The sequence below is a fragment of the Sphingomonas sp. TF3 genome (assembly GCF_003985085.1).
Taxonomy (GTDB): Bacteria; Pseudomonadota; Alphaproteobacteria; order Sphingomonadales; family Sphingomonadaceae; genus Sphingomonas.
Genome location: NZ_RWKS01000001.1, coordinates 229400 through 344742 on the forward strand (window position 1 = coordinate 229400; position 115343 = coordinate 344742).

96 protein-coding genes (2 of these 96 running past the window's edge) are annotated in these 115343 nt (G+C 64.7%); 52 read left to right on the forward strand and 44 right to left on the reverse strand.

Annotation, left to right across the window (positions count from 1 at the left end):
* A protein-coding gene (locus EJC47_RS01005; protein WP_126845124.1) for an MFS transporter crosses the window boundary here: on the reverse strand, positions 1-23 show its start. Its footprint begins 1495 nt before the window's first position; 23 of the gene's 1518 nt are visible here — the first part of the coding sequence; it begins with the start codon at positions 21-23; the stop codon falls past the left edge of the window.
* Between the two features lie 151 nt (positions 24-174).
* Here EJC47_RS01005 and EJC47_RS01010 point away from each other — a divergent pair, with 151 nt between their 5' ends.
* A complete protein-coding gene (locus tag EJC47_RS01010; RefSeq protein ID WP_260591426.1) occupies positions 175-843 on the forward strand; it encodes a DUF6445 family protein in 669 nt (222 codons plus the stop codon).
* 3 nt (positions 844-846) lie between these two features.
* Here EJC47_RS01010 and EJC47_RS01015 read toward each other — a convergent pair whose 3' ends face one another.
* Positions 847-1869 carry a LacI family DNA-binding transcriptional regulator gene (locus EJC47_RS01015; protein ID WP_185867522.1) on the reverse strand — a complete coding sequence of 341 codons (1023 nt, stop codon included), beginning with the start codon at positions 1867-1869 and terminating at the stop codon, positions 847-849.
* A gap of 199 nt (positions 1870-2068) precedes the next feature.
* Here EJC47_RS01015 and EJC47_RS01020 point away from each other — a divergent pair, with 199 nt between their 5' ends.
* The 6 genes from EJC47_RS01020 (at position 2069) to EJC47_RS01045 (ending at position 14061) form a co-directional block, all read left to right on the forward strand.
* Complete coding sequence (locus EJC47_RS01020; RefSeq protein ID WP_185867517.1) at positions 2069-5005, forward strand: TonB-dependent receptor; 2937 nt, start codon at positions 2069-2071, stop codon at positions 5003-5005.
* Positions 5006-5089: 84 nt separating this feature from the next.
* The gene (locus EJC47_RS01025; protein ID WP_126845127.1) at positions 5090-6619 is read left to right on the forward strand and encodes a tryptophan halogenase family protein; all 1530 of its coding nucleotides are present in this window, start codon (positions 5090-5092) and stop codon (positions 6617-6619) included.
* On the forward strand, positions 6616-8415 hold the full coding sequence (locus tag EJC47_RS01030) for an alpha-amylase family glycosyl hydrolase (protein WP_126845128.1): 1800 nt from the start codon (positions 6616-6618) through the stop codon (positions 8413-8415). Before EJC47_RS01025 ends, EJC47_RS01030 begins: the two co-directional genes overlap by 4 nt.
* Before the next feature lie 5 nt (positions 8416-8420).
* Entirely contained in the window at positions 8421-10046 is a 1626-nt protein-coding gene (locus EJC47_RS01035; RefSeq protein WP_126845129.1) for an alpha-glucosidase family protein, read from the forward strand.
* A complete protein-coding gene (locus tag EJC47_RS01040; protein ID WP_126845130.1) occupies positions 10043-11578 on the forward strand; it encodes a tryptophan halogenase family protein in 1536 nt (511 codons plus the stop codon). Before EJC47_RS01035 ends, EJC47_RS01040 begins: the two co-directional genes overlap by 4 nt.
* Entirely contained in the window at positions 11575-14061 is a 2487-nt protein-coding gene (locus EJC47_RS01045; RefSeq protein WP_126845131.1) for a glycoside hydrolase family 31 protein, read from the forward strand. The genes EJC47_RS01040 and EJC47_RS01045 overlap by 4 nt, the downstream gene beginning before the upstream one ends.
* A 16-nt stretch (positions 14062-14077) precedes the next feature.
* Here the strand turns inward: EJC47_RS01045 and EJC47_RS01050 are convergent, their stop codons facing one another.
* Positions 14078-16516 carry a glycoside hydrolase family 95 protein gene (locus tag EJC47_RS01050; RefSeq protein ID WP_260591427.1) on the reverse strand — a complete coding sequence of 813 codons (2439 nt, stop codon included), beginning with the start codon at positions 16514-16516 and terminating at the stop codon, positions 14078-14080.
* A 299-nt stretch (positions 16517-16815) separates the two neighbouring features.
* On the opposite strand from EJC47_RS01050, the gene EJC47_RS01055 reads away from it, so the two are divergent.
* The 4 genes from EJC47_RS01055 to EJC47_RS01070 all read left to right on the forward strand — a co-directional run bounded on the left by EJC47_RS01055 (position 16816) and on the right by EJC47_RS01070 (position 20776).
* Entirely contained in the window at positions 16816-17751 is a 936-nt protein-coding gene (locus tag EJC47_RS01055; RefSeq protein WP_260591428.1) for an alpha/beta hydrolase, read from the forward strand.
* Positions 17748-18437, forward strand: a complete 690-nt coding sequence (locus EJC47_RS01060; RefSeq protein ID WP_126845133.1) for an acetylxylan esterase — start codon at positions 17748-17750, stop codon at positions 18435-18437. Before EJC47_RS01055 ends, EJC47_RS01060 begins: the two co-directional genes overlap by 4 nt.
* Positions 18438-18479: 42 nt before the next feature.
* Positions 18480-19916, forward strand: a complete 1437-nt coding sequence (locus EJC47_RS01065; protein ID WP_126845134.1) for a family 43 glycosylhydrolase — start codon at positions 18480-18482, stop codon at positions 19914-19916.
* Positions 19917-20059: 143 nt separating this feature from the next.
* Positions 20060-20776 carry a FadR/GntR family transcriptional regulator gene (locus EJC47_RS01070; RefSeq protein ID WP_052192290.1) on the forward strand — a complete coding sequence of 239 codons (717 nt, stop codon included), beginning with the start codon at positions 20060-20062 and terminating at the stop codon, positions 20774-20776.
* 11 nt (positions 20777-20787) lie between these two features.
* On the opposite strand, the gene EJC47_RS01075 is transcribed toward EJC47_RS01070, so the two are convergent.
* The 4 genes from EJC47_RS01075 to EJC47_RS01090 form a co-directional block, all read right to left on the reverse strand.
* Positions 20788-22704 carry an NPCBM/NEW2 domain-containing protein gene (locus EJC47_RS01075; RefSeq protein ID WP_126845135.1) on the reverse strand — a complete coding sequence of 639 codons (1917 nt, stop codon included), beginning with the start codon at positions 22702-22704 and terminating at the stop codon, positions 20788-20790.
* Entirely contained in the window at positions 22704-23804 is a 1101-nt protein-coding gene (locus tag EJC47_RS01080; protein ID WP_126845136.1) for an alpha/beta hydrolase, read from the reverse strand. The genes EJC47_RS01075 and EJC47_RS01080 overlap by 1 nt, the downstream gene beginning before the upstream one ends.
* Positions 23805-23916: 112 nt before the next feature.
* Positions 23917-24942, reverse strand: a complete 1026-nt coding sequence (locus EJC47_RS01085; protein ID WP_126845137.1) for a cupin-like domain-containing protein — start codon at positions 24940-24942, stop codon at positions 23917-23919.
* Positions 24939-25622, reverse strand: a complete 684-nt coding sequence (locus EJC47_RS01090; RefSeq protein ID WP_126845138.1) for a SapC family protein — start codon at positions 25620-25622, stop codon at positions 24939-24941. Before EJC47_RS01090 ends, EJC47_RS01085 begins: the two co-directional genes overlap by 4 nt.
* A gap of 259 nt (positions 25623-25881) precedes the next feature.
* On the opposite strand from EJC47_RS01090, the gene EJC47_RS01095 reads away from it, so the two are divergent.
* Genes EJC47_RS01095 through EJC47_RS01105 form a run of 3 tightly spaced genes read left to right on the forward strand, consistent with a single transcriptional unit; the run spans position 25882 to position 33226 of the window.
* Positions 25882-28878: a TonB-dependent receptor gene (locus tag EJC47_RS01095; protein ID WP_409574462.1), complete on the forward strand. Its 2997-nt coding sequence runs from the start codon at positions 25882-25884 to the stop codon at positions 28876-28878.
* A gap of 58 nt (positions 28879-28936) precedes the next feature.
* Positions 28937-30478 carry a tryptophan halogenase family protein gene (locus EJC47_RS01100; protein ID WP_033964506.1) on the forward strand — a complete coding sequence of 514 codons (1542 nt, stop codon included), beginning with the start codon at positions 28937-28939 and terminating at the stop codon, positions 30476-30478.
* Between the two features lie 42 nt (positions 30479-30520).
* Positions 30521-33226 (forward strand): glycoside hydrolase family 3 C-terminal domain-containing protein, encoded by a 2706-nt coding sequence (locus tag EJC47_RS01105; RefSeq protein WP_033964507.1) that lies wholly within the window; start codon positions 30521-30523, stop codon positions 33224-33226.
* 115 nt (positions 33227-33341) lie between these two features.
* Here the strand turns inward: EJC47_RS01105 and EJC47_RS01110 are convergent, their stop codons facing one another.
* Positions 33342-34913 (reverse strand): alpha-N-arabinofuranosidase, encoded by a 1572-nt coding sequence (locus tag EJC47_RS01110; protein ID WP_126845139.1) that lies wholly within the window; start codon positions 34911-34913, stop codon positions 33342-33344.
* Between the two features lie 255 nt (positions 34914-35168).
* Here EJC47_RS01110 and EJC47_RS01115 point away from each other — a divergent pair, with 255 nt between their 5' ends.
* A complete protein-coding gene (locus EJC47_RS01115; RefSeq protein ID WP_126845140.1) occupies positions 35169-37115 on the forward strand; it encodes a sialate O-acetylesterase in 1947 nt (648 codons plus the stop codon).
* 138 nt (positions 37116-37253) lie between these two features.
* Here EJC47_RS01115 and EJC47_RS01120 read toward each other — a convergent pair whose 3' ends face one another.
* The 6 genes from EJC47_RS01120 to EJC47_RS01140 all read right to left on the reverse strand — a co-directional run bounded on the left by EJC47_RS01120 (position 37254) and on the right by EJC47_RS01140 (position 47967).
* The gene (locus EJC47_RS01120; RefSeq protein WP_441004741.1) at positions 37254-39512 is read right to left on the reverse strand and encodes a heavy metal translocating P-type ATPase; all 2259 of its coding nucleotides are present in this window, start codon (positions 39510-39512) and stop codon (positions 37254-37256) included.
* 293 nt (positions 39513-39805) lie between these two features.
* The gene (locus tag EJC47_RS01125) at positions 39806-40879 is read right to left on the reverse strand and encodes a hypothetical protein (RefSeq protein WP_126845141.1); all 1074 of its coding nucleotides are present in this window, start codon (positions 40877-40879) and stop codon (positions 39806-39808) included.
* Between the two features lie 102 nt (positions 40880-40981).
* Positions 40982-41119, reverse strand: a complete 138-nt coding sequence (locus EJC47_RS20930; RefSeq protein WP_156142989.1) for a hypothetical protein — start codon at positions 41117-41119, stop codon at positions 40982-40984.
* Positions 41120-41412: 293 nt separating this feature from the next.
* Positions 41413-43863 carry a TonB-dependent receptor gene (locus EJC47_RS01130; protein ID WP_126845142.1) on the reverse strand — a complete coding sequence of 817 codons (2451 nt, stop codon included), beginning with the start codon at positions 43861-43863 and terminating at the stop codon, positions 41413-41415.
* Between the two features lie 345 nt (positions 43864-44208).
* Complete coding sequence (locus EJC47_RS01135; protein ID WP_126845143.1) at positions 44209-44670, reverse strand: hypothetical protein; 462 nt, start codon at positions 44668-44670, stop codon at positions 44209-44211.
* 213 nt (positions 44671-44883) lie between these two features.
* Positions 44884-47967 carry a TonB-dependent receptor domain-containing protein gene (locus EJC47_RS01140; protein WP_260591430.1) on the reverse strand — a complete coding sequence of 1028 codons (3084 nt, stop codon included), beginning with the start codon at positions 47965-47967 and terminating at the stop codon, positions 44884-44886.
* A 387-nt stretch (positions 47968-48354) separates the two neighbouring features.
* Here EJC47_RS01140 and EJC47_RS01145 point away from each other — a divergent pair, with 387 nt between their 5' ends.
* The 3 genes from EJC47_RS01145 (at position 48355) to EJC47_RS01155 (ending at position 50168) form a co-directional block, all read left to right on the forward strand.
* Positions 48355-48879: an RNA polymerase sigma factor gene (locus EJC47_RS01145; RefSeq protein ID WP_033964073.1), complete on the forward strand. Its 525-nt coding sequence runs from the start codon at positions 48355-48357 to the stop codon at positions 48877-48879.
* Entirely contained in the window at positions 48876-49904 is a 1029-nt protein-coding gene (locus tag EJC47_RS01150) for a FecR family protein (protein WP_126845144.1), read from the forward strand. The genes EJC47_RS01145 and EJC47_RS01150 overlap by 4 nt, the downstream gene beginning before the upstream one ends.
* A 66-nt stretch (positions 49905-49970) precedes the next feature.
* Entirely contained in the window at positions 49971-50168 is a 198-nt protein-coding gene (locus EJC47_RS01155; RefSeq protein WP_221885153.1) for a hypothetical protein, read from the forward strand.
* Between the two features lie 31 nt (positions 50169-50199).
* Here EJC47_RS01155 and EJC47_RS01160 read toward each other — a convergent pair whose 3' ends face one another.
* From EJC47_RS01160 to EJC47_RS01175, 4 genes are all read right to left on the reverse strand, one after another.
* On the reverse strand, positions 50200-51342 hold the full coding sequence (locus EJC47_RS01160; RefSeq protein ID WP_126845145.1) for a serine hydrolase domain-containing protein: 1143 nt from the start codon (positions 51340-51342) through the stop codon (positions 50200-50202).
* A 235-nt stretch (positions 51343-51577) separates the two neighbouring features.
* Positions 51578-53986: an ABC transporter permease gene (locus tag EJC47_RS01165; protein ID WP_126845146.1), complete on the reverse strand. Its 2409-nt coding sequence runs from the start codon at positions 53984-53986 to the stop codon at positions 51578-51580.
* A 1-nt stretch (position 53987) separates the two neighbouring features.
* Positions 53988-54668 (reverse strand): ABC transporter ATP-binding protein, encoded by a 681-nt coding sequence (locus EJC47_RS01170; RefSeq protein ID WP_126845147.1) that lies wholly within the window; start codon positions 54666-54668, stop codon positions 53988-53990.
* Positions 54669-54677: 9 nt separating this feature from the next.
* On the reverse strand, positions 54678-55955 hold the full coding sequence (locus EJC47_RS01175) for an efflux RND transporter periplasmic adaptor subunit (RefSeq protein WP_231564953.1): 1278 nt from the start codon (positions 55953-55955) through the stop codon (positions 54678-54680).
* Between the two features lie 126 nt (positions 55956-56081).
* Here EJC47_RS01175 and EJC47_RS01180 point away from each other — a divergent pair, with 126 nt between their 5' ends.
* Together EJC47_RS01180 and EJC47_RS01185 are read left to right on the forward strand one after the other, a co-directional pair.
* Complete coding sequence (locus EJC47_RS01180; RefSeq protein WP_033964061.1) at positions 56082-57317, forward strand: sigma-54-dependent transcriptional regulator; 1236 nt, start codon at positions 56082-56084, stop codon at positions 57315-57317.
* On the forward strand, positions 57307-58494 hold the full coding sequence (locus EJC47_RS01185) for a sensor histidine kinase (RefSeq protein WP_033964059.1): 1188 nt from the start codon (positions 57307-57309) through the stop codon (positions 58492-58494). The genes EJC47_RS01180 and EJC47_RS01185 overlap by 11 nt, the downstream gene beginning before the upstream one ends.
* A 230-nt stretch (positions 58495-58724) precedes the next feature.
* Here EJC47_RS01185 and EJC47_RS01190 read toward each other — a convergent pair whose 3' ends face one another.
* Positions 58725-59309, reverse strand: coding sequence for an FMN-dependent NADH-azoreductase (locus EJC47_RS01190; RefSeq protein ID WP_126845148.1), 585 nt, complete (start codon positions 59307-59309; stop codon positions 58725-58727).
* Positions 59310-59443: 134 nt separating this feature from the next.
* On the opposite strand from EJC47_RS01190, the gene EJC47_RS01195 reads away from it, so the two are divergent.
* The gene (locus tag EJC47_RS01195) at positions 59444-59806 is read left to right on the forward strand and encodes a winged helix-turn-helix transcriptional regulator (RefSeq protein WP_249340843.1); all 363 of its coding nucleotides are present in this window, start codon (positions 59444-59446) and stop codon (positions 59804-59806) included.
* A 77-nt stretch (positions 59807-59883) separates the two neighbouring features.
* On the opposite strand, the gene EJC47_RS01200 is transcribed toward EJC47_RS01195, so the two are convergent.
* On the reverse strand, positions 59884-60591 hold the full coding sequence (locus EJC47_RS01200; protein ID WP_033964056.1) for an SDR family oxidoreductase: 708 nt from the start codon (positions 60589-60591) through the stop codon (positions 59884-59886).
* Between the two features lie 131 nt (positions 60592-60722).
* Here EJC47_RS01200 and EJC47_RS01205 point away from each other — a divergent pair, with 131 nt between their 5' ends.
* Positions 60723-61655: a LysR family transcriptional regulator gene (locus EJC47_RS01205; RefSeq protein ID WP_126845149.1), complete on the forward strand. Its 933-nt coding sequence runs from the start codon at positions 60723-60725 to the stop codon at positions 61653-61655.
* On the opposite strand, the gene EJC47_RS01210 is transcribed toward EJC47_RS01205, so the two are convergent.
* Positions 61625-62536: a LysR family transcriptional regulator gene (locus EJC47_RS01210; protein WP_033964054.1), complete on the reverse strand. Its 912-nt coding sequence runs from the start codon at positions 62534-62536 to the stop codon at positions 61625-61627. The two genes, EJC47_RS01205 and EJC47_RS01210, sit on opposite strands and share 31 nt — an antisense overlap.
* An 89-nt stretch (positions 62537-62625) precedes the next feature.
* Between EJC47_RS01210 and EJC47_RS01215 the strand changes: the two genes are divergently transcribed.
* Positions 62626-63498, forward strand: coding sequence for an aldo/keto reductase family oxidoreductase (locus EJC47_RS01215; protein ID WP_126845150.1), 873 nt, complete (start codon positions 62626-62628; stop codon positions 63496-63498).
* A gap of 6 nt (positions 63499-63504) precedes the next feature.
* On the opposite strand, the gene EJC47_RS01220 is transcribed toward EJC47_RS01215, so the two are convergent.
* The gene (locus EJC47_RS01220) at positions 63505-64764 is read right to left on the reverse strand and encodes an MFS transporter (RefSeq protein WP_033964051.1); all 1260 of its coding nucleotides are present in this window, start codon (positions 64762-64764) and stop codon (positions 63505-63507) included.
* Between the two features lie 149 nt (positions 64765-64913).
* On the opposite strand from EJC47_RS01220, the gene EJC47_RS01225 reads away from it, so the two are divergent.
* Both EJC47_RS01225 and pgmB read left to right on the forward strand, forming a co-directional pair.
* On the forward strand, positions 64914-67079 hold the full coding sequence (locus EJC47_RS01225; protein ID WP_126845151.1) for a glycoside hydrolase family 65 protein: 2166 nt from the start codon (positions 64914-64916) through the stop codon (positions 67077-67079).
* Complete coding sequence (pgmB, locus tag EJC47_RS01230) at positions 67076-67744, forward strand: beta-phosphoglucomutase (protein ID WP_126845152.1); 669 nt, start codon at positions 67076-67078, stop codon at positions 67742-67744. The genes EJC47_RS01225 and pgmB overlap by 4 nt, the downstream gene beginning before the upstream one ends.
* Here pgmB and EJC47_RS01235 read toward each other — a convergent pair.
* The gene (locus tag EJC47_RS01235) at positions 67735-68715 is read right to left on the reverse strand and encodes a LacI family DNA-binding transcriptional regulator (protein ID WP_260591431.1); all 981 of its coding nucleotides are present in this window, start codon (positions 68713-68715) and stop codon (positions 67735-67737) included. The genes pgmB and EJC47_RS01235 overlap by 10 nt on opposite strands.
* A 371-nt stretch (positions 68716-69086) precedes the next feature.
* Here EJC47_RS01235 and EJC47_RS01240 point away from each other — a divergent pair, with 371 nt between their 5' ends.
* Positions 69087-71399 (forward strand): TonB-dependent receptor, encoded by a 2313-nt coding sequence (locus EJC47_RS01240; protein ID WP_126845153.1) that lies wholly within the window; start codon positions 69087-69089, stop codon positions 71397-71399.
* A 66-nt stretch (positions 71400-71465) separates the two neighbouring features.
* On the opposite strand, the gene nikR is transcribed toward EJC47_RS01240, so the two are convergent.
* On the reverse strand, positions 71466-71939 hold the full coding sequence (gene nikR / locus EJC47_RS01245) for a nickel-responsive transcriptional regulator NikR (protein WP_010406720.1): 474 nt from the start codon (positions 71937-71939) through the stop codon (positions 71466-71468).
* Between the two features lie 174 nt (positions 71940-72113).
* Here nikR and EJC47_RS01250 point away from each other — a divergent pair, with 174 nt between their 5' ends.
* Positions 72114-74252 carry a TonB-dependent receptor gene (locus EJC47_RS01250; protein ID WP_126845154.1) on the forward strand — a complete coding sequence of 713 codons (2139 nt, stop codon included), beginning with the start codon at positions 72114-72116 and terminating at the stop codon, positions 74250-74252.
* Between the two features lie 178 nt (positions 74253-74430).
* Here the strand turns inward: EJC47_RS01250 and EJC47_RS01255 are convergent, their stop codons facing one another.
* The 3 genes from EJC47_RS01255 to EJC47_RS01265 all read right to left on the reverse strand — a co-directional run bounded on the left by EJC47_RS01255 (position 74431) and on the right by EJC47_RS01265 (position 77126).
* On the reverse strand, positions 74431-74679 hold the full coding sequence (locus tag EJC47_RS01255) for a hypothetical protein (RefSeq protein ID WP_126845155.1): 249 nt from the start codon (positions 74677-74679) through the stop codon (positions 74431-74433).
* A 26-nt stretch (positions 74680-74705) separates the two neighbouring features.
* A complete protein-coding gene (locus EJC47_RS01260) occupies positions 74706-76316 on the reverse strand; it encodes a DUF4331 domain-containing protein (protein ID WP_260591432.1) in 1611 nt (536 codons plus the stop codon).
* A gap of 102 nt (positions 76317-76418) precedes the next feature.
* Positions 76419-77126 (reverse strand): hypothetical protein, encoded by a 708-nt coding sequence (locus tag EJC47_RS01265; RefSeq protein ID WP_126845156.1) that lies wholly within the window; start codon positions 77124-77126, stop codon positions 76419-76421.
* Between the two features lie 234 nt (positions 77127-77360).
* Here EJC47_RS01265 and EJC47_RS01270 point away from each other — a divergent pair, with 234 nt between their 5' ends.
* Positions 77361-77834 (forward strand): cupin domain-containing protein, encoded by a 474-nt coding sequence (locus tag EJC47_RS01270; protein WP_126845157.1) that lies wholly within the window; start codon positions 77361-77363, stop codon positions 77832-77834.
* Positions 77835-77953: 119 nt separating this feature from the next.
* A complete protein-coding gene (locus EJC47_RS01275; protein WP_185867518.1) occupies positions 77954-78538 on the forward strand; it encodes an RNA polymerase sigma factor in 585 nt (194 codons plus the stop codon).
* A gap of 13 nt (positions 78539-78551) precedes the next feature.
* Here EJC47_RS01275 and EJC47_RS01280 read toward each other — a convergent pair whose 3' ends face one another.
* Together EJC47_RS01280 and EJC47_RS01285 are read right to left on the reverse strand one after the other, a co-directional pair.
* Positions 78552-79034, reverse strand: coding sequence for a hypothetical protein (locus tag EJC47_RS01280; protein WP_126845159.1), 483 nt, complete (start codon positions 79032-79034; stop codon positions 78552-78554).
* The gene (locus EJC47_RS01285) at positions 79034-79666 is read right to left on the reverse strand and encodes a HupE/UreJ family protein (protein WP_260591433.1); all 633 of its coding nucleotides are present in this window, start codon (positions 79664-79666) and stop codon (positions 79034-79036) included. The genes EJC47_RS01280 and EJC47_RS01285 overlap by 1 nt, the downstream gene beginning before the upstream one ends.
* Positions 79667-79836: 170 nt before the next feature.
* On the opposite strand from EJC47_RS01285, the gene EJC47_RS01290 reads away from it, so the two are divergent.
* The 10 genes from EJC47_RS01290 to virB11 all read left to right on the forward strand — a co-directional run bounded on the left by EJC47_RS01290 (position 79837) and on the right by virB11 (position 89214).
* Positions 79837-80646: a DUF4198 domain-containing protein gene (locus EJC47_RS01290; RefSeq protein ID WP_260591434.1), complete on the forward strand. Its 810-nt coding sequence runs from the start codon at positions 79837-79839 to the stop codon at positions 80644-80646.
* 76 nt (positions 80647-80722) lie between these two features.
* Positions 80723-81337, forward strand: a complete 615-nt coding sequence (locus tag EJC47_RS01295) for a lytic transglycosylase domain-containing protein (protein WP_126845161.1) — start codon at positions 80723-80725, stop codon at positions 81335-81337.
* The gene (locus tag EJC47_RS01300) at positions 81334-81669 is read left to right on the forward strand and encodes a TrbC/VirB2 family protein (protein WP_033964034.1); all 336 of its coding nucleotides are present in this window, start codon (positions 81334-81336) and stop codon (positions 81667-81669) included. Before EJC47_RS01295 ends, EJC47_RS01300 begins: the two co-directional genes overlap by 4 nt.
* Positions 81666-81953: a type IV secretion system protein VirB3 gene (locus EJC47_RS01305; RefSeq protein ID WP_033964033.1), complete on the forward strand. Its 288-nt coding sequence runs from the start codon at positions 81666-81668 to the stop codon at positions 81951-81953. The genes EJC47_RS01300 and EJC47_RS01305 overlap by 4 nt, the downstream gene beginning before the upstream one ends.
* Positions 81954-81956: 3 nt before the next feature.
* Positions 81957-84329: a VirB4 family type IV secretion/conjugal transfer ATPase gene (locus tag EJC47_RS01310; RefSeq protein ID WP_126845162.1), complete on the forward strand. Its 2373-nt coding sequence runs from the start codon at positions 81957-81959 to the stop codon at positions 84327-84329.
* A gap of 5 nt (positions 84330-84334) precedes the next feature.
* Positions 84335-85558, forward strand: a complete 1224-nt coding sequence (locus EJC47_RS01315; protein ID WP_126845163.1) for a type IV secretion system protein — start codon at positions 84335-84337, stop codon at positions 85556-85558.
* Between the two features lie 2 nt (positions 85559-85560).
* Positions 85561-86295, forward strand: coding sequence for a virB8 family protein (locus tag EJC47_RS01320; RefSeq protein WP_260591438.1), 735 nt, complete (start codon positions 85561-85563; stop codon positions 86293-86295).
* Positions 86292-87098 carry a TrbG/VirB9 family P-type conjugative transfer protein gene (locus tag EJC47_RS01325; RefSeq protein ID WP_126845165.1) on the forward strand — a complete coding sequence of 269 codons (807 nt, stop codon included), beginning with the start codon at positions 86292-86294 and terminating at the stop codon, positions 87096-87098. Before EJC47_RS01320 ends, EJC47_RS01325 begins: the two co-directional genes overlap by 4 nt.
* The gene (locus tag EJC47_RS01330) at positions 87095-88228 is read left to right on the forward strand and encodes a TrbI/VirB10 family protein (protein ID WP_126845166.1); all 1134 of its coding nucleotides are present in this window, start codon (positions 87095-87097) and stop codon (positions 88226-88228) included. The genes EJC47_RS01325 and EJC47_RS01330 overlap by 4 nt, the downstream gene beginning before the upstream one ends.
* Positions 88225-89214 (forward strand): P-type DNA transfer ATPase VirB11, encoded by a 990-nt coding sequence (virB11, locus tag EJC47_RS01335; protein WP_126845167.1) that lies wholly within the window; start codon positions 88225-88227, stop codon positions 89212-89214. Before EJC47_RS01330 ends, virB11 begins: the two co-directional genes overlap by 4 nt.
* Positions 89215-89253: 39 nt before the next feature.
* On the opposite strand, the gene EJC47_RS01340 is transcribed toward virB11, so the two are convergent.
* The 3 genes from EJC47_RS01340 to EJC47_RS01350 all read right to left on the reverse strand — a co-directional run bounded on the left by EJC47_RS01340 (position 89254) and on the right by EJC47_RS01350 (position 91462).
* A complete protein-coding gene (locus EJC47_RS01340) occupies positions 89254-90579 on the reverse strand; it encodes a hemolysin family protein (protein ID WP_126845168.1) in 1326 nt (441 codons plus the stop codon).
* 88 nt (positions 90580-90667) lie between these two features.
* On the reverse strand, positions 90668-91117 hold the full coding sequence (locus EJC47_RS01345) for a nucleoside deaminase (RefSeq protein ID WP_260591439.1): 450 nt from the start codon (positions 91115-91117) through the stop codon (positions 90668-90670).
* A gap of 57 nt (positions 91118-91174) precedes the next feature.
* A complete protein-coding gene (locus EJC47_RS01350; protein WP_010406664.1) occupies positions 91175-91462 on the reverse strand; it encodes a hypothetical protein in 288 nt (95 codons plus the stop codon).
* Positions 91463-91638: 176 nt separating this feature from the next.
* Between EJC47_RS01350 and rpmB the strand changes: the two genes are divergently transcribed.
* On the forward strand, positions 91639-91941 hold the full coding sequence (gene rpmB, locus EJC47_RS01355; protein WP_010406662.1) for a 50S ribosomal protein L28: 303 nt from the start codon (positions 91639-91641) through the stop codon (positions 91939-91941).
* 8 nt (positions 91942-91949) lie between these two features.
* Here the strand turns inward: rpmB and EJC47_RS01360 are convergent, their stop codons facing one another.
* On the reverse strand, positions 91950-92945 hold the full coding sequence (locus EJC47_RS01360; RefSeq protein ID WP_126845169.1) for an esterase-like activity of phytase family protein: 996 nt from the start codon (positions 92943-92945) through the stop codon (positions 91950-91952).
* 150 nt (positions 92946-93095) lie between these two features.
* On the opposite strand from EJC47_RS01360, the gene EJC47_RS01365 reads away from it, so the two are divergent.
* Positions 93096-93500: a glycine zipper 2TM domain-containing protein gene (locus EJC47_RS01365; RefSeq protein ID WP_033966514.1), complete on the forward strand. Its 405-nt coding sequence runs from the start codon at positions 93096-93098 to the stop codon at positions 93498-93500.
* A gap of 107 nt (positions 93501-93607) precedes the next feature.
* On the opposite strand, the gene phbB is transcribed toward EJC47_RS01365, so the two are convergent.
* Genes phbB through EJC47_RS01385 form a run of 4 tightly spaced genes read right to left on the reverse strand, consistent with a single transcriptional unit; the run spans position 93608 to position 99367 of the window.
* On the reverse strand, positions 93608-94330 hold the full coding sequence (phbB, locus tag EJC47_RS01370) for an acetoacetyl-CoA reductase (RefSeq protein WP_126845170.1): 723 nt from the start codon (positions 94328-94330) through the stop codon (positions 93608-93610).
* Positions 94331-94366: 36 nt separating this feature from the next.
* Positions 94367-95380, reverse strand: coding sequence for a ferrochelatase (gene hemH, locus EJC47_RS01375; RefSeq protein WP_126845171.1), 1014 nt, complete (start codon positions 95378-95380; stop codon positions 94367-94369).
* Complete coding sequence (locus EJC47_RS01380; RefSeq protein WP_126845172.1) at positions 95380-97617, reverse strand: xanthine dehydrogenase family protein molybdopterin-binding subunit; 2238 nt, start codon at positions 97615-97617, stop codon at positions 95380-95382. Before EJC47_RS01380 ends, hemH begins: the two co-directional genes overlap by 1 nt.
* A 46-nt stretch (positions 97618-97663) precedes the next feature.
* Entirely contained in the window at positions 97664-99367 is a 1704-nt protein-coding gene (locus EJC47_RS01385; RefSeq protein WP_185867519.1) for a class I adenylate-forming enzyme family protein, read from the reverse strand.
* Positions 99368-99432: 65 nt separating this feature from the next.
* Between EJC47_RS01385 and lgt the strand changes: the two genes are divergently transcribed.
* The 4 genes from lgt to pgeF are packed head-to-tail and all read left to right on the forward strand — an operon-like array spanning position 99433 to position 102768.
* Positions 99433-100344: a prolipoprotein diacylglyceryl transferase gene (gene lgt, locus EJC47_RS01390; RefSeq protein WP_126845173.1), complete on the forward strand. Its 912-nt coding sequence runs from the start codon at positions 99433-99435 to the stop codon at positions 100342-100344.
* Positions 100345-100385: 41 nt separating this feature from the next.
* Positions 100386-101495 (forward strand): class I SAM-dependent methyltransferase, encoded by a 1110-nt coding sequence (locus EJC47_RS01400; protein WP_409574461.1) that lies wholly within the window; start codon positions 100386-100388, stop codon positions 101493-101495.
* Positions 101492-102001: a GNAT family N-acetyltransferase gene (locus tag EJC47_RS01405; protein WP_126845175.1), complete on the forward strand. Its 510-nt coding sequence runs from the start codon at positions 101492-101494 to the stop codon at positions 101999-102001. The genes EJC47_RS01400 and EJC47_RS01405 overlap by 4 nt, the downstream gene beginning before the upstream one ends.
* Positions 102002-102036: 35 nt before the next feature.
* Positions 102037-102768, forward strand: a complete 732-nt coding sequence (pgeF, locus tag EJC47_RS01410; RefSeq protein WP_126845229.1) for a peptidoglycan editing factor PgeF — start codon at positions 102037-102039, stop codon at positions 102766-102768.
* A 30-nt stretch (positions 102769-102798) separates the two neighbouring features.
* Here pgeF and EJC47_RS01415 read toward each other — a convergent pair whose 3' ends face one another.
* A complete protein-coding gene (locus tag EJC47_RS01415) occupies positions 102799-103179 on the reverse strand; it encodes a VOC family protein (RefSeq protein WP_126845176.1) in 381 nt (126 codons plus the stop codon).
* Positions 103180-103274: 95 nt separating this feature from the next.
* On the opposite strand from EJC47_RS01415, the gene EJC47_RS01420 reads away from it, so the two are divergent.
* On the forward strand, positions 103275-104612 hold the full coding sequence (locus tag EJC47_RS01420; protein WP_033965314.1) for a cystathionine gamma-synthase family protein: 1338 nt from the start codon (positions 103275-103277) through the stop codon (positions 104610-104612).
* Positions 104613-104655: 43 nt separating this feature from the next.
* Here EJC47_RS01420 and EJC47_RS01425 read toward each other — a convergent pair whose 3' ends face one another.
* Positions 104656-105042 (reverse strand): winged helix-turn-helix transcriptional regulator, encoded by a 387-nt coding sequence (locus EJC47_RS01425; protein WP_126845177.1) that lies wholly within the window; start codon positions 105040-105042, stop codon positions 104656-104658.
* Positions 105043-105128: 86 nt separating this feature from the next.
* Here EJC47_RS01425 and EJC47_RS01430 point away from each other — a divergent pair, with 86 nt between their 5' ends.
* The 3 genes from EJC47_RS01430 (at position 105129) to EJC47_RS01440 (ending at position 107576) form a co-directional block, all read left to right on the forward strand.
* Positions 105129-105983 (forward strand): NmrA family NAD(P)-binding protein, encoded by an 855-nt coding sequence (locus tag EJC47_RS01430; protein ID WP_126845178.1) that lies wholly within the window; start codon positions 105129-105131, stop codon positions 105981-105983.
* A 64-nt stretch (positions 105984-106047) separates the two neighbouring features.
* On the forward strand, positions 106048-107061 hold the full coding sequence (locus EJC47_RS01435) for an adenosine deaminase (RefSeq protein WP_126845230.1): 1014 nt from the start codon (positions 106048-106050) through the stop codon (positions 107059-107061).
* Entirely contained in the window at positions 107058-107576 is a 519-nt protein-coding gene (locus tag EJC47_RS01440) for a phosphoribosyltransferase (protein ID WP_126845179.1), read from the forward strand. Before EJC47_RS01435 ends, EJC47_RS01440 begins: the two co-directional genes overlap by 4 nt.
* 116 nt (positions 107577-107692) lie before the next feature.
* Here EJC47_RS01440 and murA read toward each other — a convergent pair whose 3' ends face one another.
* The 4 genes from murA to EJC47_RS01460 form a co-directional block, all read right to left on the reverse strand.
* A complete protein-coding gene (murA, locus tag EJC47_RS01445) occupies positions 107693-108976 on the reverse strand; it encodes a UDP-N-acetylglucosamine 1-carboxyvinyltransferase (RefSeq protein WP_126845180.1) in 1284 nt (427 codons plus the stop codon).
* Between the two features lie 81 nt (positions 108977-109057).
* Positions 109058-109399: an ATP-dependent Clp protease adapter ClpS gene (clpS, locus tag EJC47_RS01450; RefSeq protein ID WP_029622891.1), complete on the reverse strand. Its 342-nt coding sequence runs from the start codon at positions 109397-109399 to the stop codon at positions 109058-109060.
* Positions 109400-109530: 131 nt separating this feature from the next.
* The gene (locus EJC47_RS01455; protein ID WP_126845181.1) at positions 109531-110367 is read right to left on the reverse strand and encodes a phasin family protein; all 837 of its coding nucleotides are present in this window, start codon (positions 110365-110367) and stop codon (positions 109531-109533) included.
* Positions 110368-110488: 121 nt separating this feature from the next.
* The gene (locus EJC47_RS01460; RefSeq protein ID WP_126845182.1) at positions 110489-112234 is read right to left on the reverse strand and encodes a PHA/PHB synthase family protein; all 1746 of its coding nucleotides are present in this window, start codon (positions 112232-112234) and stop codon (positions 110489-110491) included.
* Positions 112235-112405: 171 nt separating this feature from the next.
* Here EJC47_RS01460 and EJC47_RS01465 point away from each other — a divergent pair, with 171 nt between their 5' ends.
* The 3 genes from EJC47_RS01465 to EJC47_RS01475 are packed head-to-tail and all read left to right on the forward strand — an operon-like array spanning position 112406 to position 114828.
* The gene (locus tag EJC47_RS01465) at positions 112406-113614 is read left to right on the forward strand and encodes an LL-diaminopimelate aminotransferase (protein WP_033965302.1); all 1209 of its coding nucleotides are present in this window, start codon (positions 112406-112408) and stop codon (positions 113612-113614) included.
* Positions 113615-113626: 12 nt separating this feature from the next.
* On the forward strand, positions 113627-114400 hold the full coding sequence (locus EJC47_RS01470; RefSeq protein WP_033965300.1) for a sulfite exporter TauE/SafE family protein: 774 nt from the start codon (positions 113627-113629) through the stop codon (positions 114398-114400).
* Positions 114400-114828, forward strand: a complete 429-nt coding sequence (locus EJC47_RS01475) for an acyl-CoA thioesterase (protein ID WP_126845183.1) — start codon at positions 114400-114402, stop codon at positions 114826-114828. Before EJC47_RS01470 ends, EJC47_RS01475 begins: the two co-directional genes overlap by 1 nt.
* 7 nt (positions 114829-114835) lie before the next feature.
* Here the strand turns inward: EJC47_RS01475 and EJC47_RS01480 are convergent, their stop codons facing one another.
* A protein-coding gene (locus EJC47_RS01480) for a hypothetical protein (protein ID WP_126845184.1) crosses the window boundary here: on the reverse strand, positions 114836-115343 show its 3' portion. 230 nt of this gene lie beyond the right edge of the window; the window shows 508 of its 738 coding nt (coding positions 231-738); its start codon lies off the right edge, out of view — the gene reads right to left on this strand; it ends in the stop codon at positions 114836-114838.

The window sequence follows — 115343 nt, forward strand, 5'->3', positions numbered from 1 at the left end:
ACCGGTTTCTCGTTCAAGCCCACCTCCCCTGCCGCAGTTCCGGTCGACCGGCCGCAGTCTGTCCTCGACTGACTGCCGACAAGCACGGTAGCGCACAAGGGTGCATACGAATACGCAGGCCACCGTACCCCTTGCGACGAACGCCCCCGACCGGGCATGGCGATAGCGATGTCGATGACCGTGACTCTTCACCAGCAAGGCGATGAACAGCGGCCGCTGCTCGTCCTAGACTCGTTCTGGCACGATCCCGACGGGCTGCGCGAAGATGCGGCGGCGCTGCGGCTGACCCCGATCGGGCCGCATTATCCCGGTGTGCGTGCGCCCGTGCCGCCCCGGCTCGCCGAGGCGATGCGGGTGAAGGTGGCCCCACTGCTCGCCACGCATTTCGGGCTCGAGCGCGCACCGGCAGTGTCGGAGGCCTATTATTCACTCGTCACCACGCCGCCGGGCGCGCTGGCACCGATCCAGCGTTTGCCGCATTTCGACGGCGTCGAGCCGCGCCGGATCGCGCTGTTGCTGTTCCTGGGGCACACGGCGCAGGGCGGCACCGCCTTCTACCGTCAACGCGCGACCGGCTATGAAAGCGTCGACGCCGAACGGCTCGAACGCTACTCCGCCGAACTCGAGAGGGGCGTAAGAACGCACGGGCTGCCCGCGCCGTCCTATATCGCCGGGGACACGCCGCTGTTCGAGCAAATCGCGGTACAGCCGGGGGCGTTCAACCGCGCGCTCGTCTATGCGGGCAACACGCTGCATTGCGCGTGGCTGCCGCCGGAGGTGCCGCTCACCCCGGACCCGTTGGTCGGGCGGCTGACGCTCAACCTGTTCCTGTTCGACGATTGAGGCTCAGGCACCACTGCTGGCGCGCGCGATCAACCGGGTCGGAAGCGGCGGCGGTGTGAGCGCCGTACCGCGCAACTGGCCGAGCAAGGTGCTGACGAGCAACGCACCCGCCTGCCGTGTGTCCTGCGCCACCGTCGACAGCGGCGGCGTGGTCAGCGAGGCCGAGGGAATATCGTCGAACCCGACCACCGCGACATCGCCCGGGATGCTCCGTCCCTCCGCCGCCAGCGCCCGCATCGCGCCGATCGCGATGCTGTCGCTCGCCGCGAAAATTGCGTCATACACCGCACCGCGCGCCTTGAGCGTGGCAACCGCCTCGACACCAGCCTCCTCGCTGGTGATCGCATCGACGCGAAGTGCGGGATCGGCGACCAGCCCCGCTTGCGCCAGCGCGTCCCCATAGCCGCGGTGCCGCTCCTCAAGCTCGGGATAACGGCTGTCGGCCGAACCGAGGAACGCGATCCGCCGCCGCCCCTGCGCGATCAGATGCGCCGTCGCTTGCGCACCGCCCCCGCGATTGTCCGAACCGACGGTGATCCCTGCCGGGCCGGTGCCGACCGCGCCCCAGCGCACGACATGCGTGCCCTGTTCGGCCAGATGATCGAGCCGCGCCCGATACGCCTCGTAATCGCCATAGCCGAGCAGGATGATGCCGTCGGCCTTGTGGCTGTCCTGATAGTCGACATGCCAGTCGCCCGAAAGCTGTTGGAACGAGATCAGCAGGTCGTACCCCGCTCTGGCACTGGCCCGGGTGATCGATCCGAGCATCGACAGAAAGAATGGATTGATCGTCGCGTCCTCGTCCGCCGTCTCTTCGAAGAACAGCAACGCAAGCGTGTTCGACGCCTGGCTGCGCAGGCTCGATGCGTGTTTATCGACCGCATAATGCAAACTGTGGGCAATCGCTTCGATCCGCGCACGCGTCTGCGCGTTGACCGATTTCACTCCGCGCAACGCACGCGACACCGTCGGCTGCGAGACACCGGCAAGTTGTGCGATATCGAACGAAGTCGGCCGCTTGGCCATCCCAGTCATACCAGTGTATTGTTTAAATAATACAGCAGAACCCCCGACCCGCCTCCCCTGTGAATACGTATGCCCGCCACTTTTGCAATGACCCCGTCCGAAATATAGCCTGCTCCTAGCCAATCGACGCGGATGACGACGTCGAGGAAACTGAATTTCGTGAGGATGTGCGGGTTCGTCCCGCTTGAGGGGAAACCAAATGACCAAGTTCATGCCGGGCCGCGCCGATCGCGCGGTTGCGCCGACGCGCCACCTGTCCTTGTCCGCGCGGCTTGCGGAATGCGCCAGCACGACCGCGCTCGCCGCCGCATTGGTGATGCCGGGCGTCGCCTTCGCGCAGGCCACCACGCCCAACGCCAACCCGACCGCCAAGGCACAGGTCGAGGCGACCACCAGCCAGGCCGATCCGACGCCGCAACCCGCCGCCCCGGCGGTGCCTTCGCCTGCGGATGCCCCCGCTGCGGTCGATGACTCCATCGTCGTCACCGGCATCCGCGCCGGCCTTGAATCCTCGGCCAGGATCAAGCGCCAGTCGGTATTGATCGTCGACTCGGTCTCCGCCGAAGACGTCGGCAAGCTGCCCGACGTGTCGATCGCGGACTCGCTCGCACGCTTGCCCGGCGTGACCGCGCAGCGGCTTGAAGGCCGCGACCAGCGCCTGTCGATCCGCGGCCTCGGCCCCGATTTCTCGACCACGCTGCTCAACGGCCGCGAACAGGTTACCGTCGGCGACAATCGCGGCGTGGAATATGACCAGTATCCGTCGGAATTCTTCAAGACCGTCAACGTCTACAAATCCGCCGACGCCTCGCTCGTCGCCGCCGGCATTTCGGGCACGGTCGACCTGCGCATGCTGCGCCCGCTCGATCAGGGCAAGCGCGTCATTGCGGTCAGCGCGCGCGGGGAAATGAACGGGATCAACAAGCTCAACCCCGATGGCACGCGCTACGGCTATCGCGCCTCGGCGACCTATGTCGACAAATTCGCCAACGACACGCTTGGCATCGCGCTGGGTGCCTCCGCCACGCTGACCCCGTCGCAGGACGAGCGCTACAACGCCTGGGGCTATGCCGGCAGCGGCACGGCGGCCAGCCCGTTCGTGCTCGGCGGTGCCAAGCCCTATGTCCAGTCGAACGAGCTCAAGCGCTATGGCGGCGTGGCGACGATCGAATGGCGGCCATCGAACGTGTTCCATTCGACCTTTGACGCGCTCTATTCGCATTTCGAGGAAACGCAGCATCTGCGCGGCATCGAATTCCCGCTCGGCTTTTCCAGCCCCACGCAAAGCGGCGTGACGGTGAACGATGGTTTCGCAACCAGCACGACCTTCTCGGGCGTGCATGCGATCCAACGCAACGACTATAACCAGCGCAAGGCGGAGAATTTCTCGTTCGGCTGGAACAACGACCTGAAGCTGACCGAGAAGATCCACCTCAATGTCGACGCGAGCTGGAGCCATGCCACGCGTACCGACTTCCTGCTCGAGACCTATACCGGCGTCGGCTATGGCGGCACTGGCCCCAACGACACCGTCAAGGTGACGCAGCAGGCGAACGGCATCTACAAGATCGTGCCGACGCTCGATTATACCGACACCAGCGTGTTCAAGCTGACCGATCCGCAAGGCTGGGGCTATAACGGCACGCAGGCCGTGGTGCAGTCCGGCTTCCTCAACCGCCCAAGCTTCAAGGACGACCTGAAGTCGCTGCGCGCCAGCCTGAATGGCGAGTTCGACAACAGCATCGTCAAAAGCTGGGAGGCCGGTGCCAATTACAGCCGCCGCGAGAAAACCAGCGCCTACCAGTCCTACTTCCTCTGCCCCAAGGGCGCGGGCACGAATTGCACCGTGGCCAGCGGCACGCCGACCTCGGCCCCGATTCCGAGCCAGGCGATCCTCGGCAAGATCCCGCTCGACTATCTCGGTGTGCCGGCGGTGCTCGCCCTCGATCCACTGTATCTCTACAATAACAGCTTCAACACCTTCTACGACAACCGACCGTCGTCGCTGGTGCGCGACAATGTCGTCACCGAAAACGTCTATACCGGCTATGCCAAGATCACCATCGACGGCGACGTGGGGGGCAAGGCGCTCAAGGGCTCGATCGGAACGCAAGTCGTGCATAGCGAGCAGCGCTCCGACGGCCAGATCGCCAGTGTCGTCAACGGCGTGGTGACGATCGCCCCGGCCTCGCAGAAGGTGAGCTACACCAACGTGCTGCCCTCGGCGACGATGGCGGTGGAGCTGATCCCGCTTGGGTACGTCAAGCTTGGTGCATCGCAGACGATGGTGCGCCCGCGCCTCGATCAGGAGCGCGTCACGCAGGATGTCGCCATCAACGTCGCCAACATCCAGACCAACAATACCAATGCCGGGCTCAATCCGGTGTTCACCTCGTCCGGCGGCAACGTCGCGCTGAAGCCCTATCAGTCGACCAATATCGACGTGTCGCTGGAAAAATATTTCCACGGCGGCGGCTATGTCGCGCTGTCGGGCTATTTCAAGCATCTCACCGACTTCGTCGATCCCAACAACAGCTATGCCTATGACTTCTCATCGCTGCTCGGCGCGTTGACCCCGGCCCAGCAAGCGATCGTCACCGCCAACAAGCTGACCATCGGCAATGTCAGCGCCCCCGCCAACACCGGGCGTGGCACGGTGCTGGGGCTGGAGGCGACGGTGTCGGTGCCGTTCAAGTCGCTGACCAAGGTGCTTGATGGTTTCGGGGTGTTTGTCTCGGGCAATTACACCGAATCCGAGATCAAGTTCGCGAGCAACCCGACCCAGCCGATTACGTTGCCCGGCCTGTCCAAATGGACCGGCAGCGGCACCGTCTATTACGAGAAGAACGGCTTCCAGGCGCGCGTGAACTATCGCTACCGCTCGTCTTTCCTGGCCGAAGTGGCCGGCCTTTCGGCCAACCCGACCTATCGCACCGCGCGATCGGAAGGCATCCTCGACGCGCAGATCGGTTATGAATTCCAGGAGGGCTTCCTCAAGGGCTTCGCGATCCTCGCCCAGGCGAAGAACCTCACCGACCGGCCGTTCGTGACCTATCAGAATGACGACCCGCGCCAGGTGATCGATTACCAGCGCTACGGACGGGACTATTATCTGGGCGTCACGTACAAGTTCTGAACGACGATGCCATCGGCGAGCGGTGGGGGCTCCTCACCGCTCGCCCTTCCGGTACCTGAAATTGAGTAAGCGGGGACGCGGACCATGGCCAATCCTGCGGAGCCGAATGGCTCCAGACCGATCCGGATCGTCATTGCCGGCGGCGGCACCGCCGGTTGGATGACGGCGGCCACGTTCGCGCGCTTTCTGGAGGTCGGCTTCGAAATCGACCTGATCGAATCCGAGGAGATCGGCACGGTCGGCGTGGGCGAGGCGACGATCCCGCAAATCCGCTTGTTCAACGACGCGCTCGGGCTGGACGAGGACGCGTTTCTGCGCGCGACACAGGGGACGTACAAACTCGGCATCGAATTTGTCGATTGGGGTGCACCCGGCCAGCGCTACATGCACGCCTTTGGCGACATCGGCCGCGATGTCGGCCTGCTGCCGTTCCATCACTATTGGCTGCGCGCGCGAAAACTGGGGCTGGCGGGTGATCTCGCGGCCTATTCGCTGAACAACCAGGCGGCGCTGGCTGAGCGGATGCAGCGCGGTCCGGCGCGTACCGCGCGCGTGCTGCCGGACATGCCTTATGCCTTTCACTTCGACGCGGGTCTCTATGCGCGCCATTTGCGCCGCTACAGCGAGACGCGCGGCATCAACCGCATCGAGGGCAAGATCGTCCGCGTCACGCAGAATGATATAGGCGACGTGTCGGGGCTAGTGCTCGAAGACGGCAGCGTGGTCAGCGCGGACCTGTACATCGATTGCACCGGTTTCCGCGGCCTGCTGATCGAACAGACGCTCCACACCGGCTATGACGACTGGACGCACTGGCTTCCCGCCGACCGCGCGCTGGCGGTTCCGTCGGCGCGCAGTGCTGCCTTTACCCCCTATACCCGGTCGACCGCCAAAACGGCCGGCTGGCAGTGGCGGATTCCGCTGCAGCATCGCACCGGTAACGGCATCGTCTATGCCTCGGCGCATCTGAGCGACGACGAGGCGACCGCGACGCTGCTCGCGGGGCTCGACGGCGAGGCGCTCGCCGACCCGCGCCCGATCCAGTTCCGCACCGGCAAGCGCCGCAAATTGTGGAACCGCAATGTCGTCGCGATCGGCCTCGCAGGGGGCTTCCTCGAACCGCTCGAATCGACCAGCATCCATTTGATCCAGTCGGCGATCGCGCGACTGATGAAGCTCCTGCCCGGCCACACCATTGCCGAGGCCGACCGCGGCGAGTTCAATCGCCAGAGCGACTTTGAATATGAGCGCATTCGCGACTTCATCATCCTGCACTACGCCGCCAATGCGCGCAGCGAGCCGTTCTGGCGGATGTGCCGCGACATGGAGCTGCCCGAAACGTTGTCGGCCAAGATCGACCTGTGGCGCGGCAACGGCCATATCACGCGCGAGCATGAGGAACTGTTCACCGAGGTCGGCTGGTTTCAGGTGTTCGTCGGGCAGGGCGTAATACCAACGGGGCACCATCCACTCGCCGACGCGATCCCGGCGACCGACCTCGCCGAATTCATGGACACGATCGCCAAACTCAATGCCCGCGAGGTCGCCCAGATGCCGAGCCATGCCGATTTCATCGCGCGCCACTGCGCCGCGCCCCAGCCGGTAACGGCATGAGCATCGCCGCCGCGCTGCTGCTGGCGCTCACTGGCCCGGCGATTGTCCCGATCGAGCAGGTGCGCGCGCGTGCGGCCGAAGACGAAATCATCTATTTCGTGCTGCCCGATCGCTTCGACAATGCCGATCCGACCAACGACACAGGCGGGCTGACTGGCGACCGGCTGGCAACCGGCTATGATCCGACGGCCAAGGGCTTCTATCATGGCGGCGATCTGAAGGGGCTGACACGGCGGCTTGACTATATCCAGGCGCTTGGCGTTACCGCGATCTGGATCGGGCCGATCTTCAAAAACAAGCCGATCCAGGGCGCGGCGGGACAGGAGAGCGCGGGCTATCACGGCTATTGGATCACCGACTTCACCACGGTCGATCCGCATTTCGGCACCGATGCCGACTTTTCCGCGTTCGTTGATGCGGCGCATGCGCGCGGGATCAAGGTCTATATGGACATCATCGCCAACCACACAGCCGACGTGATCCAGTATCGCGAATGCATCGGCAAACCCTGCGCGTATCGCAGCACGGCCGATTACCCGTATCAACGGCGCGGCGGCGTAAGCGGCACGCCGATCAATCCTGGCTTTGCCGGCGATGCCGTGCAAACGCCCGAGAATTTCGCGCGGCTGACCGACCCGGCTTATGCCTATACGCCCTTCGTCCCCGTAGCGGAGAAGACCGTCAAAGTCCCGGCGTGGCTCAACGACCCGCGTTATTATCACAATCGCGGGGACTCGACCTTTGCGGGCGAATCCGCGCGCTATGGCGATTTCGCTGGGCTCGACGACCTGATGACCGAGGACCCACGTGTCGTCGCCGGATTCATCGCCATCTACGGAAGCTGGATCGATCGCTTCGGCATTGACGGCTTCCGTGTCGACACCGCACGGCACGTCAATCCCGAATTCTGGCAGGCGTTCGTCCCGGCAATGCAAACGCGCGCGGCGGCGCGCGGCATCCCCAACTTCCCGATCTTCGGCGAAGTCTATTCGGAGACCGTCGATCCCGGTTATACCGCACAATATACCCGTCGCGACGGCTTCCCCGAAATCCTCGATTTCTCGTTCCAGGCGGCGGCGCGCGCGATGCTGTCCGGCAAGGCCGGGACCGACCTCTTCGCCAAGCTGATCGACGGCGACGTCCTCTACGAAGGCGGCGACGCCACCGCGCAACGCTTGCCGACCTTCCTTGGCAATCACGACATGGGGCGGATCGGGCATATGCTCGATCTGGCGTGGCCCAATGCGACCGAGGCCGAGCGGCTGCAGCGCCTCACGCTCGCGCATGTCCTGCTGCTGTCGGCGCGCGGCGTGCCGACAATTTATTCGGGCGACGAACAAGGCTTCACCGGCCATGGCGGCGACCAGGACGCGCGCGAGGACCTGTTCGCCAGCCACGTCGCCAGTTACAACGACAACCGCCTGATCGGCACGGCGACGACCACCGCGACCGCGCATTTCGGCACCGAAAACCCGATTTTCCAGACGATCGCCAAGCTCGCCCAAATCCGCCGCGACCATGCCCAATTGCGCCACGGCCGCACCGTGGTGCGCGCGGCGTCGGACAAGCCCGGCCTGCTCGCCTTCACCCGCGGTGCCGATGACGGGCATGAAATCTTGGTCGCGCTCAACACCTCGAACCGGCCGGTCAGCGCCAATGTCGAAATCGGTGCGCGTTCGGCGGGCTTCACCACGCTCGCGGGCGCGTGTCCCGCACGCGCCGCCGCGCCCGGTAGTATCTCGATCACCCTGCCCCCGCTCGGCTATGCCATCTGCGCCGCCCTCCCCAGCGAATGAGCCTCATGACCCCATCGATCGCCCCGCCGAAACCCGATGCCGCGCCCACGACGCCCTGGTGGAAGGGGGCCGCGATCTATCAGATCTATCCGCGCAGCTTCGCCGATTCGAATGGCGACGGTATCGGCGATTTGAATGGCATCACCGCGCATCTCGACCATGTCGCGACGCTCGGCGTCGATGCGGTGTGGCTGTCGCCCTTCTTCACCTCGCCGATGAAGGATTTCGGCTATGACGTCGCCGATTACCGCGATGTCGACCCGATCTTCGGCACGCTGGCCGATTTCGATGCGCTGATCGCGCGCGCGCATGCGCTCGGGCTGCGCGTGATTATCGACCAAGTGTATTCGCACACCTCGAACGAGCATCCGTGGTTTCAGCAAAGCCGCGCGAGCCGATCGGGCGACAAGGCCGACTGGTATGTCTGGGCCGATGCCAAGCCCGACGGCAGCCCGCCATCCAACTGGCAATCGGTGTTCGGCGGCCCGGCCTGGACGTGGGACGCGCGCCGCCAGCAATATTACATGCACAATTTCCTGAAGGAGCAGCCACAGCTCAACGGGCACAATCCGGCGGTACAACAGGCATTGCTCGATACCGCGCGCTTCTGGCTCGATCGCGGTGTGGACGGCTTCCGGCTCGATGCGATCAATTTCGCGATGCACGATCCCGCGCTGACCGATAACCCGCCCGCCCCCGCGACCAACCGCGCACGCACGCGGCCGTTCGATTTCCAGCTCAAGCTGCACAATCAGGGCCATGCCGATATCCCGCCCTTCCTCGAGCGGATCCGCGCCTTGCTCGACGAATATGGCGCAGGGTTCACCGTCGCCGAGGTTGGCGGCGAGGACAGCGATCGCGAAATGAAGCTGTTCACCGCCGGCGGCACGCGGCTGGACAGCGCGTATGGCTTCGACTTCCTCTATGCCGAGCGTCTGACTCCAGATCTCGTCGCCGACGCTGTGGCACGCTGGCCCGATGCGCCGGGTATCGGCTGGCCGAGTTGGGCGTTCGAAAATCACGACGCCCCGCGCGCGCTTTCGCGCTGGACAACGCCCGCGCACGCGTCGGCCTTTGCGCGCATGAAGATGCTGCTGCTGGCGTGCCTGCGCGGCAACATCTTCCTGTATCAGGGCGAGGAATTGGGGCTGACGCAAGTCGACATTCCGTTCGATGCGCTGCTCGATCCCGAGGCGATCGCCAATTGGCCGATGACGCTGTCGCGCGATGGCGCGCGCACGCCGATGCCGTGGATCGGGACCGCGCCCGACCTCGGTTTCGGCAGCGAGACGCCGTGGCTCCCGTTCGGGGGCGACCATAACGCGCTCGCCGCCGACCGGCAGCGCGCCGATCCGGACTCGCTGCTGCACTGGACCCGGCGGGTGCTCGCGGTGCGCAACGCCCATCCCGCGCTGCGCCAGGGCGACATCCGCATCCTGCACAGCGACGATGCCGTCCTTGCCTTCGAACGCCGCGATGCGGGCGAACGGCTGCTGTGCGTGTTCAACCTCGGCGATGTAGCGCGCGGCTGGCCATCCGGCCTTTCCCCGATGGGTGCGGTGCTGCTCAGTGCGAACGACGCCAGCGCCACTGCGCTCCCGCCCTTTTCGGGGCTGGTGCTGCGACCGTGACGCAAGCGGCGGCAGGCAAGGCGATCGTCATCCTCGGCGGCGGCACCGCCGGATGGATGGCCGCCTGTCTGATCGCGCAGCGGTGGCCGCATGCGCAGGTGACGCTGGTCGAAAGCCCCGAGATCGGCATTGTCGGAGTCGGCGAAGGCTCGACCCCGCAATTGAAACACTTCTTCGACCGGCTTGGCATTGCCGAGGCCGAATGGATGCCGGCCTGCGACGCGACCTACAAGCTCGGCATCGGCTTTCACGGCTGGTCCGACCGGGCGGGTCATGGTGCCTATTTCCATCCCTTCCCGACCGCGCTCGACAGCCACACCGCACCGCATTTTTTCTACAATACGCGCGCGCGGCGCACCGGGCGCGATGTGGCGGCGCATCCTGATCGGTTCCTGCTGCCCGCCCGGCTGGCGGCGGCGGCTTGCGCGCCGCAGCCGGACGCGAATTTCCCGTTCGAGGTGAGCTACGGCTATCATTTCGATGCCCACAAGGTTGGCGCATTCCTCGGGCACCATGCGACGACCAAGCTGGGTGTGGTTCAGCTCCAGCGCACCATCGCCACTGCCGAGCGCGACGCAAGCGGCGATATCGCGGCGCTGCTGTGCGACGATGGCGAGCGCATCCCGGGCGACGTCTTCCTCGATGCCAGCGGCTTTCGCAGCATCCTGTTCGAAAAGACGCTCGGCGTGCCGTTTCAGTCCTTTGCCGATACCCTGTTCAACGATCGCGCGGTCGTCCTGCCCACGCCGCGCGACGAAGCGGCACCCTTGCCCAGTCAGACTCGCGCCACCGCGCTCACCGCCGGGTGGGTATGGGACATTCCGCTCACCACGCGCACCGGCAATGGCTATGTCTATTCCAGCTGCCATCTTTCGCCCGATCAGGCCGAGGCGGAATTGCGCGCGCATCTCGGGGTAGGCGACGTCGGCACCGCGCGGCATCTGACGATGCGCGTTGGCCGGGTCGCCAAAAGCTGGTCGCACAATGCACTGGCGATCGGCCTGGCGCAGGGCTTTATCGAGCCGCTTGAGGCAACGGCGCTGCACATCGTGATGGCGACGGTCGAGGCGTTTCTGGACGCCGTCGATGCAAACGGCTTCACCCCCGCCGCCAGCGGGCCGTTCAACGACGCGATCGCCGCGCGCTATGATGGCGTGCGCGATTACATCGTCGCGCATTACCGGCTCAACCAGCGCGGCACCGACCCGACCGGTTATTGGGCCGAGGCGCGCGCTCTGGCGCAACTGTCGGATCCGCTCAAAGCGCTGATGTCGGCATGGTTCACCGGGGCCGATATGGCCGCGCTGGTCGAACAAATGGGAATTGGCCGCTATTACAACGCGATCAGTTGGCATTGCCTGATGGCGGGCTATGGCACATTCCCTGACGAGCACCGCCTGGCGCCCGCCGGACCCGATATCGAACGGATCGACCTGCACAAGATCGACGACTTCCTCGATCGTTGTGCGCTGAACTTCCGCCCGCACCTGACCCACCTCCCCCGGCATTTGAAATCGAGAGACACGCGATGAAACACCTATGTCTTGCAGCCTTGCTGACCACCGCCGCGCTGCCGCTGGGCGCGACCGCCGCGCACGCCACTGCGCCAGCTGCGGCGCTGAGCGCCCAACGCGATGGCGTCGAGGTAACGGCAGGCGCGCTCAAGATGCGCCTGACAGCACTTGCCGACGGCCTGGTGCGTGTGCGTATCGCGCGCGACGGTGCGTATCCCGAAGACGCCAGTTGGGCGGTGCTGCCCGAGCAGCGCAAGGCGCGCGCCAAGGTGACGCCGACCGCGGACGGCTTCACCACCGCCAGCCTGCGCGTCCGCATCGGCGCGGGCGGCGCGATCACCTTCGAAACGCTCGACGGTAAGATCATCTCGGCCGATGCCGCGCCCGTCGCGATCGACGGCAAGAGCTTTACGCTGCGCAAAACCCTGCCGATCACCGAGCATTTCTATGGCCTTGGCGACAAGACCGGAGGGCTCGACCGGCGCGGCAAGGAATTTGTCGACTGGAACACCGACGCGTTCGGTTTCACCAGCGCCGACGATCCGATCTACAAATCGATTCCATTCTTCCTCTCGACCGGCGCGCCGGGCGGTAGCTACGGCATCTTGCTCGACAACACCTATCGCACCTGGTTCGATTTCGGCCACCGCGATGCCGATACGCTGACCTTTGGTGGCCCCGACGGGCCGATCGATTATTACTTCGTCGCCGGTCCCAGCCTCGCCGATGTCACGCGGCGCTATGCCGATCTTACCGGCCATGCCCCGCTCGCCCCGAAATGGGCGCTGGGCTATCAGCAGTCGCGCTACAGCTACATGTCCGCCGACGAGATCCGCGAAATCGCGCGCCACCTGCGCGCGGATCGCGTGCCGACCGACGTGATCTGGATGGACATCGATTATCAGGATCGCAACCGGCCCTTCACCACCAACCCGAAGACCTTCCCCGATCTGCCCAAGCTCGCCGCCGACATGAAGGCGCAGGGGATCAAGCTGGTCGCGATTACCGATCTGCATGTCGCCAAGGTCGATACCGGCTATGCGCCGTATACGAGCGGCAAACGCGGCGACGAATTCGTCAAAAACCCTGACGGAACCGATTATGTCGCGCCCGTGTGGCCCGGGGCATCGGTCTTCCCCGACTTTACGCAAGCAAAATCGCGCGCGTGGTGGGGCACCCTCTACAAGGGGTTCCTTGATGACGGCATCGCCGGTTTCTGGAACGACATGAACGAACCGGCGATCTTCAACACGCCCACCAAGACGATGCCGCTCGACACCGTCCACCGCATCGCCAGCGACGATTTCGCGCCCCGCACCGGCGACCACCGCGAGATCCACAACGTCTATGGCATGCAGAATACGCGCGCGACCTATGACGGACTGCTGAAGCTGCGCCCCGACGAGCGCCCCTTCGTGATGACGCGCGCCAGCTATGCCGGGGGGCAGCGCTATGCCGTCACCTGGACCGGCGATAACAGCGCGACCTGGGATCACCTCAAACTGTCGGTGCAACAGATCATCAACCTGGGGCTTTCGGGCTTTGCCTATAGCGCCGCCGACGTCAGCGGTTTTGCGGGCGGCCCCAGCCCCGATTTGCTGACGCGCTGGTTTGAGATCGGTGCCTTCACCCCGGTCTTCCGCGACCATAGCGCGACCGGCACGCCGCGTGTCGAGCCATGGGTCGATGGCCCCGATCACCTCGCGATCCGCCGCCGCTTCGTCGAGGAGCGCTATCGGCTGATGCCCTATTTCTATGCGCTGGCGGACCAGAATAGCCGCCTTGGCGACCCGATCATGCGCCCAGTCTTCTACGATTACCCCAGCGCCGCGAGCATGGGCTGCAACCAGTCCATGGCCTTCACGCTCGGCAAGGCGCTGCTGATCGCGCCGCCGCCCAGCCCGGAATCACCGCAGACCTACGATGTCTGCCTGCCCGCCGGGGGCTGGTACGATTATTGGACCGGCCTGCGTGCGGGAACGCCCGAAGCGGCCACCAGCGGTCCGATCCAGTCGGCAACCCAAGCCGTGCCGACCGAACACGCCAAAAGCGAGCGCGTGCTCGAGACGCCGCGGCTCGATCGCTTGCCGGTGTTCGTCCGCGCCGGGACGATCCTGCCGCGCCAGCCGCTGGTCCAGAGCACCGCGCAAACTCCGTCCGGGCCGCTGATGCTCGACATCTATCCCGGCGGCGACTGCAGCGGAACGCTGTACGAAGACGATGGCACCACGCTTGGCTATCAGCGCGGCGCGTTCTTCCGTCAGACCGTGCGCTGCGCCACCACTGCGACGGGCATCACCGTGACGTTCGACAGCAAAGAAGGATCGCTTGCGCCGTGGTGGAAGCAGATTGCGGTGACCGTCCACGGCTGGCAGGGGCCGGGCCGCGTGACGCAAAACGGAGCGTCGCTCAATGCGGAAAGCGACGTGTCGGCTCAGACGCTGCGCTTCACCATCCCGACGCCGGGCAAAGCGGCGCGAGTCACGATCGAGAAGAACTGAACGCAAAAGTCCCGGGCTAAGCCCAGTGCCGCATATAGCGGCCAGAGGCCGGGATCGTTACCGCAAAGCGCTCGGTGCCGAGCCGGATCTTCACCGTCGATCCGGCCGGTGCCGAAAGCGTCAGCGCTGTCGCACGGCCCTGCCGCCACGTCAGATCGACGCGGACCCCACCGCGTGCCCGGACACCCGCGATCGATCCGTCCGGCCATGCCGTTGGCAAAGCGGGCAGCAAATGCAGTTCCCCACCCCAAGACTGCACCAGCATTTCGAGAATACCGGCGGCCCCGCCGAAATTTCCGTCAATCTGAAAGGGCGGATGCGCGTCGAACATATTGGGATAGGTGCGCTGCGGGCCGAGCAATCCTTTCAGCACCGTGTAAGCGTGATCGCCCTCGCCCATGCGCGCCCACAGGCACATGCGCCATGCGGTTGCCCAGCCGGTCGATAAATCGCCGCGTTGGCGCAAGCTGACCTTGGCCGCCTCGATTAGCGCAGGCGTGTCGCGGACGTTGATCTGAGCGCTCGGGTACACCGCATAAAGGTGCGAAACATGCCGATGGTGTGGATCGGGGGCTTGCGCATCCCAATCCTCGAGCCATTCCTGAAGCTGCCCCGCCGCGCCGATCCGATCGGGCGCAATGCGCACACCGACCTGTTCGAGCATGGCGAGCCATTCGGTGTCCCGCCCCAGCATCCGGCCAGCGACCACCGTATTGGTGAACAGGTCGCGGACGATTTGCCGATCCATCGCCGGGCCGACGCACAGCGACGATCCGAACGGATGTTCGTTCTCGGGCGAAAGCGAGGGCGACGTCACCAGCCCGCGCCCCTTGGGATCCTCGATCAGCGTGTCGCCGAAGAAGTGCGCCGCTCCCTTAAGCAAGGGGTATAGCCGCGCCAACAGCGCCGGGTCGCGGGCAAAGTCCCAATGCGTGAACAGCGTGTTGCAGAGCCATGCGCCGCCACACGGCCACAGGCCCCATAACGGTCCATCGATCGGCGCGGTCGCGCGCCAGAGATCGGTATTGTGATGCGCGACCCAGCCCCGCGCGCCGTACATCGTCCGCGCGGTCCGCGCGCCGGTAACGGACAAATCCTCGACCATCCGCACCAGCGGCTCGACACAGAGGCCGAGCCCGCCTGGATCGGCCGCCCAGTAATTCATCTCGGTGTTGATGTTGATGGTGTATTTGCTGCCCCAGGGCGGGGTCGTCCCTTCATTCCAGATGCCCTGCAGCGTCGACGGCTGGCTGCCCGGTCGCGACGACGCGATGAGCAGATAGCGACCGTACTGCAGATAAAGCGCCGCCAGCGCCGGATCGACCCCGCTTGCGCCCGCCGCAATGCGTTCGTCGGTCGGCAACGCCGCCGCCGGGCTGGTGCCCAGATCGATCTTCACCCCGCCGAACAGCGCCGCGTGATCCGCCACATGCGACCGTCGCAACGCGTGATACGCCTTGTGTTCTACCGCCTGCCCGGCCGCACGCACCGCGCCAACGGGGTCGCCGCCCGTGTCATCATAACGGCGGTAGCTGGTCGCAGCGGCGATCAGCAAGGTCACGCTGCGCGCGCCGGACACGGTTATGCCGTTTTGGTTCGCAACAATGACGCCGTCCCCCACCGCCTGCACGCGCAGCGCGTAGCGCAACCCTGCAGGCACACCGAGGGCAGCTTCGTTCGATCCGGTCACCAGCAGGGCATGGGCACCATCGGCAGCGATCGTCACGTCCGGTCCGGGCCGGGCCGCATCCTCGCGCTGCAGCCACTCGGTCGGTCGCGTGGTTTGGGGCGTTGCACCCTCGGAGAATTGCGCGCGGGGGGTACTGATCGCACGCGGTGCACGATAGGCGAGATCGAAGTCGAGCGTTCCCGCCTCCGCTTCCAGCCGCATCACGATCACCTGATCGGGGGCCGATGCAAACAGCTCGCGCCGGTAACGGCCGTCCGAGGTCTCGAACTCGGTTGTGGCAATGCCCGATGCGAGATCGAGCTCGCGCCGATAGGCGGTCGGGACGTGCGCGGATGCGAAGGTCAGCAGCAGATCGCCGAGCGTGCCATACGGCATCTGGGCGGGCGGTTTGCCCATCATTTTTGCGGAAGCCAGGTCCGTCGCGTCCTTATAGCGTCCGGCGGCAAGCAGCGCCCGAACCTCGGGCAACGCGGCCAAGGCTTCGGGATTGTCCGGATCATAGGGCGCGCCCGCCCACAGCGTATCCTCATTGAGTTGAAGCCGCTCCTGCGCGACGCGGCCGAACACCATCGCGCCCAGCCGTCCGTTGCCGACCGGCAGCGCCTCAGTCCAGGCTCCGGCCGGCTGCCGATACCAAAGCCGCAGGTCGCCGCTCGAATCGCTCGCCTTCGCCGCCAGCAGCGTCGGCGCAGCCGCAATCGCAAGCCCCGCCGCCAGCGTCTCGCGTCGATTGACGGCTGCGAACGCATCGCTTGATGGCATCATCGCTCTCCCCATGCGGCTTCGTCCAAGCTCCAAAACCCTGTGCGGTGCGGATGCCCGCATTGGCAAGGCGCTCGTAAATTAGTTTGTCTGACTATTGACCGTCGAACAACCCTCCGTTTAGCAATGCCGCACGATCCGTAAGGCGCGCGCGCGCTGCACGATCGTCGAAAACAAGAAGCTCCGGCCAGCATAAGGCAGGGCGATCGGGAGAAGACCGGATGACCGGAGTGGGGCGATCCGTTGATCGACGTCGTGCCTGGTTCGCATCGCATGGCGCGGGGCGCGCCGCATTGTACGGAATGGCATTGCTGCTGGGCGCGCCCGCCATGGCACAGGACGCGCGGATGGTGCCGACTGTCGCCCCGGCCGAACCCACTGCAATCCGGCTCGATACCGGCGACGCCGCGGGCGTGACCGCACCGGAGTCGTGGTTCCGCCAATATGGCGTCGCGATGACGCGCAACGTCAGCACCGCGACGCTGACGCCGTTCCTCCCCGATCCTGCCAAGGCGACCGGCGCGGCGGTGATCGTGGCACCCGGCGGCGGCTTCCTGATGCTGTCGATGGAGAATGAGGGGTGGCGCGTCGCGCGCGCGCTCGCCGATCACGGGATCGCCGCGTTCGTGCTGAAATACCGCCTGAAGCCAACCCCCGCCGCCATGCCCGATTTCGAACAGGCGGTGGCGGCGATGTTCGCGGGTGCCGGACGTCCCACGTCGCGGCTGCGCCCCGAAGAGGCCGCCGCCGGGCTGGCCGAGCCGATCGCCGACGCGCGCGCCGCCTTCGCGCTGATCCGCGCGCACGCCCGCGAATGGCGGGTCGATCCCGCCCGCATCGGGATGATGGGCTTTTCGGCAGGAGCCATGACGACAATGGCCACCGCGCTCACCGCCCCCGAGCTGGACCCGGCGTTCCTCGCGCCGATCTACGGCTCGATGGAGGCGGTCCGCGTTCGCCCTGATGCGCCGCCGCTGTTCGCGGTGCTCGCCGCCGATGACCCGCTGTTCGCACGCAAAGGTCTGGGCCTGATCGATTCGTGGCAGCAGGCGGGACGGCCTGTCGAATTTCATTTGTATGGCCAGGGCGGCCACGGCTTCGGCCTTGGTAAAGCGAACACGACGAGCACCGAGTGGTTCGACGCCTTCGTCCGTTGGCTCGATATGAACGGCTTGCTGACACGCCAGCGGGACGGCGGCGCGGCAGGCGCAAGCGGCACGGGAGCGACAAAGCCATGAAACCGATCAAGATCGCAATCGTGCTGGCAGTGGGCGCTTTAGCGCCGCTGACCGCCGGTTTGGCGCAACAGGCACCCGCGCCTGCGCGCAGTTTCGAACCCTATTTTACCGCGCCGACAAACGCACCGCTGACCCCTGACGCCGACGGTTTCCTGCAACGCTGGCTGCTGTTGGAACCGATCGTCAAGCCAAACCGCAGCAACATCGGTTTCACGCAAAGCTATGTGCGCGCCGCGCTGACCGATTTTCCCGGTGGCACTGTTGCCGTGCCGCGCGATGGTGCGCTGATCAAGACGCCGGAGCCGCTGCGCTGGCACGCGCTCGATGCGCGGTTGTTCGACGTCAAGCTGTTCAATTTCGCGCAAAGCCTCGGCAAGCCGGTCTATGGTGTGATCTTCCATGCGGTCACCGTCGTCGACAGCCCGCGCGAAATGCACAATGTGCGCCTCGCCGTCGGCTCGAACGCAGCCTCAATGTGGTGGGTCAACGGCACCGAAGCCGTCGGCCTGTATGGCGACCGTCGCATGGTGATGGACGACGGCGTATCGCAACCGCTGACGCTGCACAAAGGGCGCAACATCGTCCGCGGCGCGGTCATCAACGGTCCGGGCCTCAGCGACTTTTGCGTCCGCTTTGTCGACGCCGAGGGGCGACCGGTCCGCGACCTCACGATCGACCTTAAATAGCTCCGTCCGGGCTTAAACCCGCGCGATCCCGTTGGAGATACCATGAAGTACGCTGCGATTGCCGTCCTGTCGGCCCTGCTCGCACTGCCGGGCACCGCCGCTGCCCAATTGGAGGGCGAGCCCTTTATCCATGATCCCTCGACGATCGCGCTGTCCGACGGGAAATATTATACGTTCGGCACAGGGCGCGGTGGCCTGGTGTCCGAAGACGGCTGGAGCTGGCATAGCGGTGGCGTTCGTCCCGGCGGCGGGGTCGCGCCCGACATCATCCACATCGGCGATCGCTACTATGTCGCCTATGCGGTCGGCGGCGGCGGCATGAACGGCGGCCATGCCAGCCAGGTCAAGGTGATGTGGACGCACTCGCTCGACCCCGGCTCGCCCGCTTTCGGATATCATGATGTCGGCGTCGTTGCCGAGAGCAACGGCGTCGAAGACGCCGATGCGATCGATCCCGCCTTCCTCCTCGCCGACGGGCGGCTGTGGCTGAGCTACGGCACCTATTTCGGCTATATCCGCATGGTCGAGCTCGATCCCACAACGGGTGCCCGGCGCGCAGGCAACCAACCGGTCGATATCGCGATCGACATGGAAGCCACCGCCCTGCTCTACCGCGATGGCTATTACTATCTGCTGGGAACGCACGGCACGTGCTGCGACGGGCCCAATTCTTCGTACAACATTCGCGTCGGGCGCTCGCGCTCGCCGACCGGCCCGTTCGTCGACCATATGGGCGTACCGCTGCTGAAAGGCGGTGGGAAACTGGTGGTCGCCGGGCGCGGGCGTCGCTACGGCCCCGGCCATTTCGGCCTGGTCGACCTTGGCGACGGACTCCAGAAGTTCTCGATGCACTATGAAGCCGATATGGATCGCAGCGGGCGTAGCGTGCTCGCGATCGAGCCCTTGTTGTGGAAGGATGGCTGGCCGGTCGGCGGCGAAAATCTTGCGGCCGGAACGTATGAGATCGAATCGCAGCGCAGCGGCGGCGCGCTGCAGCTTGCCGTTGACGACACCCGCATCGCGTTCGATGCGCGCCGCAGCTTCTTTGCTGCGCCGAATACGCCGGTCACCCCCATCGCGAACCAGACGCTTGGCGAAGATCAGGCGAACTGGCCAAGCGGTCCGATCAACGTCGACCTTGGCGATTATATGATCAGGCCGCACCAGCAATGGACAATCGCCCCAGTCGCCGGGGCAGGCGGCTATTTCGGTGCCCCGTATTACAGCATCCTCATCGCGGGTACCGGCCGCGCGCTGGCCGTGTCGGGCGAGACCGTCGCAACCGTGCCGACCTTTACCGGCGCACCCGAGCAATTGTGGCGGATCGACCAACTCACCGACGGCACCTACCGGATAACGCCGAAGGTGACGGGACAAGGCCCGTCGCGCGCGCTGGTTGCCGTGGGGGCCAGCACCCCCGCCCTTGCCCCGTTCGATCCCGCAAGCGCCGTCGGACGGTGGACCTTCAAGCGACCGTAGCGGAGACTCCCCATCTTCACGGAAGGACGTCCTACGATAGTCGCAGTTTCCGTCACGACCGGCTGCTGCTAGAGTTCGGCGCTGTGACGATCGAACATTCCCTCTCCCCGGCTGAAGATGCCGGAACCGCAACCGACAGCGAACTGCCAACGCGCTCTCCGCGCGGCAAAGGGCGGCGGCTGCGCGGGGCGATTGCCCACAAACTCGGCGTGGCCATCCTGTCTGGCAAATATGCCCCGGGCGAGACGCTTTCCAGCGAGACCGTCTTTGCCGAATCGCTCGACGTATCGCGCAGTGCTTATCGCGAAGGCATCCAGGCGCTGATTGCCAAGGGGCTGGTCGAAAGCCGACCAAAAGCGGGAACGCGCGTGCTCCCGCGCGATCGGTGGAATCTGCTCGACCCCGACGTGCTCGGCTGGGCCTTTGCCGGCGAGCCCGATCCGCAATTGGTGCGCAGCCTGTTCGAACTGCGCTTGATCATCGAACCTGCCGCCGCCGGGATGGCCGCGACCAAGCGCGACCGCAGCGAACTCAAACGCATGAAGGAGGCACTTGCCGCGATGCGGCGGCATTCGCTCGCGACCGATCTGGGCCGTGCGGCCGACCGGCAGTTTCACGATACGATCCTGCGCGCCACCCGCAACGATGCGTTGGTGGTGCTCAGCGCCTCGATCGGCGCAGCGGTCAGTTGGACAACGCAGTTCAAGCAACGCCTGCGCGCGCTGCCGCGCAACCCGATCCCCGATCACGTGCTCGTTTATGACGCGATTGCCGCCGCCGACCCCGACGCCGCCAGCGCGGCGATGCGGCGGCTGGTCGAACTCGCGCTGGAAGATACCCAAAGCGCGATGGCGAGCTGATCGCGCCGGAGTCAGCGCGTCAGCGCCGCCTCGGACCAGCTCACCGGATCGGGAAAGCGCAGCGGCGTCGCGGTGCGCGCAACGAGTTCGATCAGCGTGACGCCACGCACGTCGACCGACAGCGGCGCGACTGCGTCGCCGAAGCGCATCGGTGCCGACTGGCCGAGCAGCTTGCCGTCGCCATAGACCGCGAAGCGCACCGGCTGGCTGCGATCGCGCGCCGAATCGTCGACCCCGACCAACGCCGAGAAGCGGGCGAACCCCGAATTGCGCACTTCGATCCGCGAATTGGCAAGCACACCGATCCCGGTGGTGAAGCGACGCCCGGCCACCTGCAGCGTCTCGCCATAAGGCGTGCCGTCAGCCTGCGCGCCACCCCAGCCGCCATAACGCGGGTGGTCGCCGTCGCCCCGAGTCCCGCGCCACGGCAAGATGCCACGGTGGATCAGCGGCTCATGCTCGGGGACGACGACGCCATCGACCGCAGGATTCACCCGGCCCGGCTGCTCCGAGAGATAGAGACCGCCGGGCAATTGCCGCGTGCCGTGCGCAGTGAAGACAAGCGTCTGATGCGGCGCGAGCGCGAGCTTGGTCTCGCCGCGGAAGTGCGTCGTGCCGCCATCCCACAGATCGTCGAGCGTAACGTCGCCATCGGCGGTGAATTTGAGATGGTCGGCAGTCAGCACCGCTTGCGCTGGTGACGCGGTGCGGTTGAAGATCGCCACCGCTTTGTCGCCGCTCGCCAGCGTTTTGACGAGGATCTGCACATCGTCGGTATCGAACGCCAGCACCGCCTGGTTGCCGACGGGATCCTGGTCGAGCGCGATGATCCGCGAATTGCCCAGGATCGCCAGCATCGTCGGCGGTGCCTTGCGCAAGTCATAGCCGATGAACAGCGGCGCATTCACCATTGCCCAAAGTGTGAAATGCGTCCGCGCCTCGGCCGCATGCGCCGCATCGAAATCGCCGGTGCCGATGAACAGCATGTCGGGGTCGTTCCACGATCCCGGATGCGCATAGAGCGCGCGGCGCGACACGCTGTCGAAATTGTGCAGCATCCGCGACCAGCTTGGCGAAATGTCCTCGCTGGTCCGCGAGATGCTGCCGACATCCTTGCCCCAGGCGCGGACATCGGCCGAGCCCCACAGGCAGATCGAATAGAGGAAGTCGTTGTCGGGGTTATAGCGCTTTAGCGCGCGCCCGACCTCCTCATACAGCCCGCGCACCGCCGCAATGTCGCTGCGCCCGACCGATTCGACGTCGACCAGCGGCGCGAGCGCGCGATACTGGCCCGACTTCACGCGCGGATCGGTGGCGGGGAAAGCGCGGATGCCGCAGCCGTCGACCTTGATCAGGTCGAAGCCCCAGTCCTTGAAATAGAGCGCGATATCCTGGTCGACATGCCCGTACAGGGCGACCTCGCGCTCGGCGACGGTACCTTCGGGCATATTGGCCATGGTCGAGGTGAACGCCTGCCCGCAGGTATTGCGCCCGATGTCGGAATAAATGCCGGCCTTGAGCCCCATCGCATGGAGCCGGTCGGTAAAGGGCCGGAAGCTGGTGTCGCCGCCCGGCCCCGCCCCCTTGGCCGAGGGAAAGGTCGTGGTGCGGATGACCATCCGCCCGTCACTTTCCCGTCGCTTGAGCCACCAGCCGTCATCGACGTCGATATAGCGATAGCCCTTCGCCGCCAGCCCAGAATCGACGATGATCTGCGCCGAGGCGAGCACCTTCTCTTCGCTCACATCTTCGTAAAAGGCGTTCCAGCTGCTCCACCCCATTGGCGGCAATTGCCCCGCGCCCGCAGTATAAGCGCTCCACCGCCCGGCTGGGGCGAGATCGTCGGCCTGTGCCATCGCGGGCAAGCTGCAAGCCGTGGCCGCGAGCAGCGCCGCACAGACGCGCAATCGGCTGCGTCCGCCGCGCATCAGCGCGCCGCCTTGGTCACGAGGTTCTTGCCGAAGAAGGGCATCACATTTTCCTGAAAGCGCACCGCCACGTCGCTGACGTGCGTCCCGTGGTACAGTTCGAAGCTGTTGGCGATACCATAGCGGTCCAATGTCGCGTGAAGCTTGGCCGCGTCGTCCTTGAGGCCGTCCTGATCGCCGACATCGATCGCGATGGCGCGATACTGGCGCAAATTGCCGATATATTGGTCGACAAAGGCGAGCGGCGCGTTCGCCGCCCATTTTGCCAGCACCTCGGGCTGCACGACGCCGTTCTTGGTCGGCAAGTCGAGGTAAAAAGGCGGGTTCTGCGGATTGGGCGACCAGGCGGCGGCGGTCGCGAATTGCGCGCGCCCGAAGAAGGGCAGCGCGGTGGCTTCCTCGCGCGTATGGACCGCCTCCAGCGCGGCAGCGACCTTGGGGTCGATCTGGCCGGGATCGCGCGGCGACAGGCAGCACGGGCTCATCATATAGATCGCGCCGAACATGTCGGGATGCCGCATCCCGATCCGCGCGGTGCCGTAACCGCCCATCGAATGCCCGGCGAGCCCGCGGCTGCGCCGGTCGGCAATCGTGCGATAATGCGCGTCGACATAATGGATCAGATCGCGCGCGATGAAGGTCTCGAAATCACCGGTCGTGACCGAACTCGAATACATCGATCCGTTATGCAGCGTTTTCGAATCCGGCAGCACCACGATCATCTCGGGCACCCCCGTGGCGAACGCACCCTCGATCGTCTGCGGCACATGGATTTCATGCGTCCATTGCTCGGCACCGATCGAATAGCCGTGGAGCGCGTAGAGCACCGGGTAGCGCCGCTTCGGATTGGCAGCATAGCTTGGCGGCAGCATCACCAGCACGTCGCGGTCCGCCGAATCGCCCTCGAGATTGCCGACGATGGTGGGGGCATGGACCTTGATCCGCTCGATCGTCACGGCCGGAGCACCGGCAACCGGCGGCGGCACATGCGTTGGCACTTGCCCGATTGCCGGCATCGCGCCCATCAGCAAAGCGGCGGTTCCGATGCAGGCAACGCACGAGGCACGCCATGCCGCCCGCAGCCGATGACGATTGCGCATATCACTCTCCCAAGCACCCATTGGACCGGTATCGCGTCTTCGCGACGTGTCGTCTTGTCTGTCTAAAGCAGGCCTGCGTCAATTCCTTGCAGCGCCTCCTCTAGGCCGTGGCCTACCCGCCGCGAAGCAAGCGCATCACCAGCGCGCGGATCCGCCCATAATTGCCGCTGCGCAGTGGCCCCAGGATACCGTGCTGCGGTTCCGGCAGGTGCGCGAGCGGATGCCCATCGGGGCGAAAGACATAATGGTCAAAGAATGCCCGCCATGCCGCGCGCTCGGGTGCGGGGCGCTCGGCAATCGCGATCATCGCGAGCAACATCGCGGTGTGCGGCGCATCCGGACCGCTGGCAAAGCCATCCCACCAGTAATTCACCAACACGTTGAAAGGCGCGGTCGCTTCGACCGAATGCCACCACAGCTTGGGCAGATACAACGCATCGCCGGGTTCCAGATCGACGGGAATCGCCCGTCCCCGGGCGTTGGCGAACGCCGGGTAGCGTGCGTCTTCCGGCGGCGCACTGGCGGCCAGGCTGACCGGTTGCCCGGCCAGCGTGTGATCGATCGGCCCGACATACAGATCGGCAATCGCATCGGGCGGATAAAGCGTGAAACGCCGTCGCCCCGCCACGACACAGGCGAGGTTGTCGAACGTATCATAGTGGCAAGCGACCGACGACGCGGTCCCAAGCCAGATCCGCGGCCCGACGTCGGGCGACAGGATCGAGAGCGTATTTTCCGCAGAAAAGCCCGGAAGATAGTCATCTGTGGGCAGCGAACCGACATAGATTGACGGTTGCGAGGGAGACTGTGCTGCGTCCGCGATCCGCCCAAGCGCCTCACCGAACCGCACGCTTTCGCGCGAGAAGGTAAACCCGGCCAGTCCGTCGGCATAATCGTATCGTCCACCCGTTCCCGGATCGCCGACAAACATCTCCGCCGCCCGGTCGACCGCGAATCGTGCCAGATAGGCGACGAGCACCGCCTGCGATTGCGCTTGCGCGACATAAGCCGGCCACTGGCGACATACGCCGCGCAAGACGACCGGTTCGCACGGCTCGGCAATGTCGCGGAGGAACCGGTCGCGATCCAATGTCGTGCCGTCGACGGTTCGCAAGCAGGGCGAGTCGAGCGATGTCATCCGGCAACAAGACGATCGTTGCGCAGGTGGGCGAGGCGCGAAAGATGCTGCTGTGATCCAAGGACGCTTTGCGCGAGCGCCAGGTCGCCTTGCCGGAACAGTCCGATCACCGCAACGTCGTCGAGCTCGGCCAGGGCATCGCGACTGATCGTGTAGAGGCCTTCCAGCACGAGTCGTTCGCCATCGTCGAAGCTGAATGACAGGTCGATCGGCTCGACCAGTTTGAGCGCGAGCAGACGCTTGAGGAACTGCTCGGTCCGCGGCAACCCCGCGTGCAACTGACTCAAGGCGCTCTGGACACGCCGCAGCGCTGCGGCGGGCAGGCCCTCTTCTTCAAACACCCTTTGCCCACCCGTTCCCGCAAAGCGGGGGTGCGCCGGATCGATCGCGATATGATCGCCGGAGATATAGAAACCCTGCCGCACCAGATCGAGGAGCCCTTCGACCGCCGCGCCATCACCCGTTCCGGAAAAAATGTTTTCGCCCGGCTTCAGGCCCAGCAGTGCTCCGGCATAAAATGCCCCGGTTTCAGGATGTTTGGTAAAAAGGATCGGAAATCGGGCAGCGACCGACTCGAACTCTTCGACCACGATCTGCACGAAGTGCCGGTCGGCGGACAGCGGCGGACCAAGCCGCAGCGCCGCGTGATTATCGGTATTTAAGACCTCCAGCGTCGCCATCGGCGTCCTCTCCTAAGCTATCGCGCCGCTGCTCACGGTCGTCCTGCTGGCATAAGCGGCGCACCACGCTCCGGCCAAGAGCCTTGATCGTTTTTTCGCATTACACCGACAAATACCATTGCGCAGCGTCTCTGGTAGCGATAACAATGCTCCCAGCGCAATAGGTCGGACGATACCGACTGGGGCGCGAGAAGCTTGTCCCGGGGCCCACGGCCTGGGGCAGACGTCTGAATAATAATGATAGTTTAAGAGGGAGGGGATTGTGACGTACTTCACCGCACGCCGGAATAGCGCAGCATCGGGCTCACGCAGGCGCAAATTTATTCTGATTGGCGCTCCGAGCTTGCTCGCGCTTGCTTTGGCAGATCCGGCCGCCGCACAAACCAGCGACGCGCAGACTATCCATACCGCGCAGGCCGTAACGCCGCAGGATGGGGCTGCTACCGCCGACACCGGCAAACCTTCTACCCCCGACGACATCGGGCAGGACATCATCGTTACGGGTCTGCGCGGATCGCTCCAGCGCAACCTGGACATCAAGCGTTCGGCGACAGGCGTTGTCGACGCCATCTCGTCCGAAGACATCGGCAAATTTCCCGACTCGAACGTCGCAGCCTCGCTCCAGCGCTTGCCCGGCGTGTCGATCCAGCGCTCGGGTGCCCGCGGCGAAGCAACCGGCATCACGGTTCGCGGCTTTGGCGGCGACTTCAACACCACGCTGTATGACGGTCGCCGCATCTCGACCGCGACCGGTGGCCGCCAGATCGATTTCTCCACCGTCGGTTCCGATTTCATCGGCCGCCTGAGCGTCCTCAAGACGCCCGACGTGGCGCTGACCTCAAGCTCGATCGGCGCGACCGTCAATGTCGAATTCCCCAAGCCGTTCGATCATCCAGGCCTCCGCCTGGCGACCAGCATTGCAGGCTCGGTGCAGGATCGCTCGGGCAAGATCGTTCCGACCGGCGGCGTGCTGCTTAGCGACACCTTCGCCAATGGCACGCTCGGCGTGCTCGCCGACTTCATCTACACGCGCCGCGATACCAACACCAACCGCGTCGGCGTCAATGGCTGGGAGGGCGGCTATTACGCGCCGTGCCAGCTGAAGGGCACCACTGCGACCAGTTGCTCGCCAACCAGCGACTCCAAGAGCGCCGCCTATGCCGACGCACGCAACCGCCAGACGGTGGTCGGCTGGTTCCCCCAGCAATATGTTTACGAGCAGGATCGTACCAAGGACGAACGCTATGACGGGCGCATCGCGCTGCAATGGCATCCGTCGGACGATGTGATGGTCACGATCGACGACAATTTCTCGCGGCAGAAGGTCGTCACCGACATTTACGGTTTCGGCGTGTGGTTCAACCAGGGCGCGCTGCGCAACGTCGAGCTCGACAAGAACGGGCAGGCCATCAATTTCACGCAGACCGGCTCGCCGACCGACTTCACCTCGGCAATCAACACCGAAGTGCTGCAGACCAATGCGATCGGCGGCAACGTCAAATGGGACGCGAACGAGCACCTCACGCTCGAGGGCGATCTCAACTACGCGCAGAGCTGGCGTAATCCGGACGGCAATATCGGCAGCCAGAACGGCGATATCGGCTATGGCGGTGCGCTCGGCACGACGACCGGGCTGCAAATTCTCGGCAACAGCAGCAACGCCATTCCGGTGCTGACGGCTTTTGGGCCCAACGGCACCGCTGCGGATTTCGCCAATCCCGCGCTGATCGGTTCGCATGTCACCGTGAACCAAACCCAGCGCAACACCGATACCCTGAAGCAGGCGCGCTTTAATGCGACCTGGCATCAGGACAATCTGACCATCAAGGCTGGCGGACAGTATATCGAGGACCGCTTCCAGCTCAGCAACCAGAGCACCTTCACCAACAACTTCTGGCAGGCCTATGCCGGCTACGGCACGCCTTCCGCGCAGGGTGGTGGCATCGCGCCGCTGCCAAGCAGCCTGTATCAGGGCACGATCTCGACCAACAACTTCATCCCCGGCTTCAAGGGCTCGTTGCCGCCGTCGTTGATCATGTTCAACCCGATCGCCTATCAGAATTATCTGACCAGCCTCGGCAATCCTCAGACGAAAAACATCCCCGGCTATAACTATTCGGGCGTTACCGGCTTTACCGGAACCTTTGACGAGGCGGTCGATCCCGGCAGCATCCAGGATATTCGGGAAAAGACCTGGTCGCTCTACATGAGCGTCAATTTCACCACCGACATCGGCAATATGCCGTTCCACTTCAACGCGGGCGTGCGGAACGAGAACACCCATCTGACATCGGTCGGCCAGGGCCGCCTGCCGTTGGTGCTCAGCACCAGCAGCGCCGATCCGACGCTGCTGACAGTGTCGAGCTATACCCCGGTTCAGGCGGTTTCGAGCAAGAGCAGCTATTCGTTCCTCCTGCCGACGCTCGACGCCCGGCTCGAAGTCACCGACCGGCTGCAATTGCGCTTCGATGCGTCGCGCACGCTGACGCGCCCGGCGCTCAACCTGCTGTCGCCGGTGCTCAACGTCGGCAGCGGCCAGCGCGTCAACGCGCTGACGGCAAGCGGCGGCAACCCCAACCTCAAGCCGTATCTGTCGGACAATTTCGACGTCGCGGCCGAATGGTATTACAAGCGCAACTCCTACGTTTCGGTCGATTTCTTCGTGAAGAACGTCAGCAACTTCATCGTTGGCGGTGTGACGCGGCAGGCCATTAACGGCGTGATCGATCCGACCACCGGGCAGCCCGCCAACTTTGCGGTCACGCAACAGGTCAACGGGCCTGACGCGACGGTGCGCGGGGTCGAGGTTGCATGGCAACAGGTGTTCGGCGAAACCGGCTTCGGCTTCACCGCCAACGCGACCTTTGTCGACACCAACAAGCCCTACGATCCGACCAACATCTCGCAAACCGGTTTTGCGGTCACCGGCCTGGCCAACTCGGCAAACTTCGTCGGCTTCTACGACAAGCACGGCTTCCAGTTCCGGGCGGCGCTCAACTGGCGCGACAAGTATCTGCTCCAGTTCGGCCAGAACCAGAATACCGGACAATTCGGTGCCGAACCGACCTTCGTCAATTCGAGCCTCCAGCTCGACCTGTCGTCGAGCTACGACATCAACAAGCACTTCAGCGTGTTTGGCGAGGTCCAGAACGTCAACAACAACCAGCAAAGCACCCACGGCCGCTTCGACAATCAGTTGCTCGACGTGTTCGACTATGGACGGCGCTATCTGGCCGGCGCGCGCTTCCGCTTCTAGTCTCCGCCACCTCGGGGGTGCCGTATCGGCACCCCCTCATTTTTGGTAGTCGGGAGCGATGCAGAGCGTCAAAAATATCGTCATCGTCGGCGGCGGGACGGCTGGGTGGCTGACGGCCGGCATCATCGCCGCGCGGCATCGCGGCCGGATGTCGGAAGGCTTTTCGGTAACGCTGATCGAATCCCCCGGAACGCCGATCATCGGGGTTGGCGAGGGCACCTGGCCGACGCTGCGCACGACGCTTTCCAAAATCGGTGTGTCGGAAAGCGATTTCTTCCGCGAATGCAACGCATCGTTCAAACAAGGCGCGCGCTTCGCCCGCTGGACAACCGGCGAGCCCGATGAAGGCTATTATCATCCGCTGATGCTGCCGCAGAGTTTCTCGCGGGTTAATCTTGCGACGCATTGGCTGGCCGACGGCCATGGCCAAAGCTTCTGCGACATGGTCTCGCCGCAAGGGCGGCTGTGCGATGACGGGCTTGCCCCCAAGACGATCGCCACCCCCGAATATGAGGCGCTCGCCAACTACGCCTATCATCTCGATGCCGGGAAATTCGCGGGCTTCCTCCAGCGGCACTGCTGCGAAACGCTCGGCGTTCGCCACATACTCGCCGACGTCCAGCATGCGACGCAGGCCGAAAATGGCGACATCCTCACCGTCGTCACCGAACAGGCAGGCGAGATCGCGGGCGATCTGTTCATCGACTGCACTGGCTTTGCGGCGCTGCTGATCGGCAAGACGCTCGGCGTGCCGTTCAAGAGTTGCAGCGACACCTTGTTTTGCGACACGGCGCTGGCGGTGCAAATCCCGCATGAGGATCCGGACGGACCAATCGCCTCGCACACGATTTCGACCGCGCAATCGTCAGGCTGGATCTGGGACATCGGCCTGCCGACGCGGCGCGGCGTCGGGCATGTCTATTCGAGCAGCCACATTTCCGACGATGCCGCCGAGCAGGAATTGCGAGCCTATCTCGGCCCGCGCGGCCGCGATCTGGCGGTGCGCAAACTGGCGATCCGGGCCGGGCACCGCGAAACCTTCTGGAAGAACAATTGCGTGGCGATCGGCCTGGCCGCCGGTTTCCTCGAACCGCTCGAAGCATCGGCGATCGTGCTGATCGAACTCTCCGCCAAGCTGGTGGCCGAACAGATGCCGGTGTGCCGCGAAGTGATGGACATCCTCGCCGCGCGCTTCAACGCGACGACGCTGTACCGCTGGGGCCGGATCATCGATTTCCTGAAGCTGCATTATGTGCTGACCAAGCGCACCGACAGCGATTTCTGGCGCGACAATGTCCGGCCCGAAACGGTCCCGGACCGGCTACGCGATCTGCTGACCCTGTGGAAATACCAGCCGCCATGGTTCCACGACGAATTTGACCGTGTCGAGGAAGTCTTCCCCGCGGCAAGCTATCAATATGTGCTCTATGGCATGAACTTCCACACCGAAGTGTCGCGCGACGCGATCGCGGGCGAAACCCGGCTCGCGGCGCAGGCACGGCGCGAAGCCGCGACCCAGACCGAGCGTCTGCGCGCGGGCTTGCCGCGGCACCGCGATCTGATCCGCAAGATCGTCGAGCATGGGTTACCGACGATCTGATCCTCCGACGATTCCTTCCCTCCCCCGGATTTGAGGTACATTATGGCATCGACCCTTTCTTTCGCATCGCGCGCGCTCCTGCTGGTGAGCGCCAGCGTCGCAACCATTGCGTCGCAAGCGCAGGACGTGCCCGCATCGCCAACCCGCTTGCCGCCGCAGCCCGGCGTGGCGCGCGCCGAGGCGGACCGCCTTGCGGCAACACTGGTTGCGCAAATGACGACCGAGGAGAAGCTGCCGCAGCTGCTCAACGTCGCACCCGCCATCCCACGGCTGAAGATTCCGGCGTATAACTGGTGGACGGAATCGCTCCACGGCGCGCTCGGGCCGATTCCGACCACCAACTTCCCCGAGCCGATCGGCCTAGCGGCGAGCTTCGATGCCCCACTGGTGCATCAGGTCGCGGGCGCGATCAGCACCGAGGTGCGCGCGCTCCACACCCAAGGGCGGCAGACCGGCAAGCTGGGCCGGATCGGCACCGGGCTCGATACGTGGTCGCCCAACATCAACATCTTCCGCGATCCGCGCTGGGGCCGGGGCCAGGAGACCTATGGCGAGGATCCCTATCTCGCCGCACGCATGGGCGTTGCCTTCGTAACAGGCATGCAGGGGCCCAACCCGGATCTGCCGCAGGTCATCTCCACGCCCAAGCATTTCGCGGTCCATAGTGGCCCCGAATCGACCCGCCACGCCGCCAACGTCTATGTCTCGCCGCACGATCTGGAGGATACCTATCTCCCCGCGTTCCGCGCGGCGATCGTCGAGGGGCGCGCCGGTTCGATCATGTGCGCCTACAACCGCATCGACGGCCAGCCCGCTTGCGCGAACGATCTGCTGCTTAAGGATCACCTGCGCGGTGCCTGGGGCTTTACCGGCTATGTCGTGTCGGATTGTGACGCGGTGAAAGACATTGCCGACAATCACAAATATGCCCCCGACCAGGCGACCGCCGTCGCTGCAGCGATGAAGGCGGGCGTCGACAATGAATGCAACACCCAGACGATCGGCGATATCGGCGGCCTGCCCGACCGGTTCGGCGAGGCGTTGAAGCGCAATCTGATTTCGCAAGGCGATATCGATCGCACCTTGGTCCGGCTGTTCTCCGCGCGCCTCCGCAATGGCGATTTGCCAGGCGTCGCGGGCGCACCGGCGGTGGTTCCGGTAAGCGCCATCCTCACCCCCGATCATATTGCGCTCGCGCTGGAAGCGGCCGAAAAGAGCCTGGTGCTGCTCAAGAATGACGGCGTGCTGCCGCTGCGTCCCGGCGCGCGGATCGCCGTGCTTGGGCCCCTCGGCGATGCGACGCGCGTGCTGCGCGGCAATTATTCCTCTACGCAATCCGCGCCGCCCGTATCGGTGGTCGACGGTCTGCGCCAAGCCGCCGGAGCAAGCGCGGTGACGCTGGTGCCGTTCGGGGAATCGATCACCGATGGCGATCGCGTGCCGCCGTCGGCGCTGATTGGGCCAGACGGCAAGCCCGGGCTGCTCGCACGCTATTTCAACCCGGTCACCCCGCCCAGCCTCCCCTTCAAGCCAGGGACCGACCACACCATCCTTGCCGCGCTCACCTATCAGGACCGCCCGATCGTGACGCGGCGCGAGGTCGATGTTGCCGCGCGCGCCTTCGATCTGCCCAGGGTGAACGATTATCACCGCACCGAATGGACCGGGTTTCTGGTCGCGCCCGAGACAGGCAGCTACCGCCTTGGCCTTGGCGGCAGCGGGCTGCTGGAAATTGACGGGCACACCTTCCTTGATGTCGGCGGCGAGCATCACAGCCCGCTGCCGACGCTCAAGACGGTGACGCTGCAAAAGGGCCAGCGCTATCGCTTGCGGCTGGTCTCGACCGCGCGCGGCTTCGGAAATACCGATCTGGTGTGGAAGCGGATCTCGCCCCAGCCCGAGCCCGATCTCGCCGCCGCCGCTGCCAAGGCCGACGTGCTCGTCGCGGTGGTCGGGCTGACGTCCGACATGGAGGCCGAGGAAACCGGCACCGACATTCCGGGCTTCAAGGGCGGCGACAAGACCTCGCTCGACCTGCCCGCCGAGCAGCAAGCGATGCTGGAACGCGCGAAGGCGACCGGCAAGCCGCTGATCGTGGTCGCGATGAACGGCAGCCCGATCAACCTTGCCTGGGCCAAGGACAATGCCGCCGCGATCGTCGAGGCCTGGTATCCCGGCCAGTCGGGCGGGCTTGCCGTCGCCAACGTGCTGACCGGCAAGACCAATCCCGCCGGTCGCCTGCCGCTGACCTTCTACCGCAGCGTTGCCGACCTGCCGCCGTTCGACGATTATGCGATGGCGGGGCGCACCTATCGCTATTTCACCGGCACGCCCGTTTACCCGTTTGGCTACGGCCTGAGCTTCACGCGCTTCGCCTACACGCCGCTGACGGTGACACCCGCCAGCGGCGGTGCCGAGAGCGGGCTGCGCGTGACGACCGAGGTCAGCAACGCCGGTGAGCGCGCGGGCGACGAGGTGGTGCAGCTCTACCTCAACTTCCCCGATCAACCCGGCACCCCGCGCGTGGCACTGCGCGGCTATCAGCGTGTCACGCTCAAGCCGGGCGAGCATCGCGTCATCAGCTTCGACCTGTCGCCCCGCGACTTGAGCGCAGTGGCGATCGACGGAACGCGCCAAGTGATGGCCGGCCAATACCGCGTCAGCGTGGGATCGGGCCAGCCCGACACCGGCGTGCCGACCAGCACCGCCAGCTTCACCACCAGCCGCGCGGTCCGGCTGCCGCTCTGACGAATAGGCGACTTCTCCCTCCCTGAAAGGGAGGGGAGGAAGCCGGGCTATTTTCAAAGAAACCCCGAGCTCCAAAGGCGGTCCGCACCCGCAGCGCAGGACCGCCCTCGCGGCCTCACTGCAAATCGAGCACCACGACCGACATAGGCGGCAGCGTCGTGCTGAGCGTGCCACCGCTCACATGCGCGCCGGTGAAGGCGACCGGCTTCACCACATCGGGCTGCTCAAAGCTGTTATGCGCGTCCATCGTCGCGCCGGTGACGATCCGCCCCGAAACGCTGCCAGCCGTGACCCCGGCCAGCGCGATCGACAGCGGGATCGCGTGGTTGGGATCGAGATTGACCAACGCGACATGCACTTGCCCGGCCGTGTCACGCACCGCCGATGCACTGATCGCGGGAAGTGCCGTCGCGTCCTTGTGATACCAGGGCGACTTCACGTCGATCGGCAAGACCGTCGCGTCCTGCCACGGCTTGTACAGATCGAACACCCAATAGGTCGGCGTCTTGACCATCTTCGCGCCGTCGGTGAGCAGCATCGCCTGCAGCACGTTCACCATCTGCGCGATCGCCGCCATCTTCACGCGGTCGGCATGATGCGCAAAGATGTTGAGGTTGAGCCCCGCGACGACGGCATCCCGCACGCTGTTCTGCTGGACGAGGAAGCCCGGATTGCTGCCGGGAGCGGGATCGTACCAGGTGCCCCATTCATCGACGACCAGCCATACCTTCTTGGCCGGATCATATTTATCCATAATCGCCGAATGCTTGGTGACGAACTCGTCCATTTGCAGCGTGTGCGCCATCGTGCTGGCCCATTCGCTCTCCGGAAAGCCGAGCGCGGCACCCTTGTCCTTCCATTCCTGGTCGCGTGGGCGCGTATAGTAATGCAGCGAAAGGCCATCGATATTCTTGCCCGACAGCCGCATCAGCGTGTCGGTCCACTCATAATTGGCGTCGCTCGGACCGCTGGCGATCTTGAGCATCTTGCCGGTGCCCGACTTGGCAAAAAGGGCGTAGCGATTGGTCAGGTCCGCAGCATATTCGGCGCGCATATTGCCACCGCAGCCCCACAGTTCATTGCCGATGCCGATATAGGGAACCTTGAACGGGGCCGCATGACCGTCCGCCGCGCGTTCCTTGGCCAGCGTCGATCCGTTGGGCGAGGTCATATATTCGACCCATTGCGCAGTCTCGCTCGGTGGCGCGCTGCCGACATTGGCGGAGACATAGGCCTCCGCCCCCAACCGCTCGACAAAGCCCATATATTCGATCGTGCCAAAGGCATTGTCTTCGTTGACGCCACCCCAGTTGGTGTTGATCTTGACCGGACGCTTGCCGCGCGGCCCGACCCCGTCACGCCAATGATATTCGTCGGCAAAACAACCGCCGGGCCAGCGCACCACCGGCACCTTGATCGCGCGCAGCGCCTCCAGCACGTCGCGGCGATAACCGTGATCGTTGGGGATAGACGACCTCTCACCGACCCAGATCCCGCCATAGATGCCGTGGCCGAGATGCTCGGCGAACTGGCCGAACACCTGCCGGTTCATCACCGGTCCCGGTTGATCGCCGTGAAGCGTGGCGGTCGCGGTATTGGCGGGGTCGACATTTTCCTGGGCAAAGCCCGCGCCAGGCACCGTGGCGACAAGGGCAAGGCCGAGCAAAAGATGGGCGCGACGGATCATGGCAATAGTCCTTTGACGCAGAGCGTGGGGGAAGTCGGCCGGAGCACGACGCAGATCCGGAAAGGCGAGAGTTTCGGCGCGGCCCGATGCCGCGCGGGACATGCAGATCATATGCAACATTCCCCCCTCACACCCGCAAAGAGCGCTACCGAGCCCTTGCGCTTTCCGTTATATTGTCTGAGTATAAGCAGAGAGCCAGTGCGTCAACGGCGCGGAACGCGTAATCGTCAGGCGGTTCGAAGGAGAGGGTATTTCATGCTTCGCACCTTTGCTGTGGGGACGAGCGCGTTCGCGCTGGCCTTGGGGACCTTCGTCGGTCCCGCCTGTGCCGCGCCTACCGTGGGCGGCCTGCTGTCCGACCATAGCGTCGTCCAGCGTAACCAGCCGATCGTGGTGACCGGCGAAGCGATCGCGGGAGAGCCCGTTACCGTCGTGCTGGCCGGGCAATCGGCCCAAGCCCGCGCGGCCCGCGACGGTCGTTTTCGCGTCACGCTGCCGCCCTTGCCCGCCGGCGGCCCGTATGACGTGCTCGTAATGGCACCAAGCGGCACGACGGCGCTGCACGATGTGCTGATCGGCGATGTCTATCTGTGTTCGGGCCAAAGCAACATGGAGCTCCCCGTCGAGCGCGCACAGAATGCGATGGGCGCGATCATGGGGGGTGCCGACGATCAGCTCCGCCTCGTGACCGTGGCCAAGCGAACATCGACGACCGCGCGTGACCGTTTTGCGCAACAGCCCAGCTGGAGCGCCGCCGACGCAAAGACGACCGGCAGCTTTTCGGCGGCTTGCTTCTACATGGTGCAGGCATTGCGCAAGGTCGCCAAGGTGCCGATCGGCGCGATCCATTCGAGTTGGGGTGGATCGCAAATCGCCGCATGGATGGGCGAAGACGCACAGCGCGCCGCGGGCCGTGGCGCGCAAGCCGACCTGCTCGCACTCTACGCCCGGGATCCTGCCGCCGCCGAGCGCACGGCGAGCGCCGCCTGGGAAAGTTGGTGGCGCGACAAGACCGGCGACACGCGTGGTCACGAACCGTGGCAGCCCGACGCGGCGCTCGACTGGCAGCCCGTACCAAAGATCGCCTTTTACGAAGACTGGGGCGTGCCAGCACTGCAGACCTATCTCGGCATGCTGTGGTATCAGAAGACCATAACGCTGACGCCCGAACAGGCACGCCAGATGGCCACCATCGCCATCGGCGCGATTGACGATGCCGACCGCACCTGGATCAACGGAAAACCTGTCGGCGGGCGCGGCGGCTGGGACGCGCGTATGTATTCCGTCCCCGCCGGTACGTTCGTCGCCGGCCGCAACGTTATCACCGTCAACGTGGAAAACGCCTATGCGACGGGGGGCATGCCCGGCCCGGCGGACGCCATGAAACTGACCTTCGCCGACGGCAGCATTGTGCCGATTGCCGATGGCTGGCGTTATGCGATCGCCAAACGCGTCCTCGGCACCTCGCCGCGCGTGCCATGGGACGAGATCACCGGTGCCGGAACGATCTACAATGCGATGATTGCGCCGCTCGGCCAAACCGCGCTGGCGGGCGTGGCCTGGTATCAAGGCGAATCCGACACGGACATTCCCGGCTATGCCGACCGGCTGAAGGCGATGATGTCCGAATGGCGGCGTCAAGTGGCGCAACCGCACTTGCCGTTCGCAATCGTTTCGCTCGCCGGTTTCGGCACGCCGTCGATCGCGCCTGGCGAAAGCGGCTGGGCGCGAGTCCGCGACGACCAGCGCAAAGTGGCCCAAGACGACGGTCATGCGGCGGTCGCGGTAACGCTCGACCTTGGCGACCCCCTCGACATCCATCCGGGCGAGAAGCACGAAGTCGGGCAAAGATTGGCTCGAGCGATGGGCGCACTCGTCTATGGACAGACGATGTCGGCATCGGGGCCGCAGCCCTTAGAAGCCACACAGGACACGGCTGGCAACGTGACCGTGACGTTCGCAGGCGTGACCGGTGCGTTGCACACGCGCAGCACGAACCAGGCCATCGGATTCGAGCTGTGCGGGCCCGAGGTCGGCTCCTGTCGCTACGCCCGCGCGACCGTTACGGGGAACCATGCCACGCTCTTCGCGGACAATCGCCCGGTTACGCGCGTGCGCTATGCCTGGGCGGATTTTCCGGTCGTCAATGTGGTCGACGACGCCCAACTCCCGGCCGGGCCGTTCGAGCTGCGCATTCCTTGATCGGGCGTTGACCGGGTACGGTAGCCCGAACGATCGTCGCATCGCGGGGAGATCGCAGCCCCCCGCCGACAATGAGCAAGCCGTACCGCCCCTTTTTCAAGGCGAGCAGGTGTCGCGCCACGCTGCCGCCATCCCGAGCTACAGCCGCACGGCATTCAATCGCAGCGCGTTGGTCACGACGGTGAAGGACGACAGTGCCATCGCCGCGCCAGCCAGCATCGGCGACAACAGGATGCCCGCGACCGGGTAGAGCACGCCCGCCGCGACCGGTACGCCGATACCGTTGAACAGGAACGAGAACAGCAAGTTTTGCCGAATGTTGCGCATCGTCGCCTTTGCCAGCCGCCGCGCCCGGACCATCGCGGCCAGATCGCCCTTGGTCAGCGTCATACCGGCGCTCTCGATCGCTACGTCGGTGCCGGTGCCCATCGCCACGCCGACATCGGCCGCAGCCAGGGCGGGGGCGTCGTTGATGCCGTCGCCCGCCATCGCCACGATCGCGCCCTTTGCCCTCAGCTCGCCGACGATGCGCGCTTTGTCCGCGGGTTTCAGCCCGGCATGAACCTCATCGATTCCGCCGATCGCGACGGCCACTGCGTTCGCGGTAGCAGCGACATCGCCCGTGAGCATCACGATCCTCAACCCCTCGGCGCGTAGCGCGGCGACCGCAGCGCGCGCGGATTGCTTGATCGGATCCGCGACCACCAGCAGCCCCGCAAGTTGCCCGTCAATCGCAACGAACATGACCCCGGCCCCTTCGCTGCGATAGCGATCCGCCGCATCGGCGAGTGGGGCGGTGTCGGCACCCGCCAGGGTCATTTGTTCCGCGTTGCCGACGAGCACACTACGGCTGGCCACGCTGCCGCTCACGCCGCGCCCGGTCTGAGAATCGAACGCGTCGACGGGTTCGATCGAGAGTCTCTCGTGCTTGGCGGCGGACACCACGGCCCGCGCCAGCGGATGCTCGGACCGGGCCTCGACCGCCGCCGCCGCCGAGAGCACCGTCGTGCGCTCGAAACCCCCGGCGGTCTCCACCGCGGTCAGGATTGGACGCCCCTCGGTCAACGTGCCGGTCTTGTCGATTACCAGCGTGTCGACGCGTTCCATGCGTTGCAGCGCCTCGGCATCCTTGATCAGCACGCCAGCGGCCGCCCCGCGCCCGGTGCCGACCATGATCGACATCGGCGTTGCCAGCCCCAGCGCGCAAGGACAGGCGATGATCAGCACCGCGATCGCGTTGAGCAGCGCCTGGCCGAAGCGCGGCTCCGGCCCGGTCAGGTTCCATACCAAGAAGGTCACGACCGCGATCGCCACCACCAGCGGAACGAACCAGCCAGATACGCGATCCGCGACCGCCTGGATCGGCGCACGGCTGCGCTGCGCCTCGGCCACCATCTTCACGATCCGCGCGAGGACCGTGTCCGATCCCACCGCCCGCGTTTCGATGACGAGCGATCCGGTGCCGTTGACGGTGCCGCCGGTTACAACCGCCCCATCGGCTTTCAGCACGGAAGCAGGCTCACCGGTCAGCATCGATTCATCGACGGAGGACCGTCCATCGACCACGACCCCGTCCACCGGGACCGCTTCTCCCGGTCGAACGCGCAATCGATCGCCGGCTTTGACCAGCGCGAGGTCGACGTCCTCTTCCGTTCCGTCGGCGGCGATCCGCCGCGCCGTCTTGGGGGCCAGATTGAGCAGCGCGCGGATTGCCCGCCCCGTCGCCGCGCGCGCGCGCAATTCGAGCACCTGCCCCAGCAACACGAGCGTGACGACGACGCCCGCCGCTTCATAATAGACCGGCACCGCCCCGTGCATGCGAGAGGTCGCAGGGACGATGCCCGGCGCGACGGTCACCACCAAGCTGTAGAAGAACGCCGCCCCCACCCCGAGCGCGACGAGGGTGAACATGTTGAGATGACGCGTTACCACCGACGTCCAGGCCCGCACAAAGAACGGCCAGCCCGCCCACAACACGATCGGTGCGGTCAGCCCGAGCTGGATCCAGGGCGACCAGGCCGGCGGCACGAAGTGCAGGCCCAGCATCTCGGCGAGCATCGATATCGCCAGCAACGGCACGCTGAGGACACCTGCCACCCATGTGCGCCGCGTGAAATCTATAAGCTCGGGGTTCGCTACGTCGTCCAGCGAAGGCTGTTCGGGCTCGAGCGCCATGCCGCAGATCGGGCAGGTGCCTGGCCCATCCCGATGGATTTGCGGGTGCATCGGGCACGTCCACATTGAGACAAGCGATGGCGATACCGCCGGGGGGGCATCGGACGAGAGATATTTCCCCGGGTCATCCACGAATTTCGTGCGACAGCCCGCCGAACAGAACGCATACCGCCGCCCTGCATGATCGGCGTGATGCGGCACCGTATCCGGATCGACGGACATCCCGCAGACCGGATCTCTGGCGCTTCGTGTATCGGAGGCGTGGACCATGTGGTCCGGGTGATCCGCCATATTGCTCCTTCCCGCGAGCGCTAACGGCGCGCTCCGTTCGGCGACCGCACCGTAGAAAGTAGGGTCGCAGAATATCGCCGCAAGGACGTTCTTGGGCAGCCCGAACGTGCCTGCGCGCACGCCCCTGTTCGTTGATTATCTCGCAGATCATTATGGCGAGCAGAAATCAGCCGTCTTGGCTGCAGGCGATACGTCGCGTCGAGAAGGCCGTTCGATGCCTTCGGTTACGGCTTCGCACCGGGAGCCTGCAATGCGTCGGCCGATTTCTTTTCAAGGCTCGCCAAGGTGTCCGGAACGAGCCGTTCGGAGAAGCCCGCCAAAAACGACCAGACCAGAAGTTTGGCAAACTCCACCGTTGGCGACAGTTCGGACGCCGCACGAAGATCTTCGGGCTTAACCTTGGCGAGGCCCTTGGTAACGGGGCCGGCCAAGTGCAACGTCCAGATCGTCTGCTCTGTCACCATGCCGGAGCTCAGAGCCGGGAAGAGGTTTCCGCCGACAAATTTTCCGCAGATGAAGAAGTAGAAGAAAATCGCCCCGGTCATTCCGCAGAGCAGGCGGAGACAAAGCATGCGGGAAACGTAAGTCTGAATGACCGTGTCGAAGGTCAGCGCGGCGCTGTCTGTCTGAAATTTCATGGCACGGCTAAAGAATGCGCCAAGCGCGCCGGCGCACGCGACCGCCAGCAGCACGAAGATGGTCTCGTTGATCACCGCGCCTCCTTCCAAAAGAGCTTTCTTCGGCAGGCTGAGCCACGTGAAGAAGAGCCATAGAAAGGGAACCAGAATCGTGATCGCGGCAATGATAATGCCGTAGCGCAGCAAGGTGGATGCGGCCTCGGCTCGCAGTCGGCGGATGAAACGCCCGCCGATGAAGCCGGACTGCAGCTCGTACAGAAGCGCACCGTAGATATCCCGCTTGTCATCCAGACCGAGCAATCCGAATGCGGACCGGTTTGGATAGGTACTGAGCGAGGGAAGCGCTCGCGCGGTCGCCAATGTCAGCAGGATCGAGTATTGCGATCTCAGTTGGACATCGGTGAGGACAGCGCCGAGCAGACTTTCCGCCTCGTTGATCCGGGACCAGTCGGCCTCGTTGAGATTCCCGCTGCTATCGTAGAAGATCTTGTCCAGCTCTGCTGCGATGATGGGGTCCGCCGGCGAAGCCGTGTCCGCCTTGCGGATTCGCCAGAGGATCTCGGCCTGCTTCCATTCATGAACCCTCACCTCGGTGGGCGGTTGTACTGGCGGCACCGGTTTCGCCGCAGCAAACCATGTCGATGGATCCAAAAGCCTCATGTGCCCCGTCCCCCTTTCCTTGCTCTGCCCGTGCCAGTCCGCCTCTCGCCTATCGTGACAGCGTCCAGAAGCCGGACTCGTGCTTTGTGTCGCCGACCCTGTCTATTGGCTGCGCTGGCAGGTCAGCGGTATTCTCCGACGACCAAGAACCGAGATCATCGCATCTTGGCTGGCACCGGCCATGTCGCCATGCAGGTCCTCGATCGACGTGATGTGGACCATTCCCGACAAACGCGGCATGATACCAATCCTTCCAGTCCTGCGTCACTGGCGTGCGCGACAAATGCCCCCAAGGGTTTTACGATTTTTACAGCGATCTATTCTTTTCCGCGAGAGTATTTTTGTCAACAGCATCAATAAACTCTTAAAGTCGATCCGATCTTGCTCTGGGCGTAATTGTCGCAAAGCCTTTCATTGATGCTACCAGCCTCGAGACCGCTCCTGGAGAACATCCCCAACGCCGCGCGCCACCGACGGGCGGGAGGTCACATCCCCGAACGCAGGGCCAGGTCTGCGGGTCGGCAAGCGCCTCCTCACAAATGCTTCCGGAACGTTACTTGCACGGTTCGGCCAAGCGGGTTGAGTTGGTAGCGATCGTAACCGGCTGGCACGGTTCCGTCGGCGAGCGTTACGCGTTGGAACCGATCGAACATGTTTTGGACGTTGATCGAAAGCCGTGTGTTTGCTGCCCAACCCCGGTCGAAACGCGCGCCGAAAAGCGTCGCTGGCTCGAGAAACAGATCCAGATCGAGCTGGGCCAGCGCAGCATACGCATTGTCGCCCCTCCCAGCGGCAATGGCCAAATTGCGGATACGGACGCCGCTTTGCCAGCGACCGTTTAGCGTCACTCCCATACCACGCTTACCCGCCACCGCCTGCGCCGACAGCAAATGGCGCGGCTGTCCGCCATCCCCCCCAAGCCGATCCAGGGCGGGAAGGTCCGCACGGATCGTCAACCGACTTTCCAATTGCCAATGATGGATGAGTGCCACCGAAAACCGCCAGTTTCCTGCGCGTATTTGCCGCTCCTGGGCGGGGGCGACCGCGCGCCCGAGGTTCCAGAGCAGCGTAAATCCTGCGGTCAATTGTGCCTTATCGTCCTGCTCGATCGCGATCGGGCGCGCATCGATCTCGATCAGCTGCCCGGCTCCGTTTCGCATGACCCTATCCGGGAACGCCGCCTCGACAGCCGGCGTCAACTGCGGAAAGCCCGTCGCGCCGCCACGCGCGATTTGCCGTTGATAGCCTAGATTGATCGTCAGTCCCTGCCCGCCCAGGGGTCGCCACGCCCCTTTCAGGACAAAATTCGTCCTCGACCCGCGGCGCAAATTTGGATTGCCGCCGCTGAGCCAGATCGGCGCGGCGACCTCCTGCCGAACAGGGTCATAGAGGCGAACCACCGTCCGAGTTTGCGGAGCATTTAGCTGGGCTACGTCTGGCGCGTCCTCTGCGATACTATAGTCGCCGAACACCTGGACCGTGGCGGCGGGCGACCAGCTGAGCGCGTTGTCGAGCTGGCGTTGCACCGTACTGCCGAGGATGCCAGCCATCCCAGCCGTGACCGTGGCCGACAGCTCACCCAATACGGCACCGGGACCTTCGCGCCGCCGGGTCAGCGGCACGGTGAAACCGGCCTGGGCGTTAATTTCCGTACGACGCAGGCCGGGCGGCGACGCATTTGCGGTGTCGCGGGCATCGCTGCCCACCGCAACGTGGCTGCCCCCGGTCGCGAGGTTCACCGTCAGCGGTCCGGCCGGGAGCGTCGCCACCGCTTTGTCCACGATCACTTTTACGTCAAGACCGCGCGTTTGCGACTGCACCCGGTCCGTGGTGATAAGCGTCGCGCGCGGCAGCGCGACATAGGGATTGAAGGTTGAATCATGTGCATCGATGCGCGCTTGCACAGCGGTAAGATCTCCGCTTCGATCGAAGCGGCTGTCGCTCCAGCTTTGGGTGTAGTTTGCGACCAGGTTCACATTCCAGCCCGCGACAGAGCCTGCAAGCGTGCTCGATACGCCGAACGTGGCGGTATCCTGGCGCGCGGTAGATATGACGCCCGACAAAGCCGGTATCAGCAGGACATCGCGCGCGAACGGCGACCACGGGCTGCCCGCTGGCAGGTGAAGCGCCTGGGCGGGATATCCAAGCTGCTGAATACTGCCGATGACCGCGAAATTTGTGTTCAAGGATAAGGAAAACCCGCCGAGCGGACGGGTAACCCCCAGATTGATCCCCAGTGTCCGACCGCCGGGAAGCAACGCATCAACATCGTCGGGATTGTCATACCGCACATTGGAAGCGGCGGCGGCCGCAAGCGCTGCCAGGTTGGGCGAGTGCCCCGACGCCATCGCGGGAATGTCGACGACGGCAACAGTGCGGCCGACGATCCGACTTAACGCCGGATCGATTTCTCCTCCATCCGGCGCGGCGAAATGCGCCGCCAGATCAACCAAAGCCGCAGGCGAGGTTAAAGGTCGGGCACTCTTGCGAAGGGCGCTGTCGCGGGACAGCTGAAGCTGCGCGTTCCAGTAGGTCGCCCCGTCGATCACGACGCGGCTCACCGAACCGTTTTCGCTGTCGCGCCCACCCGCCGTTGCAAGCGTCACGCCGGTGGAGCCGTCCCAGCTGGCGAATTTCGGCTTCAAGACCAGATTGACCACGCGCTGATCGGCCGGATAGCCATATCGTGACGCCGCCCCCGGCGGCAAAATCGCCAGCCGCGCGAGCGCCTCGGGCGGGAATCCGGTGACGCCCGCTGCCGCGCCGATCCGTTTTCCATTGACCAGCAGCACAGGTGCCCTGCCGCTTCCATCGATCAATGGGGCAATGACGCCTAGCAACTCCGCGATCGTATCCGCGCCATATGCTGCGATGTCGTCCGCGCCCAGCTCGGTTTCCGGTGGTACAACCGCGTCACCGCGCCGCGCCGTAACGATGATGTCGTCTCTATCGTCCGTCCGAGGAGCCCGGTCCGCCGCGTTCACCGGGGTCGGCAGTGGCCCCGCTGCAGGGCTGGCAGTCGGCGTTGAGACTTGCGCCGCCGCTGTCGCAGAGCATCCGCCTAAGATCGCGCCGACTGCCCAAAGCGCGCAACCGGAGGAACCGGCCAGACCTTTTCGCGGAGTGGCTGGGTGGGTTTCCTTCAAATCCGACACGCACACATCATCCTGGGGCAATCCCCGCCGGTTGATCCGCCCCCCTCATTTTACACCGGAATGCGGTACCACCCCAGTGTCGATCCCGATGCACCGGCACACCGGGATCGACGAGGAACGGGATCACACTTCGACGGAACCGGGAGGACGAACGATCCCCCCGATCGTCGTCGGTCAGATAATCGTGATGCCCGACACGGTCAGGTGCGCGGTGACCGTGCAGCCGCCAGGGCTGATCGTGGCCGTCGGAATATCGAAGTGCGACGGCGTTCCATTGGCCCAGGTCGCGCTGACATTGGCGGGACCGCACGATACCGGCGCGGTCACTTCGAGGCCATTGACGTTGACCGAAGTCGTCGACGTTGGAACGAGCGTGAACGGCGTGGTCAACCGCACTAGCGCACAAGCACCGAGCGGCCCGCCGACAAAGCTGGCGCTGGTGATCGTCGCCGTTCCGTCGCTATTGACGGTACCGCGAAAGGTCGCTGCACAATTGAGGGTCGGGAAACCAGGCGCGGTCAAGCTGGTCGCGCCCGTCGCCGTGACGGTAGCACCCGATGGGGAAAACGACTGCGCGAACGCCGGTCCGGCCAACGTCATTGCGGCGGCAGCGCAAAGTACTGCAAGCTTTTTCATGGTTCATCCTCTCTCGAATAGATGGTTTACACATCTTTTTTCGGGGAATTCCTCCCCATTTCGATTGACGCTCGTGCATCAGTTTCGGGGGGATGAATTTCTGCAAATTACGTATTTTGTAGCTACCTCTATGAGGCACCATCCCGACCGAAAAAATTGGCCGCGCAGCCTTGTCTCGCTGCGCGGCCAAACTGTCGGCAAAGGGGGTGCCGATCAGAAGCGTTTGGTGATGCTGACGCCGATTATGCGTGGATCGAGCGTGAACACATTGGTTGTCAGGCCCGAATCGTCGCTATTGACGAAGGCATCGGTGATCGGCGTCGAATTGAACAGGTTCTTCACATAGACCTGCAACGTCATATCCCATTTGCGCTGGTCGAGCGTGAGAGAGATATTGGTGTTATTCCATGCCCGTAGCCGGTCGATCGCGGTGTTGTAGATCCGCGCCCAGCTTGCATCTTGGCGGTAGAAATCGGCGCGCGGCGTCAGCGCCCAATCCCCGCTCTCGAACGTATATTGAACACCGAGATTTAACGTCCAGTGCGGCGCGTTGGGCAATTCGTGCCCGCTCACATCCGCTGCAATCCCCTGCCCGTTATTGGGCGCGGTTTTCAGATCATAAGCGCCATATTTCGCCGCCAGCGTATCGCCCGGCTTGAAGCTCCCGAAATTCAGTCCCGCAACCCCGCCGCACAACAGGGCCAGCACAAGAGGGGGAGCCGACGGATCCTGAACGATGTTCTTGACGATCGAGGTCGGCGCGATGCAGCTTGATGTCAATTGCACCCACGGGCGCACCAGCGTCCAATCAGGGTTGCCCTGCGTTCGATTCATGACGTCGATCGACGACGAACCTTTGCCGAGCCGCGTACCGAGATAGCCGACATTGGCGTTGAATTGCAGATTTCGCACAGGTCGCCACGTCGCTTCGAGTTCTGCACCCCACGTCTGCGCATTGAAATTTTCGTTCAAAGCCGTGCGATCGACGATCTTCGAAATCTGATACCCTTTGTAATCGTAGAAAAATGCCGAACCGTTGAGCGTCAGTCGACCGTGGTCGAACGTATTCTTCAAGCCAACCTCGAAAGCGTTGACATATTCCGGTTTGTAGGTGGTCGGTTGCGGGTAAAATTCGAGATATTGCGGGTCGGCATTGATGCCAGGCGGATTCGTGCCGCCCGCCTTATAGCCGCGCGAATAAGATCCGTAGACCAGCGTGGAATCGGTAAAGGCCAGTTCAGGCGACCAGTCCACCGCCAGCCGCCCTGTGAAGCGACGCCACGATTGGTGAATGTCGGGTTGGGCGGGATAGCCGGAATTGACGTAGCCCCCGCCCGATATACCCGGTGAAAGCAGCAATTGTGTGGGAACCGGCGTCGTAACCTTACGATCATCGGTATAGCGCAATCCCCCGGTGACCTTGAGGTTGGGCGTGGCACGCCAGTAAACCTCGCCAAAGGCCGCGTAGGAATCGACCTTGTAGATATTGTCGCTCCGGAAATAATTGTGCCCCTGGCCATTGATCCGGTCGATCGGATTGGGATCGATATAGATGCAGCCTGTGGTTGCCCCTGCCGGACAGGCAGGAGGCGGCGTGTCGGTACTGACCGGTCCGTTGAAATACCCTTGGGCGATCGCTGTAAAAAAATTGGAAAAGACGTAATAATCTTCATTGATTTTGAAATGGAGATAGTTGGCACCGAAGCTGAAATTGAACGGCCCGGTGTTGGACGATTGCAACCGGAATTCCTGCGACCATTGTTCGCTGCGGGAGTTGACCATGTCGACTGCAACCAAGGTATTGGATGCGCCAAGCTGCGGATCGTTGAACACGCCGCCTGGCGTGAACCCCTTTACCTCCGGCGTGAAAGTGTCGAGGCTGAAGAGGCCGATCGAATCGTTGATAATCGGCACCGAATTGAACCGGTTATAGTCCTGGGTCGAGTGGTAAAAATCCTTGGTGTACAGCGACTGCGAATACAGTTTCAGGTTGCTGCGCACGCCCCATTCAAAATTGAGCTGAAAGATATCGTTGCGCGCCCGAAAAGTCGGATCATACTTTGTCGCAATCTCGCGCAAGTTGCGCGATTGCACGACCCCGGCATAGGGATCGCGGGTCGGATCGGCGAAGGTCGCAAGCCCGGAAAAGTCCGGCAGGAAGCCCAATTGGACCAGCCCGCTGGCGGCAGCGACATAGGGCAGGCTCAGTCCGTTCGGCACGCCATAGGCACCCGCGTCATAGAGCGAACCGTTGGCGCACCCTTGGCTTAGCTGGGCACGGATGGGAAACCCGTTGGAAACTTCCGGCACAGCCAGCCCTCCAACCGTGCTGGGACCGGGATCGTAGTGGCACAATTGCTTGCCGGTGCGGGACCGATCGTCCTTTTCGTCGAAATGCTCCCAGACGAGACTGGCGGTGAAATCGTCGACGGGTCGCCACTGTGCCGTCGCGCGCAGCGACCAGAGATCACGACCATTGACCGCCCGGTCGGTTACCGTGTTGTAATCGAACCCGCTGCGATTGGTGTAGGCACCGGCGACGCGCACCGCGAAGGTATCGGTCAGCGGGACGTTGAGCATGCCGCTTACGCGGCGCGTATCGTAATTGCCGACCTCTCCCTTCAAAGAGCCTTCGAACCGGTTGCTTGGCTTGTTCGGGAGCATGTTGACGACGCCCGCAGTGGCATTGCGACCATAAAGCGTGCCCTGTGGCCCCCGCAGCACCTCGACCCGCTCGACATCGAAATATTCCTGCTCGAACAGGCGATTTCGCAGTAGCGGTGTATTGTTGTAGCTGATCGCGACGGCAGGATCGGTGCTTACCGAAACGGCCTTGGTGCCGACCCCGCGGATCGAGAAATTGTAGCCGCTAAAATTGTTCTTCGAGAAGTTGACGTTCGGCACTGCGCGTTCGAGCTCGGCACCCCCTTCGATCTTATACTGGTCGAGCGCCTTGGCGCTAAACGCAGACACCGCGATGGGGACCTTCTGGATCGATTCCCGCCGCTTCTGTGCGGTCACGATAATATCCTGGCCTATAGCGTCGGACTGCGCTTGCTCAGTCGGCACGGCGACCGGCGTGGCTGCCTGGCCGTTTCCCTCAACGCTCCCAAGCGCCCCCGGCTGGATCACAAAGACTTTGCCCTGCCGGCGATAGGTCAGACCGGAACCGCGCAAGATCGCGCTCAACGCCGCTTCCGGGGTTGCGGCACCAGCGATCCCGTGACTCACCTTGCCTTTGGTCAGCGCGGCATCCGCCATGATCGTCAGCCCGCTTTGCAAGCCAAAGTCGCGCAAGGCGAGATCAAGTGACTGCGGGCGAATATGATATGGCGTCTCGGCAAAGGCCGGACTTCCACAGGTTGATACAATCAATCCTGCCAGCGCGATTCCGCACAACATAGATCGACGAACGCGCAAGGACCCAAAGGTCATCATCCCCTCCTGTATTGCGTTTCGACTTGAGCCGAATCCGCTTCCGTACGACTATGACGCGACCATGAGCCTGGTGGGGGGATCATCCTGAAAAAAACGAAAGATTCCAGCAAACGGTGTCCCGCGACGAGAAAAGCCCTCTCCTGATCCCCCCGACCATAGCAGAGCACCGTCTATCATCTGGGACATGCCGAATTGTCCGGCGGAGCGAGGCGCATGAGTGGAGATCGACCGGGAAAGGCTGATCGCATGTCGGCGGACAACAGGCCGCAGCACACCTATGACCTGACGGAATGGATGAATCGCTATGGGCCAGGCTTGCGCCGCTTCCTGGCCCGGCGGGTCAACGCAGCGGATATTGACGACCTTGTTCAGGATGTTTTCCTGCGCATGCAAACCGCCCAGTCAAACCAGCCGATCGAGCATGCCGAACGCTATCTTTTCCGGGTCGCACAAAATGTCCTCATCAGCCGCTATCGCGCCGATGGCGGCCGTATGCGGCCGGTGCTCGGCTCGATCGAGGGGACCACCGCAGAACCCCGCGACGACATTTCTCCCGAACGCATTGCGATCGGGAGAGAACAATATGCCCTGGTGATTCAGGCCATTGCGAACCTGTCCCCGCGCGTACGCGCCGCGTTTGTCATGCACCGGTTCGAGAACATGACATACCAGACGATTGCCGTACGCATGGGCATAACCAAAAATTCGGTAAAGGAGTTGATCCACCGGGCCTTGCTCCGTCTGTCCGACGTCATGGAGGACATACAGTGACGATCGAGCCTAAACGTCTCGAAGATGGCTTGCGTGCCGAGGCGACGCGTTGGTTCAGCGCGCAGCGCTCCGGCGACATGGCGGCGGAAGAACGGGAAGCGTTCGCGGATTGGCTCCGCTCCAACCCGGGTGCTCACGCCCAGCTTGAGCGGCTGCAACAGCAATGGGACGCTCTGGATTCGATCGCCAACGACCCGGCAGTCCTGGAAATACGCGAGCACGATGTTCACGCATACAATCGTCCGGCGCGTTTCAAGGCGTTGCTGGCGCTTGCCGCGGCGGTGCTGCTGCTGGTGTCCTCCTCGGTTACGTTTCTGCAATATGGCAATCCAGTGCGATCCTGGTTCGGTTCGGAGGGCGAGTTGTTCCGCACCGGCACCGGGCAGCGCACGACCGCAACCTTGACGGACGGCTCTGTGGTGACGCTCGATGCGGAGAGCGAACTGCGCGTGGTCGAAATGGGTGCCCGTCGCCGCTTGCGACTGATACGGGGGCATGCCTTCTTTCAAGTCGCCAAGGACCGTGTCCACCCCTTTCTCGTCGAAGCAGCCAGCAAGACGATCCGTGCAGTTGGAACCGAATTCGACGTCCAGCTCGATGATCAAGCGAAACTGACCGTGACGCTGATCGAAGGTAAAGTCCGCGTCGAGCAGCCCAATGGATGGGTCCGGCCCGGTCGGCGCGTCAATATGGTGGCGGGTGCGCGCCTGATCGCGAAATCGGATCATGCCTGGAACGTGACACACGTCGATACGGCGAGCGAGACGAGCTGGCTGACGGGTCGGTTGACCTTCATTCGCGAGCCGCTGGCGGAAGCGCTGAACGAGGTTAACCGTTACTCCGCGCGCAAGATCGTCTTTGTGGACGGGCCCGCACCGGCGACCAATATTGTCGGGGTGTTTGCCGCCGGCGATGTCGATAGCTTCGTTACGGCGCTGGAGTTGAACGGAATCGCGCGGGTCTCCGATCGCACCGACACGAAAATAATGGTCACCCGCTCCGCTCGAGATGGAAGGGGAGATTGAGCCATCCGACGGCGGCTGGTGCAGAAAAGGTACGGTCGCTGCCCCTGCCGGACAAACCCCGACCGGTTGGCCATCGAGTATCTGCCGACATTCGCGCGAAACGGCGTGATCCGGGACCGTTTCGTCATGCCCGATCAGGTCCCCCGCATGCCAACGCTCGCGAAGGAACCGGGGCGCGAGAATGCCGAAGCCGCCTCAGCGGACCGGGTCTCGATGCCGGGCACCACACAACCAGCCGATATCCTGTGGATGCACCTTTTTTAGCACGAAGCGCTGATCGGTTTCGCGGCGCTCCTCACGAGCGGTCGCCGAGCTTGATCGCTTTGAGCAGCGCGTCGGTCATCACCTTTGGATCTGCTCTACCATTTTGGTTGGTGAGAACGATCGTCGAGAGGGGTTCGTCAAGGTCGCGGCGGTACCAGCAAGAGAAACCGGCGGTTCCCCCGCCGTGCGAGACGATGGTCCTTCCATCCACCTCGTCGACTTCCCACCCAAAGCCCCAACCGGCGGGCTGACCGTTCGACAGGCTGGCGCGACGCCACATCTTCCGCCGAACGCCCGAGCTCAAGATTCGCCCCTGATCCAGGGCAACGGACCAGCGATTGATATCGGCTACGGTCGACAGGAGGCCGCCGGCTGCCCAAGTCGATCCGGCCGCGCTGCGCGGAGGATCGTCGTCGTAACGCCCTTCGCTCCAGAAATGCCCTGAAGCACAACGGTTCCTGCATGGGATCCGATCGCGAGGGCCCGTCGACGACATGTCGGCTGGCCCGAAAAAGCGCTGCCGAAGCAGGTTCCAATAGTTTTCCCTGGTGACCGCTTCGGCCGCCATCCCAAGAAGAATGAAGCCGGTATTGTTGTATTCGTGCCGCTCGCCGGGCGCGAAGCTGTTGGGCCGGTCCGCCACCAGCGCGAGGATTTGCCTCGGCTTGAGCTCCTGCGGCATAAGCAGGCGGAAATTGTCTCCATTGAGATATTCGGGCAACCCGGACGTGTGGCTGAGAAGCTGCGAAAGCCGAATATTCCGCCAGGTCGCGGGGATATCCGACACATAGGTCTCGATTGGCGCGTCGATACGCAGCAGACCTTCCTCTTGAAGTTGAAAGATCAGCGACGCTGTGAAGGTCTTCGTCAACGAACCGATCTCAAAGATCGTCTGCGCATCGGGAACGGACGCTGCATTGCCCTTGGTGCCCGCGCCTCCAGCAGCCACAATTCGGCCCTTTCGAACCGCTCCGGCCGCGATCCCGGGCGCAGCGTCGAGCGGGATCTGCGAAAGAATTGTCTCGGCTCGACGCACGGCCAAAGCCGGATGCGGCATCAGAAACGGCGTCGCGGTGAGCCCGGCAAGAAAAGCTCGCCTCGAACCGCTGGCAGCCGCATTCCGCGTTCGCAAAAACCCATCGTCGGCAGAGCACGTCCAATTCCGCTTCAGCATCAATAGAATGCTCCATTGGTCGTAATCGCGAAACGGGTTCTCATGGATGCCGAAACTGCATCGGTTGACGCATCAGTCAAACATCGATTGCGATCGTTCCCGACGAACCGAACGCATCGGAAGGCGGTTCGAGCGCGTATCGATCATTCGGAGGATTTTGAGAGCTCGGATGCGCGAGGGTGCAGCTTGACCAAGCCGCACCCGCCGGGCAGTTCCCCTGCTTTGCCCGGGCACCTTATTCGTGGCGCAATGCGCGGGCCGGCTCCGCGCGCGCGACGCGCCATGCTTGGCCAAACACGGTCGCGGCCGCGATCAACACCGCGATCAGCGTCGCGCCAACGAAGAACAGCGGCGACAGCGCAATCCGGTCGTCAAACCCGCCGAGCCAGCGCTGCATGGCGACAAAGGCCAGCGGCCAGGCCACAAGATTCGCCAGCAGCACCGGCCGCATGAACTGAACGATCAGCAAACGCAGCACTTCCGCGGTCGACGCGCCGAGCGTCTTGCGGATGCCGATCTCCTTGACGCGGCGCGCGGTATCGAAGGCGGCCAGCCCGTAAAGGCCGATGCACCCGATCAGGATCGCAAGCACCGCGCCGATTGTAAACAACCGCGAGCGCTGCGCATCGGCCTTGTAGTAGCGCGCGAACAGGTTGTCCTCGACCGAGCGGGCGCGGAACGGAACCCCGGGCGCGACGCGCTTCCACGCCGTCTCGAGTGCCGCCGTCATCGCTTTTGGATCTCCGCTATACCGCACCGCTGCGATCGGCGAGATGACCCCGACAGTGTCGTAATAATAAGCGACCGGGTCGACCGGGTCACGCGGACTGCGGAAGCGGACATTGTCGACCACGCCGATGATCGTCGACCATCGATCGCCATCGCTGATCGTTTGCCCCACCGCCGCCGTCGGCGACGAAAAGCCGAGCGCCGTCACCGCCTTGCGATTGATCACCAGGTTGGGGCCGATTTTCTTGCGCTCCGCCGGGGAAAGAAGAGCGCGATCGTCGGCATGCGCCGCGTCGAACAGGCGCCCGGCAATGCGCCGGGCACCGTAGACCGCGAAATAGTCGCGCCCCGTCCCGACATCCATCACCGATATCTTCCGGTCGGGCGCACCTGGCCGACTGTAGCCCGAGAAATTGGTCGTATCCTGATCCCCCGGCGCATTGTTGCCCACCGTGACGCCCGTCACGCCCGGAACCGCTGCCGCGCTGCGTAAGATGTCCGCGCGCTGCGCCGCATCGAGCCCGCTATCGTTGAACGAGCGAATGAGCAGCAGCCCTTCCCGATGGAAGCCGAGGTCGGCGTCGCGGATGTGCGCGGTCTGCGCCAGCATCGTCCCGGTTGCGATCGCAAAGGCGATGGCGATGGCGAACTGGACGATGACCAGCGCGCCACGCAACCGTGCTCCGGCGCGACCACCGCCCGGTGCGCGCGTCGAGGCCAGCACCGCAGCGGGACGGAAACCCGACAGGACGAAGGCGGGGTACAGACCGGCCACCAGCGCGATCACCAGGACCAGCGCGATCATGGGAAGTACGATCCCGTCGCGCCCGAAATAATGGAGCGCGAGTTGGGTGCCCCCGAGCGTATTGACGAATGGCAGCGCGATCTCGGCCAGCGCAAAGCCGATCAACGCCGCCACCGCGACGGTAGCAAGCGCCTCGAACAGGAACTGACCGATCAGCGCGCGGCGCGTGCCGCCAACCACCTTGCGGATCGCCACCTCGCGCGCCCGGAGGCCGGCACGGGCAGTCGCCAAATTGACGTAGTTCACGATCGCGATGACCAGCGTCAACAAGCCGACCACGCCCAGCGTCGTCACGATCGCGCGATCGCCAGGGCTGTAGAGGTGCATCGCCGTCAGCGGGCGCAGCGACTGAAAATACTCGCCCTTCTTGATGTTGTCGCCGGCATAAGCATGCCGATCAAGGAAGGTGGGCAATTGCGCCTCGAAGGCGCGCGCGCTGGCCGTATCGGGAAAGCGCAGGAGCGTGGTCAATGACGAGCTGCCCCAATGCTCCCACCATTCGTTGCCGAAGCGGGCGCGCACCAGTTGCGCGAACATCTCGTCCTTGAAGGTCACATTGTCGGGCATGTCGCGCAGCACCGCGCCGACCCGATAGGGATAGACCGCGCCATTGATCGCGAGCTGCAGCGTCTGGCCGATCGCCGGCTGGCTACCGAAATATTTCCGGGCGGCACGCTGCGTGATCACCAAGCCGTTGGGGTCGGCAAGGGTGCGGGCCGGATCGCCCTCGATTGCCGGAAATTGCATCAGATCAAAGAAATTCGGATCGACCGCGCCAAGCTCCTCCGACGTCGCTTGCGCGCCCTGTCGGACCGTCGCTGCAGTCGGCATGAAGCGGGTGCCGACCAGTTGCGGATAGTCGGCGCGTAACTGAACGAGTTCGCTGCCCATCGTGTTGGGATTGGGGTCAGGCGGATATCCCGGCATGACATAGCGCTCTTCCATTACCCACAGTCTGTCCTGCTCGGGCAAGACGCGGTCAAAACCGCTTTCGAACTGCACGAACAGGTAAAGGACCAGGAAGGTCGCGATACCGAGGGCCAGTCCGCCAATGTTGAGCGCCGCGAACAACCGGTGGTGGGCGAGCGAGCGATAGAGCGAGACCAGCATCTTACGCTGCCCGACGCGCGGAGGACAGGATGCGACCGTCGAGCATGTGTACCGTTCGCTTGGCGATATCGGCGTGCGCGGGGGAATGGGTGACCATCACGATCGTCGATCCGTCTGCGTTGAGCTGGCCGAGAATGTCCATCACCTGCGCGCCATTCTCGGTGTCGAGATTGCCGGTCGGCTCGTCCGCGAGGATCAGCCGCGGCTCGCCGACAATGGCGCGGGCGATCGCGGCGCGCTGCTGCTGTCCGCCGGAGAGTTGATGCGGGTGGTGCCGCTGGCGATGCGCGACACCGACACGATCCATCGCCGCAGCGACGCGGTCCTTTTTCTCGCCCGTCGGCATTGCGCGATAGGCGAGCCCCAGGGCGACGTTCTCGGCGATCGTCAATTCGTCGATCAGGTTGAAGCTCTGGAACACGAAGCCGAGGCGATCCCGCCGCAGTTTTGCAAGCGCGCTCTCCGGTGCGCGGGCGATGTCGGTACCCTCGAACAGATAGCGACCGCCGCTCGGGCGATCGATCGTGCCGATAATGTTGAGCAAGGTCGATTTTCCGCAGCCCGATGGCCCCATGATCGCGACGAACTCGCCGGCCTCGACGGCCAGTTCGATCCCGCCAAGCGCGGTCGTCTCGATCTCGTCCGAGGCATAGGTACGGCTGACGTCCTGGAGCTGGATCATGGGCAAATCCTATTTGAGAAGAAGGGTCTGGAAGGGTGCGTAGGAGGTCAGTGCGGTGGTCACGATGCGGTCGCCTGGTGCGAGGCCAGAAATGACCTCGACCTGATCGGGGTTGCGCCGCCCGGTAACGATCGCGCGCCGTACCGCTTTCGAATCGCCGTCGAGCACGAAAGCCATGGTCCCGCCGGCATCGAGCCAGCCCCCCGAAGGCGCGACGATGGCGGGCCGGTCCGCGCCGAGGATGAGCCGAACGTCGAGCGTCTGCCCGCGGTTAAGCGCGACCGGCGGGCTCGTCCTGAACGCGAGTTCAACGCGGAAACGCCCTGCCGTCACCTGGGGCAGCACCTTTAACAGGGTCATCGGATAGCTTCGACCGTCGAGGTCCGCGACCGCACCAAGGCCGGTGTGGACGCGCCCCAGATAGAATTGATCGACGTCGGCGATCAGCTTCCACTGGCCTTCTGAATCGATCTGTCCAACGGGATCGCCGCTCTTGAGCATCTGTCCCGGCTGCAGCGTGAACGCAGTAAGCCGCCCGCCGACCGGCGCGCGTAATACCAGTGCCGACAGGCTCGCGCGTACCATCGCCAGGCTCTCGCGCAACTGCTGGGAGGTCGCAGCGATGCCCGAGGATTGGGCGGCGAGCGTGACCGCCGCCTCGCTCGTGCCGCGCTGGAGCGTGGCGACGCGTGCCTGTTGATAGGCGACATCCTCGCGCACGGGGTCGATCGCGGCGCGGGCGATGATGCCCTTGTCGAACAGCACCTGTCTCTGCGCGAGCAGGGTCTGCGCCTTGGACAGCGCGTTGCGCGCATCTGCCAGGTCGCGCGCGCCGTCCTGCCGCGTGTTCTGTACCGTCAGTCGCTGGCCATTTATCGCACTCAGCTGACCGATGATTTCGGCCGAGCGGCTGGCGACGTCGAGCGCGAGCGAAGGATTGGACAAGCGCGCGAGCGGGGTGCCCGCGGCCACCATCGCGCCGTCGGCGGCCGCCAGTTCCGCGACCTGCCCGCCCGAGATGGCGGTGACGAACACCGTCCGCAGCGGCGCGACTTCGGCGCGTAACGGCACGAAATCGCGAAACGGCGCGCGCGTTACCGCTCCGGTGCGGATCGCTGCGCTATCGACGCTCAACGTATTGGAGCCGGGCATCAGCAGCCACAACACCAAGGCCGCGATCACCACCACCACGCCAATCGCACTCCGCACAATCACTCGCCAACGTTTGGCGTGGGGGCGCTCGATGCGACGGTCCATCGCTGCGCCAGATTGGGTCATCTGCGTCATGCCGACACCATAACGGATGCATCGCGACGGGCCTAAAGCGCGGAAATCCGGCGTTTCTGGCAGCAATCGCGCCGTGCGTTTCCCATATCTGTACGGACTGTCCGTTTCCGGACACTATGCAACACCATGTCAAGCGAATCGCCCGCCATCCTGATCGTCGAAGACGATGCCGACGTCGCGAAGGCCGCGCGGTTGTTGCTTGAACGCCAGGGAATGACCGTATCGATCGCCGCCGATCCTGCGGCTGCCTGGGTGTATCTCGCCGAGCGGCCTGCCGACGTCCTTCTGCTCGACCTCAACTTCGCGCGCGGGCGCACCAGCGGCGAAGAGGGTTTTGCGATGCTCGACCGCCTAATTGCGGCCGACCGCCACGCCGTGGTGATCGTCGTCACCGGTCACAGTGGCATTGCCGTCGCGGTACAGGCGATGCGCCAGGGGGCGACCGACTTTGTCATCAAGCCGTGGAACAACGAACGTCTGCTTGCGACGGTCCAGCGCGGCGTCGCGCTGCGCCGTGCGAAGCTGGATGCCGCAACAGCGCCACCGATCGACGACGGCCTGTTGCTCGGCGAAAGTGCCGCGATCGCGGGCGTGCGCGATCTGATCGCCCGTGTCGCGCCGACCGAAGCTCCGGTCCTGGTCAGCGGGGCCTCCGGCACCGGCAAGACCGTGATCGCGCGGCTGATCCATCGAGGATCGGGACGCGCTGACGGGCCGCTGGTTACGCTCCACGCGGAGACCGCCGACAGCGCGACGATCGCGGAACGGCTCGCCGCCGCTCTCGCCGGTACGCTGGTGATCGACCATATCGATCGCTTGCCGCGCAGGTTGCAAAGCGACCTTGCCCAGCAGGTCGACGGTGCGCGTGTCATCGCGACGACCCGACTGGATCGCGCGGAACTGCGCGCGGCTGTCGGCGAAGACCTGTTGTACCGCGTCAATACGATCGAAATCCGCGTGCCACCGCTAGCCGAGCGCGGCGGCGACGCGCTGCTGCTGGCGCAGCATTTTCGTTCCCTGTTCCAACATCGGCATGGCAAGCTTGGCGGACCGATTGCTGACGCTGCCGCGAAAGCGATCGCGCAATCTGCCTGGCCCGACAATGTGCGCGAGCTGCGCCTTCTGATGGAACGCGCAGTGCTGCTCGGCACGGACGACGCGCTTGGACTGGACGATATCGCGCGGCCGCCTGCGCACGACGCCGAACGGCCGCTACAGCCGGGACGATCGCTCGCGCAGAGCGAGCGGGCGATGATCGATGCAGCGCTCAAACGCTACGCGTTCAACGTGAGCCGTGCCGCAGAGGAACTCGGACTGACCCGCGCGGCCTTATATCGGCGGATGGCGCGCTATGGCCTCTGACGGCATCCGTCGCACGATCCGAGCGCTGGTCCTCGCGCTGGCGGGTGGGATCATCGCACTGGCAGCCACCCACGGCCTGTACGCGACCGCGCTGCTCGCGATTGTGGTCGCAGCCTGGACCGCGGTGCGCAATGCGGTTGAGCAGGGCGCGCCCTCGCCCGCCCTCGCACCACCGGCTCCGTTGCCAGTAAAGTCCGACCCTGAAGCACTCCAGCGCCTCACCGCCTATCTGGACCTCTCGCCGGCCCCCTTGGTCTCGCTAGATGGTGACCGCCTTCGCGCGGTGAACCGCGCGGCGCGGCGCTTGCTGGGAACGAACGACCTGGTAGCCGAACCTCCACCCGCTCTCCTGGGGATGCTGTCGGACACCCGACCCGGCCGAACCGCCAAGATCGACCTGGACGACGCCGGGGAGATCAGGAGCTTCGCGCTCACCACGGGGGACCTGGCGCTGTCAGGCCGAATGCTGCGAATCGGCGCGCTGATCGACATCGATACCGAGTTGAAGGCGGCGGAGGCGGCCGCTTTGCGCGAGCTCGTCCAAGTGCTGAGCCACGAGATCGTCAACGCGCTAACTCCGATCGCGTCGCTCGCCGCGACGGCGGTGGCGATGCTCGATGATCCCGTGCCACCGCTGCCCGAGTTGCGCGAGGCGATCGAAACGGTCGCACGGCGAGCGGCGAGCCTGCATCGCTTCGGGGAGAGTTACCGCGCGCTGGCACGCCTGCCCACCCCCGCCCTGCGGCGCACCGCGCTTGCCGGTTTTGCAAATGATCTCGCCATGCTCTTCACGTCGCGCTGGCCCGCGATCGAACTGGCGGTGGAAAAGCACGAGGCCCCCGCGCATCTGCTGATCGACCCGGACCAGCTCACCGCCGCGCTCTGGGCGGTTCTGCAGAACGCCGCCGAGGCGCTGGACAATGCGCCCGACGCCAAAATCCACCTGATATTCAAGGCGCGTGTCGGTCGGACGCTGATCGGCATCGTCGACAACGGACCGGGGATATCTGCGCGTGACGAGAGCGACATTTTTCGGCCGTTCTTCACCACCAAGGCAGAGGGCAGCGGAATCGGCCTGTCGCTTGCGCGCCAGATCCTGCGCGGCCACGGAGGCGACCTTGCCCTGGCCTCGTCTCGCGTCGGCAAGACCGAGTTTGAAGCGACTATCCCCGCATGAAGGCACTGCGCGACGCCGCGCAAATCGGTATTCGGCGGAGCGTGACAAGAGCAGACGCCCGTCGCCAGTGGCGGTCGTCCCGTTCGCTACCCCCCGATCTTCCGAAACCAGTCGTTCCCCAGGATATCGAGGGTTGGCTGCCCCTAGAGCCGTCGGATTTAGATCCAGTCGGCGCAATAAGTGGCCCCGCGCACGGGTCAGGCTTGCCTGTCGTGCACGAGGCCATCCCCTCAGAGCGCGACCACCGGGTCGGACGACAGCGACATCTGGCGGGCTTGAACGAGGGCACTCTCGATCGCGCTGCGTCGCGCCTCCTCGCCGCGGCCCAGCCCTTCGGCAACGATGACTTCGACATCGACACCGACAAAACTGAAAATCGAGCGCAGCAGCGTTTCGGCATGCTCATATGCCGAATAGGGGGATCCCTCGCCATAGACGTTGCCGCGCGCGAGCGCGACGATCACGCGCTTGCCCGTGACCAGGCCGACCGGGCCGTTCTCACCATAAGCGAAAGTCTTGCCCCTCACGGCGATGCGATCGACCCACGCTTTCAACTGGCTGGGGATCGAGAAATTGTAGAACCCGGCACCAATCACCACGATGTCGGCGTCGAGAAATTGCTGCACGTCCTCACCGCTCTCCAGCGCCAGGAAAGCATCGAGAGTCATGTGCGCGATCGGCTCGGCGGCAAGGTCGCGATAGGTGACCTCAAGGGTTGGATCGGTTTCCAAAAGACGCGCCACCACGGCGGCGGAAATGGCGCGGCTCGCTGAACCCTCACCCATGATGCTGGAATCGAGATGAAGAAGCTTCATTGATTGTCTCCGGTCTGGATTTGTGACCTGGAGCAGGTATGGAACCGAGGGCGAACCGCCAAGAACGCATATTTTTAGGACCTGGTCACATGGATATGCCCGCCACTCCAGGCATCAACGCCGACTGCCGGAGAATGAGCAGCGTGCTGTCTCTCGTCGGCGACAAATGGACGGTGATGATCGTCATGGTGCTTGCCGAACGACCGCGCCGCTTCAACGACATCAAGCGGACGATCGGCGGGATCTCGCAGCAAATGCTGACCCGGACACTGAAAGCGCTCGACCGCGACGGCATGGTCAGCCGGACGGTACATCCGACCGTGCCGCCACAAGTTGAATATGCCCTGACGGATTTGGGGTATTCGCTGTCGGAGCCGCTGCGCGCGCTAGGAGCCTGGGCGGGAAAGCATCTCGAACTGATCGACGAAAACCGCCATCGCTATGACGGGGCGCGGAAGATCGAGGCCGAGACTCCCACGCGGGCGCAAAGACCATAACGCGGCCGTTGCGCCCCGCCCTCATGGTCTGGAAGAGCGCATTGCGAGCATCACCCAATCCCCGATCGATCCCGTGATCACCACGGCACCGACGCGCCAAAGCGGTCGATGAAGCGCAGCCCCGGCGTACCCCTTTGGGCGAGCAAAGTGTCGGCCAGTTGCGGCATGGTCTCCGCGATGCTGAAGGGCGCGTGCGGTCCGCCAAGCGCGGTGCGGATCCAGCCTGGTGCCATCAGCACCATCGCACGTGGATCGCCGGCATGGCGGGCGGCAAAGCTGCGCATAGCTTGGTTGAGCGCGGCCTTGCTGCCGCGATAGACCTCAAAGCCACCGTTTGTATTGTTGGCGATGCTGCCCTGGCCCGACGACATCACGCCGATCAGGCCCGTGCGCGGCACAAGATCCTGAAGGCCTTCCACCGCCCGCATCACGCCGAGCGTGTTGGTCAGCATGACGTGCACAAATTCGTCGGTGGGGACCTCCGCGATCGTCTCCATCGCATTGCGGTTGGCGGTGCCCGCGTTGACGAACAGCAGGTCGATCGCGCGATCCGCGAGGCGGTCGTGCAACGCCGCGATCTGGGAGGGTTCGGTGACGTCGAGCGCTTCGATCGCAACCTGGCCCGGATGGGCCTCGGCAAGATCATGCAAATCGGTCCGGTCCGTCTCTCGCACCGTGCCGATAACGTGCCAGCCCTTTTTGACGAACTCCGCCGCCAATGCGTGGCCGAGGCCTCGGGATGCGCCCACCAGAAGGAGCGTGCCGCGATCGGTTGAAATGGTCATGAGGGTCTTCCTTTGTTGCTCTGCCGGGCCCGATGTCGAGGATGGGCAGCGCACGCGCCAGACGCATAGAATGCAAAGAACAATTGCGTCTGACGCCATGTCTGGCATGCAGATCCGGCTAGGGGATGGGGATGCCGCCAATCGATCTGAACCTGCTGACCGCGCTTGATGTGCTGCTCAGCGAATGCAGCGTCACCGCCGCCGCCCGGCAGCTCGGCCTAAGCGTTTCGGCGATGAGCCGGACGCTGGCGCGGCTGCGCGTTGCGACCGGCGACCCGTTGCTGGTCCAGGCCGGACGGGCGCTCGTCCCGACGCCCTATGCGGAACAATTGGCTGGACGCGTCCACAGGATCGCGCAGGAAGCGCGGTCGGTGCTTACGCCGACGATCGAACATATCGATCCGGCGACACTCGTGCGGACCTTCACGATTCGCGCCAATGAAGGGTTCGTCTCGGTGTTCGCGGCAGCTTTGGTCGCAGCGATCACCACGGCGGCACCGCACGTGCGGCTGCGCTTCGCGCCGAAACCGGACAAAGCGGCGGTGCCGCTGCGCGACGGCACGATCGACGTGGAAATCGGCACAATGGAAGCCTCGGCTCCCGAGCTGCGCAGCCAATTGCTGTTTCGCGATCGCTTCGTCGGTGTGGCACGGCGCGGGCACGCGCTATTGGACGGCGCAATCACGCCACACCGCTACGCAGCGTGCCGCCACGTTATCGCATCGCGGCGCGGCGCGTCGAGCGGACCGGTGGACGACGCACTCGACGCACTTGGGCTGCGGCGCGACATCGTCGCGATCGTATCGAGCTTCCTCGACGCGCTCGACATCGCCCGCCGTTCGGACCTTATCGCGCTGGTGCCGCACGCGTGCCTGCGAGGCGGAGCGGCGGCAACGGAGGGCCTCGTAGCGTTCGAGCTGCCGGTGACGACGCCGGATCTTTCGATCAGCGTGATGTGGCATCCGCGCCTCGACGCCGATCCGGCACACCGCTGGCTGCGCCAAATGCTGATCGCGACGTGCCGGCAAGCGGTTCAACCGGACGGGGCCAGGCGGGCGACGTAATCGATAAACGCCCGGAGCGGCGGTGGCACGAGCTTGCGACTGGAATGGTAGAGAAAAGGACCGGGAAAAGGCTGCCACCACGCCTCCAACACCGGCTCGAGCGCATGGCTCGCCAGAGGCGGCCGAAGCCAGTCTTCGAAAAGGTGGATCACGCCAACGCCGGCGATGGCCGCTTCGACGCCGAGATCTATAGCTCCCCCAACGCCAACGACCAGCCGGGCCCGCGGCTCGATCCGAACGATCTCGCCGTCGCGCTCGAATTCCCAGGGAGACGTCAACCGACCACTGGCGAAGCGACCGAGAATGCACGGATGCCGGAGCAAGTCGCGCGGGTGCGAAGGCCGACCATACCGATCCAGATGCTTCGGGGAGGCAGCGGTCGCGAAGCGTTGCACTCGCGGCCCGATCGGCAGCGCGATCATGTCCTGTTCCAGCTTGTCGTCGTAGCGAATGCCCGCGTCGCAACCCGCCGCCAACATGTCCACAAAACCGTCTTCGGCGATGATCTCGACCTTTATGCCGGGATGGGCCTGGAGAAAACCGGGCAGGATTGCCGACAAGATCAGCCGCGCCGCGCTAACCGGTACGTTCAGCTTGAGCGTGCCGGTCAGGCCATCGCGCAAGTCTCCCACCGCGCCAAGCGCCGCTTCCACCTCGCCCAGAGCAGGCGCGAGCCGTTCGAGCAGGCGCGCGCCGGCCTCGGTGGGAGCGACGCTGCGCGTCGTGCGGTGGAGCAGCCGGACCCCGAGCGACGCCTCCAGCCGACGCACGGCCTCGCTCAACGTCGAGGCGCTGACACCCGCAGTTCGGGACGCTTCGCGAAAGCCGCGCGCGCGCGCCACCGCCAGAAACGCGTTCAGGTCGGTCAGGCTCTGGTTCATTGTCTGCCTTTCCGCACAGCCCGTGCTGATCATGCCGGATTATCACCATAGTCGCCATGCCCTAGCTTGAGCAGGAAGGAGACAATCCCATGCACCCGATTGATCAGGCAGGCAGCTTCACCCTTGGCGACCGCGCGGTAAGGCGGATGGGATATGGTGCCATGCAACTCGCCGGGCCGCACGTATTCGGGCCGCCGAAAGACCGCGACGCCGCGATTGCAGTGCTGCGCGACGCCGTGGACGCAGGCGTGAACCATATCGACACCAGCGACTTTTATGGCCCGCACGTCGTCAATATGCTCATCCGCGAGGCACTATCGCCCTATGCCGAGGATCTTGTTCTCGTCACGAAGGTCGGCGCGGTACGCGGGGACGATGGTTCCTGGAACCTCGCAGACTCGCCCGACGACCTGCGCCGCGCGGTTGAAGACAACCTGCGCCATCTGGGGCTGGACACGCTTGAGGTGGTCAATTTCCGTTCCATGCTGGGCGGTGGCAATGCAGGACCGGCCGAGGGCTCGATCCGCGTCCCCTTCCAAGCCCTTGTCGGCATGCGTGAGGAAGGTTTGATCCGTCACCTTGGTCTCAGCAACGTGACCGCAGCACAGGTTGCGGAGGCGAGAGCGCTCGCGCCGATCGTCTGTGTGCAGAACCAGTACAATATCGCCCACCGCAGCGACGACGCGCTGATCGATGCGCTGTCAGAGGACAGCATCGCCTTCGTACCGTTTTTCCCGCTGGGGGGCTTCAGCCCGTTGCAATCGTCCCGATTGAACGCGGTCGCCCGCGACCTCCGCGCGACGCCCCTGCAGGTGGCGCTCGCATGGCTGTTGCGGCGCTCGCCCAACATCCTGCTGATCCCCGGGACCTCGTCGACCGCGCACTTGCACGAAAACCTGGCTGCCGCCTCGCTGAACCTGCCGGACGACGCGCTGGCGACGCTTAATGGGATTGGCAGCTAGGCAACCCTATCCTTCCTTGATTGCCCGAGGGGTGTTGGGGTGTGTCGCCAGTCGCTGGATCATCGTTGCCGCACCAATCAGCAGCACGATCGGCACAAGCAGGACATAAAACCCAACCGTTCCGCTGAACGCCGCCAGGAGATGCCCGACGATGAACGACCCGGTGGTGCCGCCCAGCGCGGAAAAGACGACGATCAGGCCAACCATCGCGGGCTGCTCCTGCGGCCGCATCGACGACAGGATCGCCGAATTCAGCGCCGGGTAGATCGGCGCCATCAACAAGCCGATCATCGGCAAAAGATACGCCGCGATCGGCGCTCCCGCCCAGCCGGTTACACGGCCATGATGCCCGGCGGCGAGCGGCAGCACCGCCAGCATCAGCAGCGCCATCCCGGCAAGACAGCCGCAGACCAGCGGAAACCAGCCGGTCCGCCGTACGACGACGCCAGCCCCCAGCCGCCCAAGCGCCAGGCACACCGCGAAGATCGACGCCGCCTGCACGCTCATTTGCGCCGACAGACCGAGCAATTCCCGATTGAAGGTCGGAAGCCACGACCCGATGCCTTGCTCGACCAGCACATAGCAGAAGATCGCCGCGATAAAGCTCAGCGTCAGCGGCCGCCAGGCGAGCGCGAGCATTTCGCCGAATTTCTGGCGCGCACTCTCGGGTGAAGTGCCCGTCGATTCGATCGCTGCGCCCTCGTCAAAAGGGGTTAGAGCCAACAGCACCAATGCAACCCCGCTTGCCGCCGCGAGCCCGTAATAGACGTTCAGCCACTGCGGGTCCGCCGGATTGACCGGGTTGATGAAGGCCGCGAAGATCCAGTATCCGCTCAGCACCCCGAGCATGAACACGCCCTCGATCACATTGAGCAGGGAAGCGTGCTGCGTGCTGTCCTTGGTCAGCAGGCCAACGAAACTATAGACCGAAACCTTGGCCACGCCGAAGCCGACCCCGACCGCAAGGAACATCAGTCGGGTGGTCCAGAAACCCGGTGCCAGCGGCATCGCCAGACATGCAAGCGCTACGACCCCGAGCGCGACGACCATCGCGCGGCGCAATCCGAAGCGCGGAAGCTGCGCGGCGAGCAGAAAGCTCGTCGCCGCGATCGACAGGTCCTTGAATCCCTCGAGCGAACTCGCCGCGCCCTTGGTGATATGGAAGGATTCGATCGATTGCAGGATCACGGTGCCCACGCTGTTGAGCAGCACGGCAAAAACCGCATAGGTCAGGGCAAGCCCGACGATCAATCGTGTTCGGTTCATGGTCCTCCCCTGCCGGATCGCCTATCCGGCTTATTGTCTTGACCACCTCCTATTATGAAATGCATATCATTGGCAAATCCGGCGCGCATGCGCCGTGTCAGGAGAGAGTTTGCGTGGGGCGGTCATTACCGGAAGCGTCGTTTGCTGCCATGCGTTTTGCGCGCGATGGCTGGTGCCTGGCTGCCGAAGGCCAGACCCTGCAGCTGCACCATGTTCCGGCGCTGTTTTCGATCGGCAACGGCTTTATCGGAATGCGCGGCCCGGGAGACGGGGCGGATGCGCCTAGGGTCTATCTGAACGGCGTTTATGAGCGCATGCCGATTGCCTATCATGAGGCGGCGCATGGCTATGCGCGCGAAACGGACCTGCGGCTCGCGGTGGCGGATGCGACCCGGCCAGCGATCGTGGTCGAGGGCCAGCCCGCTGCAGCAGCGAGCGCTGTCACGCTTGATCTCACGCGCTGCCTCCGCGCCGAAACGGTGCGGGCCGGTGGTATCGACGTAACGATCGAACAATTCGTGTCGATGGCGCAAACCGCACTCGTCCTCACCCGCGTCCGGTTTCCCGCAGGAAAAGACGTGGTGGTAACGCCGTTGGTGACGCCGCCTCCTGGCAGCGAGGCACCCGTCGCTGCCGAACCGCAAAGCGACGCGATTTACGATCCGCGCATCGCGCCCACCCTCGCCGACAGCCCGTGGCGCAAGCTCGAGCTCCGCGCCGGTCCCGGCATCGCGGCGCGCACCGACCGCCTGCACCGCAGCGGCTTCGTGGTGGCGAGCGCGATGCAGGAAATCGGACGCCGTACCGCCGGCAATTTGGTCGAGGTCGATTTCGTGTCGGGCTATCAGGCCGCGCGCGACGAACCCGTACTGGAGCCGCTGCTTGCCACGCTCAACGCGGCGCAAGCGCGGGGCTATGACGCGTTGCTGGCGGAACAGACCGCATGGTTCGCCGACTTCTGGTCGAGCAGCACTGTCAGCATTCCGGACCAGCCCGAAACCGAACTGGCGATCCGCTATGCGCTTGCGGAATTGACGATGGCAGTCGGGCGCGACGGCAAGACCTCGATCGGGGCCAAGGGGCAGACCGGTGAGGGCTATGAAGGCCATGTCTTCTGGGATGCCGATCTCTACGTGCTGCCGGTATTTGCCTTCACGCAACCGGCGATTGCCCGGGCGATGCTCGCATGGCGGATTTCGGGTCTGGATGCCGCCCGCGACAATGCCCGCGCGATGGGCCAGACCGAGGGTGCGCTCTATCCTTGGCGAACGATCGGCGGGCACGAATGCTCCTCCTATTTCCCCGCCGGGCCTGCGCAATATCACATCAACGCCGACATCGCCTACGCGCTGGAAACCTATCTTGCGGCGACCGGCGACCGCACGATTCTCAACCAGGGCGGGGCGGCGATGCTGGTGGAGACCGCGCGCATCTGGCTGGCGATCGGATACCATGATGGGGATCGCGACGATGCCTTCGTCATCAACCGCGTGACCGGCCCCGATGAATATTCGGCGATCGTCGACAACAACCTCTATACCAATGTGATGGCCGCACGGCATTTGCGCTTCGCCGCGCGCGAAGGGCTGGCACTGTCGCTACTGGATGCGGCGGAAGCCGCGCGGATGGTGCGTGCTGCCGACGCGATGCTCCTGCCGTTTGACGATGCACGGCAGGTCTATGCGCAGGACGATGGCTATTTCGCGCTCGATCCATGGCCGTTCGCCGACACCCCGCCGGAGAAATATCCGCTGCTGCTGCACTTCCACCCGCTCGCCATTTATCGGCGGCGGGTGTCGAAGCAGGCGGACGCAGTGCTGGCAGTGGCGCTGCTCCCCGAAGCCTTCGCCGACACCATGCGGCAGCGGATGGTCGAGACCTATGAGGCGACGACGACCCACGATTCGACCCTGTCCGCCAGTGCCTTCGCCACCGCAGCGGCGCGTGCGGGCGATGGCGCGCGCGCGGCGCACTATTGGCGTGTCGCCGCGCTGACCGATTTGTCCGATCTGTTCGGCAATACCGATCACGGGCTGCATATGGCCGCCTTGGCGGGAAGCTGGACGACGCTGGCGATGGGCTTTGCCGGGATGCGAGTCGAGGGCGACACGCTCTGTTTCGATCCGGTCGAGATTCCCGGCCTGCCCGAATACCGCTTTTCCATCACCTATCGCGGTGTGCCGGTCGAAGTGACGGTCTCCGGTGCCACCGCGCGCGTATCGGTGCGGGGCGACCACGCCGTGCAGATCCGCATCGCGGGCGTCGATGTGGCGACGTCCTCGGAAATCCAGAACGCGCGAGCGACCGTATCATGACCTTCCGCGCCGCACTTTTCGATCTGGATGGCGTGCTGGTCGACAGCGCGCGTCTGCATTTCGTCGCCTGGAAACGGATCGCCGATGAGCTCGATATTCCCTTCGACGCGGACGACAATGAAGCGCTGAAGGGCGTCGATCGCATGGGGTCGCTCGAGCACATCCTGCGGCTTGGGGGCCGCACGCTGGACCTGCCCGCGAAAGAGCACCTCGCCGCCCGCAAGAACGGCTTCTACCTCGATGCCCTGACGACGATGAGCGACGCCGACGTGCTGCCCGGTGCTGCGGCATTGCTGGCGCAGGCGCGCGAACGCGGGTTGCTGCTAGGGGTCGCCTCCGCCAGTCGGAATGCCACGGTCGTGCTGGAGCGGGCCGGGCTCTCGGGTGCCGTTGATTTCGTCGCCGATGCGGCAAAAGTGGCGCACTCGAAACCTGCGCCGGACATCTTTCTTGCTTGCGCGACGGGCTTGGGCGTGGGGCCGGCCGAGTGTGTCGGCTTTGAGGACGCGGCGGCTGGCGTGGACGCAATCAAGGCCGCCAGCATGGTGGCGATCGGGATTGGCGACCGCGAGATTTTGGCCAAAGCCGATTTGGTCTTCGCGGCAACCGCCGATGTCGATCTCGACCGCGTTTTGCGGCTGTCCCCGAGCGCGCCTCAGGTCTGACGGACGATCAGCCGCGTCGGCAACAGGCTCGATTTGGGCCTGCCGCCTTCGAGGATCTGCATCAGCTTTTCGACCAGAATTGCGCCCGCCAAATGGGTTTCCTGCTCGATCGTCGTCAGCGCGGGCGTGAAATCGGCGGCGGGCGGAATGTTGTTATAGCCGCACAATGCGTAGTCGGTCGGCGCTTCCAGCCCGAATTCGCGGAACGCGGCAACGATCGCGATCGCAGCGGTATCCGAAAAGGCGAAAACGGCGTCGGGCGGGGGATTCTTCTGCAGCCACGCCACCATGCTTTGATAGGTGGAGGCATAGGCCATCTGCTCGACATCGAGATGCGCCACGCTGACATCGCCGTGCTTGGCGGCAACCTCGCACAGGCCGTCATAGCGCATGCGGATTTCGGAATGGGCGATGTTGCCGACATACAACCAGCGTTTGGCCTGGCGTTTGACGAACAGCTCACCGGCAAGCTGCCCGCCAAGCCGATTGTCGCTGCCGACCGAGCAATAGGGTTCCTTGGGATCGACCCCGCCCCACACGACAAACGCCGCACCGGCGCGCGCAAGATCGCGCAGCATCGGTTCGCGCACACCCTGGCCGAGGAAAATGAAGCCGTCCGCCACGCGCGAACTGATCAGGTCGAGATGGCTTTGCACGTCGGTGAGGCTGGGGGGCGACAATAACAGGTCCTGGTTGCGGACCGACAATGCCTCCGAAACGCCTGCCAGCAATTCAAAGATGAACGGGTCGGCAATCCGCCCCGCACGATGCGATCCGAAATCGAGCACCACCGCGACAGTGTCGTTACGCGCCTGCCGCAGCTTCTGTGCGTTGCGATTGATCGCATAGCCATGTTCGCGCGCCACGCGCAGGACACGCTCGCGCGTTTCCGCATTGACCAGCGGGCTGTTGTTGAGAACGCGCGACACCGTTGGCTTTGACACGTTCGCAAGCTGGGCAATGTCCCCCATGTTCAAATCCATGGCGCGTCGACGCAAGACAGGGCTCCTCATTTCCCGGGCAGGCAGGCGGTCGTTGAAACGGATTCCCGATAGACGGTGAAACTGCCCACCCCGCCTGAATGCGATGAAATACGCATGGACGGGAAGGTGATGCAACACGTGCTTCTCACGAGGCGGGCGAGCTGCCGTTTGGGTTTGCCCCGCCAAACCCCGGACCCGGCAGGTCGAGCGGCACCACTAGCGCCTTATACGATTGTTTTTCCGCTATATTTTTCAACATTCCGCGAACTGTAACAAACCATTGAAATGCAATTCATAGACGTGTATCCCTCCTGTCATAGCCGGTTCCCGAGCAGGAATGCGGCGTGAGGGAGAGGAAGATGAAAGTTTCGCGCAATCGCTCTTTGGTCGCCGTTTCGGGGGTCGCGCTGGCGATCGCACTGGCCAGCCCCGCTGCCGCCCAGGACGTCCCTTCGCCGACAGCGCAACCAGCGGTCAGCGCACCGGCTGACACAGCCGACCAAACCGACATTGTCGTCACCGGGCGCCCCGCGGGCAGCGGAATCAACAAGCTCGAGGCCGGTTACTCGATCACCACCCTTTCCGCCGACGACTTGAAGCTGCAGGCCCCGAAGAGTTCGGGCGACGCGCTCAAATCGATTCCTGGCGTCTGGGTGGAAAGCTCTGGCGGCGTCGGCACCTCCAACATCTTCGTGCGCGGCATCCCCAGCACCGGGGACGCACCGTTCGTGACGCTGCAGTTCAACGGGATCCCGGTCTACGGGGTCAGCAGCCTCTCCTTCATGGACCAGACGGGGTTGGTCCGGATCGACGAGACCGTCGCCGGAATCGAGGGCGTCAATGGCGGCCCGCAGTCGCTCTATTCGGACGGCCAGGCCGGTCTCACCACCAATTTGCGCCTGCGTGAAGGCGGCGAAGTGACGCATGGCAGCATCGGCGCATCGATCACCGACTATAGCGCCTGGCGAACCGACGGCTATCTCAGCGGCAAGGTCGCGGACGACCTCTATTACATGGTCGGCGGCTATATTTCGCGCGGGGACAGCGTGCGACGCGCCGGGTTCGACACCGAAAAGGGCCAGCAATTCACCGCGAACATCACAAAGAAGTTCGCGGGCGGCAAATTCAACATTTTCGCGCGCTACACCGACGATCACGGTGAATGGTTCCTGCCCTTCGCGGCCAACGTGCCGGGTCTAGATCTGGGCCGCTACAACCAGCTCAACCAATATACCCGCTATGCGACGATCATTTCGCCCGGTGCGGCGGGCAGCGGTGCGACCGAGCGAGTCGATCTCGCCCAGGGGCGCGGCTGGAAGGGCGTCGTAACCGGTGCCAGCCTCGATTACGATTTCGGCGGCGGCCTGTCGGTCACCGACCGGTTTGGTTTCACCAGCGGCACGCTGCGCACGGCTGGCCTGGTTCCGGCGGGGGCAGGCGCGGTAACGGTTGCGACCGCGCTGGCGACTGCCGGCACGCCCGGCCAGACCACGGTGCGCACGCTCAATACCGGGCAAACGCTCGCCGCGACCGACTATGTGCAGCAATTCGGATCGTGGTTGGTCGAAAAGAAGCTGCAGAACGTTTCCAACGAAGCGGTGCTGAACTTCAAGCGCGGTGCCAACACGCTCAATCTCGGCTATTATTTCTCGCACTTCACCTCGGATGACGCATGGAGTCTGGGCGGCAATCGCTGGACGCAGGTTGGCGGGTCGGGCGATCTCGTCAATCTCAATAATGGAACCCTGTCCGCCTTCGACATTTCCGATCGCGGCCGCGCCGATGTGAACGCGGTCTATCTGTCGGATTCGTTCAACATCACCGAAGCGCTGCGGATCGACGCAGGGGTGCGCCACCAGTGGACCGATATCGATTTCACCATCACCGGCAACGGCCTGCCCAACGCAGCGAAAATCCACCGCGAAGCCACGCCGTGGACCGTCGGCGTCAACTACCGTGCGCTGCGCAATCTCGACGTCTATGCCCGGATATCGCAGGGGTATCACTCGCCGTCGTTCGACGATGTGCGGTCACAGCTCGGCAATACCGGGCCGCGGCTCGACCTGAACTGGAGCGTGCGCTCCTATGAAGGCGGTGTGAAGTATCGCGGCGGCGGTTTCGAGGCCGCACTGACCGGCTTTTATGACGAGGTCGTGGGCGCGGTGTACAATGACGTTGGCGTGCCCCCGCAAATTGCAGGTTCGAAGACCAAGGGCATTGAGCTCGACGCATCCTACCATCATGCGAGCGGCCTCGGGTTCACCGGCAACGCCGTGCTCGAAGATGCGAAGACCGACACGCCAGGCATCCCGGCTATCGACGGGAAGAATGCGCAACGTATTCCGTCTTATCAGGTTCGCGTGACGCCGACCTATACCACCCGCATCGCGGACGACAGCGACCTAACGCTCTATGGCACCTATGAAGCGATCGGGAAGCGCTACAGCGATCTCGCCAACACCCAGTTGTTGCCTGCTTATGCGACGGTCAGCGCGGGGCTTCGCGCCAAGATCAAGGGCTACACCTTGCAGGTGGCTGGCGACAATCTGACCAACTCGCATGGCCTGACCGAGGGCAACCCGCGCTTCCTGGCCGGGCCAGGGGCCGCGCTGCCCGACGTGCGCCCGATCTTCGGGCGGTCGTACCGGGTCACAGTAAGCTACGCCTTCTGACGAAGAGTGAGGAGCGGCGCGCCGACCCTCGGCGCGCCGCTCATTTTATGCGCGCGGCCGGTCCGCTCAGCCGTGCAGTGGCGACAAATGGCTTTTGCTGGCGTGGTGGTGCGCGCCTTCGGTGTGGTGATCGCCATTGGGTTCGACCGCCACCACATTGACCGAGCCGAAACGCACCCCCCGTTCCGCGCGGATCAAATCCGCCAGCGCCCGAACGGCAAGCGTCGGTCCCTTTAAAATAACCGTCTCGAACAAGCTGGTATGATCCAGAATGATCTGCGTCGACGAGACGATGAGATCATGATGCTGATGCTTGATGTCGAGCAACCGTTGCGCGAGCAAGCGCGTGCTGTGGCTATAGACATAGGCAAGGTTCGCGACACACTCCCCCTCCGTCGTCGAGTTGCGATGATGCGTCTCCACGGCCTCGCGCACCAGATCGCGAACTGCCTCCGAGCGCGTTTGATACCCCTGCTCCTTGAGCATCGCATCGAACAGCGGCGCAATCCTGAGATCTAGCGAAACGGTGACGCGTTGCATCGTTGGGGAGCTCCTATTGTCCCCACATATCGCAGTGGGAGACCGCACGGTATTTTTATCCAACGCAGCTCCCCCGAATTTCTTTGCAAGCGGAGGCAACCAAATCGACGGCGCGAAACGTACCCTTTCACGTGTGAACTTTTTCAAAAAACTGCATACAAAAGGGAAACGCCCGTGCCACAAAAGACCCCGTCCGCAAGCGCGATCCAAGCCGCGCGGGACCGTGGCACCGGGCGATCGCTACAATGGCGAGAGCTGCTGTGCGGGGCGGCCACCTTGCTGATCGCGCAATCGGTCGTCACGAACCTCGCCGCCGCGCAAGATATGCCGCAAGCCCCCGATTTTCCGGCGCCGACCGACGCCCAGCACCCCGACGACATCATCGTCTACGGTCGTGCCATCGCCCAGATCGGCATTGCCACCTCGGGATCGCAGGGTGTTGTCGGCTATAAGGATTTCGCGGACAAACCGCTCTCGCGGGTTGGCGAGTTGGTCGAGAATGTGCCGGGCGTGATCGCGACCCAGCATTCGGGCACGGGCAAGGCCAATCAATATTTCCTGCGCGGCTTCAACCTCGACCACGGCACCGATTTCGCAGGGTTCGTCGATGGCGTGCCGATCAACATGCGCACGCATGGCCATGGCCAGGGCTATCTCGATCTCAATTTCCTCATTCCCGAGCTGGTCGAACGGATCGACTATCGCAAAGGCCCCTATTTTGCCGATGTCGGGGATTTTTCGGCCGCCGGCACGGTCAAATTCACCACCGCCGACCATCTGGCGCAGCCGATCGCGCAAGTCACCGCCGGGAGTTTCGGCTATTATCGGGCGTTGGCGGCGGGCAGCACCGGGGTGGCGGGCGGCGATCTGCTGCTCGGGCTCGATGGCACGGTGTCCGATGGGCCGTGGGTGCTGAAGGAACGGCTGCGTAAGGTGAATGCGCTTGCCAAATATACGCGCGACGGCTTCAGCCTCGGCTTGACCGCCTATCACGCGACCTGGAACTCCACCGATCAAGTGCCGCTCCGCGCGATCGACAGCGGCTTGATCAGCCGCTTTGGCAATATCGATCCCTTTCTTGGCGGCGAAACCACGCGGATCGGGCTGACCGGCAACGGCCATTTCGACAATACCGAGGTTTCGCTGTTCGGCCTCTATTACCGCTTCCGCCTGACCTCCAACTTCACCTATTTCCTCGATGATCCGGTCAATGGCGACGAGTTTCAACAGCGCGACCAGCGCGGCGTTTTCGGCGGGTCGATCCGCCACACCATGCCGACCACCATCGCCGGCCTGCCCGTGACATTCGTGATCGGTGGCGACACGCGCTACGATCATATCGGCAAGATCGGCCTGTATCACACCGTCAAGGGCGTGCCGATCGGCACCGTGCGGCAGGACCGGGTGGAGGAATATAGCGCTGCCTTATATGGCGAGGCGACTGCTGCCCTGACCCCGCGCCTGCGCCTCGTCCTCGGGTTGCGCGGCGACCTTTACGGCTATGATGTGCACGCACAAACGCAGGCCGCCAATTCCGGAAGCGGATCCGACACCATCCTCGGGCCAAAGGCTGCTCTTGCGTGGCGCGCGACCGACCATCTCGAACTCTATGCCAATTATGGCGAGAGCTTTCACTCCAATGACGTGCGCGGTGCCGCGATCACGGTAGACCCCAAGAGCGGCGCGCCCGCCGACCGCCTGCCGGTTTTGGTGAAGGCGCGCGGCGTCGAGCTGGGCGCGCGCGTGGAGTATAAGCGCTTCACCGCATCGATCGTCGGCTATTATCTGACGCTGGGGTCTGAACTGGTCTTCTCGGGCGATGACGGGACGACCGAACCCAATGACGCGACCCGTCGCTATGGAACCGAGGCCACGCTGTTCTGGCGGCCGACATCGTGGCTCGCGCTCGACGGATCGGCGGCCTTCACCCATGCGCGCTTTCACGACGTGGCGGTCGGGCAGGATCGCATTCCCAATTCGGTCGGCAACGTCCTGGCCGGCGGCGCGGCGGTCGATTTCGGACATGGAATCACCGGGTCGGTACGGTTGCGCCACTTTGGCAGCGCGCCGCTGATCGAAGACGGCAGCGCCCGCTCGCAGCCGACCACGCTCGTCAATTTCGGGGGATATTACACGCTGGGCCGGTTGAAACTTGGCGTCGATGTCCTGAACGTGTTCGATGCGAAAGACGCCGACATCACCTACTTTTACACCTCGCGCCTGCAGGGCGAAGCGAGCGGCGGCGTCGACGATTACCACCTGCACCCGGTCGAACCGCGCCAGGTGCGCGTCAGCTTGCGCTACGGATTTTAGCGTCCCCGTTCGCCCTGAGCCTGTCGAAGGGCCGGCTCCGCATGAGATTTGCCAGAGGGGGATGGGGCTTCGACAGGCTCGGCCCGAACCGAAGATAACAAAACGGCCGCTGCGGTTGAACCGCAGCGGCCGTCGCCTTGGACAATCGGGCCGGGCCACAAAGGCCCGACCCAACCGTTCATTTCGGCAGGGTTTGTGGTGTCGCCGCCGGATCGACCGGGATGATGTCGCCGGGCTTAACCGCCGCCGGGGTCGCGTTGGGCGACGCCTGGAAGGCGCTGTTGAATCCGGTCCCGAATTGCTCCTGGAATGCCGGGCTTGGCGTCGGCGTGGGTGTTGGCGTCGGCGTCGGGGCGTTATACCCAGAACAACCGGCCAGTCCGAGCGCCAGTCCGGAGACCGACAGGATGAGCGCGATTTTTCTCATGCTTCCATTCCTTTCGGAGACGGCGGTCACTGGCCAACCCGGTGCGCGGAGAGCGGCGTCCCAGGCAGCGGGGCGTTCAGATAGGGGAAGGTTCCCTGCACATCATTGGCGCTGATCGGCGCACCGTCGGTATACGGCACCTGTCCGGTCGGGGCATCGCCGGGCTTGCACAGGCCAAGATCCGTCGGAGCACCGTTCGCGCCGATCGGCACGGGGTAGCACAACGCGCCCATCGCAACGCGCAGCGTGATATCGACCGTATCATCGCCCGGACGACGACCGTTCGGGTAGCCGGCCAGATCGCCGGCTGCGACGCCGAGATTGGCCTGCTTCGCCTGCGGCGTGACCGGAACATTGGTGTTCAGACGCATCATTTCCGAAGCCGTGACGGTGCCGAGCTGGTTCAAATTCTTGAAGCCGGTGAGGAAGGTGGCCACAAGATCGGCACGCGGGAAGTTGGTCGGAGCGAGCGTCTTGAAGTTCGCCTTGGCCAATTGGTTTACCGGCGCGAGGAAGAGCTGGTTGAGCACTTCGGGATAGGTCGGATTGGTGACATAGGTGCCGAACTGCGCATCATCCTTGGGGTCCGATGCGTTGAACTTGTCCTTGTCGGGCAGGCCGATGACAAGCTCGTTCACCAGCGGCATCGCCAGGCGCGACACCTGGGTGTAAGCACCACCCGACAGCGTCGGCGCGGCATAGCTTGCCTTGGGATCGACCAGACGCGCCTGCGGCAGGCTGGCCGTCTGCCATCCGCCGATCACGCCGTTGCTGCCCTGGGGCGTCAGGCAGCTGATCGGAACTTCCATTGCGATGCTGGTGACGTTCTTCTTGCCGACCAGTTCGTCATTCGCGCGGTTCTGGGTGATGCCCAGCGGAAAACCGCCCTTGTCGCCCGCGCCCGGTGCCGAATCGCCCTCGATCGGCACGAAGTTGACCATGTCGAAGATGCCGCCGAGATTGACCGCGAACGCTTCGGCGCGCTGACCCACGAACACACGACCCGGCATGCCGCAACCGGGAATGTTTACGTTGTAAACGAACTGCTTGGCATAGCTGTTATAATCGGGGAACGTCTTCACGCCGGTATTGTCGAGCGGCTTGGTGAAGGTCGTCCCGCCACCTGCGGCGTTGGTGATCGCAGCGCGGGTGCCGGTGTGGCGATCGCCCGTGATCAGCGTAACGGTATAGGATTCGACTTCGGCGGTATTCGGGTCGGTGGTCTTGGTCACCGGGCCGCTCTGGCGCAGCGCGGTCGCCACATTGGTGCCGCCGATGTTGAGCATCAGGCCGCCATTTTGCAGCGTGTTGCTGAACTTGAACTGATAGGTCAGATGTTCCTTGGCATCGCCGACATTGTCGATGTGGATTTCATAAACCGCATCGGGATCCATCGTGAAATAGTTGGGGCCGCCGCCCGGATCCTGCAGCGGCTGATAGTTTGCGATCAGCGTGACATATTGGTCGCGACCGGGTTCGTAGCTGCGGAACATGTAGAAGTCGGTCGAATCGGTCTTCGGCGACTTGGTGATGCCGGGGGCTTCCCGGTGGCTGGAGGCAAAGCTGGCGGCGGCATCGGTCACCAGGACCGTGGTCGCCAACATGAGCCCGACGAATTTACGTGTGCGTGGTTTCACTGCTATCTCCGGGGATATGGATCGATCCCCGATTGGGACCGCACCTTCGTTACGCAGCCGCGCGAAATCCGGATCACCCCGCCGAAAATATTGTGCCAAAAATTATGGGCTGGTCGTCAAATCCCCCCAGCGCCACTGGCCCGATCCGATCACGATCGTGGTGGTTTTGCTGCCGCTGCTCACGAACAGAAATTGCGGGCCAATGTTCACGGCGGCAAGGCAGTCCGGCTTGGCGGCCAGCACTTCGCGCAGCACGATCTCGCGCAACATCACCGCGCCGGGATCGGTATCGGCGATGAGCCAGCGACCGTCCCACAGCAGCAACGCACCCGCGATCGAGGTCGATCGTGCCGGGATGCGTTCTAGCGCACGTTGCGCAAGCGGGTTGGCCTGGAGGTCGCGCGCGAGATCCTGCGCCAGGCTACAGGGCGCTTCCGCTCCGTGCTGCCCCGATAGCGGCTCGAACGCCGCGAGGCTCGCTTCATCCGCTTCGTGACTCGGGACGAGATCAGGATCGATCGCGGCAGGCCCGACCGCCAGAGGTGCGGGCTTTGCCAGTTTCGGTTTGGGTATTGGGAGTGGTGTCGCCTTTGCCGCGCGTTGGGCAGGGCGGGTGGCCGCGACCGCCTGAAGGTTAAAGACCGAGAGCGGCACCGAGATGCCGTTCGCGCCATGGGATGGAGAGCCGGGCACCGGGACCCCGAAGGAAAACCCCCAAAATGCCAGGATCAGTTCAAGCGCGGCAACACATAGCGACAGGCCGATCGCCGCGAGGCGACGGCGCAGGAGCGGCGGCTCAGGCCACGACACGGTTGATCGCCACATGCCCGTCGCGTGACTTTGCTGAACCGAATGAGACCATGATGCGTTTACGAAGCGATCGATCAAATGGATGCGCCGTTGGCAGGTGGAACCGCGATCCCCGAGCTTCGGCACGGAGGCGCGCCGGATTGTGGATCATGCGCCATCGCTATGGTAGCGCATCGCAATTGGGAAATGCTGCGTAAGAGCTGAGGAATAGTGGGTGAAGGGCACCGGTTCGATATGACGATGGTTGAAGACGCGGGGCCTGAAAGCGGCCGATCGGATCCATCGGCATCGGTCGATTCGGATGGCGATGCGCGCTGGCAGCAAATCGAGGCGCGCATTGCCGCCTTGGTGGCGGCGCGCCCGCGCTTGACGATTACCAAGGACTCGGCCGTGTGGCTGAGCATCGGGCCCAAGGTGCTGAAGCGCCAACTCTATGTCGATGCCAATGCGGGTTGGGAATCCTATTATCTGAAGCTGGAACCCGGTGCCGAGGTGCCACCGCATTCGCACGCGTCGGTGGAAGAGTGCCTGGTCCTGTCGGGCGAAATCGAGGTCGATGGCGACATCGCACGCGAGGGCGATCTCCATATTGCCTTTACCGGGCATGATCACGGCACGCTAACCAGCCGCGACGGTGCGCTCCTCTACATTCGTGGGCCGCTGGCCCCGCTTGACGAAGACACGCCCGGCGACCCGTTCGACCTGTAATCCCGGAGGTTACGCGAACCGGCCCCACTCGCCCCGCATCCTTTCGGATGGCCCGCCCGTATTGGGGATGTCGGTGCCTTCAGGCAGCCCGACACGATCTTGAGACGGGTGGGGGTATCATGTCGAGTGCACTAAAAACGGCGGACCAAACCGCTGCGATCGACAGGTTCGACCTTGCCCTCTCGCGCTTGCTCAGTGCCACCGCCGCCGGTGACACGCGCGCCTTTCGCGCCCTTTATGACGCGATCAACCGCCGCCTGTTCAACATTGCGCTGCGCATCGTCGGCCAGCCCGTGATCGCAGAAGACGTGACGCAGGACACCTTCGTCCGCGTCTGGTCGCAGGCCAAGCAGTTCGATCCGGCCAAAGGCCCGGCAATGGCATGGATTTCGCGCATCGCCCGCAACGCCGCGATCGACCATGTCCGCCGCAACCGCACACAGTTGGAAGACATTGCCGATCATGTCGACCACATCGCCTCACTTGCGGACCCGGTGATCGAGCGGCTCGACATGTTCAGCGGCTTTTCGAAACTGGCCGACAAGCAACGCGAGGTTCTGACGCTCGCCTTGGTCTATGGCTACACGCATGAGGAACTGGCTACGGTGCTCTGCGTCCCCGTCGGCACCGCCAAAGCGAGAATGCGGCGCGGGGTGCAACAATTGCGGGTGTTTTTCGATCAGGCAGTGGCGCTGTCCTCCTGACGCCAAGCCAGGCTCACTCCATGTGATCGGGCTTGTAGCCCGGTGTCGGTGTCAGCATCAGGATCATTTCCATCACCCCGATCGCCAGCAGCCAGCTTGCCGCCACTTTCAGCGCGATTCCGCGCCCGGTCAGCACCAGCCAACGCGCCGGAACGCACAACAGCACAAGCGGGACCGCGACCAGCAGGTTTGCCGCGCCCCCGCCGACACGCGCCACCAGACAGGCCCACACGCCTGCGTTAAGGCCCAGCACCACAGCGGTGGCGCGGTTCATGCCGCGGGGCAGATGGACGCAGCCCGCCAGCACGACGGTGCTGACCCAGCAGCCCAGGAAAATCGCGTCGGCGTGATCGGGCGTGACCGGCAGCAGCAAGGCGGCGGCACATCCGAACAGCAAGGCCGCTACAGCGATCCCCCAGATGCGGGTCGGCACGAACCCCAGCGCCAGCGCCAGCGCGACGCACAGCATCGCCGATGGAAGCAGACCGTCGCGCATCACAGCAACACGCGGGCCAGGAAATACAACCCCGTCACGCCAATGCCCGCGCCCAGACCTTTGACGAACAGCGCGCCGCGCCGCGTATCGTTCACGGTTCCGACTGCGATACCGGCGATATGCAGCAGCCCGGTACTGAGCACGAAGCCCGCGCTATAGCCGATCGGATCGGCGGCGGACGGCAATTCGCGGCCATGCGCATAGCCGTGGAACAGCGCGAACACGCCAACCATGACCGACGCCAGCCACACCGGCGGGCGCAGGCCGAACGCAATCGCCATGCCCAGCATCAGCACCGACAGCGCGATGCCGAGTTCGACCGGCGGCACCGGCGCGCCGACCATCCCAAGGATCGCCCCGCCCGCCATCATCGCAGGGAAGATCACCGGCAAGGCGACCAGCAACGGCCGCCCCAGAATCGCGCCCCACAGACCGACCGACACCATCGCCAGCAAATGATCCATTCCGCTGAGCGGATGGAGCAACCCGGAAACGAACCCGCCCGCCAAACCCGTACCGGTATGCGCGCTGGCGGGCGTCGCGAGCACGCTCGCCAGGGTGACCGCACAGGCCAGCGGCACAAGCGGCGACGGGCGTGTGGGCGCGACCGGATTGTTTACCCGGCGCTGCACCAAAATCCGGCCCTGCTCCGTAAAGACAACATCGCTTGGGAGAATTCCAGACCGTGTCATTATCCAACCTTGTCGCCCGGGAATGTGCCAGGCTTACGGGCCAGCGCGCCAAATCGATGCCTTTGCGCCGGATGAAGCTGCGTCGCGGGACCATGTGGCGCTTAGGCGCAGTGGCCGTTTTGGCGGTGCCCGGCCTGGCGCTGGCGCATGATTTCTGGATCCAGCCCAACGCCTTCTGGGTTCCGTCCGGCGGCACCACCACCATGTCGATTCTGGTCGGCCACGGCAGCTATCGTTCGAAATCGCTCATCGAGGCGAACCGCATCACGCGGTTCGACCGCTATGGCCCCGACGGCCACAGCGACCGGCGGCCCGAGCTGAAGCTGGGGTCCGCCACGACCGATACCACGCTCCATTTCGGACCGCCAGGCGAGTATATGTACGCGCTGGCGACCAATCCGACGCCGAGCGAACTGCCCGGCATCCGCTTTACCGATTATCTGAAGGTGGAGGGATTAACCCCCGCGCTCGCACTGCGCCAACGCACGGGCATGACCGATTCCCCCGGACGCGAGCTGTATTCGCGCCGCGCCAAGGCGTTGATCCAGGTGGGCAACGCGCCCGCCACCGACGTGGCGACCCGGCGCATCGGCCTCAGCCTGGAACTGGTGCTGGAGCGCGATCCCTACACCTTGCCGCCGGGGGCCGATTTACCGGTGCGCGTGTTTTACGAAGGCAAGCCGCTGGCGGGCGGCACGGTCAAGCTGAACAACCTCGATTTCGACGAACGTCCGCTCGCCACGCATGTGACCGACGCCGCCGGGCGCGCTTTATTTCGCGTGCCGCGCATCGGAAACTGGCAGCTCAACGTAATCTGGACAAAGCCGATCAAGGGCAATCCCAAAGCGGATTTCGAAACGACGTTTTCGAGCCTGACCTTCGGCTATCCCCGGCCCCCGATGTCGCGCCGCGCGCCGTAAGGCGACGGCTGGCATCCGGGCGCTATCAACCGCGGTTGGCGATACACGTCGCCCCGCAGCGAAGGATCGCGAGACGATGACGCGGATCGGCGTGTGGAGCATAAGAGCAGCGGCAGCGACCGCGCTCGGCTTCGCCGTGCCGGTATCGGCGCAAGTGATCGAAATCGGCACCGACGGCCAGACCAGCGTTTATACCGGACCGACGCAATTCACCGCCGAGGGCAGTCGCGCGATCGTGCCTCCGGCCCCGGTGCGCGAACCCCGCGCCTCCACCAACCCGACCGCGCAAGCCGCCACGCGCGCCGGGCTCGCGACGGGGGTCAGCCCAGCGTTGATCGAAGCCGTGGCGTGGCAGGAATCGCGCTTCCGTGCGGGCGTGGTGTCGCGCGCCGGTGCGATTGGCGAGATGCAGTTGATGCCCGCCACCGCCCGCGCATTGGGGGTGAACCCGTATGATTCGGAACAGAATTATCAGGGCGGCGCGCTGTATCTCGCGCGGCTGATGCGGCGCTATCGCGGCGATCTCGTGCTCAGTCTCGCCGCTTACAATGCCGGTCCGGGTGCGGTCGATCGCTGGCGCGGGGTGCCGCCTTACCGTGAAACGCGCGCTTATGTCGGGGCGGTGCTCGGGCGGCTCGGCAGCACCGTCGAGGGCGTCGCCCCCAAGTTCAAGCAGAGGAATGATCGATGATATCGCTTCGGCGCACTCCTATTCTTGCGCGTCCCGTCGCGGCGGGCCTTGGCCTGCTGTGGAGCACGATGGCGCACGCGCAATCCGCCTCGCTCGACCCGTCGGGATCGGGCGTGATCGTGTCGGCGGTCGATTGGGTGCAGGGCACGCTGCTCGGCGCGGTGGCGACCTCGCTGGCGGTGATCGCGGTTGGCGCGACCGGGTTGGGGATGCTCACCGGCCGCATTGACTGGCGGCGCGGCGCAACGGTGATCCTCGGATGCTTCATCGTGTTCGGGGCCGCCGCGATCGTCGCCGGGATCAAATCCGCCGCGACGGGGCCAGGGCTGTGAACGCGCCGCTCGCCCGCGATCCGGTGTTCGGCGCGCTGACCCGGCCGCAAATGTTCGCGGGCGTTACCTACAGCTTCTTCGTGCTCAACGCGGTCATCACGATGGAGGCGTTTCTCGTCACCAAATCGTTTTTGGTGCTGCTGCTGTCGCTCGTCATCCATCTGGGCGGGTATCTCGCATGCCTGCGCGAGCCGCGCTTCTTCGATTTGTGGATGACCAAGCTCGCGCAATGCCCGCGCGGGCGCAACCACGCCTATTGGCGTTGCAACTCTTACTGTCCCTGAACGATGCTGGCGCGCACCTCCCCGGTTGACCAGCCCCCGAGCTTCGCCCGTGAACGCTCGGCGGGCGCGTATTTGCCCTATGCCCGCGCGCTCGACGATGCGACGATCGAGCTGCGCGACGGGCGGATGATGCAAGTCGTCCGGCTGACCGGCTTCCCGTTCGAGACGGCGGATTCGGAGGAACTGAATTACCGCAAGACGCTGCGCGACACGATGCTGCGCGGCATCGCCGATGCGCGCTTCGCGCTCTATCATCATGTCGTCCGCCGCGAAGTGCAGCCGGTGTTCGAAGGGACCTTTGCCGATCCCTTCAGCCAGTCGCTCGACACCGCGTGGCGTACCAAGCTGTCCAGCCGGAAACTCTACGTCAACGACCTGTTCATCACGCTGGTGCGGCGGCCGCTGCCGGGGCGGATCGGGGTGCTGCAAAATCTGGTGCGCGGGAGCGGACGCGCGGAGAGTAACGCGCGGCGGATGCGCGATCTGGTCGCGCTCAACGCCGCGCGCGACATCCTGCTTGCTTCGCTCGAACCCTATGGCGCGCGCTTGCTCACCAGCTATGCCGGGCCTGTCGGACGCTGTTCGGAACCGCTCGAATTTCTCGCATTGCTCTACGGCGGCGATTTGCGCCGGGTGATGGAGCCGGGCGGCGATTTCGGCCATTATCTGCCCGATCGCCGGATCAGCTTCGGGGCCGACGCGCTCGAACTCGCGGCCACTGGCGATGCGCCGCGTCGCTTCGCGGCGATGGTCTCGATCAAGGATTATCCGGCGCAGACCGTGCCGGGCATGTTCGACGATTTGCTGCGCCTGCCCGCCGAAATGGTGCTGAGCGAGAGCTTCGCCTTTGTCGATCGCCAGGCGACACTCGACCGCATGAACCTCGCTTTGCGCCGGATGAAGGCCGCCGATGATGAGGCGCTGAGCCAACGCTACGAACTGGCATCGGCCAAGGACGATGTCGCGGCGGGGCGGTCCGGTTTTGGCGAGCATCACCTGACCGTGATGGTCAAGGCCGACACGCTCGACGCGCTCAATTTCGCCGCCGCCGATGTGCAGACCGCGTTTAGCGAACTGGGCGTGATCGCGGTGCGCGAGGACGTTAATCTCGAAGCCGCTTATTGGGCGCAGTTCCCCGGCAATTTCAAATTCATCGCGCGGCGCGCCTTGGTGTCGAGCGGCAATTTCGCCAGCCTGGCCAGCGGCCATTGCTTCCCGTCCGGGTCGGCGCAGGGCAACCATTGGGGCCCGGCGATCACGGTGTTAGAGACGACATCGGCTGGCCCCTATTATTTCAATTTCCACAAGGGCGATCTCGGCAATTTCACCGTGATTGGCCCGTCGGGCGCGGGCAAGACGGTGGTGATGGGCTTCCTGCTCGCCCAGGCGCAGAAGCTGTCGCCGCGCACGATCTATTTCGACAAGGATCGCGGCGCGGAGATTTTCCTGCGCGCGATTGGCGGGCGCTACGATCTGCTACGCCCCGGCCAGCCGACCGGGCTCAACCCGCTGCTGCTGGAGGACGAACCGGCCAACCGGCGCTTCCTGTGCGACTGGGTGGCCAAGCTGGTGTCGGGCACTGGCCCCGCGCTCGACGCGGAGGATCTGGCGCGCATCGCCGATGCGGTCGACGCCAATTTCAGCCAGCCGCGCGCGCTCCGGCGGCTGCGCTATTTCGTCGAGCTGTTCCGTGGACGCGGACGCCCGACCACGCTCGATCTCGCCGCGCGGCTGGCCGCGTGGTGCGGCAAGGGCGATTATGCGTGGCTGTTCGACAATGAGGAAGACGCGCTCGATCTCGACGTGGCGACGCTCGGCTTCGACATGACGCAAATCCTCGACGATCCCGCCGCGCGCACGCCGGTGATGATGTACCTGTTCCACCGCGTCGAACAGCGGCTGGATGGCACGCCCAGCATCATCGTGATCGATGAAGGCTGGAAAGCGCTCGACGATCCCGCGTTCGTGCTGCGCATCAAGGACTGGGAAAAGACGATCCGCAAACGCAACGGCATCGTCGGTTTCTGCACCCAAAGCGCATCGGACGCGCTGGCCAGCCAGATTTCCAGCGCGATCATCGAGCAAGCCGCGACGCAGATTTTCATGGTCAATCCCAAGGCGCAGGCAGTCGATTATTGCGACGGCTTTGGCTTGACCGCGCATGAATTCGACCTGATCCGCACGCTGCCTGACACGGCGCGCTGCTTCCTGATCAAGCATGGCAATGACAGCGTGATCGCGCGGCTCAATCTGGGCGGTATGCCCGATTTGCTGACGATCCTGTCGGGCCGCGAAAGCAGTGTGCGCCGCCTCGATGCGATCCGCGCCGAGGTCGGCGACGATCCGGCGCAGTGGCTGCCACGGCTGCTGGCTTAGCCGCCATGTCGAACGCCTGCCCCGCCGCCCCGCCCGATGTCCATCTGGTCCATGCGCTGCTGCGCGTGACCGATTGTCAGGTGCGCACGCTGGTCCACACCGGCTATGACGGGCTGTTCCAGAGCGGGGGCAGCTTCGCGAGCGTCCTCACCACGCTGATGACGCTGTATGTCGCGCTGATCGGCTATCAATTGATGCTGGGTCGGGGCGGTTTGCGCATTGGCGACGTGACGCTGTCGGTGGTGAAGCTCGCCGCGATCCTGTCCTTTGCCACGCAATGGGACACCTATCAGGCGATCGTGGTGCGCGTGCTGTTCGACGGCACCGCGCAGATCGCGACCGCCATGCTGCACCTCGATTCGGCGACCGCAAGCGGCGGCGACATTTTCGACCGGCTGCAGCGCGCGTTCGACATCCTGAGCGCCGCGCCCACCCCGCCCGTGCCCGCCAAGCCGACGGGTCCGCTCGCCGCCGTGCCGCAGATCGCCGCTCTGCAAGCGTTGCCGCTGCTCGGCGGCGGGGTGAAGGTGCTGGCGCTGAAGGCAGCCGCCGCCATGCTGCTGTTTTTCAGCCTGGGGCTGTTGCTCGCCACCAAGGTCGTGCTGGGGGTGCTACTGGCGATCGGCCCGATCTTCATCGCGCTGTTGCTGTTCGACGTGACGCGCGGGCTGTTCGAGGGGTGGCTGCGCGCGACGCTGGCCTTTGCCTCCGCCCCGATGACGACGATCTTTCTGCTGGCGGTGATGCTGGAGATACTCGAGCCGTCGCTGGCGGCGATGGTCGAGCAGCGCGCGACCGGAGCCGTGCGCGCCGACACCGCCTATAGCGTCCTGCTGCTGGTGCTGGTCTTCGCTGCGGTAGCGACGGGCTTGCTGATCGCCTCGGCCACCGTGTTCCGCGGCTTTCGCTTGCCCGAGCGCAAGGCCCCTGCCGCGCCGCAGGTGCCATCTCCCGCACAGGCCCGGTCCACACCAGCTCCGGAAGCGCTCGCCTCCCCCGCCGCGCGCACCAGTGCCGCTGTCGCCGCGCTGGCACGGCGCGAAGAGCGGCTGGTTCGCGCGGATGGCGGCGAGACCAGCGTCCGCATCCTCGGCAGCACCGGGGCGAGCGCCGCCGCCAGTCGTGACCCCTGGACTCCGACGCGCGACCAGACTCGCCTCGGCGACGGCGCGCGACGCATCACCCCCACGCGCACCGTTTCCGGCACCGCCTCAAGAAGGCCCGATTGACCATGCACCAGCCCAACCCCGAACCCGCCTTCGCGCGGATACTGCAGCAACGCCCCGAGAATTGGGGCGACGATCTCATCGCGCGCGCGGAGGCCGCGCGGCGGCGCGCACTGATGCTGGCGGGTGTCGCCGCGCTGATCGCGGTCCTGGAGGCGGTCGCGCTCGCGGCACTTGCCCCGCTTAAGACCGTGGTGCCCTATACCATCCTGGTCGATCGACAGAGCGGCTATGCCGAGACGATCAAGGGCCTCGCCCCCGGAGCGCTCACCCAGGACAGCGCCATCGCGCAAGCCGCGATCGTCCAATATGTCATCGCGCGCGAAACCTTCGACGCGAGCGATCTGCGCGCCAATTACGAAAAAACCGCCTTGTGGTCGGACGGCCCGACGCGCGCCGCCTATCGCCACCTGTTCCAGAAGGGCAATCCCGACAGCCCGCTCACCCGCTATCCCGCGACCACCATCGTCTCGACCACGGTGAAGAGCGTCACCATGCCACGAACGGGCAGCGCGACGGTGCGCTTCGATACGATCCGCCACGATCAGGGCGCGGCTGGCGGCGAACGGCGGAGCTGGACGGCGGTGATCGACTATCGCTTTTCGGGCGCGCCGATGCGGATGGAGGATCGCTTCGTCAATCCGCTCGGCTTTCAGGTGACGCATTATCGTCGCGATGCCGAGGACACCGCCCCCAGCCCGGTCCAGTTCGACAGCGCGCTTGGAGTGCCGACGCGATGACCCGCACCACCGTCCCCTGGCTGATCGCGCTGGCCGCGACCTGGACGGCGTGCGTCGCGGCGACGGCGGCACCCGACCGCCCCGCCTGGGTCGATCCGCACATCCGCAATATCGCTTATGATCCCGATCATCTGGTGACGCTGCACGGGCAACTCGGTTTCCAGGTCATGATCGAGTTTGCGCCCGACGAGCATATCGAAAACGTCTCGATCGGCGATGCGCTTGCCTGGCAGGTGGTGCCCAACAAGCGCGCCAATATCCTGTTCCTGAAGCCGCTCGACGCCAACATCCTGACCAACATGTCGGTGGTGACCGACCAGCGCCGCTATATCTTCGATCTCGACGCCAGCCGCGGCAAAACCGCGCATGGCGGCGCGCGCACCTATGTCGTCCGTTTCGTCTATCCCGCCGCTCCGGTCGAACTCGCCGCCGCACCGACCGCGCCGCCGCCACCGGTGCGCAGCAACACGCGCTACAGCTATACCGGCGCGCGGTCGCTGTTGCCGACCCTGGTGTTCGACGATGGCCATTTCACCTATTTCAAATGGGCCGAACAGACCCCCACCCCGGCGATTTTCGCCGTGACCGGCAAGGGCGAGGAAAGCCTGGTCAATTATGGCGTGCGCCAGGGCTATACCATCGTCGAACAGATCGCGCCGCGCTTCCTGCTGCGCAACGGCAGCGAGACAACCACGCTGATCAACGAAGGTTGGCGCGAGCCCGACCCTGGCCCCGACGCGCCGCCGCCGTTCGACGCCAAGACCGCAAAAGCCGCCAAATCCGCCGAGCGAGCCAAGCCATGACCGATCCGCTTTCCCCCAGCGCCGCCATCGGCCCATCCCGGCCCGCCGTCGCCTCCCCCCGACCACAGCGAGGTGGCTGGCTGATTGGTGCCGGGGCGGTTTCGCTCGGGCTGCTGTGTTTCACCTTGCTGTACGCAGCGCGGGCACCCGTCAGCGATGGCATCGTCACGCGCGCTGGCCGCCCTGCCGACTTGGTCGCCCCACTCGCCCCGCCTGCGGAGATCGCGGCGGTCGAGGCGGCGGCACATGGCGTTGTGCCGGCACCGGCGGCTACGCCCAATCCTGTGCCCGTTGCCACACCGTTGCCGCCGGTGTCCGTTGCCGCACCCGGTTTTATCGGCCCATCGGTGGCAGCGCTGAACGAGGCGCAGCGGCTGAAATCGCCCGCACTGATCGTCGATCTGTCGGTCGCGCCTCCCGCCCCCGCCACCGAACCCGGCAAAGCGGGCGCAACCGATGCCGCCAAAGCCGCCGACGGCAAAAGCGGCGGTGCCTCGCATCTGGACGGCGACGAACAATTTGCCGAGCGGGTCTCGTCCGCCGAACCCGAGCGCGCACGCGCCTCGCAACTGCATAATCTGGCAACGGTGGTGCCGCAGGGTGCGATCATCCCAGCGGTATTGGAAACCGCGCTCAATTCGGATTTGCCCGGTTTCGCGCGCGCGGTGGTCAGCCGCGACGTGCGCAGCTTTGACGGCAGTACAGTGCTGATCCCGCGCGGCAGTCGGTTGGTCGGGCAATATAAAAGCGCGGTCGCGCAGGGGCAGTCGCGCGCGTTCGTGATCTGGACGCGGGTGATCCGGCCCGATGGTGCCTCGATCCAGATCGGCTCGCCCGCCGCCGATACGCTGGGCCGCGCCGGGCTGGCGGGCAGCGTCAACCGCCATTTCTTCCAGCGCTTCACCAATTCGGTGCTGCTGTCGGTGGTCAATGCCGCAGTGGCAGCGGTGTCGCGCGGATCGAACACGCAAATCCTGATCGGGTCGAGCCAGGAAGCGACCGGGCTCGCCGCCGCCTTGCTGCCGACACAGATCGTCCCGCCGACGATCAAGGTCGCGCAGGGCACGCCGGTGCGCGTGTTCGTGGCGCGCGATCTCGATTTCACGGCGGTCGGCGGGGCGGCGGAATGAACGCGCTGTCGCCGCCCGGTACCTATCTCGACGCCTATCTGCGTCCGCTCGCGCCGTGGCTGGAGCGCGCCGATGTCACCGACATCTATATCAACGCGCCGGGCGAGATCTGGGTCGAGACGCTCGACGGCCAAAGCACGCGCCACCCCGCGCCCGATTTGACCGAGTCCAATCTGTGGCGACTCGCCACCCAGATCGCTGCGATCACGCATCAAGGCATCAGCCGGGAGCATCCGCTGGTGTCGGCGACGCTACCGGGCGGCGCGCGGGTGCAAATCGTCGCCCCGCCCGCGACGCGCGGCGCTCTGGTCATGGCGATCCGCCGGCAAGTGGTACGGGCGCTATCCCTCGCCGATTACGAGGCGAGTGATGCCTTCGCCGCCACCGCGATTGGCGATACCCAGCATGAAAGTGCCGAGGACGCGGCATTGGCGGCGCTGCTGGAGGCACGCCAAATCGGCGACTTCCTCCGCCAGGCTGTGCAAGCGCGCAAGAACGTCCTGATTTCGGGCGGCACCTCCACCGGCAAGACCACCTTCCTCAACGCCCTGCTGAAAGCGGTCCCCGAGCGCGAACGGCTGGTGCTGATCGAGGACACGCCCGAAGTGGAGATGACCCACCCTAACAGCATCAGCCTGATCGCGGTGCGCGGCGGCCAGGGCGAAGCACAGGTCGAGGCGGAGGATTTGCTCAAGGCCTCGCTCCGCCTGCGCCCCGACCGCATCATCCTGGGCGAATTGCGCGGCAGCGAAGCGTTCAGCTTCCTGCGCGCGGTCAATTCTGGGCATCCCGGTTCGATCACCACCGTCCACGCCGACAGCCCCGCCGCCGCGATCGACCAGATCGCATTGATGGTGATGCAGGCGGGCACCAGCCTCGGCCGCGGCGAGATCGTCCGCTATGTCGAAAGCGTGATCGACGTATCGGTGCAATTGGTGCGCGGCGAAGGCGGGCGGCGAGTCGGGCGGATCGTGTTGCGGCGGTAACGTCCGCCGCACTCGGTTCGCAGCGCAAACCGCCGGTGGCTAGGTCGGTCGATAGCCCGCAGTGCGCGCCCGGCTGACCAGCAATTTGTCGATTCGCCGCCCGTCGAGGTCGACCACTTCGAACTTCCAGCCCTGTTCGATGAAGCTTTCGCCCTCGCCCGGCAAATGGCGGAACACCGCGAGTGCGAGGCCCGCAACGGTCGCATAATCGCGATCCTCGGGCAAATCGATGCCGAGCCGTTCGGCCAGCATGTCGACCGCCATTTGCCCGGCAACCAGCAGCGAGCCATCGTTGCGCGTCACCACCGAGGGCGCATCATCCGGGTCGGCGTCCGACGCGAATTCACCCGCAATCGCGGCGAGCAAATCGGCCGGGGTCACAATGCCTTCGAAATGGCCATATTCGTCGTGGATCAGCGCCATCGGCACTTCTGCCTGGCGCAGCGCGTCAAGCGCATCCATCGCGTCGATCTGGTCGAGCACGATCGGTGCCTGTCGCATCAGCGCCCGCAGATCGAGCGGCTCGCCCTTGAACAGCGCCACCGCAATGTCGCGCGCCTGCACCACGCCGATCACGGTATCGACCGAGCCCTCGGTCACCGGCAGCCGACTGTGCGAGGCATTGACCAGCGCGGCGCGCAACCCGGCGTCATCCAGCGTCGCGTCGATCCATTCAATGTCGGTGCGCGGCGTCATCACTTCGCGCACCGGCCGATCCGCCAGCCGCACCACGCCCGAGATGATCGAACGCTCATGCTCCTCGATCACACCCGACTTGCTCGCCTCGGCGACGATCAGATGGAGTTCCTCGGCGGTGACATGCTCCTCGCTCTCGCGCTTCAGCCCCATCAGGCGAAACAGCAGTCCAGACGACGAATCGAGCAGCCACACCACCGGTGCCGTGCTCCATGCCAGCGCCAGCACCGGCCCCGCCATCGCGGCCGCCAGCGGTTCAGGCGCGCGCAGCGCGATTTGCTTGGGCACCAGTTCGCCGATCACCAGCGACGCATAGGTCGTGATGCCGATGACGATCGCAAAGCCGACGCTCTCGGTCGTCTCCGCGCTCAGCCCCAGAAAATGTAGCCGCGCCGCAACCGGGCCGCCGAGGCTCGCGCCCGAATAGGCACCCGCCAGAATCCCGATCAGCGTAATGCCGATCTGCGTCGTCGACAGGATCTTGCCCGGATCCGCCGCCAGCGTCAGCGCGGTGCGCGCACCACGATAGCCGGTGCGCGCCATCGCCTCCAGCCGCGCCTTGCGCGCCGAGACGATCGCCAGTTCGGACATGGCGAAAACGCCGTTCAATACGATCAACGCGAAGATGATCGCGACGTCGATCCAGGGAAAGGGGGGGAGCGGTGCCATGGCGCAGCCCCTCCTTTGCGCGAATCGCGCCATTTCACAACCGCGCGAGGGCTATCGCCTTGCCGTTATTTGGCGAAGGCGGACAAAATCAGCGAAGTCCGCCGAAAAAGTTCCGCAGCAGGGCGCTCGCCTCGCCGTCACCGATTCCCGGAAACACCTCGGGCCGATGGTGAATCGTCGGCTGGGAAAACAGGCGCGGTCCATACTCCACCGCCCCACCCTTCGGATCGCTCGCTCCATAATAAAGGCGGGCGATTCGGGCATGGGCGATGGCACCTGCACACATCGCGCACGGCTCCAGCGTCACCCACAAATCACAATCGTTCAATCGATCCGACCCGATCGCCGCAGCCGCCGCGCGAATCGCCAGCATTTCGGCATGGGCGGTCGGATCATGCCGCGCGCGGGGTGCGTTGGCGGCGGTGGCGATGATGCGCCCGTCGAGCACCACCACCGCGCCAACCGGAACCTCCCCCGCCGCCGCCGCATCAGCAGCAGCGGCCAGCGCGGCACGCATCGGAGAAGGGAGCGGAAACATCATGCTGCCATGCCCCAGTTGCGGCCGAATCGGCAACTGGCGGCAGGTAGCGCGCCGTTATTGGGTCGTAACGGCGTTACCGTCGGCGCTGACCGGCTTGTTGACCTTTAGCGTCGGCACGGAGATCGTCTTGGTGGTGGTGCCAACCGTCGGCACTTCGATCGTCTTGTTTTCGGTGCCGAGTTCGACCGTCGCCATATTGGCGCTGACCTCCGGAGCCTTGCCGCCGTTCACGCTGAGCGTCGGCAGCGAGCCCGCCTTGGTATCGATCTTGAGCATCCCGAGCGAGACAAGCGCAACGACGACAAGCGCGGCAAGGCCGACTAAAGCTAAAAGAAAGCGCATGGATCTTCTCCCGTGTTCGCAACATCGAATCGTTACCGTAACCAAACCGGCGTCCGGCCTTATGGTTGCATCGCGATATCGAATCGCCTCGGACGGTTGACCGACCGCACTGCATTCGGTATGCGCCCCGCCTTCACGAGCCTCTTCATGGGCTCACGGACATTCAGGAATTTACGATGTCGCGGATCTGCGAACTGACCGGCAAGGGCCGGATGGTGGGTAACAACGTTTCCCACGCGAACAACAAGACCAAGCGCACGTTCTTGCCGAACCTGCAGAACGTCACGCTGATCTCCGACGCGCTCGGCACCAGCGTCAAGCTGCGCGTTTCGGCGCACGGCCTGCGTTCGGTCGAGCATGTCGGCGGCCTCGACAACTGGCTGGTCAAGACGACCGATGACAAGCTGTCGCTGCGCGCCCGTCGCCTGAAGCGCGATGTCGCCAAGAAGCTGACCGCCGCGCCGCAGGCCGCCGCGTAAATCCCCTCTCAGCTCCGGTTGCGCTTCGGCGTAACCGGATCGAGCCTGAACTTCAGCAACAGGCTGCGCTGTAGCGACAATTGGTTATCGTCCGAGACGAGCCAGATGATCGTTGCAGCGCCTTCGCGCGTCACCGCGACTCCCTCGAAATTATCGTGGATCAGCGGGGCCGCCAGCGTCGCGATATCGCGCCCGCGCACCGTCGCTCCCGGCTTGACCTGCGCTGGATCGACCACGGTCAGCACATTGGAAAAGCGTGCCCCGGCAAAGCGACGGTTGAGAATCAACCAGCGCCCGTCAGGCAGCACTGTCATGTCGCTGGGATCGTAGCCGCGCGGGGGCAGATAATTGAAGCGATAGCCCCAGCGCGGTCGCTGCACAGGATCACCGTAGAAAAGGACACCGCCACGCCCTTTCGCTTTCGGCCACGGCTTCGTTTCAGCGATCGTGACCATCCCGCCTGTCGGCAGCAGGGTCATCGCCTCGGGGCCCTCATTTTCCGGCCATTTCGACATCACCGGCGGGGCTCCGTGCGCCTCCACCCGGTGGAAGCCCGAATCGTAGCGCCAAAACGCATTATACCCTTCGAAACCGACCCAGACCGCGCCCGTCTTGCTATCGATGCTCATCGATTCGCTGTCGCGGTCGCGCTTGAACCACCCCGTTCCGGGACCTGCGGGCAGTTCTGCAAAACTGGGGTCGCGGACCTTCCAATCCGAGCCCATTGTGAAGCGCACGATGTCGCTGCTGTCGCTGAGCAAGGTGAAGCGGTCGCCCGCGACACTGAGCGAGGAGAAGCCGCCGAATTGCGGATCTGGGCTGCGCAACTGCACACCGCCCAGCCACACCAGATCCCCCACGCGGGTCAGGTCGGGCCGGGCCGGATCAAGCATCACCGGCACGGCGCGAAAATGCGGATCGGTGCCGAGCCTCACGCGACGCCCTGGCACCGTCGAATCCGGCACGAACAGCAAGGCAAACAAAACCGACCATAAAATGCGCATCCCCCGCCCCTGCGGGAGCCAGCAGCGACACGCAACCGCGATTCGTCGGGCGCTGCGCCGATGAACGACGGCTAACAGAGCCATTCAGGCTTACCTCAGCCCGACTCGGCCATAACCGCATCATCGGAAACACCAACCGGGAGACGCACCATGTTGAAGAAACTCACGCTCGCAGCCACGGCGATGGTCCTGACCGCTTCCGGTCTGGCCGCCACGCCTGCCGCCGCCCAGCGCTACGATGGCGGCCAAGGCTATGCTTACGATCAGGCCTATCGCGACGGCTACAATCGCGATGACGGATATCGCGGTTACCGCGACGATCGGCGCGGCTATCGCGACGACGGCTATTATCAGGACCGCCGCTACTACAGCCGCGCCCGCAACCGCTGCAACAACGACCGCGGCACCATTATCGGCGCGATTGCCGGCGGCTTGCTCGGCAATGTGATCGCAGGCGGCGGCGACCGCACGCTCGGCACCGTCCTGGGTGCAGGCGGCGGTGCCCTGGCCGGTCGTGCGATCCAGAAGGACGGTCAGCCGGGCTATTGCCGCTAACGCGACCGCGACGCCTTTCAGAGTTACCCCCGCGTTGCGTAACAGGGGGCGGAGGCCGGCTTCCCTAGAGGCCGGCCTCCTTTATGTCCGGGCGATGCGCCCGGCGATCAATACATATGTTGCCCGCCATTGATGCTGAGCGTGGAGCCGGTGACGAATCCGCCTTCGTCCGAACACAGGAAGGCGACGCCGCGCGCGATTTCGCTCGCCTGGCCCAGCCGACCGACCGGGATCTTGGCGACGATCTTCTCCAACACATCCGCCGGGACCGCCGCGACCATGTCGGTATCGATATAGCCGGGCGCGATCGCATTGACCGTTACGCCCGCCCGCGCGCCTTCCTGCGCCAAGGCCTTAGTGAAGCCATGAATGCCCGATTTGGCGGCGGCATAGTTGACCTGGCCATATTGGCCGGCCTGGCCGTTGATCGACCCGATATTGACGATGCGGCCCCATTTGCGGTCGCGCATGCCCGGAAACACCGCCTTGGCCATGTTGAAGCAACCGCCCAGATTGGTGTCGATCACTTCTTTCCACGCCTGATAGGTGAGCTTCAGGATGGTGCCGTCGCGCGTGATGCCGGCATTGTTGACCAGCACGTCCACCGGCCCCAGCGCCTCGACCACCTTCGCCGTGCCTTCCTGACACGCGTCGTAATCGGCGACGTCCCATTTGAATGCAGCAATTCCGGTGCGCTCGGTAAATTCGCGCGCACGGTCATCATTGCCAGCATAGGTCGCGGCGACCGTCATGCCGTGATCCTTTAGCGCAAGGCTGATCGCCTCCCCAATCCCGCGAGTGCCGCCGGTTACGATCGCGACGCGTGCCATCAAACTCTCCTCTCAGGATCTATCGCCCAGCCCACGCTAGGCGGATGGCGTCCACCCTTCAAGTTGACGCGCAAGTAAAACCCGCAACATATCAATGCCGATTTCCCCCGCATTGAGACAGGGGATGTAGGCGAAGTGGGTGCCACCCTTTTCCTCGAAGCTTTCACGCCCGCGAATCGCCAGCTCCTCCAGCGTTTCGAGGCAGTCGGCGGAAAAGCCCGGCGCAAAGATCGCCACCTTGGTGATGCCTCGGGCGGGGAGCGCGTCGAGTGTGGTGTCGGTCGCGGGCTCCAGCCACTTCGCTCGCCCGAACCGCGACTGGAACGCGACCGTCAGTGGCCGCCCCAGGCGCTCGCCCAGCAGGCGTGCTGTCTTCTGGCAATGGCAATGATAGGGATCGCCCAGTTCCAGCGTCCGCTGCGGCATGCCATGGAAACTCGCCACGATCGCTTGCGGCTCGAAATCGAGCGCGGCGAGCCCTGCGGTCAGCGATTCGGCCAACGCCGCGATATAGGCAGGATCGTCATAATAAGGCGGCAACGTGCGCAAAGCGGGCTGCCAGCGCATCTTCGCCAGGGTCGCAAAGGCCTTGTCGTTGGCGGTCGCGGTCGTCGCGCCGCTATATTGCGGATAGAGCGGGGCGATCAGGATGCGCTCGCACCCGGCATCCTTCATCGCCTGCAAACGATCGCCGATCGACGGATTGCCATAACGCATCGCCCAATCGACCAGTACCCCGGGACCAAACGCACCCTGCAGCGCCGCGCTCTGCGCCTTGGTGATCGCCGCCAGCGGGGAGCCATCGGCGCTCCACACCTGAGCATAGGCATGGGCGGACTTTTTCGGCCGGGTGTTCAGAATGATACCGCGCAGGATCGGCTGCCACAGCAAGGGCGGAATTTCCACCACGCGCCGGTCCGACAAAAATTCGGCGAGATAGCGCTTCACCGATTTCGCATCGGGCCCATCGGGCGTGCCGAGATTGGTGAGCAACACGCCGATCCTGGGCGCGGGAATCGCCGGGTGCCCGGCAGGAAGGATGGCTGGCATCAAACGGTTCCCGGAGTGAGCGGCAGGCGGCGCAAGCGGTAGCCCGTAGCGGCTTGCAGCGCATTGGCAATGGCCGGCGCGACCGGCGGCACGGCGAGTTCGCTCACTCCGCCGGGCTCCGCCTCGCTCGAAATCAGTTCGACGGTAATGTCCGGCGTGTCGGCCAGCCGTGGCAGACCGAGATCGCCAAAGCCCCGCGCCTCGGCCAGATTGGCCTTGAATCCGGTCGCGCTGCCCGTCGCCGCCGCCATGCCGAACAGCAAACCGCCTTCGATCTGCTGGCGAACGATGTCGGGATTGATCTGCCGCCCGCAATCGACCGCCGCGACGATGCGATCGACGCTGACCGCCTGCCCCTCGCCGACATGCGCCTCGACCAGCACCGCGATATGGCTGCCGCGAAAGCTGTGACAGGCAATGCCCTGCCCGCTCCCGGCGATGCCGCCTTCCCAGCCGCCGAGCGAAGCTGCCGTCGACAGGCACCGCGCCAGCCGCGCATCCCCACCCAGCATGCCGATGCGGAACGACAGCGGCTCCGTCCCCGCGACATGCGCCAGTTCATCCAGGAAGCATTCGGTGAAAAAGGTGGTGTAGCTATGCGCGCCCGATCGCCAATGGCCGGTCGGTACGCCGATATCGGCCGGGTGATGGTCGATCGCATAAGCTGGAATACGGTAGAACGGCGCGGCCCCGGCCACCGCATAGCCATCGCCGAAGGGCGCAACAGCTTGCGCCGCGCGGAACCCGGTATCGTGCGCCAGCAAGCGCCCGGCCAGCTCCTGGCCGGTCGCCGGGGCGGCGATCTTGGCAAGCCAGCCGAGGATCTGCCCATTGCCGCCGAGCCGGGCCGCCATCCGTGCCGCCGCCGGGGGGCGATAGCGATCGTGCAGCAGATCTTCGGATCGGCTCCACACCAATTGCACCGGGCGCTTTAGACTGTGCGCCAGCACCGCCGCCTGTGCCGCACATTGCGTTTCCAGATTCGCGCCGAACGAGCCGCCGATCAGCATGGGATGCACCAGCACCGCATCCTCCGCCAGGCCGATCGCCGCCGCCGCTGCGCTGCGCGCCAACCCCGGTGCCTGGGTCGGCAACCACAGCTCCAGCCGCCCGTCCCGATACTGCGCGGTCGCCGTCATCGTCTCGATCGCGGCGTGCGCGGCAAGGCCGACATGATAATCGGCGGTCACCACGCGCGCGCCCTTGAACACCGCCGACAGATCACCCTGCCGCGCGATGCGTGCGCCGGGCCCGTCGAGCGCGGCCTTCAGCGCCGCGTTGATGCTGGCGCTACTGACCAAGCGGCTTTTGGTCTCGAACCGGGGGGCAAGGGCATCGAGCGCCTTGTTCGCCGCCCACCAGTTATTGGCGATCGCCGCGACCCAGCGATCGTTGGTGACGACCTGCAGAACGCCGCGAACGCGCTCTGCCGCCGTGCGATCGACCCGCATCAACGTGCTGTCACCCACCGGCCCCTGGCGAATGCTGGCATAGACCATGTCGGGCAAGCGCACGTCGCCTGCAAAATTGGCCGAACCGTCGATCTTGGACGGGCCATCGAGCCGGGGCAGCGACTGGCCCGACAGCCGATCCCCGCCATCGCCGCGCAGCGGCAGCGGATCGGGCAGCGTGCCGCCCACCGCTTCGGTCGCCAGCTCGGCGAAGCGCAGCCGGTTGTTGCCGTGGACGACGAAACCTTCGGCGGTGGTGCACGCCTGCCACTCGACCTTCCAGCGCCTGGCCGCAGCCTTACACAACAGCACGCGTGCCGCCGCCCCCGCCGCGCGCAAGGGGTCCTCAAACGCGCGGACCGACGTCGACCCGGCAGTCAGCATCAGCCCCATCCGCCCGGCATGGGCCTCGCGCCACGCCTTGACCAGGCCGTCGCCCGGCTGCTCGAACAGCTCGCGCGCGCCCAGCGCATTGGCGTAGAGCGGGTTGAACGGGGCCGCCTCGACCGCGACGGTCCGCCAGTCCGCGCCCAGTTCGTCGGCGATGATTTGCGGCAGCGTTGTATAGACGCCCTGCCCATGTTCGGCTTGCGGCACGGCGACGGTGACATGGCCATCGTCGCCGATCTTGAGCCACGCGCCGAACACGCTCTCGCCCTTGTCGGCAGTGAGATTGCCCGAATAGCGCCGCGGCCATAGCCCCCATGCCACGACCAGCCCGATCCCCGCGCCACCACTGATCAGCAGCGTGCGACGATCGATCTTCGGGGGTGCGGGGGAAGCCATCGCCTTGCTCTATCGCGCCAAGCGTCGCACCGCCAGTTCGGTGTGGCTAGGCCGTCACAGCCTCCGCCGCTGCCAGTGCGCGATATTTGGTGCGGATCGAGACCTTGTCGATCTTCTCGGTGCCGAGGCGCGGCAGCGCGTGATCAACGATCCAGATGCGCTGCGGCACCTTGAACGCGGCAACATGCGCGAACAGAAATTCGCACAGCGCCTCGCTCGTCAATGTCTCGCCCTCGCGCGGAAGCACCACCGCGCCCGGCACTTCGCCGAAGCGCTCGTCGGGAAGGCCGAACACCGCCGCCTCCGCCACCGCCGGATGCTCGTAAATCGCCGCCTCGACTTCCTGGCACGAGATGTTTTCGCCACCGCGGATGATAATGTCCTTCTTGCGATCGACGATGAACAGATAGCCGTCCTCGTCGAGATAACCGATATCGCCGGTCAGAAAGTAACGATCGGCGGTGAAGGCAGCGGCGGTGGCGTCGGGCCGCCCGTAATATTCGGTGAAGTTGCAGATCGAGCGAATGCCGACCTCGCCGCGCTCGCCCTGCGCGACCGGCTTGCCCGCGCCATCAAGGATCGCGAGATCGACCAACGGTGCCGAAGCGCGCCCGGTTGAATTGGGCTTGGCGAGGTAATTGTCCCGGAAATTCCCGCAGCCCACGCCGTTGGTTTCGGTCAAGCCGTAGCCGAGCAGCGGCTTGGGGCCGCCCATTTCGTCGGCGATGCGCCGGACATGCTCGACCGGACGCGGTGCCCCGCCTGCGGCGAAATCGGTAACCGACGACAGATCATAGTCGCCACGCTTCGGGTGAGTCAGAATCTCGAAACTCATCAGCGGCACGCCGACGAAATAACTGACCTTCTCGGCCTGAATCAGCCGCATCGCCTCTTCGGCATCCCATTTCGGCATCAACACGAGTTTGCGCCCCATGGCAAAGCTTTGCAGGAACACCGGCACTTCGGCGGTGACGTGGAAGAGCGGCACGTTGAGCAAGGTTGCGGGCTGGCCGACCGGCGGATTGCCATCGGCAGTCGTAATGCCGAGCATGACCAGCGCTTGCGCGAGATAGTTGAACACGCCCTGCGTCACCGCCCGATGATTGCTGATCGCACCCTTCGATTGGCCCGTCGAGCCCGAGGTGAACAGGATTGTGGCGGGGTCTTCGGGCGCGATAGTCGGCAGGGCGACGTCGGTCGGCCCGGCCAGCGCCGCAAGCGCGCTGCCAAGCGGCTGCACATCATCGATCGTCACCACCGCGACATCGAGCCCGTCAATCTCGGCCAGCCGCTTCGCTCGCGGGGGATCGGCAAAGACCAGGCGGCACTCGACCTCGGCCACCGCGGTCGCCAGTTCCTCGGACTGCCACCAGCCGTTCAGCAGCGTCGCGACACCGCCCGCCATCACGATACCCATGTACAGCGCGATCCACGACGGCGAATTGCGCATCGCGATGCCGATTCGGTCGCCGGGAGCAACTTGGTGTTGCGCAATCAGGCCCTTTGCAACGCCCTGCGCGACCGCATAAACCTCCGCAAAGGTCAGCCGCTCGGGCCCCGCCACCAGGAAAGGCAGGTCGGCGTGAGTCGCGCAATAATGCGCGAAATAGGGCGGCAAGGTCTGCGGTACGCCAGTGATAAACGGCAGATCGACGCCACCTGCCGCTACGGATCCCAGCCCGAACGGTGCCCCGGGCCCGGTCAGCCCCGCCAGGGCGGCATCCATTCGCAGGTCCAGTTTGCTCGGCATCTCGCTCTCCACTTGGTCTTATCGCCTTCCGCCATTATGGAGGCGCAAATCCTCGGGGAAAAGCCTTGATCCTGACTGCCGCCCTGCCCGTGCTCGCCAATGCCGCCTCGGCCGCGCAGGGCCACCTCCATTTCGCCGATCTCCACCTCAATCCGGTGGCGATCGACCTGCGTTTCTTCCAGATCAAATGGTATTCGATCGCCTATATCACCGGCATTCTGGTCGGCTGGTGGTATTTGCTGAAGCTGCTGCGCCAGCCGGGCGCGCCGATGGCACGCCGCCATGCCGACGATCTGGTGTTCTACGCCACGCTCGGCATCATCCTTGGCGGGCGGCTGGGCTATGCGCTGTTCTATGCGCCGCAATTGCTGACCAAATGGGGCCTGTTCAAGCTGTGGGATGGGGGCATGTCGTTCCACGGCGGGATGATCGGCACCTCGATCGGCATCATCCTGTTTGCGCGCTCGCAAAAGCTCGATTGGCTCCGCGTCCACGATTATCTCGCCTGCGCGGTGCCGTTCGGTCTGTTCTTCGGGCGGATCGCCAATTTCGTGAACGGCGAATTGTGGGGCAAGCCGTCCGACGTGCCGTGGGCAATCGTGTTCAACGACACCGTACAAAGCGGCATGATCGAACCCGCGCGCCACCCGAGCCAATTGTACGAAGCCGGGCTGGAGGGCGTCGCCCTGTTCGCGGTGCTGTGGTTCGCCTTCTGGAAGACCAAGGCGCGCTATGAGCCGGGCAAATTGGTCGGGCTGTTCCTGCTTGGCTATGGTCTGGCACGCTTCACCGTCGAATTCTTTCGCGAGCCCGATGCGCAGTTCAACGATTGGTGGGGCGGCTTCTTCGCGCACACAATCCATATGGGGCAGGTGCTGACGCTGCCGATGATTATCGGTGGGCTTTATCTGATCGTCACCGCCAAGGGCCGCCGCCGCCGCGTCGTACCGATCGCGGGCGACGCGAGCGTGGCATGAAAAAGTCCCCCTCCCGCTTGCGGGAGGGGTTAGGGGAGGGAATGGCCGCAGTGTCCCCCGATCCTATAGCAGCCCCTCCCCCAGCCCCTCCCGCAAGCGGGAGGGGAGACGAAACGACCGCCCCGCTGGCCGACCGCCTCGCCCGTGCGATCACGCTGGCCGGTCCGATTTCGCTCGCGCAGTTCATGGCGGCGGCCAACCAGCATTATTATGCGACGCGCGATCCGCTGGGCAGCGGCGGCGATTTCACCACCGCGCCCGAAATCAGCCAGATGTTCGGCGAACTGATCGGGCTGTGGGGTGCCGATCTGTGGGACCGCGCCGGGCGACCGCCAGCGGCATGGGTCGAACTCGGCCCCGGTCGGGGGACGCTCTCGACCGATGCGCTGCGCGCGGCGGGCAAGGCCGGTTTCACCCCGCCGGTGCATCTGGTGGAGACCAGCCCGGTGCTGCGCGCGGCGCAAGCCGACCGCTTGGCCGATGCGACCTGGCACGACGCGATCGATACACTGCCAACCGATCGCCCGCTGATCGTGGTCGCCAATGAATTCTTCGACGCGCTGCCGATCCGCCAACTCGTCAAAGGCGCGGGCGGCTGGTTCGAGCGGGTGGTCGCGTGTCAGGACACGTTGTTCCTCCCGATCGCGGGCAAGCAAGTGCCCGACGGCGTTATCCCCGAGGCGCTGCGCGCCGCGCAGGCAGGCTCGGTGATCGAGACGTCTCCCGCCAGCGTGGCGATCCTGCGCGGCCTTGCCCAGCGGATCGTCGTACAAGGCGGGGCGCTGCTGGTGATCGATTATGGCTATCACGGCCCCGCGATCGGCGACACGCTGCAAGCGGTGCGCGGCCATGCTTACGCCAACCCGTTCGACATGCCGGGCGAGCAGGATCTGACCGCACATGTCGATTTCGGCACGCTCGCCGCCGCCGCGACGGTCGAGGGCGCGCAGGTCGCGGGCCCGGTCGGGCAAGGCGCGTTCCTCGGCGCGCTCGGCATCGCCGCCCGCGCTGCTGCGCTTGCCACTGCCGCGCCCGATCGCGCCGAAGGCATTGCCGCCGATCACCAGCGCCTCACCCAGGCGATGGGCACTTTATTCCAGGTTCTGGCGGTTTCCTCCCCCGACTGGCCACTCCCAGCGGGGTTTGCATGATCCACTACCGTGACGCCCGGACGATCGACGGGCCTCCGCTTGCCGCAATGGCGCGCCAGTCCTTCACCGAGACCTTCGGGATGCTCTATCCCGAATCCGATCTGAACGCCTTTCTCGACGAGGCGTTCGGCCCCAATGGCTTGCCCGCCCAACTCTCCGATCCCGATTTCGCGATCCGGCTGGCGCTCGACGATGGGCAGATCATCGGGTTCGTCAAAATGGGGCCGGTCACCTTCCCCGGCGAATGGCGTCCCGATGCGATCGAGCTGTACCAATTCTATGTGCTCAGCGGATGGCACGGCCAGGGCGTGGCGCAGGAACTGATGGCGTGGTCGCTCGACCATGCGCGCAGCCACGGCGCGCGCGAAGTGATCCTGAGCGTCTATGTCGACAATCACAGGGCGCATCGTTTCTATGAAAAATACGGTTTCCGCGACATTGGGCGGATCGCGTTCCGCGTCGGCGCGACCGTCGATGACGACAATCTGATGCGGCTGGTGCTGTGAGCGCGCTGGCAGCGGTCGAGGTGATCCGCGCACCCATGCTGGCGGGGACCCAGCATGGCTTTCTCGGGCGGATCGGCGGCATATCAAAGGGTATCCATGCCGGGCTGAACGTCGGCATCGGCTCCGACGACGATGCCGCCGCCGTCGCCGAAAATCGCGCGCGGGCCGTCGCGGCGGTGCTGCCGGGCGCGCGATTGCTGTCGCCCTATCAAGTGCATTCCGCCGAGTGCGTCACCGTGGCCACGCCGTTTGAAGACACTGCACGCCCGCATGCCGATGCGCTGGTGACCGATCGCCCGGGCCTGGCGCTCGGCATCGTCACCGCCGATTGCGCGCCGGTGTTGCTGGCGGATGTGCAGGCCGGAATCATCGGAGCGGCGCACGCGGGATGGAAAGGGGCGCTCGGCGGCGTCACCGATGCCACCATTCAGGCGATGGAAGCGCTCGGCGCACAGCGCGACCGCATCGCCGCCGCGATCGGCCCGTGCATCGCGCGCGCCAGTTACGAAGTGGACGAAGCCTTTGCGCGCCGCTTCGAGGCCAACGACCCGGCCAATGAACGCTTCTTCGCCGAAGGCCGCGCGGGCCATTTCCAGTTCGACCTGGAAGCCTATGTCGCGCACCGCCTCGCCAGCGCCGGGGTGACGCGGGTCGCGATGCTGGGGCTCGACACCTATGCCGACGAAGCGCGCTTCTTCAGCTTCCGCCGCGCGACGCATCGCGGTGAGCCTGGCTATGGGCGTCAGATTTCGATCATCGGCCTCTGACGCCTCGCCAAGCGGGCGACCAAAAGCCCTTTACCGGGTCTTCACTTCGTCGGGATTGGTCAATTGCGCGACGATCCAGCCATTGCCGTCAGGGTCCTGCAGCATGGTGAAGCGTCCCCATGGCTGTTCGTCGACCGGTGACACCGTCGCCCCTGCCGCCGCCAGCCGGGCATGTTCGGCGTCGATATCGTCCACCGCCAACATCAGCCCCTGCACCGATCCGGGCGGCATCGCGTCGAACCACGTCACCAGCGCAACCGTCGCGCCACCATCCTTGGGCTGCAACTGAACCCAGCGCATGTCGGGCCCCATCGCCTCGACGCGCAACACCACCAGCCCAAGTGTTTCCACATAAAAGCGCCGCGCCCGTGCCACATCGGTCACGGGCACCGAAACGATTGCGATCGGCATATCCTGTCCCCCCAAGGATCTGCCGCGAAATAGTATCATTCGAGACTATCTCGCGGTAAGGCTTCCTATCATTTTTCGACGCAGGATGCACCCTCATGGCGAAGCCGACCGACCAGACCGACCCCCAGACCGAAGCCGATCTGACCGGCGTCGCGCCGCGCACCAAGCCCAAGCCCTCGATCGAGAAGATCGGCGATCGCAAGCTGAAGGCCTCCACGCTGATGATGGGCCACGGCTATGATCCGATGCTGTCGGAAGGCTCGCTCAAACCGCCGATCTTCGCCACCTCGACCTATGTTTTCCCCAATGCAGCCGCAGGCAAGCGCCATTTCGAGGGTGTTACCGGCAAGCGCCCCGGCGGCTCCGAAGGGCTGGTCTATTCGCGGTTCAACGGCCCGAATCAGGAAATCCTCGAGGATCGCCTGGGCGTGTGGGAAGAGGCCGAGGACGCATTGGTGTTCTCCAGCGGCATGTCGGCGATCGCGACGCTGTTCCTGTCGATGGTCAAACCCGGCGATACCATCGTCCATTCGGGCCCGCTTTATGCCGCGACCGAGACGCTGATCGCGCGCATTCTCGGTCGCTTCGGCGTGCATTGGCTCGATTTCCCGGCGGGCGCGACGCGGGAAGAGATCGATGCGGTGATGAGCAAGGCGGCGACCGGCAATGTCGCTTTGATCTATCTCGAAAGCCCCGCCAACCCGACCAACGCGCTGGTCGATATTCAGGCAGTGGCGGCGAGCCGCGACGCGATCTTCAAGGGCGCGAAGCCGCCGATCGCAATCGACAATACCTTCCTCGGCCCACTCTGGCTCAAACCGCTTGAGCATGGCGCGGACATCGTCGTCTATTCGCTGACCAAATATGCCGGCGGGCATAGCGATCTGGTCGCGGGCGGTGTGCTCGGGTCCAAGGAGCATATCAACACCATCCGGCTGATGCGCAACACGATCGGCACGATCTGTGACCCCAACACCGCCTGGATGCTGATGCGCAGCCTCGAAACGCTGGAATTGCGGATGAGCCGTGCGGGCGAGAATGCGGTCAAGGTGTGTGGCTTCCTGCGCAGCCACCCCAAGGTCGAGCGAGTCGGCTATCTTGGCTTCCTAGCCGATACGCCGGGGATGGAGCGCCAGGCGGATATCTATGCGCGCCATTGCACCGGCGCGGGATCGACTTTTTCGTTGATCCTGAAGGGTGGCGAGAAAGAAGCCTTTGCGTTCCTCGACGCGCTGAAAATCGCCAAACTGGCGGTGTCGCTGGGCGGCACCGAAACGCTCGCCTCGCACCCGGCGGCGATGACGCATCTGTCGGTGCCCGATGCGCGCAAGCAGGCGCTCGGCATCACCGACAATCTCGTGCGCATCTCGATCGGGGTCGAGGATGCGGATGATCTGATTGCCGATTTCGACCAGGCCCTCGCGGCGATCTGACAAGCGTGGCCCGGGTGGCGCAAAGTGTCGCCCGGGCTGACCATCATGCCGCGACCGGTGCTGGCTCCAGCAGCAACGGCAGCGACGATTCGATCCAGTCCGCCAGCGCGGCGACTCGGTCCGCCGCCTCACGCCCCAACGGGGTCAGCGTATAGTCTACGCGCGGTGGCACCTCGGCATAGCTCCGCCGATCGACCAGGCGACATCCTTCCAATTGCTGCAACGTCTGCGCCAGCATCCGCTCGCTCACGCCGCTGACCTTGCGACGCAGCGCACTGAAGCGCAGCGTGCCTGATCGCAACGAGAGCAGGGTCAGCACCCCCCATTTGCTGGTGACATGGTTGAGGATGAGACGGGACGGGCAATCCGGGCTCAGCACATCGCCGCGTTCCAAAGCGTCCGAAAGCGGGGTGGTGCTGCTATCTACCATTTTATCACTTACCTTTTTGTGCGTACTTATTTTTCATAAGCTACACGCCTAGATGGTGCGTCTCAATGGTTTTTGGGAGTGCTATCATGATTGCCGTTACCGGAGCGTCGGGCCAACTCGGCCGCCTTGTCATTGCTGGCCTGCTCGAGAAAGTTGCCCCCGAGACGATCGTTGCGCTGGTGCGTGACCCTGCCAAGCTGGCCGATTTGGCCGCACAGGGGGTGGTTGTCCGAGCGTTTGACTATAATCACGCCGAAACCCTTGTCGGCGCGCTCGCCGGGGTCGATCGCCTGCTGCTGATCTCGTCGAGCGAGATCGGCCAGCGCGTGGCGCAGCATCAGGCCGTGATCGCCGCCGCCAAGGCCGCCGGGGTCGGCTTCATCGCCTATACCAGCCTCCTCCATGCCGACACCAACCCGCTCAACCTCGCGATCGAACATCGTGCGACCGAACTGGCCCTGGCCGACAGCGGCGTGCCGCACGCGCTGCTCCGCAATGGCTGGTACACTGAAAACTATGCGCAAAGCGCCCCGATGGCGGTCGCGCATGGGGCGGTGTTGGGGAGCGCGGGCGCGGGCCGCATTTCTGGGGCGGCGCGCGCCGATTACGCGGCGGCGGCCGTGGCCGTGCTGACCGCACAGGAAGCCAAGCCCGCGACCTATGAACTGGCGGGCGACGATGCCTTTACGCTGGCCGATCTGGCGGGGGCGCTGAGCGATCTTTCGGGCAAGGCCGTCGTCTATCAGGACCTTCCCGAAGCCGACTATCGCGTTGCGCTGGAGGGGGTCGGCCTGCCCGCACCGATTGCGGCGATGCTGGCCGAAAGCGACACCAAGGCGGCCAACGGCGCGCTGTTCGACGATCGCCATGCGTTGAGCGCCTTGATCGGCCGACCGACCACGCCGTGGCGCGCGACGCTGGAAAGTGCGCTTAAAGGGTGAAGCGGGGGCCGTGGGCGGTGGTTCGGCGCTTGCCCACGGCCAGCAACGCCGCAATGGTGTCGCCATGACCGAGCCCGACTTCATCGCAGGCCTGCCCAAGGCCGAACTCCACCTCCATATCGAGGGCAGCCTTGAGCCCGAACTGATGTTCGCGCTCGCGCAGCGCAACCAGGTCAGCATTCCTTTCGCCAGCGTCGAGGATGTCCGCGCCGCCTATAACTTCTCGCGGCTACAGGATTTTCTGGACATTTATTATGCCGGGGCGGACGTATTGCGGACGGCGCAGGATTTCCACGATCTCGCCGCCGCCTATTTCGATCGCGCGGCCGCCGATGGCGTCGTCCACACCGAAATCATGTTCGATCCGCAGACGCACACCGCGCGCGGTATTGCCTTCGACACGGTCATCACCGGGCTGCTCTCCGCCATTGCCGACGCGGAGGCGAAGCTCGGCATGACGGTGCTGCTGATCATGAGTTTTCTGCGCCACCTCGACGAAGCCGATGCCTTTGCCACGTTGGAGGCCGCCGAGCCCTGGCTCGACCGGATTGCGGCGGTCGGGCTCGACTCGTCCGAACTCGGCCACCCGCCGGAGAAGTTCGCGCGCGTCTTCGCCGCGGCCCGGGCGAAGGGCTTGAAGCTGGTCGCGCATGCCGGGGAGGAGGGGCCGCCCGACTATGTGCTGCAGGCGCTGGACGTGATCGGCGTCGACCGGCTCGACCATGGCAATCGCAGTCTGGAGGACCCGCTGCTCGTCACGCGGCTCGCGCGCATGGGCATGACGCTGACGGTGTGTCCGCTCTCCAACCTCAAGCTGTGCGTGGTGGACGATATGGCCGCACACCCGATCGACCGGATGCTGCGCGCGGGGCTGCGCGCGACGGTCAATTCGGACGACCCGGCCTATTTCGGTGGCTATGTCGCCGACAATTACCGCGCTGTGGCGGCGGCGCGCGGGCTGGGCCGCGCCGATCTCGTCACGCTGGCGCGCAACAGTTTCCTGGGCTCGTTCCTGCCCGATGCCGCCGTGGCGGAGCATCTGGCGCGGCTGGATGCCTATGTGGAGGCGGCGGCATGACGATCTACACCCCGATCCCGCAGGACCGCTTCGTCGCCGATATCCGCCTGTTGGCGGCGCGGTTGAGCGAAGATGCGGCCTGGGTGCCGACCTTCCTGATCGGCATTGGGCGCGGCGGGCTGGTTCCGGCGGTGTTCCTGAGTCACGCAAGCGGCCTGCCGATGCTTTCGGTCGATTTCTCGGCGCAGGTCGAGGATTTCGCGCTCGACCCGATCGCGCGGCTGGCGGCGCGGACCAAGGCGGGCGAGCGTTTCCTGTTCCTCGACGACATCAACGATACGGGCCGCACGATCGCGCGGTTGCGGGCGATGCTGGCGGCGGCGGGCGCGGTGCCGGGCAGCGTGCGCTTCGCGACGCTGCTCGACAATATCCGCTCGGGCGAGCGCGTCGAATATCATGCCCGCGAAATCGACCGCGCGGTGACCAAGGACTGGTTCGTCTTCCCGTGGGAAGCGGTCGCGCCCGACCTCGCGATCCAGGCCGATGCCGCCGCGGTGCCGGAGCGGACGGCTTAACCGTCGCCGACTTGCCCGCGCCCCGTTCGTTTCGAGCGTAGTCGAGAAACAGCAACACGCGCTGTGCCAGGTTTCTCGACTTCGCTCGAAACGAACGGGAGCGGTGGCGTCCGCCCTTAACCGTCGCCGACGCGCTCGATATCGGCCCCGACCGCGCTCAGCTTTTCCTCGAGCCGCTCATAACCGCGATCGAGGTGATAGACGCGGCTGACTTGCGTCTCGCCCTCGGCGACGAGCCCGGCGATGATCAGGCTCATCGAGGCGCGCAGATCGGTCGCCATCACCGGCGCGCCGACCAATTTGGGCACGCCGCGCACCACGGCGGTGCGGCCCTGCACGAGGATGTCCGCGCCCATCCGCGCCAGTTCGGGCACGTGCATGTAACGGTTCTCGAAGATCGTCTCGGTCAGTACGCTGGCACCGTCGGCCAGGCACAGCATCGCCATGAACTGCGCCTGCATATCGGTCGCGAAGCCGGGGAACGGCGCGGTCGACAGCGTCAGCGGCTTGATGCCGTTGGTCGCGGAAACCAGCAGATTCTCACCGCGCTCCTCCAGCGTCACCCCGGCCGCGATCAAGGCGGCGGTGGTGGCGCGCATATCGTCCATCTTCACGCCGACCAGTTCGACCGAACCGCCCGTAATGGCGGCGGCGCAGGCATAGCTGCCCGCTTCGATCCGGTCGGGCATCACGCGATAGGTTGCGCCGTGGAGCCGGTCGACGCCTTCGATTTCCAGCGTCTCGGTGCCGATGCCGGAGATCTTGGCCCCCATTGCGACGAGCAGATTGCACAGATCGACGATTTCGGGCTCGCGCGCGGCATTTTCGATGCGGCTGCCGCCCTTGGCCAGCACCGCCGCCATCACAACATTCTCGGTCGCGCCGACCGAAACGATCGGGAAGGTATATTTGCCGCCCGGCAGACGCCCGCCCGGCGCGATCGCCTTGACATAGCCCGCCGCCATTTCGAGCTGCGCGCCGATCGCCTCCAGCGCCTTCAGATGCAGGTCGATCGGGCGATTGCCGATCGCGCAACCGCCGGGCAGCGATACGGTCGCTTCGCCCGCACGCCCGATCAGCGGGCCGAGCACCAGGATCGAAGCGCGCATCTTGCGCACGATGTCATACGGTGCTTCGGTCGCGGTCAGCTTACCCGCGCGGATCGTCATCACCCGACCGAAATCCTCGGGCCGCGCGCCCTCGATTCGAGTTGAACACCCAAGCTGGTTGAGCAGATGCCCGAAGCTGTCGACATCGGCCAGACGCGGCAGATTGCGCAGCGTCACCGGCTCCTCGGTCAGCAAGGCGCACGGCATCAGCGTGAGCGCGGCGTTCTTGGCACCGGAAATGGGAAGACGGCCCGACAGGCGATTGCCGCCGCGAATGAGAATACGATCCATGGATCTCGTTTATCGCCTCGCACCGCCCGCGCAAGCACGATAGGCGAATTGCGACGAGGCGCGCAGAAACGTCCGGCTAAATCAGGCCTTTTCCAACATGCATTGCAGCGGATGCTGGTTCTGCCGCGCGAAATCGATGACCTGGCTGACCTTGGTCTCGGCGACTTCGTAGCTGAAGATGCCGCACACCCCGACGCCCTTCTGGTGGACATGGAGCATCACCCGGGTCGCCGCCTCCATATCCATGCGGAAGAAGCGCTGCAGCACGAGCACGACGAATTCCATCGGGGTGTAATCGTCATTGAGCAGCAGCACGCGATAAGGCGTCGGCTGCTTGGTCTTGGCGCGGGTGCGCGTTGCGACGCCCAGGCCAGTGCCGTCGTCCGGCCCGTCCCCGGTTCCGTCATCACGGCGTTCCGCCATCGAGATTGCGCTACGGTCGATCATCTGTTGCCTAAAATATGGCATTGCCGGGGGTGAGGGCAAGGGGGCAAACAAAAAGGGCGGCCCCAGCCGGGACCGCCCTCTCCTGTCCGATGTGGACGAAGATCAGCTTATGCGCTGATCTTGATCTTCTCGGCGGCAAGCGCAACGCGGTTCGAGATCGGCTGGGCGACCTCACCGGCGAGCTTCACCAGCGACTCGGTGTTCTTCGAGGTTTCGGCGACGATCGAGTCGAACGCGCTGCGAACATAGTCGCTCTGCAGCTTGAAGAAGTCCGACGGGGTCTTGACGCTCGACAGGCTCTTCAGCGCGGCGGTCGCGCCTTCGAAATGCTTGCGGCTATATTCGGCGGCGTCCTGGCCCATCGTCTCGATGCCCTTGGCAGCGATCTTCGACGATTCGACGATGGCTTCAACGTTCCCCTTCGAGAATTCGTTGAATTCCTCGACCAGCTTGGTGCCCTTTTCAACGGCCGTCTTGGTGCGATCGTTGACATCGGCGAACAGGGCCTTGGCCTGTTCCTGGACCTTGTCGGTAGCGGCTTTGATGGTGTTTTCCATGGTGAAGATTTCCTTCTGCGTAACGGTCGGCGCGGCGGCGGCGACGGGTTTGGGGGCTTCGACGGTAAGAACCGGGTCAGGGATACGAACAGGCTCGGGCGCGGACACCGCTGGAGCGGGCACTTGGGGTGCTGCTGCAATCGGTGCCGGTGCGACCTCGTCGACGGCAGGGGCCACGACGACCGGTTCGGGCACTTCCGGGACCGGGGCCGGAAGCACTGCAGGAACCGGTGGGGTTTTCACCGCAGCGGCGGCGGTCCGTGTCTTGGGAGCAGCGGGTTTTGCGGGAGCGACGCCAGCCTCGGCCACGGCCGATGGTCCGGCCGCCTTCGCGGCCGGTTTTGGGGCTTTCGGTGCCGCGTCTGACTTTGGGCCCTTGCTTGCCATGATCGGATCTCTCCTACACCAATGCTGCACTGCAATATAGCAGCACTGGTGCCAAATGCAAGCGAAATGTTGCACTGCAACATAAGTGAAACTCCGTAGTTTCGGCCCTCCCCTTCGATCTTTAACGCTGCTTTACGTAACGTCCGGGCGCGTCCTCGAGTGCCTTGAGCGAACCCTTGCCCGGTTGGCGCGCGCCCTTGGCGGGGACCATCGCCGCATCCTGATCGCGCAGCCAAGCGACCCAGTCGGGCCACCAGCTCCCCTTGGTCTCCTGTGCCCCGGCGACAAACGCCTCGAGCGTCTCGACCGGCTCGGGATTGAGCCAATATTGATATTTGTTCGCGCTCGGCGGATTGACCAAGCCGGCAATATGCCCGGATCCCGCCAGCACGAACCGGCGCTCGCCAGAGAACAGCCGCATCAGCGCCCACACGCTTTCGGCCGGTGCGATATGGTCCTCGCGCCCGGCCTGGATGTAGCTCGGCGTCTTCACCAGCCCGAGATCGATCGGCGTGCCCAGCGCGCTGAGCGCCCCGGCCTTGCTCAGCAGATTGTCGCGATACAGGTCGGTCAGATAGCGCATGTGCCACTGCGCGGGCAGGTTGGTGGTGTCGCCATTCCAGTGGAGCAGGTCGAACGGGGCATAATCCTTGCCCAGCAGATAATTGTTGGTGACATAGTTCCAGATCAGGTCGCGCCCGCGCAACTGGTTGAACACCGCCGCCATGTAGCGCCCATCGAGAAAGCCATCCGGGGTGAGCGTCTTGAGCAACTCAAGCTGATCGTCGGCGACGAAATACAGCAGTTCCCCGGCTTTCTCGAAATCGACCTGGGCCGTAAAAAAGGTCGCGCTCTTGACCGTGTCACCTTCCCCTCGCGCCGCCAGCACCGCGAGCGTCGCGGTGAGCGTCGTGCCCGCCACGCAATAGCCGATGGTGTGGACCGCGGGCACCTTCAGCACGCGCCGCACCGTGTCGATCGCATCGATTTGGGCGGCGATATAATCGTCCCACACCACGTCCTTCATGCTGGCATCGGCCGATCGCCAGGAAACCATGAAGACGGTGATGCCCTGTTCGACCGCCCAGCGAATGAAGCTTTTCTCCGCGGTCAGGTCGAGAATGTAGAAACGGTTGATCCATGGTGGGAAGATCACCAGCGGCACCGCCAGCACATTGGGCGTGGCAGGGGCATATTGGATCAGTTCGTACAGATCGGTGCGATGGATCACCTTGCCCGGCGTGGTCGCCAGGTTGCGGCCGAGTTCGAACGCGGTCTGGTCGGTGTGCGTCACCTGCCCCTTGGCGAGATCGGCCAACATGTTCTGCAGGCCCTTGAGCAGATTTTCGCCACCGGTCTCGATCGTCTTTTCAAGCACTTCCGGGTTGGTCGCGGGGAAGTTGGACGGGCTGATCGCATCCAGAAAACCGCGCGTAGCAAAGCGCATCTGTTCGCGCTGCTTGTCATCAACGCCCTGGAGCGCGTCGACCTGGGCGAGAAGCTGGTCGGAAAAGAGGAAATAGCTCTGGCGGATCCAGTCGAACAGCGGATCGGCACGCCAGCGCGGATCTTTGAAGCGCTTGTCACGGGTGCGCTCGACCGATTCTTCCGCAGCGGGCACTGCCTCGCCGGGGGCGAGCATCCGCTGCCACAGAGAGACGCTGTCGGCCCAAAAATCGCGCACGCGGCCCATCGTGGCGGGATCGGTCAGCCCCGGGATCGGCGGCAACGCCGATTCCGCCGCGCCGAGTGTCGACAGGCCCTGTTCCAGCAACATCTGCTGCGCGCGACCGAGGACCCAGGTCCAATGCTGCAACTCGGCGAGGCTGGGCATGGCGGCAGCGCTAGCGTTCGTGGATTCGGCCATGACATCCTCTTCTGGTGCGGGCGAGCATACCCCGATCTCGCCCTTGCGCGAAAGCGCGGATCACCACGCGTGCGGCGAAACCCGCGCGCTTCGTTATATTGGTGTGCGGCGGGGTGACGGCGCGACACATAATGGCGTAAGGAAGGACTCCCTCCAGCCGGAATCCCTGCAATGTCCGACGAATTCTATCGCATCAAGCGCCTGCCGCCCTATGTCATCGCCGAAGTGAACGCGATGCGAGCGGAAGCGCGGGCGACCGGCGAGGACATCATCGATCTCGGCATGGGCAACCCCGATCTTCCGCCGCCACCGCATGTCATCGAGAAATTGATCGAAGTGGTGCGCAAGCCCGACGCGCATGGCTATTCGCAATCCAAGGGCATTCCGGGGCTGCGCCGCGCGCAGGCCAATTATTACGGCCGCCGCTTCGGCGTCGATGTCGACCCAGAGACCGAAGTCGTGGTGACGATGGGGTCAAAGGAAGGGCTCGCCAGCCTCGCCACCGCGATCACCGCGCCGGGCGACGTCGTGCTCGCGCCCAACCCGTCTTACCCGATCCACACCTTCGGCTTCATCATCGCCGGCGCGACGATCCGCGCAGTGCCGACGACGCCCGACGACGCCTATTTCGAGTCGCTGGAACGCGCGATGGCCTTCACCGTCCCGCGCCCGTCGATCCTGGTGGTCAACTATCCTTCCAACCCCACCGCCGAAGCGGTCGATCTCGCTTTCTATGAGCGGCTCGTCGCCTGGGCGAAGGAGAATAAGGTCTGGATCATCTCCGACCTCGCTTATTCGGAGCTCTATTTCGACGGCAAGCCGACGCCATCGATCCTGCAGGTGCCGGGCGCGAAGGACATCGCAATCGAGTTCACTTCGCTCAGCAAAACCTATTCGATGGCGGGCTGGCGGATCGGCTTCGCGGTCGGCAACAAGACGTTGATCGCGGCGATGAGCCGGGTGAAGTCCTATCTCGATTATGGCGCTTTCACCCCGATCCAGGCGGCGGCGTGCGCGGCGCTCAACGGCCCGCAGGACATTGTCGAGACCAATCGCCAACTCTACCACAAACGCCGCGATGTGCTGGTCGAGAGTTTCGGCCGCGCCGGGTGGGACATTCCCGCCCCGCCCGCCTCGATGTTCGCCTGGGCACCGTTGCCCCCGGCGCTCGCGCACCTAGGCAGCCTTGAGTTCTCCAAACAATTACTGACTCACGCCAAGGTCGCGGTTGCGCCAGGGGTGGGATACGGTGAAAACGGGGAAGGCTTTGTGCGCATCGCGATGGTCGAAAACGAACAAAGGCTCCGCCAGGCGGCGCGCAACGTGAAGAAATATCTGGTGTCGATGGGGGTTAATATTCCCAGCGCAAAGGCCGGCTGACCGCCGCCCCGGATGATCATCACCCCGCTGTATTCGCTGGCCGGCGTACTCGTCGGGCTGCTCGTCGGGCTGACCGGGGTCGGCGGGGGATCGTTGATGACGCCGCTGCTGGTGCTCGCCTTCGGTTTTCATCCGGCGACCGCCGTCGGCACCGACCTGCTCTATGCGTCCGCCACCAAGAGCGTGGGGACGACGGTGCATGGCTGGCGCGGGACGGTCGACTGGCACGTGGTGGCGCGACTCGCCGCCGGCAGCGTGCCCGCGACGATTCTGACGATCATCGTGCTGCATTACGCATCGGAAAAGCAGGATACCGGCCATGCGATCTCGGCGGCGCTGGGCGTCACGCTGGTGCTGTCGGCGGTGGCGACGATCTTCCGGGCGCGCATCGTGGGCTCGCTGACGCGCCTGTTCGGCACGATCGGGACTGCGCGGCTTAAATGGCTGACGGTGCTGCTCGGTGCGGTGCTGGGGGTGCTGGTGTCGGTTACCTCGGTCGGCGCGGGGGCACTTGGCATGACCGCATTGCTGATCCTCTATCCGACCTTGCCGATCAACCGGCTGGTCGGGTCCGATATTGCCCATGCGGTGCCGCTGACGCTGCTCGGGGGCTTTGGCCACTGGCTGCTCGGGTCGGTCGATGGGACGTTGCTGTTTTCGCTGCTGCTCGGGTCTATTCCTGGAATCATCGTTGGCAGTTTGGTCGCATCCCGCATATCCGACCGCGTCTTGCGCCCGATTCTCGCAGCGGTGCTTGCCATCGTCGGTTTAAGGCTCTTGTTTTGATGACGCGTCCCGGTTTCGCTTTTTCGACTCGTTTCAAGGTCCGCTACGCCGAAATTGACGGGCAGAAGGTGGTCTTCAACTCGCGCTATCTCGAATATGCCGATGTTGCGGTGAGCGAATTCTGGGAATGGACCGGTATCGGTGCCGCGCTCGGCGACGCGTGGACGCACACCGAATTCCATGTCCGCCGCACCGAGATCGACTATCTGAAGCCCTTCGTGTGGGGCGATACGATCGAGGCGTTCGTCCGCATCGCGCGGGTCGGCGGGTCGAGCCTGACGCAACGCTTCGAGCTGTGCCATGCGGAGACCGGCGCGCTGCACACCGTGATCGATATGGTAATCGTCAACGTCCACTTGCCCACCGGCAAGCCGCTTCCGATCAGTGACGACATCCGCGCCTATCTGGACACGCTGCCGACAGGCTAAGCCTGCGTTACTTCTGGAAGCCGACGGTCAAATCGAAGCGGATCCGCACCCATGCCCCAATGATAGGCTTGCCACCGATCCGGGGCGGGCGGACCCGGAACTGCCATGCCGCCAGCCGCAGCGCGCGCGCCAGCCCGCCACCCGGCGGCGATTCATCCAGCCCGCGACAATTTTCGACGCGGTAATCGGGCGCGGTCCTGCACGCGATCAACGCCCAACCCGAATCTGCCTTCGCATAATCGCGGAGATATGGTGCCATCTCGGCCCTGCTCGGCTGCCCGTGTAACCATTCGGCATTATACAGCGCGGCACCGCCCGGCCCCTGCCCTGGCCCGTAAGCGGCAACGCTATCCTTGCCATTACCCGAATCGTCGCCCTCGCCTTGATGCGCAGGAATCTTGCCGATGTCGGACGCGGCGAATTCGTCTGAGCTTAGCTCGATCAGCTTGGAGGGCACAGGCGTCTTCACCGGGGGCGGCCCGACCGGCGGCGGCGGTGCGGCTGAGGTTTTGGTC

What these genes read in the sequence shown, in the direction of transcription:
- EJC47_RS01010 (WP_260591426.1), top strand. Translation starts at nt 175, where the DNA reads ATGACCGTGACTCTTCACCAGCAAGGCGATGAACAGCGGCCGCTGCTC.
- EJC47_RS01015 (WP_185867522.1), bottom strand. Translation starts at nt 1,869, where the DNA reads ATGGCCAAGCGGCCGACTTCGTTCGATATCGCACAACTTGCCGGTGTC.
- EJC47_RS01020 (WP_185867517.1), top strand. Translation starts at nt 2,069, where the DNA reads ATGACCAAGTTCATGCCGGGCCGCGCCGATCGCGCGGTTGCGCCGACG.
- EJC47_RS01025 (WP_126845127.1), top strand. Translation starts at nt 5,090, where the DNA reads ATGGCCAATCCTGCGGAGCCGAATGGCTCCAGACCGATCCGGATCGTC.
- EJC47_RS01030 (WP_126845128.1), top strand. Translation starts at nt 6,616, where the DNA reads ATGAGCATCGCCGCCGCGCTGCTGCTGGCGCTCACTGGCCCGGCGATT.
- EJC47_RS01035 (WP_126845129.1), top strand. Translation starts at nt 8,421, where the DNA reads ATGACCCCATCGATCGCCCCGCCGAAACCCGATGCCGCGCCCACGACG.
- EJC47_RS01045 (WP_126845131.1), top strand. Translation starts at nt 11,575, where the DNA reads ATGAAACACCTATGTCTTGCAGCCTTGCTGACCACCGCCGCGCTGCCG.
- EJC47_RS01050 (WP_260591427.1), bottom strand. Translation starts at nt 16,516, where the DNA reads ATGATGCCATCAAGCGATGCGTTCGCAGCCGTCAATCGACGCGAGACG.
- EJC47_RS01055 (WP_260591428.1), top strand. Translation starts at nt 16,816, where the DNA reads ATGGCATTGCTGCTGGGCGCGCCCGCCATGGCACAGGACGCGCGGATG.
- EJC47_RS01060 (WP_126845133.1), top strand. Translation starts at nt 17,748, where the DNA reads ATGAAACCGATCAAGATCGCAATCGTGCTGGCAGTGGGCGCTTTAGCG.
- EJC47_RS01065 (WP_126845134.1), top strand. Translation starts at nt 18,480, where the DNA reads ATGAAGTACGCTGCGATTGCCGTCCTGTCGGCCCTGCTCGCACTGCCG.
- EJC47_RS01075 (WP_126845135.1), bottom strand. Translation starts at nt 22,704, where the DNA reads ATGCGCGGCGGACGCAGCCGATTGCGCGTCTGTGCGGCGCTGCTCGCG.
- EJC47_RS01080 (WP_126845136.1), bottom strand. Translation starts at nt 23,804, where the DNA reads ATGCGCAATCGTCATCGGCTGCGGGCGGCATGGCGTGCCTCGTGCGTT.
- EJC47_RS01085 (WP_126845137.1), bottom strand. Translation starts at nt 24,942, where the DNA reads ATGACATCGCTCGACTCGCCCTGCTTGCGAACCGTCGACGGCACGACA.
- EJC47_RS01090 (WP_126845138.1), bottom strand. Translation starts at nt 25,622, where the DNA reads ATGGCGACGCTGGAGGTCTTAAATACCGATAATCACGCGGCGCTGCGG.
- EJC47_RS01100 (WP_033964506.1), top strand. Translation starts at nt 28,937, where the DNA reads ATGCAGAGCGTCAAAAATATCGTCATCGTCGGCGGCGGGACGGCTGGG.
- EJC47_RS01105 (WP_033964507.1), top strand. Translation starts at nt 30,521, where the DNA reads ATGGCATCGACCCTTTCTTTCGCATCGCGCGCGCTCCTGCTGGTGAGC.
- EJC47_RS01110 (WP_126845139.1), bottom strand. Translation starts at nt 34,913, where the DNA reads ATGATCCGTCGCGCCCATCTTTTGCTCGGCCTTGCCCTTGTCGCCACG.
- EJC47_RS01115 (WP_126845140.1), top strand. Translation starts at nt 35,169, where the DNA reads ATGCTTCGCACCTTTGCTGTGGGGACGAGCGCGTTCGCGCTGGCCTTG.
- EJC47_RS01120 (WP_441004741.1), bottom strand. Translation starts at nt 39,512, where the DNA reads ATGTCCGTCGATCCGGATACGGTGCCGCATCACGCCGATCATGCAGGG.
- EJC47_RS01125 (WP_126845141.1), bottom strand. Translation starts at nt 40,879, where the DNA reads ATGAGGCTTTTGGATCCATCGACATGGTTTGCTGCGGCGAAACCGGTG.
- EJC47_RS20930 (WP_156142989.1), bottom strand. Translation starts at nt 41,119, where the DNA reads ATGCCGCGTTTGTCGGGAATGGTCCACATCACGTCGATCGAGGACCTG.
- EJC47_RS01135 (WP_126845143.1), bottom strand. Translation starts at nt 44,670, where the DNA reads ATGAAAAAGCTTGCAGTACTTTGCGCTGCCGCCGCAATGACGTTGGCC.
- EJC47_RS01145 (WP_033964073.1), top strand. Translation starts at nt 48,355, where the DNA reads ATGTCGGCGGACAACAGGCCGCAGCACACCTATGACCTGACGGAATGG.
- EJC47_RS01160 (WP_126845145.1), bottom strand. Translation starts at nt 51,342, where the DNA reads ATGCTGAAGCGGAATTGGACGTGCTCTGCCGACGATGGGTTTTTGCGA.
- EJC47_RS01165 (WP_126845146.1), bottom strand. Translation starts at nt 53,986, where the DNA reads ATGCTGGTCTCGCTCTATCGCTCGCTCGCCCACCACCGGTTGTTCGCG.
- EJC47_RS01170 (WP_126845147.1), bottom strand. Translation starts at nt 54,668, where the DNA reads ATGATCCAGCTCCAGGACGTCAGCCGTACCTATGCCTCGGACGAGATC.
- EJC47_RS01175 (WP_231564953.1), bottom strand. Translation starts at nt 55,955, where the DNA reads ATGACGCAGATGACCCAATCTGGCGCAGCGATGGACCGTCGCATCGAG.
- EJC47_RS01180 (WP_033964061.1), top strand. Translation starts at nt 56,082, where the DNA reads ATGTCAAGCGAATCGCCCGCCATCCTGATCGTCGAAGACGATGCCGAC.
- EJC47_RS01185 (WP_033964059.1), top strand. Translation starts at nt 57,307, where the DNA reads ATGGCCTCTGACGGCATCCGTCGCACGATCCGAGCGCTGGTCCTCGCG.
- EJC47_RS01190 (WP_126845148.1), bottom strand. Translation starts at nt 59,309, where the DNA reads ATGAAGCTTCTTCATCTCGATTCCAGCATCATGGGTGAGGGTTCAGCG.
- EJC47_RS01195 (WP_249340843.1), top strand. Translation starts at nt 59,444, where the DNA reads ATGAGCAGCGTGCTGTCTCTCGTCGGCGACAAATGGACGGTGATGATC.
- EJC47_RS01200 (WP_033964056.1), bottom strand. Translation starts at nt 60,591, where the DNA reads ATGACCATTTCAACCGATCGCGGCACGCTCCTTCTGGTGGGCGCATCC.
- EJC47_RS01205 (WP_126845149.1), top strand. Translation starts at nt 60,723, where the DNA reads ATGCCGCCAATCGATCTGAACCTGCTGACCGCGCTTGATGTGCTGCTC.
- EJC47_RS01210 (WP_033964054.1), bottom strand. Translation starts at nt 62,536, where the DNA reads ATGAACCAGAGCCTGACCGACCTGAACGCGTTTCTGGCGGTGGCGCGC.
- EJC47_RS01215 (WP_126845150.1), top strand. Translation starts at nt 62,626, where the DNA reads ATGCACCCGATTGATCAGGCAGGCAGCTTCACCCTTGGCGACCGCGCG.
- EJC47_RS01220 (WP_033964051.1), bottom strand. Translation starts at nt 64,764, where the DNA reads ATGAACCGAACACGATTGATCGTCGGGCTTGCCCTGACCTATGCGGTT.
- EJC47_RS01225 (WP_126845151.1), top strand. Translation starts at nt 64,914, where the DNA reads ATGCGTTTTGCGCGCGATGGCTGGTGCCTGGCTGCCGAAGGCCAGACC.
- pgmB (WP_126845152.1), top strand. Translation starts at nt 67,076, where the DNA reads ATGACCTTCCGCGCCGCACTTTTCGATCTGGATGGCGTGCTGGTCGAC.
- EJC47_RS01235 (WP_260591431.1), bottom strand. Translation starts at nt 68,715, where the DNA reads ATGGGGGACATTGCCCAGCTTGCGAACGTGTCAAAGCCAACGGTGTCG.
- EJC47_RS01240 (WP_126845153.1), top strand. Translation starts at nt 69,087, where the DNA reads ATGAAAGTTTCGCGCAATCGCTCTTTGGTCGCCGTTTCGGGGGTCGCG.
- nikR (WP_010406720.1), bottom strand. Translation starts at nt 71,939, where the DNA reads ATGCAACGCGTCACCGTTTCGCTAGATCTCAGGATTGCGCCGCTGTTC.
- EJC47_RS01255 (WP_126845155.1), bottom strand. Translation starts at nt 74,679, where the DNA reads ATGAGAAAAATCGCGCTCATCCTGTCGGTCTCCGGACTGGCGCTCGGA.
- EJC47_RS01270 (WP_126845157.1), top strand. Translation starts at nt 77,361, where the DNA reads ATGACGATGGTTGAAGACGCGGGGCCTGAAAGCGGCCGATCGGATCCA.
- EJC47_RS01275 (WP_185867518.1), top strand. Translation starts at nt 77,954, where the DNA reads ATGTCGAGTGCACTAAAAACGGCGGACCAAACCGCTGCGATCGACAGG.
- EJC47_RS01280 (WP_126845159.1), bottom strand. Translation starts at nt 79,034, where the DNA reads ATGCGCGACGGTCTGCTTCCATCGGCGATGCTGTGCGTCGCGCTGGCG.
- EJC47_RS01295 (WP_126845161.1), top strand. Translation starts at nt 80,723, where the DNA reads ATGACGCGGATCGGCGTGTGGAGCATAAGAGCAGCGGCAGCGACCGCG.
- EJC47_RS01300 (WP_033964034.1), top strand. Translation starts at nt 81,334, where the DNA reads ATGATATCGCTTCGGCGCACTCCTATTCTTGCGCGTCCCGTCGCGGCG.
- EJC47_RS01310 (WP_126845162.1), top strand. Translation starts at nt 81,957, where the DNA reads ATGCTGGCGCGCACCTCCCCGGTTGACCAGCCCCCGAGCTTCGCCCGT.
- EJC47_RS01315 (WP_126845163.1), top strand. Translation starts at nt 84,335, where the DNA reads ATGTCGAACGCCTGCCCCGCCGCCCCGCCCGATGTCCATCTGGTCCAT.
- EJC47_RS01320 (WP_260591438.1), top strand. Translation starts at nt 85,561, where the DNA reads ATGCACCAGCCCAACCCCGAACCCGCCTTCGCGCGGATACTGCAGCAA.
- EJC47_RS01325 (WP_126845165.1), top strand. Translation starts at nt 86,292, where the DNA reads ATGACCCGCACCACCGTCCCCTGGCTGATCGCGCTGGCCGCGACCTGG.
- EJC47_RS01330 (WP_126845166.1), top strand. Translation starts at nt 87,095, where the DNA reads ATGACCGATCCGCTTTCCCCCAGCGCCGCCATCGGCCCATCCCGGCCC.
- virB11 (WP_126845167.1), top strand. Translation starts at nt 88,225, where the DNA reads ATGAACGCGCTGTCGCCGCCCGGTACCTATCTCGACGCCTATCTGCGT.
- EJC47_RS01340 (WP_126845168.1), bottom strand. Translation starts at nt 90,579, where the DNA reads ATGGCACCGCTCCCCCCCTTTCCCTGGATCGACGTCGCGATCATCTTC.
- EJC47_RS01345 (WP_260591439.1), bottom strand. Translation starts at nt 91,117, where the DNA reads ATGTTTCCGCTCCCTTCTCCGATGCGTGCCGCGCTGGCCGCTGCTGCT.
- EJC47_RS01350 (WP_010406664.1), bottom strand. Translation starts at nt 91,462, where the DNA reads ATGCGCTTTCTTTTAGCTTTAGTCGGCCTTGCCGCGCTTGTCGTCGTT.
- rpmB (WP_010406662.1), top strand. Translation starts at nt 91,639, where the DNA reads ATGTCGCGGATCTGCGAACTGACCGGCAAGGGCCGGATGGTGGGTAAC.
- EJC47_RS01360 (WP_126845169.1), bottom strand. Translation starts at nt 92,945, where the DNA reads ATGCGCATTTTATGGTCGGTTTTGTTTGCCTTGCTGTTCGTGCCGGAT.
- EJC47_RS01365 (WP_033966514.1), top strand. Translation starts at nt 93,096, where the DNA reads ATGTTGAAGAAACTCACGCTCGCAGCCACGGCGATGGTCCTGACCGCT.
- phbB (WP_126845170.1), bottom strand. Translation starts at nt 94,330, where the DNA reads ATGGCACGCGTCGCGATCGTAACCGGCGGCACTCGCGGGATTGGGGAG.
- hemH (WP_126845171.1), bottom strand. Translation starts at nt 95,380, where the DNA reads ATGCCAGCCATCCTTCCTGCCGGGCACCCGGCGATTCCCGCGCCCAGG.
- EJC47_RS01380 (WP_126845172.1), bottom strand. Translation starts at nt 97,617, where the DNA reads ATGGCTTCCCCCGCACCCCCGAAGATCGATCGTCGCACGCTGCTGATC.
- EJC47_RS01385 (WP_185867519.1), bottom strand. Translation starts at nt 99,367, where the DNA reads ATGCCGAGCAAACTGGACCTGCGAATGGATGCCGCCCTGGCGGGGCTG.
- EJC47_RS01400 (WP_409574461.1), top strand. Translation starts at nt 100,386, where the DNA reads ATGGCCGCAGTGTCCCCCGATCCTATAGCAGCCCCTCCCCCAGCCCCT.
- EJC47_RS01405 (WP_126845175.1), top strand. Translation starts at nt 101,492, where the DNA reads ATGATCCACTACCGTGACGCCCGGACGATCGACGGGCCTCCGCTTGCC.
- pgeF (WP_126845229.1), top strand. Translation starts at nt 102,037, where the DNA reads ATGCTGGCGGGGACCCAGCATGGCTTTCTCGGGCGGATCGGCGGCATA.
- EJC47_RS01415 (WP_126845176.1), bottom strand. Translation starts at nt 103,179, where the DNA reads ATGCCGATCGCAATCGTTTCGGTGCCCGTGACCGATGTGGCACGGGCG.
- EJC47_RS01420 (WP_033965314.1), top strand. Translation starts at nt 103,275, where the DNA reads ATGGCGAAGCCGACCGACCAGACCGACCCCCAGACCGAAGCCGATCTG.
- EJC47_RS01425 (WP_126845177.1), bottom strand. Translation starts at nt 105,042, where the DNA reads ATGGTAGATAGCAGCACCACCCCGCTTTCGGACGCTTTGGAACGCGGC.
- EJC47_RS01430 (WP_126845178.1), top strand. Translation starts at nt 105,129, where the DNA reads ATGATTGCCGTTACCGGAGCGTCGGGCCAACTCGGCCGCCTTGTCATT.
- EJC47_RS01435 (WP_126845230.1), top strand. Translation starts at nt 106,048, where the DNA reads ATGACCGAGCCCGACTTCATCGCAGGCCTGCCCAAGGCCGAACTCCAC.
- EJC47_RS01440 (WP_126845179.1), top strand. Translation starts at nt 107,058, where the DNA reads ATGACGATCTACACCCCGATCCCGCAGGACCGCTTCGTCGCCGATATC.
- murA (WP_126845180.1), bottom strand. Translation starts at nt 108,976, where the DNA reads ATGGATCGTATTCTCATTCGCGGCGGCAATCGCCTGTCGGGCCGTCTT.
- clpS (WP_029622891.1), bottom strand. Translation starts at nt 109,399, where the DNA reads ATGGCGGAACGCCGTGATGACGGAACCGGGGACGGGCCGGACGACGGC.
- EJC47_RS01455 (WP_126845181.1), bottom strand. Translation starts at nt 110,367, where the DNA reads ATGGCAAGCAAGGGCCCAAAGTCAGACGCGGCACCGAAAGCCCCAAAA.
- EJC47_RS01460 (WP_126845182.1), bottom strand. Translation starts at nt 112,234, where the DNA reads ATGGCCGAATCCACGAACGCTAGCGCTGCCGCCATGCCCAGCCTCGCC.
- EJC47_RS01465 (WP_033965302.1), top strand. Translation starts at nt 112,406, where the DNA reads ATGTCCGACGAATTCTATCGCATCAAGCGCCTGCCGCCCTATGTCATC.
- EJC47_RS01470 (WP_033965300.1), top strand. Translation starts at nt 113,627, where the DNA reads ATGATCATCACCCCGCTGTATTCGCTGGCCGGCGTACTCGTCGGGCTG.
- EJC47_RS01475 (WP_126845183.1), top strand. Translation starts at nt 114,400, where the DNA reads ATGACGCGTCCCGGTTTCGCTTTTTCGACTCGTTTCAAGGTCCGCTAC.